At 41.7% G+C, this 115,343-nt stretch carries 108 protein-coding genes and 4 pseudogenes (1 of these 112 running past the window's edge); 57 read left to right on the plus strand and 55 right to left on the minus strand.

Translation table 11 applies throughout. The features are described 5' to 3' along the window. A pseudogene (locus tag AS888_RS26835) lies at window positions 1-148 on the minus strand (IS5/IS1182 family transposase); the annotation flags it as partial. Window positions 149-693: 545 nt separating this feature from the next. Between AS888_RS26835 and AS888_RS14195 the strand changes: the two are divergent. Continuing rightward, window positions 694-1,119 (plus strand): OsmC family protein, encoded by a 426-nt coding sequence (locus AS888_RS14195; RefSeq protein ID WP_155645501.1) that lies wholly within the window; start codon window positions 694-696, stop codon window positions 1,117-1,119. Window positions 1,120-1,270: 151 nt separating this feature from the next. Beyond that, complete coding sequence (locus tag AS888_RS14200; protein ID WP_061142999.1) at window positions 1,271-1,528, plus strand: DUF2533 family protein; 258 nt, start codon at window positions 1,271-1,273, stop codon at window positions 1,526-1,528. Window positions 1,529-1,651: 123 nt separating this feature from the next. Here AS888_RS14200 and AS888_RS14205 read toward each other — a convergent pair whose 3' ends face one another. Continuing rightward, entirely contained in the window at window positions 1,652-2,194 is a 543-nt protein-coding gene (locus AS888_RS14205) for a ribonuclease H-like YkuK family protein (protein WP_061142812.1), read from the minus strand. 245 nt (window positions 2,195-2,439) lie between these two features. Here AS888_RS14205 and AS888_RS14210 point away from each other — a divergent pair, with 245 nt between their 5' ends. The 14 genes and pseudogenes from AS888_RS14210 to AS888_RS14275 all read left to right on the plus strand — a co-directional run bounded on the left by AS888_RS14210 (window position 2,440) and on the right by AS888_RS14275 (window position 17,784). Beyond that, on the plus strand, window positions 2,440-4,053 hold the full coding sequence (locus AS888_RS14210) for a family 14 glycosylhydrolase (RefSeq protein ID WP_260320215.1): 1,614 nt from the start codon (window positions 2,440-2,442) through the stop codon (window positions 4,051-4,053). Between the two features lie 114 nt (window positions 4,054-4,167). Continuing rightward, window positions 4,168-4,488 (plus strand): hypothetical protein, encoded by a 321-nt coding sequence (locus AS888_RS14215; protein WP_061142813.1) that lies wholly within the window; start codon window positions 4,168-4,170, stop codon window positions 4,486-4,488. 227 nt (window positions 4,489-4,715) lie between these two features. Beyond that, the gene (locus tag AS888_RS14220) at window positions 4,716-4,886 is read left to right on the plus strand and encodes a hypothetical protein (RefSeq protein ID WP_221408607.1); all 171 of its coding nucleotides are present in this window, start codon (window positions 4,716-4,718) and stop codon (window positions 4,884-4,886) included. A gap of 180 nt (window positions 4,887-5,066) precedes the next feature. Further along, on the plus strand, window positions 5,067-5,528 hold the full coding sequence (locus AS888_RS14225; protein ID WP_061142815.1) for a hypothetical protein: 462 nt from the start codon (window positions 5,067-5,069) through the stop codon (window positions 5,526-5,528). A 296-nt stretch (window positions 5,529-5,824) separates the two neighbouring features. After that, entirely contained in the window at window positions 5,825-7,840 is a 2,016-nt protein-coding gene (locus tag AS888_RS14230) for a transporter substrate-binding domain-containing protein (RefSeq protein ID WP_221408608.1), read from the plus strand. After that, window positions 7,815-9,188: a sigma-54-dependent transcriptional regulator gene (locus AS888_RS14235; protein ID WP_061142817.1), complete on the plus strand. Its 1,374-nt coding sequence runs from the start codon at window positions 7,815-7,817 to the stop codon at window positions 9,186-9,188. Before AS888_RS14230 ends, AS888_RS14235 begins: the two co-directional genes overlap by 26 nt. Before the next feature lie 222 nt (window positions 9,189-9,410). Next, a complete protein-coding gene (locus AS888_RS14240; RefSeq protein ID WP_185113097.1) occupies window positions 9,411-10,349 on the plus strand; it encodes a TAXI family TRAP transporter solute-binding subunit in 939 nt (312 codons plus the stop codon). A 19-nt stretch (window positions 10,350-10,368) separates the two neighbouring features. Then, the gene (locus tag AS888_RS14245) at window positions 10,369-11,469 is read left to right on the plus strand and encodes an ABC transporter substrate-binding protein (RefSeq protein WP_061142819.1); all 1,101 of its coding nucleotides are present in this window, start codon (window positions 10,369-10,371) and stop codon (window positions 11,467-11,469) included. Between the two features lie 59 nt (window positions 11,470-11,528). Further along, a pseudogene (locus tag AS888_RS14250) lies at window positions 11,529-12,650 on the plus strand (ABC transporter ATP-binding protein). Further along, window positions 12,614-13,558, plus strand: a complete 945-nt coding sequence (locus tag AS888_RS14255) for an ABC transporter permease (protein WP_061142820.1) — start codon at window positions 12,614-12,616, stop codon at window positions 13,556-13,558. The pseudogene AS888_RS14250 and the gene AS888_RS14255 overlap by 37 nt, the downstream one beginning before the upstream one ends. Further along, window positions 13,558-14,364: an ABC transporter permease gene (locus tag AS888_RS14260; protein ID WP_061142821.1), complete on the plus strand. Its 807-nt coding sequence runs from the start codon at window positions 13,558-13,560 to the stop codon at window positions 14,362-14,364. The genes AS888_RS14255 and AS888_RS14260 overlap by 1 nt, the downstream gene beginning before the upstream one ends. A gap of 31 nt (window positions 14,365-14,395) precedes the next feature. Beyond that, window positions 14,396-15,802, plus strand: a complete 1,407-nt coding sequence (locus AS888_RS14265) for an FAD-binding oxidoreductase (RefSeq protein ID WP_061142822.1) — start codon at window positions 14,396-14,398, stop codon at window positions 15,800-15,802. Continuing rightward, complete coding sequence (locus tag AS888_RS14270; RefSeq protein ID WP_061142823.1) at window positions 15,799-17,124, plus strand: (Fe-S)-binding protein; 1,326 nt, start codon at window positions 15,799-15,801, stop codon at window positions 17,122-17,124. The genes AS888_RS14265 and AS888_RS14270 overlap by 4 nt, the downstream gene beginning before the upstream one ends. 213 nt (window positions 17,125-17,337) lie before the next feature. Continuing rightward, window positions 17,338-17,784 carry a HEAT repeat domain-containing protein gene (locus AS888_RS14275; protein ID WP_061143000.1) on the plus strand — a complete coding sequence of 149 codons (447 nt, stop codon included), beginning with the start codon at window positions 17,338-17,340 and terminating at the stop codon, window positions 17,782-17,784. 457 nt (window positions 17,785-18,241) lie between these two features. Here AS888_RS14275 and AS888_RS14280 read toward each other — a convergent pair whose 3' ends face one another. After that, window positions 18,242-19,465: an MFS transporter gene (locus AS888_RS14280; protein WP_061142824.1), complete on the minus strand. Its 1,224-nt coding sequence runs from the start codon at window positions 19,463-19,465 to the stop codon at window positions 18,242-18,244. A gap of 194 nt (window positions 19,466-19,659) precedes the next feature. Next, window positions 19,660-20,670 carry a LacI family DNA-binding transcriptional regulator gene (locus AS888_RS14285; RefSeq protein WP_061142825.1) on the minus strand — a complete coding sequence of 337 codons (1,011 nt, stop codon included), beginning with the start codon at window positions 20,668-20,670 and terminating at the stop codon, window positions 19,660-19,662. A 218-nt stretch (window positions 20,671-20,888) separates the two neighbouring features. Here AS888_RS14285 and AS888_RS14290 point away from each other — a divergent pair, with 218 nt between their 5' ends. The 25 genes and pseudogenes from AS888_RS14290 (at window position 20,889) to AS888_RS14405 (ending at window position 46,188) form a co-directional block, all read left to right on the plus strand. After that, window positions 20,889-22,412 carry a glycoside hydrolase family 32 protein gene (locus tag AS888_RS14290; RefSeq protein WP_061142826.1) on the plus strand — a complete coding sequence of 508 codons (1,524 nt, stop codon included), beginning with the start codon at window positions 20,889-20,891 and terminating at the stop codon, window positions 22,410-22,412. 123 nt (window positions 22,413-22,535) lie between these two features. Then, a complete protein-coding gene (locus tag AS888_RS14295; RefSeq protein ID WP_061142827.1) occupies window positions 22,536-24,659 on the plus strand; it encodes an amylo-alpha-1,6-glucosidase in 2,124 nt (707 codons plus the stop codon). 248 nt (window positions 24,660-24,907) lie between these two features. Next, complete coding sequence (locus AS888_RS14300) at window positions 24,908-25,615, plus strand: DNA alkylation repair protein (protein ID WP_061142828.1); 708 nt, start codon at window positions 24,908-24,910, stop codon at window positions 25,613-25,615. 529 nt (window positions 25,616-26,144) lie between these two features. Beyond that, window positions 26,145-26,792 (plus strand): GntR family transcriptional regulator, encoded by a 648-nt coding sequence (locus AS888_RS14305; protein WP_061142829.1) that lies wholly within the window; start codon window positions 26,145-26,147, stop codon window positions 26,790-26,792. A gap of 32 nt (window positions 26,793-26,824) precedes the next feature. Next, entirely contained in the window at window positions 26,825-27,757 is a 933-nt protein-coding gene (locus tag AS888_RS14310; RefSeq protein WP_061142830.1) for an ACP S-malonyltransferase, read from the plus strand. A 25-nt stretch (window positions 27,758-27,782) separates the two neighbouring features. Further along, on the plus strand, window positions 27,783-29,435 hold the full coding sequence (mdcA, locus tag AS888_RS14315; protein ID WP_061143001.1) for a malonate decarboxylase subunit alpha: 1,653 nt from the start codon (window positions 27,783-27,785) through the stop codon (window positions 29,433-29,435). Between the two features lie 15 nt (window positions 29,436-29,450). Next, window positions 29,451-30,308 (plus strand): triphosphoribosyl-dephospho-CoA synthase, encoded by an 858-nt coding sequence (locus AS888_RS14320; protein WP_081092454.1) that lies wholly within the window; start codon window positions 29,451-29,453, stop codon window positions 30,306-30,308. Window positions 30,309-30,320: 12 nt separating this feature from the next. Continuing rightward, window positions 30,321-30,629 (plus strand): malonate decarboxylase subunit delta, encoded by a 309-nt coding sequence (locus AS888_RS14325; protein ID WP_061142831.1) that lies wholly within the window; start codon window positions 30,321-30,323, stop codon window positions 30,627-30,629. Beyond that, window positions 30,610-32,298 (plus strand): biotin-independent malonate decarboxylase subunit beta, encoded by a 1,689-nt coding sequence (locus tag AS888_RS14330; RefSeq protein ID WP_061142832.1) that lies wholly within the window; start codon window positions 30,610-30,612, stop codon window positions 32,296-32,298. Before AS888_RS14325 ends, AS888_RS14330 begins: the two co-directional genes overlap by 20 nt. Then, window positions 32,289-32,903 carry a malonate decarboxylase holo-ACP synthase gene (locus AS888_RS14335; RefSeq protein ID WP_061142833.1) on the plus strand — a complete coding sequence of 205 codons (615 nt, stop codon included), beginning with the start codon at window positions 32,289-32,291 and terminating at the stop codon, window positions 32,901-32,903. Before AS888_RS14330 ends, AS888_RS14335 begins: the two co-directional genes overlap by 10 nt. Window positions 32,904-33,156: 253 nt before the next feature. Continuing rightward, window positions 33,157-33,360 (plus strand): DUF3311 domain-containing protein, encoded by a 204-nt coding sequence (locus AS888_RS14340; protein ID WP_061142834.1) that lies wholly within the window; start codon window positions 33,157-33,159, stop codon window positions 33,358-33,360. Continuing rightward, entirely contained in the window at window positions 33,357-34,835 is a 1,479-nt protein-coding gene (locus AS888_RS14345) for a sodium:solute symporter family protein (RefSeq protein ID WP_061142835.1), read from the plus strand. The genes AS888_RS14340 and AS888_RS14345 overlap by 4 nt, the downstream gene beginning before the upstream one ends. A 92-nt stretch (window positions 34,836-34,927) precedes the next feature. Further along, window positions 34,928-36,076 carry a M42 family metallopeptidase gene (locus tag AS888_RS14350; protein WP_260320216.1) on the plus strand — a complete coding sequence of 383 codons (1,149 nt, stop codon included), beginning with the start codon at window positions 34,928-34,930 and terminating at the stop codon, window positions 36,074-36,076. A 753-nt stretch (window positions 36,077-36,829) separates the two neighbouring features. Further along, window positions 36,830-37,546 (plus strand): MurR/RpiR family transcriptional regulator, encoded by a 717-nt coding sequence (locus AS888_RS14355; protein ID WP_061142836.1) that lies wholly within the window; start codon window positions 36,830-36,832, stop codon window positions 37,544-37,546. A 124-nt stretch (window positions 37,547-37,670) separates the two neighbouring features. Further along, window positions 37,671-39,140: a glycoside hydrolase family 1 protein gene (locus AS888_RS14360; protein ID WP_061142837.1), complete on the plus strand. Its 1,470-nt coding sequence runs from the start codon at window positions 37,671-37,673 to the stop codon at window positions 39,138-39,140. 3 nt (window positions 39,141-39,143) lie between these two features. After that, the gene (locus AS888_RS14365; RefSeq protein ID WP_061142838.1) at window positions 39,144-39,446 is read left to right on the plus strand and encodes a PTS sugar transporter subunit IIB; all 303 of its coding nucleotides are present in this window, start codon (window positions 39,144-39,146) and stop codon (window positions 39,444-39,446) included. A 33-nt stretch (window positions 39,447-39,479) separates the two neighbouring features. Further along, window positions 39,480-40,826, plus strand: a complete 1,347-nt coding sequence (locus tag AS888_RS14370) for a PTS sugar transporter subunit IIC (RefSeq protein ID WP_061142839.1) — start codon at window positions 39,480-39,482, stop codon at window positions 40,824-40,826. Between the two features lie 33 nt (window positions 40,827-40,859). Further along, window positions 40,860-41,072, plus strand: a complete 213-nt coding sequence (locus tag AS888_RS14375) for a hypothetical protein (RefSeq protein ID WP_221408609.1) — start codon at window positions 40,860-40,862, stop codon at window positions 41,070-41,072. A 22-nt stretch (window positions 41,073-41,094) separates the two neighbouring features. Further along, the gene (locus AS888_RS14380; protein ID WP_061142841.1) at window positions 41,095-41,997 is read left to right on the plus strand and encodes an ROK family protein; all 903 of its coding nucleotides are present in this window, start codon (window positions 41,095-41,097) and stop codon (window positions 41,995-41,997) included. A 2-nt stretch (window positions 41,998-41,999) separates the two neighbouring features. Further along, window positions 42,000-42,314, plus strand: a complete 315-nt coding sequence (locus tag AS888_RS14385) for a PTS sugar transporter subunit IIA (RefSeq protein WP_061142842.1) — start codon at window positions 42,000-42,002, stop codon at window positions 42,312-42,314. An 18-nt stretch (window positions 42,315-42,332) separates the two neighbouring features. Beyond that, window positions 42,333-43,661, plus strand: coding sequence for a 6-phospho-beta-glucosidase (locus AS888_RS14390; protein ID WP_061142843.1), 1,329 nt, complete (start codon window positions 42,333-42,335; stop codon window positions 43,659-43,661). Window positions 43,662-43,864: 203 nt separating this feature from the next. Further along, window positions 43,865-44,059, plus strand: coding sequence for a hypothetical protein (locus tag AS888_RS14395; protein ID WP_061142844.1), 195 nt, complete (start codon window positions 43,865-43,867; stop codon window positions 44,057-44,059). Between the two features lie 28 nt (window positions 44,060-44,087). Continuing rightward, window positions 44,088-44,342, plus strand: a pseudogene (locus AS888_RS26840) (catalase); the annotation flags it as partial. A gap of 283 nt (window positions 44,343-44,625) precedes the next feature. After that, window positions 44,626-45,744, plus strand: a complete 1,119-nt coding sequence (locus tag AS888_RS14400) for a Gfo/Idh/MocA family protein (protein WP_061142845.1) — start codon at window positions 44,626-44,628, stop codon at window positions 45,742-45,744. A 162-nt stretch (window positions 45,745-45,906) separates the two neighbouring features. Next, window positions 45,907-46,188, plus strand: a complete 282-nt coding sequence (locus AS888_RS14405; protein ID WP_061142846.1) for a hypothetical protein — start codon at window positions 45,907-45,909, stop codon at window positions 46,186-46,188. A 924-nt stretch (window positions 46,189-47,112) separates the two neighbouring features. Here AS888_RS14405 and AS888_RS14410 read toward each other — a convergent pair. The 10 genes from AS888_RS14410 to cdaS all read right to left on the minus strand — a co-directional run bounded on the left by AS888_RS14410 (window position 47,113) and on the right by cdaS (window position 59,330). Further along, a complete protein-coding gene (locus AS888_RS14410; protein WP_061142847.1) occupies window positions 47,113-47,460 on the minus strand; it encodes a hypothetical protein in 348 nt (115 codons plus the stop codon). A gap of 766 nt (window positions 47,461-48,226) precedes the next feature. Beyond that, the gene (locus tag AS888_RS14415; RefSeq protein ID WP_061142848.1) at window positions 48,227-48,826 is read right to left on the minus strand and encodes a hypothetical protein; all 600 of its coding nucleotides are present in this window, start codon (window positions 48,824-48,826) and stop codon (window positions 48,227-48,229) included. A gap of 187 nt (window positions 48,827-49,013) precedes the next feature. Then, entirely contained in the window at window positions 49,014-50,009 is a 996-nt protein-coding gene (locus AS888_RS14420) for an NAD(P)H-dependent flavin oxidoreductase (protein WP_260320217.1), read from the minus strand. Window positions 50,010-50,386: 377 nt separating this feature from the next. Then, window positions 50,387-52,375, minus strand: coding sequence for an acetoacetate--CoA ligase (locus tag AS888_RS14425; RefSeq protein WP_061142849.1), 1,989 nt, complete (start codon window positions 52,373-52,375; stop codon window positions 50,387-50,389). Window positions 52,376-52,483: 108 nt separating this feature from the next. Beyond that, complete coding sequence (locus tag AS888_RS14430; RefSeq protein ID WP_061142850.1) at window positions 52,484-53,752, minus strand: sensor histidine kinase; 1,269 nt, start codon at window positions 53,750-53,752, stop codon at window positions 52,484-52,486. 224 nt (window positions 53,753-53,976) lie between these two features. After that, window positions 53,977-55,119 (minus strand): acyl-CoA dehydrogenase family protein, encoded by a 1,143-nt coding sequence (locus AS888_RS14435; RefSeq protein WP_061143005.1) that lies wholly within the window; start codon window positions 55,117-55,119, stop codon window positions 53,977-53,979. A 118-nt stretch (window positions 55,120-55,237) separates the two neighbouring features. Continuing rightward, window positions 55,238-56,485 carry a GTPase gene (locus tag AS888_RS14440; protein ID WP_061142851.1) on the minus strand — a complete coding sequence of 416 codons (1,248 nt, stop codon included), beginning with the start codon at window positions 56,483-56,485 and terminating at the stop codon, window positions 55,238-55,240. 113 nt (window positions 56,486-56,598) lie between these two features. Next, window positions 56,599-57,351 carry a helix-turn-helix transcriptional regulator gene (locus tag AS888_RS14445; RefSeq protein WP_061142852.1) on the minus strand — a complete coding sequence of 251 codons (753 nt, stop codon included), beginning with the start codon at window positions 57,349-57,351 and terminating at the stop codon, window positions 56,599-56,601. A gap of 402 nt (window positions 57,352-57,753) precedes the next feature. Beyond that, window positions 57,754-58,500, minus strand: coding sequence for a type I methionyl aminopeptidase (gene map / locus AS888_RS14450; RefSeq protein WP_061142853.1), 747 nt, complete (start codon window positions 58,498-58,500; stop codon window positions 57,754-57,756). Between the two features lie 209 nt (window positions 58,501-58,709). Further along, window positions 58,710-59,330 carry a sporulation-specific diadenylate cyclase CdaS gene (cdaS, locus tag AS888_RS14455; RefSeq protein WP_081092458.1) on the minus strand — a complete coding sequence of 207 codons (621 nt, stop codon included), beginning with the start codon at window positions 59,328-59,330 and terminating at the stop codon, window positions 58,710-58,712. Window positions 59,331-59,609: 279 nt separating this feature from the next. Here cdaS and AS888_RS14460 point away from each other — a divergent pair, with 279 nt between their 5' ends. Further along, the gene (locus AS888_RS14460) at window positions 59,610-59,930 is read left to right on the plus strand and encodes a 2Fe-2S iron-sulfur cluster-binding protein (RefSeq protein ID WP_061142854.1); all 321 of its coding nucleotides are present in this window, start codon (window positions 59,610-59,612) and stop codon (window positions 59,928-59,930) included. A gap of 70 nt (window positions 59,931-60,000) precedes the next feature. Here AS888_RS14460 and AS888_RS14465 read toward each other — a convergent pair whose 3' ends face one another. Further along, on the minus strand, window positions 60,001-60,378 hold the full coding sequence (locus AS888_RS14465; RefSeq protein ID WP_061142855.1) for a VOC family protein: 378 nt from the start codon (window positions 60,376-60,378) through the stop codon (window positions 60,001-60,003). A 232-nt stretch (window positions 60,379-60,610) separates the two neighbouring features. On the opposite strand from AS888_RS14465, the gene AS888_RS14470 reads away from it, so the two are divergent. The 5 genes from AS888_RS14470 to AS888_RS14490 all read left to right on the plus strand — a co-directional run bounded on the left by AS888_RS14470 (window position 60,611) and on the right by AS888_RS14490 (window position 63,459). After that, window positions 60,611-61,078: a DinB family protein gene (locus AS888_RS14470; protein ID WP_061142856.1), complete on the plus strand. Its 468-nt coding sequence runs from the start codon at window positions 60,611-60,613 to the stop codon at window positions 61,076-61,078. Between the two features lie 77 nt (window positions 61,079-61,155). Further along, a complete protein-coding gene (locus tag AS888_RS14475; protein ID WP_061142857.1) occupies window positions 61,156-61,569 on the plus strand; it encodes a VOC family protein in 414 nt (137 codons plus the stop codon). A gap of 186 nt (window positions 61,570-61,755) precedes the next feature. Further along, window positions 61,756-62,256 (plus strand): VOC family protein, encoded by a 501-nt coding sequence (locus AS888_RS14480; RefSeq protein WP_061142858.1) that lies wholly within the window; start codon window positions 61,756-61,758, stop codon window positions 62,254-62,256. 113 nt (window positions 62,257-62,369) lie between these two features. Then, a complete protein-coding gene (locus tag AS888_RS14485) occupies window positions 62,370-62,672 on the plus strand; it encodes a monooxygenase (protein WP_061142859.1) in 303 nt (100 codons plus the stop codon). Between the two features lie 235 nt (window positions 62,673-62,907). Then, on the plus strand, window positions 62,908-63,459 hold the full coding sequence (locus AS888_RS14490) for a ribonuclease FAU-1 family protein (RefSeq protein ID WP_061142860.1): 552 nt from the start codon (window positions 62,908-62,910) through the stop codon (window positions 63,457-63,459). Window positions 63,460-63,525: 66 nt separating this feature from the next. Here the strand turns inward: AS888_RS14490 and AS888_RS14495 are convergent, their stop codons facing one another. Beyond that, entirely contained in the window at window positions 63,526-64,173 is a 648-nt protein-coding gene (locus AS888_RS14495; protein ID WP_061142861.1) for a lysozyme family protein, read from the minus strand. Between the two features lie 223 nt (window positions 64,174-64,396). On the opposite strand from AS888_RS14495, the gene AS888_RS25125 reads away from it, so the two are divergent. Beyond that, entirely contained in the window at window positions 64,397-64,552 is a 156-nt protein-coding gene (locus tag AS888_RS25125; protein WP_100530237.1) for a DUF4021 domain-containing protein, read from the plus strand. Between the two features lie 249 nt (window positions 64,553-64,801). Here the strand turns inward: AS888_RS25125 and AS888_RS14500 are convergent, their stop codons facing one another. The 5 genes from AS888_RS14500 to AS888_RS14515 all read right to left on the minus strand — a co-directional run bounded on the left by AS888_RS14500 (window position 64,802) and on the right by AS888_RS14515 (window position 68,363). Beyond that, on the minus strand, window positions 64,802-65,299 hold the full coding sequence (locus tag AS888_RS14500) for a GNAT family N-acetyltransferase (protein WP_061142862.1): 498 nt from the start codon (window positions 65,297-65,299) through the stop codon (window positions 64,802-64,804). Between the two features lie 406 nt (window positions 65,300-65,705). Beyond that, complete coding sequence (locus AS888_RS14505) at window positions 65,706-66,101, minus strand: cupin domain-containing protein (protein ID WP_061142863.1); 396 nt, start codon at window positions 66,099-66,101, stop codon at window positions 65,706-65,708. 112 nt (window positions 66,102-66,213) lie between these two features. Then, window positions 66,214-66,960 (minus strand): SDR family oxidoreductase, encoded by a 747-nt coding sequence (locus AS888_RS14510; protein WP_061142864.1) that lies wholly within the window; start codon window positions 66,958-66,960, stop codon window positions 66,214-66,216. Window positions 66,961-66,998: 38 nt separating this feature from the next. Further along, window positions 66,999-67,097: a hypothetical protein gene (locus tag AS888_RS27160; protein ID WP_397251847.1), complete on the minus strand. Its 99-nt coding sequence runs from the start codon at window positions 67,095-67,097 to the stop codon at window positions 66,999-67,001. A 672-nt stretch (window positions 67,098-67,769) separates the two neighbouring features. Further along, a complete protein-coding gene (locus AS888_RS14515) occupies window positions 67,770-68,363 on the minus strand; it encodes a hypothetical protein (RefSeq protein ID WP_061142865.1) in 594 nt (197 codons plus the stop codon). 171 nt (window positions 68,364-68,534) lie between these two features. Between AS888_RS14515 and AS888_RS14520 the strand changes: the two genes are divergently transcribed. Continuing rightward, window positions 68,535-69,653 carry an NAD(P)/FAD-dependent oxidoreductase gene (locus tag AS888_RS14520; protein WP_061142866.1) on the plus strand — a complete coding sequence of 373 codons (1,119 nt, stop codon included), beginning with the start codon at window positions 68,535-68,537 and terminating at the stop codon, window positions 69,651-69,653. Window positions 69,654-70,133: 480 nt separating this feature from the next. Here the strand turns inward: AS888_RS14520 and AS888_RS14525 are convergent, their stop codons facing one another. Beyond that, on the minus strand, window positions 70,134-71,375 hold the full coding sequence (locus tag AS888_RS14525; protein ID WP_061142867.1) for a 2,3-bisphosphoglycerate-independent phosphoglycerate mutase: 1,242 nt from the start codon (window positions 71,373-71,375) through the stop codon (window positions 70,134-70,136). An 18-nt stretch (window positions 71,376-71,393) separates the two neighbouring features. After that, the gene (locus tag AS888_RS14530; RefSeq protein ID WP_061142868.1) at window positions 71,394-72,803 is read right to left on the minus strand and encodes an SLC13 family permease; all 1,410 of its coding nucleotides are present in this window, start codon (window positions 72,801-72,803) and stop codon (window positions 71,394-71,396) included. 365 nt (window positions 72,804-73,168) lie between these two features. On the opposite strand from AS888_RS14530, the gene AS888_RS14535 reads away from it, so the two are divergent. Both AS888_RS14535 and AS888_RS14540 read left to right on the plus strand, forming a co-directional pair. Next, window positions 73,169-74,059, plus strand: a complete 891-nt coding sequence (locus AS888_RS14535) for a LysR family transcriptional regulator (protein ID WP_061142869.1) — start codon at window positions 73,169-73,171, stop codon at window positions 74,057-74,059. A 417-nt stretch (window positions 74,060-74,476) separates the two neighbouring features. Further along, window positions 74,477-74,680, plus strand: coding sequence for a hypothetical protein (locus AS888_RS14540; protein WP_185113098.1), 204 nt, complete (start codon window positions 74,477-74,479; stop codon window positions 74,678-74,680). Between the two features lie 128 nt (window positions 74,681-74,808). Here the strand turns inward: AS888_RS14540 and glaH are convergent, their stop codons facing one another. From glaH to AS888_RS14615, 15 genes and pseudogenes are all read right to left on the minus strand, one after another. Further along, entirely contained in the window at window positions 74,809-75,747 is a 939-nt protein-coding gene (gene glaH / locus AS888_RS14545) for a glutarate dioxygenase GlaH (RefSeq protein ID WP_061142870.1), read from the minus strand. 329 nt (window positions 75,748-76,076) lie between these two features. Further along, window positions 76,077-76,418 carry a DUF3870 domain-containing protein gene (locus AS888_RS14550; protein ID WP_061142871.1) on the minus strand — a complete coding sequence of 114 codons (342 nt, stop codon included), beginning with the start codon at window positions 76,416-76,418 and terminating at the stop codon, window positions 76,077-76,079. A gap of 27 nt (window positions 76,419-76,445) precedes the next feature. Next, complete coding sequence (lhgO, locus tag AS888_RS14555; RefSeq protein ID WP_061142872.1) at window positions 76,446-77,663, minus strand: L-2-hydroxyglutarate oxidase; 1,218 nt, start codon at window positions 77,661-77,663, stop codon at window positions 76,446-76,448. Between the two features lie 17 nt (window positions 77,664-77,680). Then, window positions 77,681-78,352: a GntR family transcriptional regulator gene (locus AS888_RS14560; RefSeq protein ID WP_260320218.1), complete on the minus strand. Its 672-nt coding sequence runs from the start codon at window positions 78,350-78,352 to the stop codon at window positions 77,681-77,683. 516 nt (window positions 78,353-78,868) lie between these two features. Then, on the minus strand, window positions 78,869-79,441 hold the full coding sequence (locus AS888_RS14565) for a site-specific integrase (protein WP_232732085.1): 573 nt from the start codon (window positions 79,439-79,441) through the stop codon (window positions 78,869-78,871). An 809-nt stretch (window positions 79,442-80,250) separates the two neighbouring features. Beyond that, window positions 80,251-80,703: a VOC family protein gene (locus tag AS888_RS14570; protein WP_061142873.1), complete on the minus strand. Its 453-nt coding sequence runs from the start codon at window positions 80,701-80,703 to the stop codon at window positions 80,251-80,253. 522 nt (window positions 80,704-81,225) lie between these two features. Continuing rightward, window positions 81,226-82,419, minus strand: coding sequence for a M20 metallopeptidase family protein (locus tag AS888_RS14575; protein WP_061142874.1), 1,194 nt, complete (start codon window positions 82,417-82,419; stop codon window positions 81,226-81,228). 80 nt (window positions 82,420-82,499) lie between these two features. Beyond that, complete coding sequence (locus AS888_RS14580; protein WP_061142875.1) at window positions 82,500-83,498, minus strand: asparaginase; 999 nt, start codon at window positions 83,496-83,498, stop codon at window positions 82,500-82,502. A 130-nt stretch (window positions 83,499-83,628) separates the two neighbouring features. After that, a complete protein-coding gene (locus AS888_RS14585; RefSeq protein ID WP_061142876.1) occupies window positions 83,629-85,110 on the minus strand; it encodes a sodium:solute symporter family protein in 1,482 nt (493 codons plus the stop codon). After that, window positions 85,107-85,304, minus strand: a complete 198-nt coding sequence (locus AS888_RS14590) for a DUF3311 domain-containing protein (RefSeq protein ID WP_061142877.1) — start codon at window positions 85,302-85,304, stop codon at window positions 85,107-85,109. The genes AS888_RS14585 and AS888_RS14590 overlap by 4 nt, the downstream gene beginning before the upstream one ends. A 196-nt stretch (window positions 85,305-85,500) precedes the next feature. Then, entirely contained in the window at window positions 85,501-85,848 is a 348-nt protein-coding gene (locus tag AS888_RS14595; protein WP_061142878.1) for a Na-translocating system protein MpsC family protein, read from the minus strand. 515 nt (window positions 85,849-86,363) lie between these two features. Further along, window positions 86,364-87,335, minus strand: coding sequence for a UV DNA damage repair endonuclease UvsE (uvsE, locus tag AS888_RS14600; protein ID WP_061142879.1), 972 nt, complete (start codon window positions 87,333-87,335; stop codon window positions 86,364-86,366). 158 nt (window positions 87,336-87,493) lie between these two features. Beyond that, window positions 87,494-88,000 carry a PCYCGC motif-containing (lipo)protein gene (locus tag AS888_RS14605; RefSeq protein WP_061142880.1) on the minus strand — a complete coding sequence of 169 codons (507 nt, stop codon included), beginning with the start codon at window positions 87,998-88,000 and terminating at the stop codon, window positions 87,494-87,496. Window positions 88,001-88,090: 90 nt separating this feature from the next. After that, window positions 88,091-89,971: pseudogene (pulA, locus tag AS888_RS14610) on the minus strand (type I pullulanase); the annotation flags it as partial. 370 nt (window positions 89,972-90,341) lie between these two features. Then, window positions 90,342-92,471: an ATP-dependent Clp protease ATP-binding subunit gene (locus AS888_RS14615; protein ID WP_061142882.1), complete on the minus strand. Its 2,130-nt coding sequence runs from the start codon at window positions 92,469-92,471 to the stop codon at window positions 90,342-90,344. A 466-nt stretch (window positions 92,472-92,937) separates the two neighbouring features. On the opposite strand from AS888_RS14615, the gene AS888_RS26845 reads away from it, so the two are divergent. Next, entirely contained in the window at window positions 92,938-93,282 is a 345-nt protein-coding gene (locus tag AS888_RS26845; RefSeq protein WP_260320219.1) for a GXWXG domain-containing protein, read from the plus strand. A 24-nt stretch (window positions 93,283-93,306) separates the two neighbouring features. Beyond that, window positions 93,307-93,483: a DUF4334 domain-containing protein gene (locus AS888_RS26850; RefSeq protein ID WP_260320228.1), complete on the plus strand. Its 177-nt coding sequence runs from the start codon at window positions 93,307-93,309 to the stop codon at window positions 93,481-93,483. A 278-nt stretch (window positions 93,484-93,761) separates the two neighbouring features. Here the strand turns inward: AS888_RS26850 and AS888_RS14625 are convergent, their stop codons facing one another. The 4 genes from AS888_RS14625 to AS888_RS14645 all read right to left on the minus strand — a co-directional run bounded on the left by AS888_RS14625 (window position 93,762) and on the right by AS888_RS14645 (window position 97,525). Beyond that, complete coding sequence (locus tag AS888_RS14625) at window positions 93,762-94,205, minus strand: C40 family peptidase (protein WP_260320220.1); 444 nt, start codon at window positions 94,203-94,205, stop codon at window positions 93,762-93,764. Window positions 94,206-94,422: 217 nt separating this feature from the next. Further along, on the minus strand, window positions 94,423-95,049 hold the full coding sequence (locus AS888_RS14630) for a metal-dependent hydrolase (RefSeq protein WP_061142883.1): 627 nt from the start codon (window positions 95,047-95,049) through the stop codon (window positions 94,423-94,425). 462 nt (window positions 95,050-95,511) lie between these two features. Then, window positions 95,512-96,399: a hypothetical protein gene (locus tag AS888_RS14640; RefSeq protein WP_061142885.1), complete on the minus strand. Its 888-nt coding sequence runs from the start codon at window positions 96,397-96,399 to the stop codon at window positions 95,512-95,514. Window positions 96,400-96,640: 241 nt separating this feature from the next. Further along, on the minus strand, window positions 96,641-97,525 hold the full coding sequence (locus AS888_RS14645) for a selenium metabolism-associated LysR family transcriptional regulator (protein WP_061142886.1): 885 nt from the start codon (window positions 97,523-97,525) through the stop codon (window positions 96,641-96,643). A 131-nt stretch (window positions 97,526-97,656) separates the two neighbouring features. On the opposite strand from AS888_RS14645, the gene AS888_RS14650 reads away from it, so the two are divergent. Beyond that, window positions 97,657-98,679 carry a YeiH family protein gene (locus tag AS888_RS14650; protein ID WP_061142887.1) on the plus strand — a complete coding sequence of 341 codons (1,023 nt, stop codon included), beginning with the start codon at window positions 97,657-97,659 and terminating at the stop codon, window positions 98,677-98,679. 342 nt (window positions 98,680-99,021) lie between these two features. On the opposite strand, the gene AS888_RS14655 is transcribed toward AS888_RS14650, so the two are convergent. Then, window positions 99,022-100,710 carry a CocE/NonD family hydrolase gene (locus tag AS888_RS14655; RefSeq protein ID WP_061142888.1) on the minus strand — a complete coding sequence of 563 codons (1,689 nt, stop codon included), beginning with the start codon at window positions 100,708-100,710 and terminating at the stop codon, window positions 99,022-99,024. A gap of 309 nt (window positions 100,711-101,019) precedes the next feature. Between AS888_RS14655 and AS888_RS14660 the strand changes: the two genes are divergently transcribed. Then, complete coding sequence (locus AS888_RS14660) at window positions 101,020-101,637, plus strand: TetR/AcrR family transcriptional regulator (RefSeq protein WP_061142889.1); 618 nt, start codon at window positions 101,020-101,022, stop codon at window positions 101,635-101,637. Between the two features lie 295 nt (window positions 101,638-101,932). After that, window positions 101,933-102,373, plus strand: a complete 441-nt coding sequence (locus AS888_RS14665) for a DoxX family protein (RefSeq protein WP_061142890.1) — start codon at window positions 101,933-101,935, stop codon at window positions 102,371-102,373. Between the two features lie 190 nt (window positions 102,374-102,563). Here AS888_RS14665 and speD read toward each other — a convergent pair whose 3' ends face one another. The 11 genes from speD to AS888_RS14720 all read right to left on the minus strand — a co-directional run bounded on the left by speD (window position 102,564) and on the right by AS888_RS14720 (window position 113,502). Next, window positions 102,564-103,394: an adenosylmethionine decarboxylase gene (speD, locus tag AS888_RS14670; protein ID WP_061142891.1), complete on the minus strand. Its 831-nt coding sequence runs from the start codon at window positions 103,392-103,394 to the stop codon at window positions 102,564-102,566. 186 nt (window positions 103,395-103,580) lie between these two features. Next, window positions 103,581-104,243 carry an ABC transporter permease gene (locus tag AS888_RS14675; RefSeq protein ID WP_061142892.1) on the minus strand — a complete coding sequence of 221 codons (663 nt, stop codon included), beginning with the start codon at window positions 104,241-104,243 and terminating at the stop codon, window positions 103,581-103,583. A gap of 16 nt (window positions 104,244-104,259) precedes the next feature. Next, window positions 104,260-105,177: an osmoprotectant ABC transporter substrate-binding protein gene (locus tag AS888_RS14680; protein ID WP_061142893.1), complete on the minus strand. Its 918-nt coding sequence runs from the start codon at window positions 105,175-105,177 to the stop codon at window positions 104,260-104,262. A gap of 12 nt (window positions 105,178-105,189) precedes the next feature. After that, window positions 105,190-105,843 (minus strand): ABC transporter permease, encoded by a 654-nt coding sequence (locus tag AS888_RS14685; protein WP_061142894.1) that lies wholly within the window; start codon window positions 105,841-105,843, stop codon window positions 105,190-105,192. 12 nt (window positions 105,844-105,855) lie between these two features. Further along, window positions 105,856-107,010: a betaine/proline/choline family ABC transporter ATP-binding protein gene (locus AS888_RS14690; RefSeq protein ID WP_061142895.1), complete on the minus strand. Its 1,155-nt coding sequence runs from the start codon at window positions 107,008-107,010 to the stop codon at window positions 105,856-105,858. A gap of 196 nt (window positions 107,011-107,206) precedes the next feature. Beyond that, entirely contained in the window at window positions 107,207-108,370 is a 1,164-nt protein-coding gene (locus tag AS888_RS14695) for an acyl-CoA dehydrogenase family protein (RefSeq protein ID WP_061142896.1), read from the minus strand. A 471-nt stretch (window positions 108,371-108,841) separates the two neighbouring features. Next, on the minus strand, window positions 108,842-110,113 hold the full coding sequence (locus tag AS888_RS14700) for an MFS transporter (protein ID WP_061142897.1): 1,272 nt from the start codon (window positions 110,111-110,113) through the stop codon (window positions 108,842-108,844). A 135-nt stretch (window positions 110,114-110,248) separates the two neighbouring features. Then, window positions 110,249-111,154, minus strand: a complete 906-nt coding sequence (locus tag AS888_RS14705) for a fumarylacetoacetate hydrolase family protein (RefSeq protein ID WP_061142898.1) — start codon at window positions 111,152-111,154, stop codon at window positions 110,249-110,251. 46 nt (window positions 111,155-111,200) lie between these two features. Next, window positions 111,201-111,974, minus strand: coding sequence for an SDR family NAD(P)-dependent oxidoreductase (locus tag AS888_RS14710; protein WP_061142899.1), 774 nt, complete (start codon window positions 111,972-111,974; stop codon window positions 111,201-111,203). Between the two features lie 36 nt (window positions 111,975-112,010). Then, the gene (locus AS888_RS14715; RefSeq protein WP_061142900.1) at window positions 112,011-113,171 is read right to left on the minus strand and encodes a UxaA family hydrolase; all 1,161 of its coding nucleotides are present in this window, start codon (window positions 113,169-113,171) and stop codon (window positions 112,011-112,013) included. Next, the gene (locus tag AS888_RS14720) at window positions 113,158-113,502 is read right to left on the minus strand and encodes a UxaA family hydrolase (RefSeq protein WP_061142901.1); all 345 of its coding nucleotides are present in this window, start codon (window positions 113,500-113,502) and stop codon (window positions 113,158-113,160) included. The genes AS888_RS14715 and AS888_RS14720 overlap by 14 nt, the downstream gene beginning before the upstream one ends. A 457-nt stretch (window positions 113,503-113,959) precedes the next feature. Between AS888_RS14720 and AS888_RS14725 the strand changes: the two genes are divergently transcribed. Then, window positions 113,960-114,865: an AraC family transcriptional regulator gene (locus AS888_RS14725; protein WP_061142902.1), complete on the plus strand. Its 906-nt coding sequence runs from the start codon at window positions 113,960-113,962 to the stop codon at window positions 114,863-114,865. A gap of 285 nt (window positions 114,866-115,150) precedes the next feature. Here the strand turns inward: AS888_RS14725 and AS888_RS14730 are convergent, their stop codons facing one another. Further along, window positions 115,151-115,343, minus strand: the end of a protein-coding gene (locus tag AS888_RS14730) for a hypothetical protein (RefSeq protein ID WP_155645504.1). 587 nt of this gene lie beyond the right edge of the window; the window shows 193 of its 780 coding nt (coding positions 588-780); the start codon falls outside the window, past its right edge; its stop codon occupies window positions 115,151-115,153.

A 115,343-nucleotide genomic window follows, 5' to 3' on the forward strand; every position in this document is an offset into this window, starting at 1 on the left:
CTGAGTACATATCTTTCACCAAGTCATAAATGAAAGTGAAGTCAATGGCAGCCTCCATTTTACGAACCAAATGGTTCGGTGGCACCAGTTGATCTAAAGTCATCATTTCAAGTTGATCTCGCTGAATAGAATCATGTTTAGAAAGCATCCTCATCACCTCAAGTTTTAATCCTTCAATTTTAAAACAAAAATGACTCCAGTCAAAAGTGTTCTATCTAAAAGGTAAGACCAAGTTGATTGGAGCGGGTGTTCGAGACTCCTGCGGGAAAAGCGCGTCTAGGGGAGACCCCGCAGGCAAAGCCGAGGAGGCTCCCCGACCGCCCGCGGAAAGCGAGTGCCTGGAGTGGAAATCAACGTCTAAATTGTACAGGCCATAAAAATAGACAAACTCGATTTTCATCGAGTTTGTCTACAGTCTGGCAGGGAGCACACTCCCTGTTTTTTTGTCCGTTCCAAGATCGTAAGGATCCATCCTTAATGATGAAAAGGTCCGGCACGAAAATTTTTATTAAATATTTTTGAGCTGTATTACATAAAATAAATACAAATCTTCCTATAATAGGTTCTTCACATCACTAAAAGGAAGTTTTGAATAGGTATTGATCACATTGGAGGCTGATCATCCTTTTACACGTCGAGGGAGCTCTTCCGACGTTTCAGCTAAGAATATTGAGCAGGGAAGGATTGATAGAGGTGACGACAAACATCAAATGGACAGGTGAATTGGCTTTTACCGGATTCACCCCTTCAGGACATGAAATAAAAATGGATGCTGCTGAAGATGTAGGTGGACAAAATAGCGGAGCGCGGCCAACGGAACTACTATTACAAGCCCTGGCAGGCTGTACAGGAATTGATATAGTCATGATTTTGAAAAAAATGAGATTGGAACCGCTTACTTTCCGAATGGAAATGGAAGGGACGAGGGCGGAGGAACATCCTAAACGCTTTACGCATTATCATATCCACTATTTACTGGAAGGGGAGCTTCCGGAGGATAAAGTAGTACGCGCCATCCGATTATCGAAGGATACGTACTGTTCTGTGTATCACTCCTTAAATGCAAGCATTGAAGTGAGTTATTCGATCAATGGTGTCAAAGGGCGGCAAAAAATATAGTACCTCTCCATGGCCCTTGAGTTTCCGTTTCGAGGGCTTTTTAATTGTGAGTTGGAGACATTATTGGATGCAAGTTGATAAATTCTTTCGTTTTCCCTTTGAACTTGTTAATATGGAAGTATTGATAAGTCAAATCAGAGGAGTGATGGATATGAGTGTACATAAGGACATTACGTTACATGCCCAAAAGCAAAACGAGCAATTCACTGAATTTTCGCTGTTGGACCAAAAAAGGGAAGAATATATTCAAGAAGCTGTAGAGTTATGTAAGGCCGATATGGATTTTTCAACAGATTCAATCAATCAGATCACCATGCAAATCAATGCCCTTGCAAACGAAAGATTTATACCCGCTCGTAAAATGGTTACCACGGAAATGGTCCGTACATACGTGGGGACATTAGCATAAACGACAGCCTTCAGGTGCAACATTGACTTGAAAAATGGCTGAAGACAGTACACTCATGATAAATGGGTGTTTTTTATTTCTGAACTAGTTCGATAATGGATTCAATATGGATCGCAATCATTTTTACTCTTGCTTTGTATATCGGTTGGCATAGCTTGAGGCAACGAACGCATTAGGTTTTATTTTCGGTTCCACTCCCATGGATTCCATCCTAGCGATCATTTCATTTACGAACTCACTTGTTTTGTTCCGTTTTCCAATGCCAATATCAATGTGGCCCTCCATAGTAAAGGTGGCTCCTTGATAGACGGCAGGGAGAACAATGTCGATTAACTGATTTTTTCTTTCTTCCGTAAATAGGGAAACGATTTCCTCCGTTAATGACAATTCATAGGAAATGCGTTCATGTAAATGCGTCATCCTTCGAGGAACCATCACTTTCCTGATACAACCCCAAACCCCATTCCCTACCTGCCGAATCACGATGCCGGTGATGAAAACTGTATGTTGTTTATGTACCTGGGAATCGGTGCCGACCATTAATTGATAGTTACCGGCTGGATTTACATTCATGAACTCCACAATATGGTTGAAGACGACTTCAAATGACATGTTTTTTTCCTGGATATTTTGAAACGGGATTTTATATATTGGAGATTGTCTCATAAAGCAGCACCCAACCCTTTCTCCGCCATTAATCTGGAATGTTCCATTTACCCGTGCACCCCATAACACATCATATGAATGAGGGACTTGTTTCGTGCTGGGATAATTCCCCCATAAAACGGAAAATCGATTGATATATTTTACCAGTTAAAATATACTTTTGGTACGAGATGCTCTTTGGTATGGGCCTGACCATTTCTTTATAGCTGTTGAATCCATTATAGATGAGGGAGGGATGATTTGTTTTGGAAAAATTGTCTTTAGGCGTGTTTAATTTTATGATTTACGTTCCTTTATCAAGTGATTCAGTTGGAATTGCAGAGGTAAAACCGGATTACAGGTTATATGTCATGGCTCCATTAGGTGAAATAACGGATTGGGACGCATTTAAAGCCAAGTTAATGCAGTTGAAGGAAAATGGCGTATATGCCATAACGACAGATATTTGGTGGGGATTGGTCGAGAGCAAAAAGGATAACCAGTTTGATTGGTCTTATTATAAAAGGTATGGCGCGGCAGTGGAATCCTCCGGTTTAAAATGGGTGCCCATCTTATCCACACATCAATGTGGCGGGAATGTGGGTGATGAATGCAGCTATCCCATCCCAAGCTGGCTCTGGAATAAAGACTCTGCCGAAAACATGTCATTCAAGAGCGAAAGCGGTTATTGGAATAAAGAAGTGCTAGCCCCTTGGTGGGAAGGGACCGCAACGCAATACGATGAATTGTACTGCTCCTTTGCAAAGAATTTCGCAGATAAAAAAGATTTGATTGCAAAAATATATTTAAGTGCAGGACCAGCTGGCGAACTAAGATATCCCTCCTACCAGAATGCAGATGGTTGGGACTTTTCAGAAAGAGGGAAGCTTCAAGCTTATACAGAAGGTGCGAAAAGGGATTTCAGGCTTTCGATGCAATCAAAATATATATCGATAAAAAAACTCAATGCAGCTTGGGGAAAAAGATATAAGAACTGGGATGAGATTCAGCCTCCAGGTAACGGGGATTCATTTTTCATGAAAGGCGGTGAAATCGACACCGTCTTTGGAAAAGATTTTATGCAGTGGTATCAGGGTTCTCTGGAAAAACATCTTTCAAGAATCTCGAAATTGGCCCATAAACATTTTGATGAAGTCTTCGATGTTCCCATTGGTGCTAAAATCTCAGGTGTCCATTGGAAAATGAATGATCCGATCATGCCGCATTCAGCAGAGTATAGTGCCGGGTACTATAACTATTCCCAACTTCTTGATCAATTCAAGGAATCAAAAATGGCCCTTACCTTTACATGCTTGGAGATGGGGGACACCGACGCGCAAACGGCACCATACTATAGCTCACCAAAGACGTTGGTTGCCCAAATTGCCACATTGGCCAAAGAAAAGGGTATTTCGCTAAATGGCGAAAACGCGCTGCCCATCAGCAATGAAGGCGGATTTGATAATGTAGCGGAAATGGTTTACAACTTCGGTTTTGACGGTTTCACTTTCCTGAGGATGTCCTATTTATTCGATGACACAGGACAACCAACAGCTGAGTTACCAATGCTGGCGAATAAATTGCCAAGCAAATCGATTCCGGTTACATTCACGGTTGAAAATGTCCCTGCCGCACATGGTGTATACTTAATTGGTGACCGGGGAGAAATCGGCAGGTGGAATCCAGTCGATTATGAATACAAGCTCACTCAACGTGAAAAGGGCAGCTGGAGCGGAACTTTCCGTTTAGCGGCGGATCGATATTATCAATTCAAGTTCGTCATGAAAGATGAAAATGGTAAGATTACTTGGCAACAAGGTCCGAATGAAAGTCTTACAACCCCAGCCACCGGCAAAGGAGCTTATACATTCTTCTGGTAAGTCGTATGCCTGCAGAGGGGGACGTAATCTAAATGTAATCGTTTGTCATTGGAATGCTCTTGATGTTAGGCGTTTCTCCATATACACTTTAAATACGATTGAGGAGTGGATAATTTGAAAGAAATAACGATGGATCAATTAATATTTAAAGAGCATTTATCGATGATCGAACAATTTTCATTGAAGGATTTTATGTTTAAGTGGCTCGGCAGCCCAGATGAAGGATTGGATCACTTACTGCCGCTTACGTACACATTCCAAGACTTTGCAAAAATGGAAACGACAGCGGAAACCAATCTAAACATCAACGGCGATGAAACGTTCAAATATGTCACCATTACCAAAGATAATCAAATAGTTATGGGCGGCTTATGCAGAAACCAAGAATTGACCTTTCGGATTTTGTCCCTGGATGAACGTTTAGGGAGCTGCTAAAGAGCTGTTCGTGAATAAATAATATAAGGCAATGCTTTAATTGCCTCAGACCGTAGACAAACTCGATAATGATGGAGATTGTCAACGGTCTTTTTGGTTTTTATAGGAACTGTTGGAAATTCAGCTAAAGAAGATTATGTAAAGATATTGGGGCTAATATGGTTTGCGCCTATGATACATTGGGGGAAATAGGATTAAAGGAAACGAATTACTTGGGCTGGCGTTGTATGGGACACGTGTTCATGTGGGCAATAGTAGTGGGCAAGCTGGCACGTTTAAAACAAGCGAAGGCGATACTAATTGTAGAAACATTAAAGGTTAGCTTGGGGGCGACGAGAAAACATGATCCAGAGCGATTAGCATCTGTCGCTGAAAAAATGGACACGACCTATTGCTAAGGTCTTCAATTTATGTGGTGCGGCTCTTGCTCACAAATTAGTCGTAATTAGGAAGGTAATGTGTTAATCAAAGTTTAAAAATAAAAGAATATTTACAAAATAAATCCAAATATGGAATTGCCCTAGTGTATGATAAGGGTTGAAGCAAATTAATTAAAATGCTTGAAAGGGGATAGGGAAATGGGAAGGAAGTTGGCTGAATCGCTAAAAACGCTTTTGAATGAAACGTTTGAGGGACCGGGAAACGGAGGAAGCTATTATACTGATTCAAAACCGAATACAGGCATTTTTGGCACTCTTGAAGGGCTGAACGCGGAAGATGCATCTCTTTCCATTCACGGATCGACAATAGCCGCTCACGCTGACCACACCCGTTATTACTTATGGGTGGTCCGGACGATGATCAGTGGTGTGGAATTTGAAAAGGATTGGGATGCCAGCTGGACCATTTCTCAAGTCGATGAGACAAAATGGGCCGAAATCAAGGAAGGCCTACAGTCTGAATACCACTCACTTTTAGCCAAAATCGATACAATCGATTTGGAGGAATGGCTGACGAATGTAAATGCGATCATCGCTCATTCCGCTTATCATCTTGGAGCCTTAAGACAAATGATAAAAGAACTCGAAAGTGAAAAATAAAGATTAAAAGTGAATTTAACTGAAACCCAGCAATAAATGCTGGGTTTCTATTTATTGCTTTTTCCTGAAGGGGGATTCGTAGACGGGAAAGGTAAAGCAAACGGCAGTCCATTGGCAGACGAATATGCCTTGTGAATTCTTGCTGAAATGTGTCAGGTTATCTCGGAATCTAAGACTTTATAAAAGGGTTCAAGTCGTAATTGGAGAAATAGTAAGTATCATGACGTTTTTGGGCAGAGAATGATGTCTGCATGAAGATCGAAGGAATAGGAGGGTTTTTAATTAAAAAGAAGCTTTTGGCATTTTTATGTATAGTTTGTTATGCATTCATTTGGGAAGCATCAGGGACTTACAATGTTTTTGCTGAACAAAAAACCTATATCATTGCGGTAGAGAGTGCTCTTCCCCCATTTTCATTCAAAAATGAAGCCAATGAACCAAGTGGCATCAATATTGATCTGATGGAGAAAATAGCGAAAAATAACGGCACTGTTTTCGAATATCTTCCAATGGAAATGCAAGAAGCGGAAAAACGGTTAATGAACGGTTCCGTCGATGCCATCGTCGGGAGTACCTATAGTATCGAAAAAGATAATCAGCTAGATTTCACCCAGCCTTATTTTACCATGTCCCAATCAATCATCATCCCAAGCAATAGGAAAAAGGATATCCATACGTTAACGGACTTACGCGATGCCCATGTTGTCCTTGACCCCACAACACCTGTAATCAGCACTTTTCTCAATATGAGGAATACAAACTTAACGACTGTTTCGAATCAATACTCCGGAATGTTAACGTTAATGAATGACCGAGCAGATGCTTTCATAGGCAACAAATGGACGGCGGAATATTATTTAAAAAAACTCCGCCAGGGGGAAAACTACATCATTCTTGATGAGGTCATTGAACCTGCGGATTATACGATTGCTGTTAAGCAAGGAAATCAAACGCTTCTATTCATGATGGACAATGCCCTCACTGAACTTAAAGCCAATCGTCAATTAAATGGGATCATCGATAAATGGCTCATGCCGCAATCCGATCAAAAAATCGCCAGACTGGAGCAATTCATTTTCTGGCTGACCATGATTTTAACCGCCGGAGCCATTATTCTTTTCATTATTTACATATGGAATCAAAAGCTAAAAAAATCCGTCCTTGCCCAGACTCGGACATTGCACCTATTGAATGAGGATTTAGAGAAACAACGGCAAAAACTGGACAATAGTAAAGCTTTCAAAGAACAAATCTTAAACAACATCAATACAGGCATCATCACCTTCGATCACGATTTCCTGATTACAAGCTGCAATGAAAAAGCATCAGAGATCCTGAACATTTCCAAGGAAATGATTCTGAATATTCCAAATCATACTCAGCTATTGAAGATGTTCGAAGCTACCCATCCAGAACAAAGAGAAAAAGTGGGCACAGGTTCCTTTCGGATCCGGGTTTTGCATGGACGGCATGAACAGAAGGAGATTTCCTATTCGATGCATAAGATGTACAGTACGGAAAAGATACATACCGGGTACTTACTGTCCATGAATGATGAAACGGAGAAGAAAACGTTGGAGAAAAAATTGGTCACACAGGAAAAGCTGCACGCACTTGGTCAACTGGTTGCCGGGGTTGCCCATGAAATTAGAAACCCGTTAACATCGATAAAAACATTCATTGATTTACTTCCAAGCAAATACGATAAGCCTCAATTCCGGCAAGTTCTAATGGAGCACTTGCCCACTGAAGTCAACCGTCTCAATGCAATCGTTACCGATTTAATTGAATATGCACGTCCACGACCGCCGAATATAACGAATTGCCCTGCTCATGAACTTATTTCATTACTTGCTTTCCATAAGGTGACAATGGCAAAAAAGCAAATACATTTTGAACAGGCAATAGATGAGGACCTTATCTTTTATATAGATTTACAGCAGATTCACCAAGTTATCCTTAATCTGGTATTGAATTCGATTCAGGCTGTGGAGGAAAGAGAGGTAAAAACGATTACCATTTCCATTGATAGAGAAAACGAGAAAACCGGGCGGATTACCATATCGGATTCAGGCATTGGCATCAAACAGGATGAGCAGAACCACATTTTTGAACCTTTTTACACAAATAAAGATAAGGGAGTCGGCTTGGGCCTAACGTTATCGTATAGGCTAATCAAAGAAAACAATGGAGATATCCAAGTTAAAAGCCATCCTGATTGTGGAACGACATTCATCATTTTGCTGCCTTTATATACGAATGAACTCAAGAAGGAGGAGAAATCTGATGTTACATGTATTAGTGATCGATGATGAACCCGCCATTTGCAACGCGCTTAGCTTTGCGTTGGAAGACTCCTATCAAGTCACGACAACGACAGACCCGGATGAAGGCCTTCGGAAGATTGAAAATCAAACATTTGATATCGTTTTGCTTGATTTGAGGATAGGCAATAAAAGCGGGCTTGATATCCTTCTGAAAATCAAACAACTCGCTCCTAACGTGGCAGTCATCATGATGACTGCCTATTCATCCATCGATACTTCCATCGAGGCCATAAAAAAAGGAGCCTATTATTATATTGAGAAGCCTCTAAATATAAAAGAACTTTCGATGCTTATGATGAGGGCAGCCGAATTCAATCAGATGACGAATCAATTGGAGACACTTCATGAAGAATTGGAGAAACAAAGGGGAATGGGGAATTTTCTTGGTAATAGCAGGGCGATGCAGCGCATTTTTTCCATGATCGATAGAGTGAAAGATATTGATTCCAGTGTGCTTATTACAGGTGAAAGCGGAACGGGCAAAGAGCTTGTAGCCAGGAACATCCATACGCTGGGAAGAAGGAAAAATAAGCCCATGCAGATCGTCAATTGCGCGGCTATTCCCGACATGCTGCTGGAATCTGAATTGTTCGGGTATGAAAAGGGAGCTTTTTCAGGTGCCACCCAGAGGAAGGATGGGAAGTTCGTTGCCGCTAATGGAGGCATTCTATTTCTTGATGAAATTAGTGAAATGCCCTTGCCCCTCCAAGCCAAATTATTACGGGTGCTGCAGGAACGGGAAGTGACTCCCCTCGGTTCCAATACGAAACGATCATTGGATGTCCGCATAATCAGTGCGGCCAATAAAAATCTGGAGCAAATGGTGATGGACGGGGAGTTCCGGGAGGATTTGTTTTTCAGGCTGAATGTCATTCCCATTTCCATGCCGCCGCTTCGGGAAAGAAAAGAAGATTTGCCGATCCTGATGGATTATTATATGAAAAAACACGCAAGGGACATGAACAGGGAAGAGAAGACATTTTCGGCGGCCGCACGGCAGATCCTGCTCGATTATCATTATCCCGGGAATGTCCGCGAGCTTGGGAACATGATCGAATATGCGGTAGCCCTATCAAATTCTACATGTATGGAGGATACAGACCTGCCACAATATGTTCAAGAACAAAAGTTCGTCTTTCAGCCGGATGTGTTGGAGGATGATCGAAACAGTTTTCGCGTTCCACTTGGCATGTCCATGAAAGACATAGAGGAAAAAGTCATTACGGCCACTCTGCAATATTGTAAGAACCATCGGCAAAAAACCGCGCAAGTCCTAAAAATATCGGAAAGAAGCCTGCGTGATAAAATTAAACTCATTTCCCAAAAAGAATAAACTAAAGGCTGAACCGGCAAATTTTTCTGGGGATTCGGAAAATATTGCCGGTTTCCTATAGATTTGCATCGATACATCGGCAAAATTTCCATGATGAAGCGATTACTTCACTTGGCATGTTACTTGCATCTAAATAGAGTAAGAGAGGAGATCACTATGAAAAATGGAACACTCTTTCTACCATTCATTTTGCTATTTTGTTTCATAACGGGATGTTCTTTCATGAATGAGCAGCAGGAAATCTCTCAACCTGCTTCTGCCCTGAGACAGGGACAACCAGATTCAAGCGGACAGGATTTGTCGAATCGGATGCTAATCATAGCAACCGGGGACATGTCAGGTGTTTATTTTACCGTAGGCCAGAGACTGTCTGCGTTGTACGAAAGATATAACGGAGCCGTGTCGGGGACACAGGTCACACAAGCTTCCATCGAAAATACGGAGCTAGTCAGCCAGCACAGGGCCGAAATCGGCTTTACGACAGTGGACGTACTAGAGTTGCCTTCTACGAACAAATCAAGATTACGAGCATTGACGACCCTCTATTCCAACTATGTTCAAATTGTTACCACAAAACGTCATGATATTGATTCCTTGGATGATTTAGCTGGAAAAAGGGTTAGTGTGGGTACAAGCGGCAGCGGCACTAGACTAATTGCAGAACGAATCCTTTTGGAAACGGATTTACAGCCTGAACAATTGAATTTATCTTATCTTTCTTTTACCCAAGCTGCCGAAGCGCTGCAAAATGGTTCCATTGATGCGGCTTTCTTCTCTTCAGGCATCCCGAATTATGAAATCGCTTACACATCCAAGCAAACCGAGCTCTCAATCATTCCGATACCGAAAGACATTATTGACCGTTTGCAGAAGCAATACGGAGTGTACGCTCAAAATGAAATCCCGGTTGATACATACAAGGGAATGCAGAAAGAGGTCCAAACGATTTCCATCAAAAATGTCTTGGTCACTTACGATGAAATGTCCGATCGGCATGCTTACAATCTTGTGAAAACATTATATGAGCATCTGCCGGAGCTGCAGGATACACATCCCGCCGCTTCTGACATTTCATTGAATGACGCAGCAGGGCCAGTTCCGCTCGATTTTCATTCTGGTGCCATGAAATATTTTACCGAACATGGATTGATGAAAAAATGAAAAAATGGAGGAAATGAGTATGAAGAAAATAATGAGTTTACTATCCATCATCATCTTGGTTGCGCTTGCAGGTTGCGGAAACCCGACTCCACAAAAACCGGGCGAATCCGTACAAACTAATTCAGGAGAAAAAGGAGAGAAAAAAATAACGATTGCCGGGAATGGAGGAGTCATCGAAAGTGCCATTCGTGATGTCATCGCTCCTAAGTTCAAAGAAGAAACGGGAATAACCGTCAATTATATTTCCGGCTTATCGGGAGAAATCCTATCGAAAGTGGAATTACAGAAAAACGCGCCACAAATCGATATCGCCTTTTTTGTACCAGTGGACGTAATCCGGGCAAAGGAGAAGGAGCTGATCGAACCGGTTGATGAGTCCAATGTGCCGAATATGAAATCGGTGGATCCGCGTTTCATTCCGGCGGAGAAGGCAGCTGCTCCCGTATTCGGGTTAGTCATTGCACCGGCGTATAATACGGAAACCTTCAAAAAGGAGAAGTTGAAACCGATTGAATCGTGGAATGATTTGGTCTCACCGGATTACGAGGGGAAAACGGCCTTTGCGGATATTACGAATGACTGGGGCTTCAATACCCTTAATGGTTTAGCGATTTCAAATGGAGGAAGTACGGAAAACATCGAACCAGGGCTTGAAAAGGCAAAAGACCTTGCTGGCTATTCCAATACGTTTTATAAAAATTCAACACAAATGATGCCTGCGATCCAGCAAGGGGCCGCGGATATAACGGTCATGGGCAGTTATTCAATAGGTGAACTGGCCGTATCCGGAATTCCCATCAAAATGGCTGTACCGAAAGAAGGCGTACCGCTGCAGGCTTTCAGCGCCGGGTTAGTGAAGAATACACCCAACAGTAAAGAGGCCCTAGAGTTCATTAATTATTTAGTCAGTAAAGAGGCCCAACAACTCATTTCCGAAAAAGGATTTTATCCGACGGTGGAAGGGATGAAGATACCGGAGAAATACGAAGAATCAATCGGACTCAAGGAAAGTGACAAAACATTCAAACCTGATTTCGCCAAGTTCGCTGAAATTCGTGCTGAGGTGTCGGACAGATGGGCAAAAGAGGTTACTCCTGAATTAGGAACAAAACTTAAATAAAAAGGGGTGGAGGTAACATGGAAGTAGTGAAAACAGAGGCAGGAACCAACAGGATGTCTATGAAGTCCATTCACCGTTTCGAGTCAACCAAAAATGACGTGGAGATAAAAGGGGCATTCAAGCAGTTTGGCACGAATGTTGTTCTGAATGGAATCGATCTCGAGGTGAAGCAAGGGGAGTTACTAACCCTTCTTGGCCCTTCAGGATGCGGCAAGTCCACCACCTTGAACCTCATCGCAGGATTCCTCGATGCGGATCGGGGCGAGGTCCATATCAAGGGCAATAATGTTACAAAGGTTCCCCCTTATAAAAGAGATTTAGGGATGGTTTTTCAAACGTATTCGCTTTTTCCCCATATGACAGTCTATGAAAATCTAAGTTTCGGGTTGAAACTGCGTAAAGTCGGAAAGTCCGAGCAAGAAAAGAAAATAAGCCAAGCGCTTGAATTGGTGAAAATGTCCGGGCTTGAGAATCGTTATCCGAGGGAGTTATCTGGGGGACAGCGCCAGCGTGTTGCCATTTCACGGGCACTTGTCGTGGAGCCAGAGCTGCTTCTGCTGGATGAGCCCCTTTCAAACCTTGATGCCAAATTAAGGCATGAATTGAGGGCTGAGATCAAGCGACTGCAAAAGGAGATTGGCGTGACGACCATATTTGTCACCCATGACCAAGAGGAAGCCCTTTCCATGTCGGATCGAGTAGTGGTCATGAATGCAGGGAAAATTGAACAAATCAGTACGCCGACTGACATATACAATCATCCCAAGACTGAATTCGTGTTTCAGTTCATCGGAAAATCGAATTGTTTTGAAGGGAACGTGTCAGCGGTGGATTAACGGAAAATCACAGTCAAGTTAGGTTCTGACTTCGCTCATGTAGACGCTGGTAATATCATGGGCGATGACGGTGATTTGAAACCGGGGGATGCGGTCAGGATATATATCAGGCCAGAAAAAATGGAGATCATCTCTGCGGAGGGAACATCATCTTCTCCGCCGTTGGATTTCCATCGTGCTCAAATCAGCCAAATCAATTACCTTGGTACGTCTTGGGAGGTCCATGTACTGCTACAAGGAAAGAGCATTCAAGTATTAACGGCCGCTTTCGATTCTTCATGGCAAAATGGAAGTGAGGTGTTTATCGGATGGAGCCCATCAGAAGTTATGCTAGTCAAGAAATAGAAACTAAGATGAATCCGCTTGAGCCGCAACAGGAACCTAAGTTCAAAAAAAGGAAAGTATGGGTGCCGGGTTTGCTGCTCTTAACGCCCATTCTGCTATTTATATTCGGTTTCTTCGTCATACCGATGTTATACATCTTATATTTAAGCTTCATTTCCACCGATAATCTTGGGGCGGAGGATGCGGTATATAGCTTGAAAAACTATACCCAATTATTTACCGATAGCTACTATCTATCCTCTTTATGGCTGACGGTAAAAATCAGTTTATATTCCGTATTGGTCGCTTTATTCCTAGGGTACCCTGTCGCTTTGACAATGGCAAGAAGTTCAGCGCGAATCAGGGGGTACATCACCCTCTTGATCGTCTCTCCGCTTTTGGTGAGTATCGTTGTGCGCAATTTTGGCTGGTACCTGCTGCTGCTGCCGAACGGAACGATCAATCAAACCTTGATGGCGCTCGGAATCATCAATGCGCCATTGAAACTTCTATTTTCGGAAATCGGAGTGGTGATCGGGCTCTCCAATGCCTACCTGCCGTTCATGATCCTATCGATCGTTGCCAGCCTTTATAATATCGACCCTTCCCTGGACAAGGCGGGAGCCATACTAGGTGCAAGCCCTTTCAGAAGGTTCTTTTCGATAACCTTGCCGCTAAGCATACCAGGCATCGTATCGGGCTGCATACTTGTGTTCAGCTTATCGATGAGTGCGTATGTCACACCGGCACTCATGGGCGGAGCGAATGTGCCAGTCATGCCCGTTGTCATATACGACCAGATTAATAATCTGCTTCACTGGACATTCGGATCTGCCCTTTCTTATATTCTATTGGCAACGACGGTCCTTTCAGTGACCATTTTTACGAGAGTGTTTGAAAAAGGGAAATTCAAGGAGGTATTCCGATAATGAAAACGTTTGGCGGCCTTCGGATTGCAGTAGCCGTGTTAGCAATCATCTATATCTTGATTCCGCTGATTGTCGTTATCCCGGCATCTTTTACTAGCGCGAATTATCCTAGTTTTCCAGCTGATGGTTTTTCGCTGCAATGGTATACAAAAATACTGGAGCGTCCTGAATTTCTCGAAGCATTTTTGAACAGTGCAAAGTTTGCTGCGCTTGCGGCCCTTTTCTCGGTCATATTCGGGACCTTGGCAGCTCTTGGCATCGCAAAATATGAGATTCCGGGTAAATCCTATATTACAGCCCTTTTAACTTCTCCATTGAGTGTTCCGCAATTGGTTTTGGGGATAGCCCTTTTAATGTACTTTACACCCATGATGCTGGCCGGGACGTCTACTGGTTTTTTAATTGCCCATATCGTCATTTGCATCCCCTATGTCATGCGGCTCGTGTTGACGGGTTTAAGCGGATTTGATTACAATCTTGAACGTGCTGCAGCCATACTGGGGGCCAACCCTTTGACTGTATTCCTGAAAGTGACGCTGCCGCTGATCGGATCTGCGGCCATATCGGGAGGTTTATTCGCCTTTTTGACATCGTTTGATAATGTGACGGTTTCCCTCTTTATGGTATCACCTGAAATGCGAACGCTGCCGATCGAGATTTTTTCGCAAATGCAGGATGCCTATAATCCAATCGTCGCAAGCGTATCAAGCGTAGTCATTTTCATATCTGTGCTGCTGATCATCATACTCGAAAAAATTCAAGGTGTCGGGAAGGTTTTCGGCGGTTCACATCATACAAACGGATAACCGCTATGAACCTAGAAAGGAAGTGAAGCACATGGAGCAAGACGCCCTTGCTGCTCTTAGTCAGATCATTCCTGGGGATCGGATGTTCCTTGATTTGGCGGAGCGTTATTGTTATAGCTATGATGCTTCTTTTGGGGAGTATTTACCTGAAATTGTCATACAGCCTAAAAACGCGAAAGAAATCAGTGAGTTAGTGAAAATGGCCAATCTACACAAAATCCCCGTTTACCCTAGAGGATCGGGTACCTCTCTAAGTGGCGGCCCCTTACCTGTAAAGGGCGGGATGGTTCTTGATCTTACCCTTTTGCGAGATAAATTGTTTATTGACAGGGAAAATATGCTCGCGATTGTGTCTCCAGGCGTGATTACGGCCACCATCCATCAAAAAGCCGACGAAGCGGGTTTGTTTTATCCACCTGACCCAAGCAGTTCCAATGTGGCCACAATAGGCGGGAATCTATTGGAAAATTCGAGCGGACCAAAAGGGTTGAAGTATGGGACGACTAAAGAATATGTAATCGGATTGGAAGTGGTCACGCCTACAGGGGAAATCATCCGTACCGGCGGAAAGACCGTGAAAAATGTTACCGGCTATGACTTGACCCGGTTAATTGTGGGTTCAGAGGGCACCTTGGGAATTGTGACGGAGGCGATCATCCGCTTGATTCCAAAACCGCAAAGCCAAAAAACATTCGTGGCCCATTTCAATCATTTCATTGACTCGGGCCATGCGATAACAAGCATCTTATCGTCAGGAATCCTCCCTTCGGCCTTGGAATTAATGGATAATGCATGTATCCGTGCTGTCGAGAACTATCGCCCTTCAGGCTTGCCGCTACAAGCAGAGGCCATCTTGATCATCGAAGTCGATGGTCATCCGTTGGCAATTGAAGAAGAAATAAATAAATGCGCGGATATTTGCAAAGATAACGGGGCTTCCTACGTCAAGATTGCGGAAACGGAGGAGGAACGCCAAACCATTTGGAGTGCGCGTAAATGGGTATCCCCGGCCATTACTCAAATGGGGCCGACGAAAATTTCGGAGGATGCCACGGTCCCGCGCAATCAAATTCCGGCAATGATGGAGAGATTACAGCAAATCCGCGATAAATATGAATTGAACTTGGTTGTTTTCGGTCATGCCGGTGATGGAAACTTACACCCGAACATCATTACCGATAAACGAAATAAAGCGGAAATGAAAAAAGTGGAGCTTGCCGTTAGTGAAATTTTTGAAGCAGCGATCGAACTGGGCGGAACGCTTTCCGGGGAACACGGAATCGGTACGTTGAAGTCACCCTATATGGAAATGGAATTAGGGGCAAATGGGGTAAATATGATGAAAAAAATCAAGGAAGCGTGGGATCCGAATAATATCTTGAACCCTGGTAAGATCTTTGCTGAAAAAGGTCAAACAAAGGTCGTGTTGCTCACATGAAGGCAGCTGCCACATCCAACCATGCAAATAGAGCGGTTGAACAATTGCACGCGAATGCTCATGACTGGACAAATCAATGCGTTAAATGCGGGTATTGCTTGCCAGCATGCCCCACCTACGAATCAATGGGCGTGGAATCCGCTTCACCACGGGGCCGAATCAACCTAGTCAAACTGGCTGCCGAGGGGAAAATAGATCTTCAAAAGGATTTAACGGAACCGATCGAGCTTTGTTTAGGTTGCCGCGCCTGTGAAACCGCCTGTCCTGTCGGTGTTCCTTACGGGCATATATTGGAGGCGGCAAAGGAAGCGATCGGAAATCGCCCGCCCAGCAGCGATAACATGACGAAGATGAAGAAACTGGCATTGGTTCACCTCTTTCCCTACCCTCGGCGAATGAATCTGCTCGGTAGCGGGGCCATGCTTTATCAAAAATCAGGGTTATCCAATCTTGTTCGTCAATCGAATCTGCTCTACAGGTTTTCACCGGTTCTTGCCCATTTAGAACAAGCGCTTCCAGCCATCGAATCTCCCGCGAAACGGATCAGGGCGGGTACGCTGATACCTTCCAAAGGGGCAACCCGAATGAGAGTGGCATTCTACACAGGCTGCATCATGGATTCGCTGATGTCACGAATCAACCGTCTTACCATCGAGCTGCTTACCCTTGTGGGATGTGAGGTCATACTTCCGGAAAATCAAAGCTGCTGCGGTGCCCTCCATTCCCATCAAGGCGAAGCGAAGCAAGCGAAAGCTCTGGCGAAAAGGAACATCCAGGCTTTCATGCAGATGGATGCAGAGGTAATCGTCAGTAATGCCGGGGGCTGCGGTGCATCACTTCGGGAATATGAACAGCTCTTGGCTGATGATTGCGAGTGGTCAGGGGCAGCAAAAGATTTCTCCAAGAAATCAAAAGATATCAGCCAAATTCTTCATCAGTTAGGGCCGCTCCCTTTTACTGAAGAATATCATGGCATCGTTACTTTCCAAGATTCCTGCCACTTGCGCAATGTCCAGAAGGTGCAAACGGAGCCGCGTTTATTATTGCAAGCGATACCAGGTATCACTTACGTGGAAATGGCGGGATTTGACCGTTGCTGTGCATCGGGAGGCATATACAACCTTCTCCATTTTGAGGAATCGATGAAAATCCTGGATGGAAAAATGAACGACCTTAAAGAAACAAGGGCCACTACAGTCATAACGGTTAATCCTGGCTGCCAAATGCAAATGAGCATTGGCATCCAAAGGGATGGGGCGGCTAACTCTATTAAAAGCTTGCATCTCGTTGAAATTCTTGCCAAGGCCTGTGGCTTGAATTGACAGATTAACGCCAAGGTTGTTTGAGGATGATGGCAGGCGTAGATAAAGCATGCGAATGGCAGTTTGCTACGAAATTTAACTATATTAAAATATGGAAAAGGGTATAATGAGTAAGGGAATGATGGATGTAAAGTAGAGGATTTATGTAGATTGGAATTACATGCCGTTCACTATCCAGATATTTACACAAAGACAGAAGGAGAAATGATTCACTTGACTAATAAAGAAACGAAAATGAACGAGTTACCTGAAAACTATGAGGAATTAAAAAAGTCCGCCAATCGCAAATCCAATTGGAGGGAACGTTTGGATGCGATAGAAGAGTTAGGACAAGCGAAAAACCAACAAACCATCGATATATTAACCCATATCATGAACAGTGATTCTGTCTATAAAGTTCAGGAGGCATCCTACCGGCAACTAAAAAGATTAGGAGAAGACGTTCAATTGCCATCCAGAAAAAAAGGGGAATTGGTTAAAGGGTTAACGAAAATCCTATTAAGGATAAAGAAGAGTTTGCCGGAAGACCATACGTATGAGGAATTCAAGGAAAAACTTCAAAAGATGCGGATGGATATATACGATACCTATGAGGGGGAAAAGGGCGCAGACTTCGATGAATGGCTAGAGAGCACATGGTCTTCCTTATCGAAAAGATAACCTTCCGTACAAGCGGGAATCAACAAAGGAGCAAAATTTTTGCTCCTTTTTGCTATGTGCCGAATAAAAGCCAAGGAGCTTTACATCTGGGTTTCTTTTAGATAAGGGTATTATTCTGACCAATTTTCGCAAAATATACAAAGGCCAAAAAAAACGGAAGGTGATTGACATGAAGGAAATATCCCAAAAGAGATTTTGTGAAACGTGCAAGAAGGAGACCATTCATACGGTAACGGAAGATGCATTGGAAATAGAATATTCCTGTAACGAGTGTAAGGCGCACCAAGAGATTTACAAATCTTTTTTTTAAAAATGATTGAAGAACACTTTGGTCAAAGGCAGCTACTTTAACTTACGATCTGATAAAAGGGAAGTAAGTTTATATTGTAATACCTTTTACAAAAAAGCAATCACACAATGTGTGGATTGCTTTTTTGTATCTACTTGTATTTTATCGTTATACAGCTTGTTTAGGATAATGAACTTGTTTAGGTAGAGCAGTTGGCCTCAAAGCCGCGAATAGGATAACAAAAACGAATACACTAACACCTAGAATTAAATAGGTTTTAGAAAAGCCTATCGTATCGTACCAATGACCAAGTATTGGCGAAAGAATGGCTTGACCCACTTGAGACACGAAATAATATCCTACAATATACATCGTAGCCGAGAACTTAGCATTGAAATTAGCATCGATAAATTTTAAGATAGCAATCAACATAATCGGAAGTTCGAAAGAATGTAACATTTTCATTGTAGAAATGCCAATCGGTTCCACCGCTAATCCCGATCCAGTAATACGAATTGCCATGAGTAACCCTGCCAGGACCAAACTTTTCTTGGCGCCGATTTTATTAACGATAAACGGGGCAATAAACATCATGCCTGCTTCTAAAAAGATTTGTATAGAATTTAGATAACCAAACATTTGATTTCCTTGTCCGCTGGTAGAGAATAAGGAAGCATAATAAACGGGAAATTGTTGATCATAGACAGAATAAATACAAGCCACGCCTAGAACATACACCATAAATATCCAAAAAGTTTTGTTCTTTAATAAAGCTAATGTATCTGTTAATTTAATTGAATCCGTTTTCTTTTGTTCTTCTTCTGAAATTTGAACGTTCATTAATAGAAGAAAGAGAATAAGGAAGATACTACATGCCGATGCAACCCAAAAGCTGATATGAGGATTGATGTTAAACAGTTTCCCCGAAAAGAAGGCTGCAGCTGCAGCACCTAATGATCCCCACATCCTTACTTGTCCGTACTCGAAATGATATTTTCTGCCGGTGCGTTCGGCGTATGATTCAATAGCTCCAAACGATGCTAGTAATGTGGCACTGAGATAAACACTTCCGGTAATGGCGCCTAAAATAGGATTGTAATGTAATAGAGGACTATAAATATAAATGAAAAACGGACCAATTAGCATTATCAAAAATGTTATAACCCACAACAAATGTTTCCTCAATCCAATTTTATCGGAAATGAAACCGTATAGTGGTTGGAAACAAAGGGTGGCGATAGCATTAATGGAAAAAATCGTACCTACTTGGGCGCCACTTAGCTCTAATGTTTGTCCTAACCATATAGCAAATAAAGACATGGCAGATGTAGAAGCAAAAAAATAAAAAAAAGTAAAGCCGCTTAAAGACCAATAATTTAAATTCTTTTTCATGTTCTCAATCCCTTATATGTATTTTTTTCCATGTGATTTTCAAAACTACACTTTCCCAATAACGTAATAGTTAGAAAATTACACAAGGTTGAAGCGCTTTCTTTTTTGATGAAGGAAGTATAAGGTCCATTGAAACAAAATAAAGGGCATCCGAAACGTTTCGGAAAATATATAAAACTAAAAACTATTCATTTTTAGTTTTTAGTAGTACTGTCTCTAATAATCAAATTCGTATCTACATAACGGCACAAATCCGTTGGATCCTCTTCTAGCATTTTAATGAGTAAGTCTGCAGCTTCAGAACCAATTTTGTACACTTCTTGTCCAATCGTGGTTAATGGGGGCAGACAGTAGGAAGCAAGGGTAATATTATCGTATCCAACTATGGAAATGTCATCTGGTACTGTCTTGCCTAATTTATGGCAGGCTTTTAATGCTCCAAGTGCCATGACATCACTGGCGCAAAATAAAGCATCCATGTCTTTATTTTCTTCTAAGAGCTTATAAGTAACGCTTTCCGATGTTGCTTCTTCAAAGGCACCATCTACAATCCATTCCTTGTTGACGGGAAGGTTGTACTCCGTAAGCTTCTCGATATATCCTTTCAATCGTTCTTCACTTACATAAGCCCCTTCATGTCCATTGATCATCCCTATATTTTTATGACCTAGCTGGATAAGATGCTCAATGGCTTTTTTTGCACCTAATACATTGTCCGTCGTTACATATCCAACGGAATCCGTTTGTATGGGAATATCTATCAATACACAAGGAATATCACTTTCCAAGATTTCTTTTAAATATGGATCGTCTTTTCTAATACCTTGGACAATCGCTCCATCGACACGGCGTTCACGACAAAGCTGTGTATAAGTCTTTTCACGCTGTTTCGTGGTATTCGTGTTAAATAAAATCAAATCGTAACCAAGGGCTGAAGCCGTTTCATTGATTCCACAGAGCACTTCGAACGTAAAATTATCCTTTATATTTTCCTTACTCATTCCGGACACGAGTAATCCAATGGTTTTGGACTTCTTCATAACAAGCCCGCGTGCTAACGTGTTAGGGCTGTAGTTCAGCTCTTTAGCAACAGCCAGGATTTTTTGTTTGGTCTTTTCATTTACATCAAAATAACCATTTAATGCCCGGGATACAGTAGTGACGGAAACCCCGGCAGCCTTTGCGATATCTTTAATCGTTGTCAAAAAAAAACCTCCAAAACGTTTCGGATCACTTTCACTTTATTTTAGCGCCCTTAAAATAAATATTCAATCTTTTTTTATTTAGAAAATTGATAATAAAGAAATTACTCTTGTTTTTTGTTAAACAGATAGCTTAATGTATTAGTGAAACAATGGGATGCCTAATTATGTAAAAGGTATCGAGAAAATCGATGAGATAAGAGCGAAAATGGAGGTAAATCATGGTGATTGATAGGCGACATCAGGAAGCGATTGAATTGGCAGCGCAATCCATTCGTCAAAACGTTAAGAAAGTTAGCGGGGATCATTGGAGACTCAATTATCATATAAGTACAGAGGCCTTTTGGATGAATGATCCTAATGGGTTCAGTACGTTTAAAAATGAATATCATTTATTTTATCAGCATCATCCCTATAGCGCTGAATGGGGACCTATGTTTTGGGGACATGTAAAAAGTAAGGACCTAGTTTTTTGGGAACATCTACCGATAGCGTTGGCTCCCAGTGAAGAATACGATCTGGATGGTTGCTTTTCAGGTAGTGCCATCGAAAAAGATGGTTTTCTCTATGTCTTGTATACGGGGAATGTTTGGACAGGTAATGATCAAGACACAGATTTACGGCAAACTCAGTGTCTTGCTGTAAGTGAAGATGGCATCCATTTTAATAAAATCAATCAAAATCCCGTCATGTTATCAGCGCCAAAAGGAGAGATCCACCCTCATCATTTTAGGGATCCAAAGGTGTGGAAGCATGGTGATGATTATTATTGTGTGGTCGGATCACGCACAAAGGACCATCAAGGGCAAGCGTTGTTATATCACTCAAAGGATTTAATGGATTGGGAATTTATGAACGTTATGGCAAAGAGTGATGGGAAGTTAGGTTATATGTGGGAATGCCCGGATTTTTTTCATTTAGACGGGCATGACATATTGATGATATCTCCACAAGGGATGGAGCCAGTGGATGATCTTTATCAGAACCTCCATCAAGCGGGATATATTCAAGGCAAGTTAGATTATGAAACTGGCTTGCTCCATTATCGTAACTTTCAACTATTGGATTATGGTTTTGATTTTTATGCTCCACAAACCATTCAAGACCTTAAAGGAAGGCGTATTATGATAGCTTGGTTGGCGATGTGGGAAAGTGAGATGCCTGAACAAAAAAACAATTGGGCAGGGGCTATGACCATTCCACGTGAGTTAACGGTTCAAGACAATAAAATCCTAGTAAATCCTATTTCAGAATTTGAAAAGCTTCGGGAAAATGCTGTTCAATATACCAATATCACGGTTGAGGGCGAACATACTTTCCATCAAATTTCAAGTGATAGTTATGAAATTGAGGTGATCATTGAGGCACAAGCATCTTTAACTTTTGGAATGAAGGTAAGAAGAAGCGAAGCATTAAATCAAGAGACTTTGCTTATGTACGATCGAACGGAAAGCTTGCTTGAGCTTAACAGAGACCGATCAGGAAGCGGTCCTAAAGGACGTAGGGTAGCTCCAGTTAAACTATATGATAATAAACTATGTTTACGTATTTTCATTGATAAATCTTCTATAGAGGTTTTTATCAATCATGGTGAAAAAGTAATGAGTGCCAGGATTTATCCAGACCAGGCAGCCAACGGTATAAGCTTTTTTTCTGATAAAAAGATTACGTTGATAAAATTCCAAAAATGGGATTTAAATAAATCCATATCCATTGGAAGTATTGAAGGCAACAGTAGTCGTTGAAGATGGTGATGTTCTCGTGCCTGTGAATACGGTTTGTTAAAAAAACATTGAATTATCAGAATCAAAGAGATAAAATGTAAAGCAAAGTTAATCCGAAACGTTTCGGAACGAGGGGGAGCTCAAGTGGAATATCGTGTAATCAAGGAAAATGATTTGTTTTTATTAACAGATGAAAGAGGCAATATCACAGAAAACCACCAGTATGGATTAGGACTTTATGCAAAAGATACGAGATTCTTAAATAAACTCAATATTAAAATTAATGGAGAAGATCCCATTTTATTGTCTTCAAAAGCAGATGAGAATTATATGGCGACCATCTTACTTACAAATCCTCATATGGAAAATGATGAAGAAGTAGTTTTATGGAGGGAATCGATAGAAATTCAGAGAAAGCGGTTCATTAACAATGGTGTTTTATATGAGGCAATTACGTTGAAAAATTACTCCCCGAAACGTATTACATTTTCGATCACGGTTGAAGTGGATGCTGATTTTACGGACATGTTCATTGTTCGCGGTTTCCAAACAGGAAAAGTCGGAAAACGAACTGGACAATTGGTTAAAGATAAGTCTTTGATTTTTACATATCAAGGTTCTGATAATCTTTCCCGAGAGACTTCTATCTCCTGGGACAGAGAACCTGCTAAAGTAACGGAGACAGGTGAAATTACATTCCATTTTACATTAGAGCATGCACAAGAAGAGGAGGTCGTGCTAACGATACGACCTCAAATCGCAGGAGAGGATGAAAGCGAAATACTCCCCATGACGGAGGCACTTCACGAATTAAGAACATCCTACAAACAATGGGAATGCAGTACTACAAAAGTAAAAACTGACCACGAAACGCTTCAACGGTTAATTACCAGAGGATTAAGTGATATCCGTGTTTTACTTTCCGATGTGGGATATGGTCCATTTCCTGTAGCTGGCTTACCGTGGTATGGTGTTCTGTTTGGGCGCGATAGCTTAATTACAGCCTTGCAGATGCTTCCTTTCAATCCTGAGGTAGCCAAAGGAACATTAAGGACTTTGGCTGTCCATCAAGGAAAAGAAAACAATCCATGGCGTGATGAGCAACCAGGGAAAATCATGCATGAAATTCGTTATGGGGAGTTAGCCAATACAAACCAAATTCCATTTACTCCTTATTACGGTACAGTTGATGCAACCCCGTTATTTATCATATTACTAACGGAATATGTAAAATGGACAGGTGATTTTGCGTTACTTAATGACTTACAACCTAACCTTGATGCAGCCTTTGCATGGATTAATGAATACGGTGATAGAGATGGAGATTCCTTTGTCGAATATCATCAAGAATCGAGTAAGGGAATTGCCAATCAAGGTTGGAAAGATTCCGCGGACGCTGTAGTCCATAGAAACGGGGAATTTGCAAAAAGTCCAATCGCCCTTGCAGAAGTTCAAGGTTATGTGTATCAAGCGAAAATGGGCATGGCATCATTGTATCAAGCAGTCCATAAACAAGCGGAAGCTACATTGCTAAAAGATGAAGCAGCTCTTCTGAAGGCAAAATTTAATGAACAGTTCTGGATGGAAGATAAATCTTTTTACGCCATTGCCTTGGACCAAAACAAAGAAAAGGTAGGTACCATCACAACCAACCCAGGTCATGTTCTATTATCGGAGATGCTGGATGAAGATAAAGCAGATAAGGTAGCGACCATGCTGTTATCTGATAAAATGCATTCTGGCTATGGCATACGCACCATGGGGGAAGATGAGGCTGCTTATAATCCCATTAGTTATCATGATGGAAGCATTTGGCCTCATGACAACAGTCTCATTATCCTTGGATTAAGTAAAACAGGGAAACAGGAAGAAGCAAATAAAGTCATGGAAGGATTAATGCAAGCGGCCCAACATTTTGAATATGATCGACTGCCTGAGTTATTTTGCGGATATTCATCTAAACTTGGTAAGCCTGTTAAATATCCAGTTGCCTGTTCGCCACATGCTTGGGCAGCTGCCAGACCATTAACATTCATCCAGTCGTTGCTTCAATTGTTTCCAAACAGCCCTTCTAAAGAGATACACTTAAACCCGTGCCTGCTGGATAATATGAATGAACTCAACGTGCAAGGAATTAACATTGGTACAGGAATTCTTTCTATGACTGTAAAAAGGGAAGATGGACAAATCCTTGTCTCCATCGATGAAAATACTACAGGTTACAAAGTGGTTGCTTCTTCAGAATTACAACGAATCGATCGTTCATAATAATAACAGCCTAAGACCGCATACAAACAGAGTTTCCACTGTTTGTATGCGGTTTTTGGTTACATAATTACAGAAGGATAAGAGATGTGAAGCTGCTTTGTCCAGAGGGATAGGTGTTTGTTTGTGTACGGAAGATGTAGGATGTTTCTATTAGAATAATGGTAAAATGGAGAAGTGTTGAAGACTTGATAGTGAAAAAAGTTGTTTACAATTAACCAGGAACTAATTAAGAAAGGACGTACAAAACTATGGATTTCAATATAGTTATGCAGGAGCTAGAAGCACTCAGTAAGGAACGTACGAAAAAAATGTATATATCCAATGGTGCTCACGAGCCGCTTTTTGGCGTGGCCACTGGTGCGATGAAGCCACTTGCAAAGAAAATAAAAATAAATCAACGTTTAGCTGATGAGCTTTATGCTACAGGTAACTACGATGCGATGTACTTTGCAGGCATTATTGCAGATCCAAAAGCCATGAATGAATCAGATTTTAATCGTTGGATGGATGGAGCGTATTTTTATATGCTTTCCGACAATGTGGTGGCCGTCACCTTATCGGAATCAGATCTTGCACAAGATATTGCAGACAAATGGATCTCAAGCGGCGATGAGCTGAGAATGTCAGCGGGCTGGAGTTGCTATTGCTGGCTTTTAGGCAATCGTCAAGACGATGAATTTTCCGAGATAAAGATTTCCAATATGCTTGATATCGTGAAAGATTTTATTCATGATTCGCCTGAACGAACGAAATCCGCTATGAATAATTTCCTATACAATGTGGGCATTTCCTATTTGCCCCTTCATGAAAAGGCAGTCGAAACCGCAAAGACGGTTGGGACAGTAGAAGTTAAACGAGATAAGAAGAAAAACAGTTACCTACATGCTTCTGACAGTATTGAAAAAGAAATTCAAAGAGGCAGGCTTGGTTTTAAACGCAAATATGTAAGATGTTAAAATAGCTCGGCAGCCAGGTATTGAAGCACTTTTAATCGAAGGTGTCATCAGAGGCGGCCAGGTGAAGACAGAAACACACTTCCCAAAATAAATGCCTGTCCCATTTCGTGAAAAGGGACAGGCATTTATTTTTCTGCTGTTTTTCATCCTTGATGAATTTGAAGACGGACAAAGTTCATCATTATGGATATTATCCCTTGAAAGGAGGTGGTTCCAAAAAATGATTGTTGAGGTTTATATTCGCTAAACATGGTGTCTGTCATAGCCATTGAATAAAGGAAACGAAACCGCAGGGACACCATTCTTTATCTGCGCCGTGAACCAGAACGAACAGTCATACCTTTGGGAATACTGCGCTCCAATTCCTGTCCATATCCTTCATGTATGTCTGACATTTTTCTCGGTGGATGGAATTCAACATCAAATGACAGAAATTACCTAGTTAATTAACAGAAAACATTGAATTATCAATTAATTATTTGTATAATTAAACCGACAGTCGACAGTATTTCGAAAGCGAGGGAGCAGCATGGGTTCAACTAAATTATTGAATAACGCATTATCCAAAGCCATTGCCGAACACATTTCAGAACAAATCATAACCGGCATCCTCAAACCAGGAGAAAAATTGGTTGAACTCAATTATGCCCAAGAATACGGCACGAGCAGAGCACCTGTCCGTGAGGCGATATATTTACTGACCATTGAAGGATTGGTGGAAAGAATCCCCCGTAAAGGCGCCATTGTAAAAGAATATACCGAAAATGAAATATACGATTTGCTCGAAATTCGGAACATGTTAGAGAATATGGCGATGGAACGGATCAAGAAGCATGGAACAAGTCCAGAGCTGCTAATGGAAATGAGTCAGCTTCTTACAGACATGAAGAAAACAAATGATATCCAATCGTATACGCAATTGAACCACTCCTTCCATATGTGCCTGATCAAGATGAGTAAAAGTGAAACGATCAAAGCCATGTATTCCCGACTTGGCTGGCCGCTATTAAGGATCCAAAGTCTTTCATTTGCCAATGAAGGAAACATCGAAAAATCGATTGATGAGCATGAAACCATCCTCCAATTGCTAAATGAACAAAATATGACGGACTTATCGATTTTGTTGCAAAAACATAATATAGATGTGATTTCCAGCATTCAAAAAAAGCTTCGATAATAGGCACTTGAATTTGAAAGGAGGAGGGCTTTGTGAAGGTTGCATTTTTGTTTCCTGGACAAGGTTCCCAAAAACCCGGGCTATTTCTGGAACTTCCAGGTGGCCATGCAGTCAAGGAAGTGCTCCTTGCAGCAAGTGAAGCATTGGATGAAAACGTTTTTCTTCATCACACAAAGGAGTCACTTTCCTCGACCACTTCCGTCCAGATTTCCCTATTGACAGCAAGTATTGCTGGTTTCAGGGCATTTGAAGCCGAAGGCGTTTTCCCCGATTTTGTCGCTGGCCATTCAGTCGGCGCTTTCAGTGCGGCTGTTGCAGCCGGCGCCATCGACTTCAAAGATGCCATAAACATCGTCAAGCTCCGAGGTGAACTTATGGAGCGGGCCTATCCACAAGGATATGGCATGGGCGTGGTTACCGGAATGACGGCAGGAATCCTGCAGTCACTTGTCAGCAAACACCATGATGAACAATACCCGGTATACATTTCGAACAAGAACGCTCCGGATCAAATCACGTTATCAGGTGCCATTTCCGCTATTCAAAAGATTTTAAACGAAGCGAGAGAGAAAGGTGCCTGCAGTGTATCGCTGTTGAATGTACCCGTACCCTCCCATTGTCCGCTCCTTTCAAACGTTACGGCAGAACTAGGCGAAGCCCTACATGATATCCCGTTCTATCGTCCATTAATTCCGTACGCAGGCAACCGAAGGGCCCGGCTGTTGTTCGAAGCTGAAGCCATTCGCCGGGATCTGGCTGAAGGCATCTCCTATCCTGTCCAGTGGCATGATATGTCTACCGTTTTATTCGAAAATGGAACACGATTATTCATTGAAATGCCTCCGGGCAATGTTTTGTCTCGTCTAGCCGCGAGAGCGTTACCCGATGCCAGGATCATGTCAACAACAGAAAACGGATTTGATGATTGTCTGTTCATCGTCAAGCATGAAACAGCAAAATACTAGAGAGGGGAATGAAATGATGGAATCGATGAATCAGGTAGTCAAGCAAAAACGATCATGGTCTAAAAGGCTTGAGCAAAAGAAAAAACGGATGGACAATGTGAAGGATCTCGTCAATGGGATGATGATTCCGACCGATCGGATCGTAGATGTGTTGGAAAAGCTTATCAGGCCCCATGATCGTGTAGTGCTTGAAGGGAATAATCAAAAGCAGGCCTCCTTCCTTTCCGAAGCCCTTGCCAATGTGAATGAAAAGGAATTGTTCGACCTGCACATGATTATGTCCAGCATATCCAGACCGGAGCATTTGGACCTTTTTGAACGGGGGATTGCAAAAAAAATCGATTTTTCCTTTGCCGGCCCGCAAAGTCTCCGGATTGCTCAAATGCTTGAGGATGGGAAATTGAACATTGGTGAGCTGCATACATATGTCGAACTATATGGACGGCTTTTCATTGATTTGATTCCTGCCGTTGCGCTGGTAGCTGCGGATAAAGCGGACCGACATGGGAATCTTTACACCGGCCCCAATACAGAAGAAACCCCCACCATCATTGAAGCGACCGCATTTCGGGATGGAATTGTCATCGTTCAGGTAAATGAACTCACAGATGAGTTGCCACGTGTCGATATACCTGCTTCTTGGATTGATTATATTGTAGTCGCTACTACTCCCTACCAACTTGAACCATTATTCACACGTGATCCCCGGCATATTACCGATATTCAAATTTTGCAGGCGATGATGGTCATTCGCGGCATTTATGAAAAGCATGAAGTTCAATCTTTGAATCATGGGATTGGATATAACACGGCAGCCATTGAATTGCTGCTCCCTACCTATGGGGAATCACTAGGTTTGAAGGGCAAAATATGCAAGCATTGGGCGTTGAATCCCCACCCGACACTCATTCCGGCCATTGAAAGCGGCTGGATCGACAGCATTCACTGTTTTGGGGGGGAAGTCGGTATGGAGAAATATGTGGCAGCCCGCAGAGATGTTTTTTTTACCGGCCGTGATGGCAGCCTGCGATCGAACAGGGCACTGTCGCAGATGGCAGGGCAATATGCAGTCGACTTATTCATCGGTTCGACCCTGCAAATGGACAAGGACGGTAATTCTTCCACTGTAACACGGGGACGGCTGGCCGGTTACGGAGGCGCACCGAATATGGGACATGATCCAGGAGGGCGGAGGCATTCCACTCCGGCTTGGTTAAACATGATGACTTCCGATGATCCGCTCGCCCGCGGAAAGAAATTGGTTGTACAAGTGGTCGAAACCTTCCAATCGGGGCACAAACCTATATTCGTTGAATCATTGGATGCGATAGACGTAAAAAAAGAAACCGGCCTTGCGATAGCGCCGGTGATGATTTATGGCGATGATGTCACACATGTAGTGACGGAGGAAGGCATCGCTTATTTATACAAAGCGGACAGCATGGAAAAAAGGAGAGAGGCCATTGCTGCGATTGCAGGGGTTACACCAGTCGGCATGATGCATGATCCCAAGAAAACCGAAAACTTGCGGCGTGAAGGATTGGTTGCCCTTCCAGAAGATTTGAACATACGAAGATCGGAGGCAAAACGTTCATTGCTTGCCGCAAAAAATATCGAGGAACTCGTTCAGTGGTCCGATGGGTTATATGAACCGCCGGATAAGTTTAAAATCTGGTAACCGGGAGGTGTCATAGTGAGCAAGGAAAAGGCGGCAGTGTCCAGCTGGTTAGCTGAAGCAGCGATTCTTTCTTTAATGGAAGAAGTCGAGCTGACTCCAAAACCAGGCCTCGTCGATCTGGACAATGATGGATCACACCAAGATTTGTCCATTCACCTTATGAGAAAATCGGCTTTATCACTTCAAGAAACCTTTGCACGCATCGCCTATATAAGCCATGGAAGATCCCCTTCCCTTTCATTAAGAAGAGAAATTGCTACGATCGGCCGTGAAGGCGAAACGTGCATGTTCAAAGCGACCGGGGGCGTCAATACGCATAAAGGAGCGATTTGGGCGATGGGCCTGCTCGTTTCAGCGGCCGCGATGGGAACGGGCAGCCATACCATTAAAGAAGTCCTTGCACTTGCTGGGGAAACGGCAAGATATCCAGACTGTCATTCTTCCATCACTGTCACCAATGGCATGATGGCCCAAAAAAAATACGGGGTACTTGGCGCAAGAGGGGAAGCCCAGCGAGAATTCCCTCATATCAGGAACGTATCCTTGCCCATGCTGCACCGTTCTAGAGCTAACGGGTTGCCCGAAAATGAGGCGCGGCTTCATTCACTTTTAGCGTTAATTTCCGTTTTGGATGATACTTGCATTTTGCATCGGGGAGGTCGCGGGGCGCTCCTATTTGCTAAGAAGCGGTCTGCCGAAATTTTATCGACTGGGAGACTTGAAGGGCTGGATTCCCTTAATGAAGAGTTCATGCTCCATGATATCTCTCCTGGCGGAAGCGCCGACCTGCTGGCTGCTACGCTGTTCTTAGACAAGCTCGAACCAAATAGAATCGAGGCTGAGGTGCAAAATGCATTTGGCTGCACATATTAGGAGGTGCTTCAATTGGAAAAGATCACATACACATTTCCTGCCACTAGAAAAATTGCCGCTTCAGCGCATGTTGGAGTAGTCGGATCGGGTGATTTGGAAGTGATGATGGAACCGAGCGATGTCCTGCAGGCGGAAGTGATCATAAGAACGGGAATAATGGGTTACCAAGATACATGGAAAGCTGTCATTCATCGCTTCTTCACGCAGCATGATTTCGCCGCCAAAGTGAAAATCAATGACTTTGGTGCAACGCCGGGGGTTGTCGCTATCCGCCTTGCGCAGGCACTGGAGGTGAGCTTCCATGATTCAAAAATTAACTAACAGTTTTGTGGAATGCAGTGGACGAGAGAGAGCGATGAAATTACTGGATGCTGGAACAGGTAAAGAACTTCTTGGCCCATTCGACGGAATGGAGTCACCACATCTAGAGCAACAAGGAATCGTCCCGCAAAGTGATGATGGGGTCATTGTAGTGAAAGGTACCGTTAATGGACATGAGGCACTCGTGATTTCCATTGAAGGGAAATTTCAAGGCGGGGGCATCGGCGAGGTATCTGGTGCAAAAATCGCTGGTTCGCTCGAGCTGGCATTAAATGAGTGCGAAGCTGGAACGAAGACGGTTCCAATCCTAATTTTGGATACAGGAGGAGTGAGACTGCAGGAAGCCAATTATGGTTTGCTCTCGATTGCCGAAATTGGTTCAGCCATTGTTGCCATTCGCCGCCATGTTCCTGTCATCGCCCTCATTCCCGGAGGAATTGGCGCATTCGGCGGGATGTCGATTACAGCTGGCCTTTGCAGTGCCATCATCATGACAAGAGAAGGCCGACTTGGGTTGAATGGGCCTGAGGTGATCGAGCAGGAAGCGGGTATCCGGGAATTCGATTCGAAAGACAGGCCGTTAATTTGGGGTACGATGGGCGGTGATCAGCGTAGGTCTTCAGGTTTGGCGGATTTATTGATCGATGATGATACGGAAGCAGTTAAAGATGCCGTTCTTTCCATAATGAATGGGGACATGGTTACTGATCAAAGGTCCATTCAGGTGAAGCGGCACGGTGCATTTTTAAAGACAATCAATCCAGCAAAGCGATTAACTCCTGAAGATGTACAGGAAACATGGAAACCATTCATTTCTGGTTCCCTGACTAAGCAAAAAGCTGACATACACGGAGAAAAATCCACCAGCCGCGGACAGACGTGGTTTGATCTGCTAACCGCCGATGCCCCGGAAATAGGCGATATTCCTTCCGTTAGGGTTTCCGATGCTTTCATTGGTACGAAAAAGGTTCGCTATATCACCGTAGTGCCTGATGCTAAAAACCGCTTTCCAAGAGTTAGGCATGGCGAGGTGGGCCTTCAGGAGGGGTGGGCGATTGCGAAACATGTTCGGGAAGCGATCGAAGCAGATCGAAATGGAGAAAAGCGAGCGATCGTAGCAATCGTCGATGTTCCCAGCCAGGCATACGGGCATCTCGAAGAATTGCTGGGCATCCATCAATCTTGTGCAGCTGCCGTTGATGCTTATGTCACCGCCCGTTTGGAAGGTCACCCCGTCATTTCCTTCATTCCCGGTAAAGCCATATCCGGTGCTTTTCTATCACATGGGATGCAGGCACAGCGATTAATTGCCCTTCGTGATCCAGGTGTGAATGTACATGTCATGTCAAAGCAATCTGCAGCACGCATTACGAATAGAAGCATCGACGAATTGGAGGCTGCGGCGAAAAAGGTGCCCGCAATGGCTTATGATATTGAATCATTCGAACAGCTTGGAGCCCTGCATTCATTGGTGGATGGATTGAATGCCGACGATCCTGGTGAAAATGACCGCGATGTCCTGCAAAAAGAGATCCTCATGGCAATTCAAGACATAGAGCAGGATGGATCCAGAGATTTACGTGTTCGATTAACTTCTCGATTGGCTCAATCAGGTGGACGGGCGGCATCCATTTTAGTGAGAGAAAAGCTGATGGACCAATGGAGCTAAATCCACATGACTTGTTACGGATTAAAGGAATCGGTGATGTAATCACCCATGCCCCTATGCCACATTGGGCGGAGTCATCACTTGCGATATCCCCATACGTCGTCGTGCGCCGTTCCCGTGCACCCAATGGCCAGGTGGCGGTGGGGGTGCGCGGGTTTGAAAGAAAGGAACGATTCGCTGCATTTTTCCCCATTGAATCCGTCATGAATCGAATCTCTCCCGAGCAATTGGCACAGGAAAAAGGCTGGCGGCAGCATTCGAGCAGGATTTTTCAATGTTTGGAGCCAGTCAGTGATTTAATGGAACAGTATTCGGTTTTGTGGGGACCGACTGGGAGTGTCGGTTTCGAGCTGGCAACAGGAAGAGAAACCGTCACCTCGAAAAGCGATATCGATATGGTCATTCGATTTTCCGAAGTCTTCACCCCTGGTGCCGCTAGGGAAATCGTAAATACGTTGATGAAACTTCCTGTTCGGATCGATGTTCAATTGGAAATGAAAGAAGGTGCCGTTTCATTGCTTGAATATGCCAGCTGTGAGGGAAAGGCACTCTTATTCCGTACAGTCGATGGTCCCCTTTTACGGCATGTCCATGAACAAACGTAAAAGGTAAAGCGGTGTTCAAGTTCCTTATATCCCTATCGCTACCTTGAATGAACACGATGAGAGGAGGTGAAGCCGATAGCCCAAAATGAACTGCAAAACGTCGGAAAGCAGGAGGTAGATGTGTAATCCGGGATACAAGGATCGTGGCTATCCATTATAGTCCGCCGTTCCCTTGCCGCTGCATGATGGAAATTTTCCAATTCGACTTTTTCCATACCGATTAATCGAATTTAATATGAAGGAGTGTTGCGCAATGAAGTTGGGCCATTATTTAAGTATGATTCCCTTTCTCGGAATGCTTTTTTCTCTCCCTTTTGTTAATCGTGTAGAACCGTTTGTACTTGGATTGCCGTTCATCATGTTTTGGATCGTTTTATGGGTGGTTCTAACATCCATAATCATGGCGATCGTTTTTAAACTGGACCCCGCCAATCGTGAAGGCGGTGACATGGAATGAACGCCTCGCTCTTTGTGCTGTTTGGTTTTCTCCTACTCGTTGTATACATCGGAATAAATGCAAAAAAAGGAAAGGAAATGAATCTTGAGCAATGGGCCGTTGGCGGAAGGGGATTTGGAACGATTTTGGTTTTCCTTTTGATGGCGGGAGAATCGTATACAACGTTCACATTTCTCGGGGCCAGTTCATGGGCATATGGAAAGGGTGGACCTGCCTTTTATATCATCGCCTATTTAAGCCTTATTTACTGCATTTTTTATTGGATGTATCCAAATGTCTGGAAATATGCAAAGGTTCATGGACTGGTGTCTCAATCGGATTTCTTTGCAAGTAAGTATAATAGTTCCTTTTTAGGGATCATCACTGCCCTTATTGGCGTCATATCGATGATTCCCTACATTGTCCTTCAACTGAAGGGCCTTGGCATCATTGTCTCCGAAGCATCATATGGGGCCATTTCCCCTACTGCCGCGACTTGGATCGGCGTCATTTCCGTGACAGTTTATGTGATGATTTCAGGTATTCACGGATCTGCGATGACCGCGATAATCAAAGACATATTAATATTTGGGGTGGTTCTATTTATTGGGATCTATATTCCTTTTCATTACTACGGTGGAATAGAACCGATGTTTAGAGAAATCCAGGCGACCAATCCGGATTTTCTCAAGCTGCCTGATAGCGGCCTTGGTGTGTCTTGGTTCATATCCACCGTGGTGATGACGAGCATTGGCGGGTTAATGTGGCCGCATCTTTTTGTAGCCACGTATACGGCATCCAGCCCTAAAGCGATTCGTAAAAATGCCGTTATAACCCCACTCTATACTTTGATGCTATTATTCGTCTTTTTTGTAGGATTTGCGGCGATCAAGCAAGTGCCTGGTTTGCAAGGAGCGGATACAGACCTCGCACTCCTGCGTGTATCCATCCAAACGTTCGATCCTTGGTTCGTCGGGGTGATTGGCGCCGCAGGCTTATTGACGGCTTTGGTTCCTGGCTCCATGCTTTTGATGACAGCATCCGTATCATTATCCAAGAACGTATATAAAGTGGTTTGGCCCCTAGCTACCGAAAGGCAAATTTCCACAACTTCCAAAATGCTGGTACCTGTCATTTCACTTATTTGCGTCTATTTTACATTCAATGGAGGCAACTCCATCGTAACCCTTCTCCTTATGGCCTATAGCTTTATCACTCAATTGTTCCCGGCAGTCCTCTTTAGCCTGGCGAAGAATAATATGGTCACGAAACAAGGAGCGGCTGCCGGCATGATGGCAGGAGTCATCACTGTTGCATACATGACGATTACAAATGCCACCATAGGCACTTTGCTTCCCTTATTACCACAAGTAATGAAGGATTTGAATGTCGGCATCATTGCTTTGAGCATAAATATATTTTTCATGCTGGTCGTCAGTTATTTCACTAAAAAGCTACCGGTATCTTCAGACATGAAAAGTTCTCCAACCATTTAACGGATATCACTGAACATGATGGGTATAAAGGATCCATATCCGATAAATGGAATCCAATGAAGTACCAATCGTATACAAAGGGAGGAATTTAGATGAAAAATGCCGACATGATCGAAAAAAGAATCGGACACTCACTCAAGGATGAAGCAGTGAAAGAAAGAATCAAAGAGTCATTAAGAGAGTTAACTGGATTAGTAGGCGTTTCTGGTTCTGAGCAAGAAGTCGTTAAATATATGCAGGAGAGGTTGCTGCCATTAGCGGATGAGGTAAAGGTGGATCGAAATGGGAATGTAATCGCGATAAAAAACGGCAACGGTCCAGGACCCAAAGTGATGATTTCGAGTCATTCCGATGAAGTAGGTTTTTGCGTGAAAAATATCTTACCGAATGGTTTTATCATGTTCGATAAGGTAGGAGGAGTTTCCGATCAATTATTGCTGGGAAGGAAAGTCTGGATCACGACACGGAAATTACCAGGCATAATCGGAATCAAGGCAGGTCATATGCAAACTCCCGAGGAAAGTATGCGGGTCAAAACAACACGTGAATGTTACATAGATGTCGGGGCTTCCTCTCGGGTAGAGGTGGAAGGACTTGGAATAAGAATAGGGGACCCCATCGTATTTCAAAGCGATTTTATGGAAATGGCCGATAAAGATCTTGTTTCCACTAAATCCGTCGATAATAGAATTCACTGTGCAATCTTGATCGAGCTATTTAAAGAACTGCAAGGGGTTGAATTTGCCGGTAAGCTGTTCGGGGTCGTAACGGTCCAAGAAGAAGTCGGCCTCCAGGGTGCCGTAATGGCAGGAAATGCTATCGAACCTGATTATGCCATTGTTCTAGACACGATCCCGGCCGGTGATACACCGGATATAGATACGGAAATATCCCTTCCCGTCTACCTCGGTGCGGGCCCAGCCTGCCCGATTGCTGATGGTGTAAGAGGTGGCATGGCTTTTAACTATATCCATCCCAAAGTTAGGGAAATCGTTGAAGAGCAGGCAATGAAAGCAAGTATCCCCTTGCAAACCATTACTCTAATCGGGGACGGCTATACGACTGATGCAGCAAGTTTGACATCAGCGAATAAAGGCATACCAGTGGGAGTGGTGGCAACGCCGCGAAGATACTCCCACTCTCCCGTAGAATTGGTCAATCTAAATGATGCCCTGGGTGTGTTGAAAATCGTGACAGGAATTGTCATCGAAAACGGAATGAAGGATTTGAGCTTCATCTAACGACCTATACTAGGTAAAGCGAGAAGAAACACTTGGTTGTTATTCGTGTTAAAGGAATATCATGACCTATCTAAAGGACAGCATGCTGACTCAGTGTGCTGTCCTTTTCACGTTCGCGATGCGAAAGCGGGGATTCATATTTTAGGATCTGCGTGGAACAAAAGATGGTAAGATCATTTCCGATTATCGTTAACTTGCTAATTATGATTTCATTAACAAATGGTCTGTCATCTAGTCGGTGCATTCAGCATTCACCCATTCATCTGCGAAAAAGGGTTCGCCTATATCATGGTTTGCGTTGTTTGAAAGTGTAACAGCTTGGAATTCAAGCGGAACGAACTTGTAAAAAGTGGGGAAAAACAGATGACCGATGATCATTCAGTAGCAGCCATTTGGCATCATGTTACGTTCGGTTGTGCGGAGTGGCTTGGCGCCTTGGGCAACATTACGATATGATCGATCGTAAAAAAACAGGGATGAATCACGTTCACGATTACGGATCTAATCGACATATCCTTTACAAGCTAATAATCTAGCAGGATGATATAAGGACCCTGTCGCTATGAAAAAAGCGATGGCCCACCTAGTGCATGGCTTTTTTCATTTTCAACCATTAAGGGAAGCTGTTTTCGAATAAATCATCAAATGTGAGTAATAAAAGGTTAAAATGGCATAGAAATCGAAATATACATACGAGTATGGAAATGAAATTGTGACTTTAGTCATCAACTGACACAAAAAAGGGGAAATTATATGTTTACTAGAGAAGCCATTGCATCTTTTAATGAATTGGAATGCTCTTTATACGGTTATATCACCAAAAATGCCCAGAAGGTGGCTTATATGAGAATTAGGGAGCTAGCGGATGAAACGCATGTTTCCACCTCTACCATTCTTCGTTTTTGCAGGAAGGTCGATTGCTCCGGTTATTCGGAATTTAAAGTGAAGCTTAAATTGTTCATGAACGAAAAACAGCCTATCAAGCTTAAAAGTACTCAGCATTCTTTATCGGAGTTTGTCGAAAGGACGTTAAAAGGAAGTTTCGAATCATATATCCAAGAAACCGCACAATTAATTGCCAAGGCAGAAAGTGTGATATTTTTGGGCATCGGCAGCTCTGGCATCATGGCCGAATATGGGTCACGCTACGTTTCGAGCCTGGGGAAATCGTCCATTTATATTAAGGATCCTTTTTTTCCGATCCATTCGAAGTATTCCAGTAATAGTGTGACAATTGCCTTGAGCGTGTCTGGAGAAACATCGGAAATCGTGGATCTGATCAAAGGGTTCAAAGAAGTGGGAAGCACCATTGTCAGCATAACGAATAATAAGGTCAGCACGATTGCAAGGATTTCCGATTTGAATATAGCTTATTTCGTTACTGAGGAATACAGCGGCAAATCGAATATAACGACACAAATACCTGTCGTTTACCTTTTAGAGGCAATTGCAAAAGAACTTTACAAATGATTGGAAACACCCTGTTTCTTTTTTGTGACAGATGACAACCGGCGGCACAAAAAACAGAAAGGAGTAATGGTATTTACCACGATGTTGAAAGCGGATACAATTCTTTGTAGAAAGAGGTGAAAAAATGATTCATCAAACGAAACAATCTTTCCCGGATGACTTTCTTTGGGGTTCTGCATCAGCTGCTTATCAAGTGGAAGGAGCTTGGAATGCGGATGGCAAAGGTCCTTCCGTCTGGGATGTTTACACCAAAATGGATGGAACGACTTACGAAGGTACGAACGGGGATGTGGCGGTCGACCACTATCACCGATACCGGGAAGACATTGCCTTGATGGCCGAAATGGGCTTGAAAACCTATCGCTTTTCCGTAGCCTGGAGCAGGATTTATCCAAAAGGAAAAGGGGACGTCAATGAAGCGGGGCTCAAATTTTACGATGACTTGATTGACGAATTGCTAAAATACGGCATTGAACCCATTTTGACGGTCTATCATTGGGATGTTCCTCAAGCATTAATGGAGGAATATGGTGCCTGGGAGTCAAGGGAAATCATCCATGACTTCAACGAATATTGCATTACCCTGTTCAAGCGCTTTGGGGGGCGGGTCAAGTATTGGGTCACCTTGAATGAGCAAAATGTATTCATTGGCTTAGGATACCGGACAGGGCTGCATCCGCCAGGGGTGAAGGATCCTAAAAGGATGTACGAAGCCAATCATATCGCTAACCTGGCAAATGCGAAGGCGATACAATCGTTCAGAAGGTTTGTACCCGACGGCAAGATCGGCCCAAGTTTTGCATATGGACCGACCTATCCTTATACTTGCGAGCCGGATAATATCCTTGCATTCGAAAATGCCGAGGATCTTAATAACCATTGGTGGCTGGATGTTTATTGCTGGGGGACCTATCCGAAAATTAGCATGAAATATCTTGAGAGGGAGGGTATCGCGCCGACAATTTTGGAAGGGGATATGGAACTCCTCGCCTTTGGAAGGCCTGACTTCATCGGGGTCAATTACTATCGGACGGGTACCGTTGAAATGAACCCGCTTGACGGCATCGAACTGGGAGCCATGAATACGACTGGAAAGAAAGGAACGTCAGAGGAAAGCGGGATTCCCGGTCTGTTCAAGTCGAAGCGAAATCCACACTTGGAAACGACGAATTGGGATTGGGAAATCGATCCGACCGGTCTTCGCATCGGTCTTCGCAGGCTCACCAGCAGATACAGGCTCCCCATCCTCATTACGGAAAACGGCTTGGGTGAATATGATACGCTTCTAGATGGGGACGTAGTGGATGATGATTATCGGATTCAATATTTGAAAAGCCACATACTGGCCTGTCAGGATGCCATCTGTGACGGCGCCGATTTGATCGGTTATTGCACTTGGTCATTCACGGATATTCTAAGCTGGCTGAACGGGTACAAGAAACGCTATGGTTTCGTATATGTGAACAGGGATGAACAAAGTGAAAAAGATCTGCGGCGGATAAAGAAAAAGAGTTTCGATTGGTATAAGGAATTGATCAAAACAAATGGAGTTAATTTACAGAATATTCAACCTAATTCCCTGAAGGAGGAATGAACGATGAAAAAAATACTATTGGTATGCGCCGCGGGCATGTCCACAAGCTTGCTGGTCAATAAAATGAATGATGCTGCCAAAGCGAAGGGCATCGACATTGATATTGTTGCCTTGCCCATATCGGAATGTTCAAAAGCCGCGGAGGAAGTCGACGTCGTCTTATTAGGTCCACAGGTCCGTTATCAAAAAGCCCAGGTGGATTCCATTGTAGCAGGAAGGGTGCCTGTAGAAGTCATAGAAATGAGAGCCTATGGAATGATGAACGGGGGTGCGATTCTCGATCGTGCTTTAGAGCTGATTGGATAGAACCAAAAAAAAATAGATTCTAGGGGGTATAGTATGGGATTCATGGCTGGTTTTGAACGTGTAATGGAAAAAGCCCTTGTTCCTATCGCAGCTAAATTGAATTCGCAAAGACATATTGTCGCGATTCGTGATGCTTTTATTTTAGCTTTTCCAATCACACTGGCAGGTTCATTGATTGTTCTCTTGAATTTTGCCGTGCTGGCTCCGGACGGGTTCATTGCAAAACTGCTGTTCTTGAATAAGTTATTTCCTAATTTAGCAGATTACCAGCAGGTATTTGCACCAGTATTGAATGGTTCAACCAGCATTTTATCCATTTTCATCGTTTTTCTGATCGCCAGGAATATAGCGATTGCCATGAAGGCGGATGACCTTCTTTGCGGATTGACCGCCCTTTCGACGTTTTTCATCGTCTATCCTGCTTATACCGTCGTGGACGGAGCCAGTTTTCTTTCCACCCAATGGGTTGGCGCACAGGGCCTTTTCGTAGCCATGATCATCGGTTTGCTTGTAGGTGAGATTTTCAGCCGATTGTCCAGGTCGAAGCGCCTGCAAATCACGATGCCTGCATCGGTGCCGCCTGCCATCGCAAGAACGTTCAAGGTTCTTTTTCCCATCGTCATCATTACGGTTTTATTCTCGGTCGGTAATGCAATCATATTAGCTATCTATCCAAATGGGATACATGAATTGATTTATGCAGCGATTCAGACCCCATTGAAAAACTTGGGGACGAATATTTTCTCATTGGTGCTCTTGGCCATCGTGTCGAATCTTCTCTGGGTATTCGGAATTCATGGTCCCAATACGATCGCGGCGATCAGAGAAGGAATGTTTGCTGAGGCAGGCCTCGAAAACCTTAACTATGTGGCCGCACATGGCTCGGCTTGGGGTGCGCCATACCCCGTCACGTGGGCTATCAATGATGCATTCGCCAACTACGGCGGGTCTGGCATGACCTTGGGATTGATCATAGCGATTTTCATTGCATCAAGGAGACAGGATTACCGTGATATCGGGAAGCTATCCATTGCCCCGGGTATCTTTAACATCAACGAACCGATCATTTTTGGATTGCCTGTCGTCCTTAATCCGATATTGATCTTCCCCTTCATCCTGGTACCTGCTGTAAACATCTTGATTGGTTATATCGCGATCAGCACGAAGCTGATACCGCCTATTGCCTATGCTGTGCCTTGGACGACGCCTGGTCCGCTGATTGCCTTCTTCGGTACAGGCGGGAACTGGATGGCCTTGTTTATCGGACTCATTTGCCTTGCCGTTTCAACGCTAGTCTACCTGCCGTTTGTGCTGGCCTCGAATAAGGCTGCGTCCATCCAGCAATCATCGGAATCCAGCAATAACGACTTACCGGCATAGAAAGGAGAAGGAATGAACACTTATCGAATTCAAATGAATTGCGGGCAAATAGCTTATCTTAGTGACTTCTTCTCGCAATACGAAGATGAACAGATCCAGACTGTCCTTTTATCCGCCAATCGGGTCCAAGCGGTTTTCGAAGCCAAGACCCCACTCAATATCGAGGAAGCGGTGAAGCACCTTAAACAGGTTTTTCAGTTATCGAAGTTTGGCCCTGGGCTATATTTTACCATCAAAAATATGTAGAGAGTTACGGGGGTGGCAGCTCATGTCCAACTACTTAGCCTTTGACATAGGCGGAACAGAAATAAAATACGGCTTACTGACCGAATCCGGGGACATATTGGAAAAGGGAGCATTTCCAACGGTTCGTAATAACGGGGAAGTCATCCTTCAAGCCATATTGGCTAAGGTTTCCCTTTTTCCGAGCTTACGAGGGGTCGCCCTCAGTGCCCCCGGATTTGTCAACAACGAAACGGGATTTATCGAAGTAGGAGGAGCCATCAAGGATTTTGATGGCTTCAACATAAAAAACTATATGGAAGAAATGACGAAGCTTCCAGTCACGGTCGAAAATGATGTGAATTGTGTCGCCCTTGCCGAGAAATGGAAAGGCAAAGCAAAGGAACATGAAAATTTCCTCTGCATGACAGTGGGCACTGGTGTTGGCGGGGCGGTTTTCATCAATGATCGGTTATACCGCGGCGTTTCATTTGGGGCCGGTGAATTTGGATACATGATCACCCATGGTATTGAAAGCGGGGCGGCTTTAAAAAATACATTGAGCTGGAATGGTTCGATTACAGGCTTAAGAGAGCGATATGCCGTACGGAAAGGACTTCAAGCAGCCGAATTGACAGGTTTGGATATATTTCAAGCCTATGAAGCTCAGGATCCCATCGCACTGGAAGAGGTTGAACGATTTTATGATAGTCTTGCCATCGGACTACATAATTTGTATTTCCTCTTTAATCCAAGCAAAATCTTGCTTGGAGGAGCTGTAAGCGTAAGGGAAGAACTGATTCCTGAGCTAAGAAGGCGGGTCGAATCGTTAAATGGATATATAAACGGAGATTGCATCGATGCCTGTCAATTGAACAATGATGCGGGCATGATCGGTGCCCTGTATCACCATCACCAAACATACGCGCAACAAGGAAGAAGGGAATAGCCATGGAAGAAATGGAAGCGGTAGCGTTTCAGATTATCAGTAATGTAGGAACAGCAAAAAGCTTGGTAATGGAAGCCTTATATGAAGCGCGGGATGGCCGGTATGATGCGGCCGAGGAAAAGCTGAAAGAATCTCGGACTTATATGCTAGAAGGCCACCATGCCCATGCAGCGCTTATCCAGCAGGAGGCTTCCGGACAAAAGGTGGAATTTTCATTGCTGCTAATGCATGCAGAAGATCAAATGATGAGTGCAGAGACAATTAGTGATTTAGTTGCTGAAATGATTAAAATGTATCAGGAAATGAGACAAAAATAAAAATGGTGGGGTGTCGTTATGAAAAAAGGGATAAAAATCGTGACAATAGGCGGGGGTTCAAGCTACACACCCGAATTGATCGAAGGCTTCATCAAACGCTATGACGAGCTTCCAGTTCGTGAAATCTGGCTTGTTGATATAAACAAAGGAAAGGACAAACTGAACATTGTAGGGAATCTTGCGAAAAGAATGGTGGAAAAGGCAGGTCTGCCCATTGACATACATCTTACCCTCAACCGGCGAGAGGCACTGAAGGATGCTGATTTTGTCACGACCCAATTCCGGGTCGGCCTCCTTGACGCAAGAGCTAAGGACGAGAGGATCCCTTTGAAATACGATGTGATCGGGCAGGAGACGAATGGGCCAGGAGGACTTTTCAAAGGACTTAGGACGATACCGGTGATCCTTGACATTTGCAAAGATATGGAGGAGCTATGTCCCGACGCCTGGCTTGTGAACTTTACCAATCCAGCTGGAATGGTTACCGAGGCTGTCTTAAGATATAGTCCGATCAAAAAGGTTGTGGGCTTATGCAACGTGCCGATCGGAATGAAAATGGGCATTGCCAAAGCGCTTGATGTTGATGACAGCAGGGTTCAGGTCGATTTTGCCGGGTTGAATCATATGGTATTCGGTCTTGATGTTTATCTGGACGGAAAAAGCGTGAAGGACCAGGTGATAACGGCGCTTGGAAATCCGGAAAATGAAATGACGATGAAAAATATCGCTGGCTTTGCCTGGGATCGTGATTTCATTAAAGGAATCAGCCTTATCCCATGTGGTTACCACCGTTATTATTTTAAAACAGATGAAATGCTTGCCGAGGAAAAGGAGTCTTCAGTAACAAAAGGAACGCGCGCCGAAGTGGTCCAGCAACTGGAAAAGGACTTATTCGAATTGTATAAAGATCCAGAACTGAATGTAAAACCGCCTCAATTGGAAAAGCGGGGCGGAGCGTATTACAGCGAAGCGGCGTGCAGCCTCATCAATTCGATTTATAATGATAAGCGGGACATTCAGCCTGTCAATACAAGGAATAATGGTGCCATTGCAAGCATCCCGGACGAGTCGGCGATTGAAATAAGCTGTGTGATCACGAAGGAGGGACCAAAACCGATTGCCATCGGAGACCTGCCAGTAGCGGTTCGTGGATTGGTCCAGCAAATTAAATCCTTCGAGAGAATGGCTGCAGAAGCGGCCGTCACTGGGGATTATCGAACAGCGTTAGTAGCGATGACGATCAATCCACTCGTGCCTTCGGACACCATTGCCAAGAAAATATTGGATGATATGCTCGAAGCTCATAAAGAAGACTTGCCGCAGTTTTTTAATGAAGTGAGATCGTAAACCGTGCACCACGGTATTCGCAATGACAAACAAAAACCCTTGTTCATCAGCAAGGGTTTTTGTTTGTCACCGTCTTTGCTCACTAACCTTATTGCTTGGCATTTAAACCACTCTTCGCCTCGATAGTCCTATAAAGACATAATAGCAAGATGGTTAACATACATAATGGAGAGTAATAACCTGTGGACATAGGAGGTAGGAGCATGAAAAAAAACAATGGCTGGTATCAGTTGGAGGGAAAACCTCCTTCACCCAATAACCAGCAACTAGGCAAGACGGTACTGAAAAGTTTGTTGCTTGTAGGGCGAAATGGGCAACAGCAGGTACTGATCAAGTGCAGAAATCAATCATACCTAACAAAAAAAATGGCTGCTCTTAAACCTTCATCCAAGGGATGAATGATGGACCCTCCCAAGGCTAACGTAATATGGAACTTTTGTTTATTTTGAGACGATTCATTCCATGGCCGAATATACACAACTCAGCTTTTTACAAACTCCAGGTCAGCAAGTTCCCGTCATCCCGTCATGGTGAGGGTTTCGCTTGCTGTAAGCACAAAAGGCACGCCCGATAAGTCCCGCAATGTATGGGGATTTTCCATGGAAGAGGAAATATTGATTTGGCATGCACCACATTCCCGTCTTTTCCGTGCGGGATGCCATCCGCTTTCCTGACACAGTTATGTAGTTATCTGGAATCTTCGACAGCTGTATGACTGTTGAAGAAGTTTTGTTAGAAGGTTGGGGTTAACCTCAAGAAATAAATAATACTGCCACTCAAAGTGGCACGATTGAGCAATGGGTAAATCCAAATGATAAGTATCTTTACTTCGATGAAGGAATTTTAGTAACCATACAAAACTGACACTGCGATAGGTGTTAGTTGTTCTTATTATTCCGGGGTAATGAATACCTTTTTACTAAACTTAGCCTGGGATAACTATAAAGTTTTGGAGGGATAAATTATGAGGGACAAATTGATAAATGTAGGGATTATAGGCGGGTCTTTGAATAATCAGTGGGCTAGTAAAACACATATTCCAGTACTTAAGGAAAGTCCTTTTTTTCAAATAATGGCGATTGGAACATCGAAAATGGAAACCGCGAAAAAAAGTGCTACGATGATTAATGCTCCTCTGGCTTTTACAAGTCATAAGGAATTAGCAAAATCTAAAGATGTTGATTTGGTAGTAGTTAGTATAAAAGTTCCTTTCCATTATGAAGCTTCTATCGCTGCCATAAAGGAAAATAAACATCTCTACTGTGAATGGCCTTTAGGCATAGACACCATACAAGCTAAAGATTTGGCAAATTTGGCTGATCAAGCTAATATTCACCATGCCATTGGATTGCAAGCAAGACAATCTCCAGAAGTCAATTATTTGAAACAAGCAATAAAACAAGGTGAGATTGGTAAGGTATTATCCTGCACAATGCAAGTAGCTACTCAAGGAAAAGGGAAAATAACGGACCAAAGAAGCGACTATCTATTAAAAAAAGAAAATGGCGCAAATTTACTTACTATTAATGGAGGGCACTCTCTCGATGTTCTTTGCTATATTCTGAGTGATTTTAAAGAATTATCAGCTACTATGAATGTGAATTATACAGAAGCAATCATACAAGAAACTGGTATAAAAACACCTAAAAACACAGCTGATCAAATATTAATACACGGGACTCTCATTGATGGTATTTCGGCATCTGTTCATATTCAAGGTGGGGTTTATCCAAATTTTCATTTAGAGATTAGAGGAGAAGAGGGTGTATTTCGATTAAAACAACATGATTCTTCAGGTCATGTACAATTTGGAAACCTCAAAATCGAAAAAATTACACATTCTACCTTTACCACCTTTACTGAAACTGATGATGTCTATTTGGAAGAAATAAAGCTACCCTACAAAGAAAATAGTAGTCCAGCAGGATATGTTAAACATGCCTATAATCTTTTAGCGAGAGATATATTAGAAAACAAAAGTCAAATTCCTAATTTTAATGACGCTGTTAAGTTGCATCAGTTGATAGATGCGATTCAAGATTCTGCAGAGACAGGTAAAAAAATAGTATTAATGAATGAGTAACACAGCATCACAGCAAGTATACCGCAATCGGAAAAGTACATGAAAGATATAGACATAAACCTGATTGTAGAGGCAATCGAAAACGAATTGGATGGTCAAATCGTTGATATTAAATCGGCAAACGGCGATACCGTTTCCGTATTCATTGATTAGGATTTACTTATGATGCATGTAAAGGTGAAAGTAAAGGACGTTCGGTTTTCCATCCCGGTTCCATATGTGATTTTAAACATTGGGATCTCAATTTTGACTTCAAGATTCGTTCAGCAAATGGCAAACAAATGGACAAAAGAGCCCTTCGAAAGAAAAAAACTGGACTTTACCTTTCCCCTAATAGACAAAAATATGCTAAAGCCGATCGTCGAGGAACTGAAAAATCACAAGGGACTGGTGCTGGTGGATGTCAAGGCCAAGGACGGTACAGAGGTTAAGGTTAGACTATAATTCATTAAGGAATACACCGAGTAAAATGGTAAAAGCGGAACCCGTTCTAAATATAGGACGGGGTTAAAATATAGTTGTTGGCTATCCAATAACGAAAATTGGTGAGTAAAAACTTTTTATTATCATAGACATGAGCCTGTTAGTCAGCTTTCATCGGTATGGAAGTTTTTTTCTATTGGAGTTGCATTAATAATATGGGCGCGGATTATCTCTTAACAAATCATTAATAAGTGGAGCCATAGATTGATTATGGTAAATTCCTGGATATGGTACCTGAAATGATTTAAAGTCAGACGCCACGTCATTAAGCAAAAAATGCGGACCTTTAGCGGTCTTGATCTAATGCGATGAAGTATAGCCTAAGTTTGCACAAAAAACTGTTCACAGGACGATGGGAGTCTGCTAGGAATATAACATGTATAAGTTATTTCGAATCCTAAGAGTCATTGGAAGCAGCATTGAATAGATCTTTAATCAAGATAACAGCCAGTAATAACGAAGAAAAAGGGAACGGGAGTTTTTGGTTAGTTGATGAATAATTTTATTCTAGTTTACATAATATATATTATAGGAAGTTGTATTTTAATCTTTAATAATATCTCATATCTCAAGAATACTTAACTTAGTGAGACAAAACATTGATTTTGGTTCAATTTAATCTAATTCATATTTATTCTTTACATTTATCCATTCCAATTTGCTGATCGATTTTATTTATTTTTTTGTAATTCCTTTATTTTGATATATTGCCTTGAATGTCATTTGCGCTTTATTTTGAATGACAAAATTTTAAATATGCTCCATTAGCAATTCAATGTCTTTATGTATTTAATCCTAATCATTATCAGTTAATTCCAGATAATGGTGATGGATTGAATCATGTGATCCAATCCATGACATTTCTTATATGGTTCAGGTACTTAATTATTTCACTCTTAGAATATCCAGTTTCTTGTTTGTAGAGATTACATCGATCGTATGGTCACCCTTAGTATAGAAAACGGATGCCCCTTCTCTTTCTCCTTTTTTCCACCCATTCGCTTTAATGGCCCATTCATAGCAAGATGGAATGCCGTTCTCTTCAGAAGCCCTTGACCAATCATAATTCTTACCGTACTCACTTTCCTTTGTGAGCTCAGCATTTTTAGGTACAGGGAATTCGTATAAATCTTCGTTTGTTTCGTAGAGTGATAAAGTTCCGAAATAATAAAGTACGCTACCGCCAATCAAAAGTGCAATCATGGCAAGTGTCCAACCAATCTTTTTCTTCATTTTTCGAATGCTTCCCTTCAATCTTTTATACGCTGGGACTAAAAAGAGTTTTTTGCTGCAGAAATTCTGTATTTAAGACATATTGTTATATTAAAATATAAAAATAATGCCGAAGTGAGAAAAATCACGGGTTAACACCGTGATAAAATTATACAAATATAATAAAATTGCTGAATGCTTCATTTGTTTACCACTCAAAACTACCGCTTGCCTGTTAAAAACACATCCTCTTTTGTTTACTGCAACGTATTATCTCCGCTTATAAAATGACATTCATGGCAGGCTATTCGATGAATCCGCTTACCGCTTGAAAGAATTACGATAGGATGGATTTCGTGAGCTAGGCCAATCGACGCCCAACCTAATCTATCTTTTCATTATTGAATTAACTCAAAAATCTGGATCATGATAATGTATGACATATTCAAGATGGAATCATTCCCATCTCATTTAGTTTTTTTGCAATTTTAATAAACTCGCTAAACTTATCCATTTCCCCCTCCATTTCCTTGAATTTGTCTGCCAATCATATACTTTTTCCTTATTTGCAAAAATACGGCCAAAGTCTGTTACGATAGGTTGACCATAGACTAGCCATGGATCAATCTCATGTATCGGTAGTTCCTTATTACACTTATGTTTCTTCACAGTAAGTGGATAGATCAAGTGAACAATTTATCATTACAATTACCAGACTTATGCATTATCTCAGTTCGGGGTCCATCCGAAATATTCTTCGCCATTTGTCATAAGGGAAACCCTTCATTTAATCATCCTGAGTCATTGAATCCCTATAATGTACGGCAGAAAGTAATTTTAACCCTCTTAAGTGTTTGATCTGTTTATCCACTATTTCTATTGCCTCATTTGTGTTTCCTTCAAGAATGTATTCCTCTGCCTTAAGCCAGGAGAGGTATACGTTATCCTTGATTTGCTCTTTATAAGAGTTGTAGGCGTGTTGGTTACCCTCGTGAAGGGAAATGACCGCACCATAATAGAACTTGACTTTGTTATCCTTCATTTTTGATAAGAGTTCTTTTGCCTCTTTGTACTTTTCTTGCTTAGTAAGGAGCATGACATTTGCCTGATTTTTGGCTGTTTTCTGTTTGATGCGATTCAATGTTTTTTCCGCTTCTGCTTCATTACCGTATAGGAGCTGGTAAATGAATCGATAATGCGGTATTTTTGATTTGCTTACGTAATGCTTGATTTTTTCTGCATTTTTTCCAAAAAGAACGTGATAATAGTAAAACCTGAAAAGGTAAGCCAAAAAAAGGAACATCAAGATAAAAAGTCCCCATGATGGTGCCCCGATGAGACCCATTGTAAATGCAGCTAAAAATAAAATGATGAATGCCCAAATCATGTGATTCGCCCCCCTTGGCACTACAATACTGAATCCCGAATGGATGGATCCAACCAACATTCTTAAGACCATGGCAAAAGGTATGCAACCAGTCAATATTAATATCAAACATCTTGGTGAAAAGCTTGAAGCTATGATTGTCATCGACTCCCGACGGTATAATCCCCTGAAACCCTTGCGTCAAGATTCATGTACGGATCGATTCAAGCCGGGTTTGGACGGATTCGAGCGAGTTATGTGCCTCATGGACGATTTGCTTGATCAGTTCATCGACAGTCAATATTTCCTTAATCAGTCCGACGGATTGTCCGCACGACCAGATACCTCCATCCAAATCTCCCTCAAAGTATACTTTTTTGCTTCTTTGACCTGTAATGAGCGGAATTAAGGCTTCTATCGTGGCTCCTTCATTTTCGAGTCGGTCCACTTCTTTACTGACAGCATTCAACGCTACCCGCGATGGGCTTCCTATATTTCTTTGAATGACGACCGTATCCATTTCATTTGCCGATACCATCCAGTCTTTAACATGATCATGAATGGGAGCTTCTTTTGTGGCCATGAAGCGGGTTCCCATAACGATACCCTCAGCCCCCAGTGACAAGGCACTAACAAGGCCTCTGCCATCTGAAAAGCCCCCTCCCGCAATAACGGGTATGGAAACGGAATCGACGACCCTAGGCAGCATGACAAGCGTTCCTACATCCCCCATGCCGGGGTGCCCGCCTGTTTCATTTCCAACGATAATTACGGCATCGACCCCTAATTTCTCTGCAGAAATCGCATTTTTGACACTTGCTACCTTATGGATCACGGTAAAGCCGTGCTCTTTAAGCTTTGGCATCAATCCCTCTGGACTTCTTCCGCTCGTTTCGACGATTTTCACGTCTTCGTCCACTAAAATATCAATGAAGTCAGCATTTGGCGTGGCCGTTTGACTTGGAAATAAATTGAGGTTCACGGCGAAGGGCTTTTTTGTCAAAGATTTCACTTTACGTATTTCATCACGCAGACGTTCGGGTGTCGCCTGTGTTTTCGAAGTAATGATGCCAAGTCCGCCTGCTTCGGATACGGCAGCTGCGAGCGGCGCCCGCCCAACTTGAAACATCCCCCCGCAGATTATCGGATATTCGATTTTCAACATTTCAGTGATTCGTGTTTTCAATTGGCATTCCCCTTTCAATGTTTGGTTTGTTCGGCATTGCTCAGGTATACCTCATCATTTTTTAGTTGCATGTAAAGGAGTTTCTAATGGCAAGGCAAGTATCAACCTTCAAGGATTTATAAGTGACTTGTTACATAATTGCCCGTAGGCCATTCCAAGTTGGTAAAAAGCAAATCCTGCGTTTATCCCTTCATGATGGATGAATGAAAATATGCACGGTTAAACGTGAGAAAAGATGTGGTGAAGTAATTTAATAGGATGGTATTCGAAGTTACCTTAAGTATAGTGGAATCTGTATCCGCTTACAACGGGTTGGTGGGAGTTACAAAACATGATATTTTCAAACTCGCATGGCAAGATGGAAAAAAGACGGAGCCTATGCCCCGCCTTGACTTTCAGAATATTTTCTTCTCGTTTAATTCCTTGGCTAAATCCTTGAAATAGTGAAGTGATTCAGGGTTGCCCATGGAGTCTGCATTCACCACTTTATCAAACTCGAAACCTAACAATCCTTTTCGGATCGGGACTTCCATTTTCTTTCCGTTCAGTGTTTTAGGTATTTGTTCGACAGCATAAATGTGATCAGGGACGAAGCGCGGCGACAATTGTCCTCTGATTTGTTCGTTGATTGCTGCTGTTAACGTTGCATCCAGGTAGCTATCAGGCTTAAGGACGACGAACAGCAGCAATGAAGAGCCACGGCCAAGCACCTCCCTATCGATGACAAGGCTCTCCATCACTTCGTCAATCGCTTCCACGACGCGGTAAATATCGCTAGTGCCCATCCGGACTCCGGAACGGTTGATGGTCGAGTCCGATCGCCCATAAATGATGCAGCTTCCCTTTTCGTCAATTTTTATCCAATCACCATGTTTCCAAATGCCGGGATATGCATCGAAATAACTCTCGTGATATCTTGTACCCTTTGGATCATTCCAAAAATATAACGGCATCGATGGCATCGGTTTGGTAATCACCAATTCACCGACCTCATTAATCAATGACTGCCCCCTTTCATCAAACGCTTCGACGTGAACACCGAGCGCCCTGCCCTGTATTTCTCCGATTCTTACCGGTAATGTCGGAACCCCGCCAACAAATCCGGCACAAACATCGGTTCCGCCACTGGATGAACTGAGCCAGATATCCTTCTTGACATTCTGATAAACCCATTTGTATCCGTCACCCGTCAAAGGGGCTCCAGTGGAAAAAAGGGCCTTCAATTTTGATAAATCATATTTCCCCATCGGTTTGATGCCTAATTTCATGGAATTGGTAAGGAAAGGGGCGCTCGTTCCGAAGAAGGTCATGCCGGAATCTTCAGCCAGCTCCCAAAGCACCTCTGGATTCGGAAAGGAAGGACTGCCGTCATAAAGGACGATCGTCGCTTCATTAAGCAAGCCGCCCATCAGGAGATTCCACATCATCCAGCCTGTCGTCGTGAACCAAAATGCTGTATCCTCTGTGGACATGCCTTGATGCAGTTTAGTCGATTTGAAGTGCTCCAATATTATCCCGCCATGCCCTTGTACAATCGGTTTGGGCATTCCCGTCGTACCTGATGAATAGAGAATCCAAAGCGGGTGATCGAATGGAACACTTTCAAATGACAATTCCGCCGGTTCCAGTAAGAGGTCAGCCCACGGAATGGTATCTGCTGGATTTTCTTGTATATTCTTTTTTTCTATGTAAGGAACCAGTACAGTATGCTTGACAGTGACCAACTCTTTCTTTAGCTGGGAAACGACCGTTGTTTTATCATATACTTTTCCATTGTACCGGTATCCATCAACCGCCAGTAACACAACCGGCTCAATCTGTTTGAAACGATCTATAACACTTCTTGCCCCGAAGTCAGGTGAACAGCTCGACCAGATCGCACCGATGCTTGCTACAGCCAGGAACGCGATGACCGTCTCAGGTATATTCGGCATATAGGCCACTACCCGATCACCGGATTTCACCCCAAGTTTCCTTAGTGAATGGGCGACGGAAGCTACTTGATCTTTCAGTTCTTTCCAGCTGATCTCTTTCCGTTTGATGTGCTCGGAACGAAAAAAAATGGCCGTTTTCTCATCCTGATCATTCATTAATGCATTTTCCGCATAATTTAGCCTGGAACCCTCGAACCACTTCGCACCAGGCATGGACTGCCCTGATAAAATCGCATCATATGTCCGATTCGCTTTTACCTTGCAATAATCCCAAATCGTTGCCCAAAACGCTTCCAATTCATCAACAGACCATTTCCATAATTCATGATAAGCTTGAAATGATAAACCTTCCTTTTCCTTTAACCATTTCATATAGTGAGTCAATACCGTTTGCTCGATTTGTTCGTTAGTCGGTTCCCAAATGATTTGTCCATCCGTAAGCGATTTCATTCGATCATCTCCCTTAGGCATCAAATGCTTGATTGAATCATTTCACAAAAATTGGTAGTTTGATTAAATTGTAATGTATCCCCGTTGAACCGTCAATTAACAAGGATATTACATAGATTCATGGGCATGAATCGGAAGGTTAAGAGAGAAACAGGTCCCTTCCCCCTGTACGCTTGAAACATATATCGTACCTTCCATGCTTTTGATTACGCTGTAAGAAACCATCATCCCTAATCCCGTTCCTGCATTTTCTGTCGTGAAATAAGGTTCGCCTAAACGATTTATTTGCTCTTGGGACATTCCTCTTCCTTGATCTTGAATCTTAATTTGGATGGTAGCGGCAGCATGGAGGAGATGGATGGATAGTTCTCCTTCAGACATTGATTCAATCCCGTTCTTGATGATATTGAACAGGCACTGCTGGAATTTTTTTCTTTCTCCCACAACATAGTAAGCCTCATCGTCAAAAACGGATATTTTCAAGTCAATCCCATTCTTGCTTGCCAATGGCTTGATGCTGTTCACGACATGATTGATTTCAGCGGATGTGCGCAACCGCTCCATTTTTTCGGGACATATGGAAGCAAACGTCAAATAATCATTGATGACGTCCGTAGCCCGATCTAATTCCTGCAGGGCAATATTCGCATACTTCACCTTGGTTTGAGGCGAAACGTCTTCCCTTAGCATTTGGAGATATCCCCGGGTCACGGTAAGCGGGTTACGGACTTCATGTGAAATGCTTGCTGCCAGGTGGCCGACGATTTGCAGCTTTTCCGCCTTCACTAGTTTTTCAAGCACCTGGAAATTGGCCATGATCACCTCCCATAGGATGATGACGATGACGATGCCTATCACTTGGATGATGAAATACTGTTTCCATAGGCTTATCCCTATGACGAGGTCAAAGATTTGGGTCGAAACGTAGTCTGTAAGAATATGGACAAGAAAGATTAATGCTACACCGATGACGATTTTTTTACCGACTGATATTTTTTGATAGTATTTCGATATGAAAAATAGGGAAACGCCGATGAACGGGAAAGTGATGCATGCTACATAAAACCCGCTTTCCCCACCGGTTACATAACGGATGAGGAGGGTGATCACTATTAATATCATGCCTAACCTGTAGCCGCCATATAGACCGCCTAAAATAAAAGGAATCCATCGCAGATCCCAAACGAAATGCTCTTCCGTGACTACGGGGAATAACATACAGAGGATGAGTGAAAGAATCGGAAAAATGGCCAAGAACCATCCCCTTATCGCTTTCAAACGGTACACATATTTCACTAGATAGATTACATGGGCCAAAAAGATCGGAAAAAGAATAATTAAAAAGTTAATCAGCAAATCCTTTGTCATGAGATTCATTTTTACACCGGACTTTCGATATTTTTCGAAGATTTAGAAAGGTACATAAATCATAACAAGATAGAGTGTGATAAGCTAGTAAAACTATCAGAATGAGAAGGGAACTAGGATGGGATAAAATGAAAAAGCGACGCTCGTCCCCTGATGATCCGAAATGTGGGAATGAACAGCAAAAAGCACTGAAACGACCTAGTCATTCCAGTGCAACGAAGCTTTCCATTTCCTTAATAAAGAGCAGATTTTGCGAGCATCGTAATGGTCGCATCATCCATTGGTGGATTATGAAGCCCTGCACGAACATCCCGATAGTAGCGTTGCAAGGGATTTTGCCGTTGCAAGCTTTTGGCACCAACTACCCTCATCGCCTTATCGACGATGGAGAGCGCTTTGTTTGTGACCGATAATTTAACGGCACCCAACTGGGTCGCTAATGCTTCACGATCCTCAGGATTCCGCTCCCACTTTTCTGCGACAGAGTATAGAAAATGATGCGCCTCACTTAACTCCAGTTCCATTTCCCCGATTGTCCTTTGAACGTTGGGAAGGTCCCTTATGGGTCCTGGCAAGCTATTGGGAGAATATGTTTTGGCGAATTCCACTGCATGATTTCTCGCAGCTACTGCAATTCCTAAATAACAGGCTGGTATATGTAATAGCCACGCTTCCGGTTTCCGTTTTTCCAAAGGGTTGCTTTTTTGCACATAATACTTTTCAGGCAAGCTCACGTCGTTTAACACCAAGTCATGACTTCCTGTTCCCTGCATGGAAATCATATCCCAAGTTTCTTCTATTACGACACCAGCTTCGTCGCGATGAACGAAAAATGTACCTAGCCGCTCATCCTCGGGTACCCATGCTGTCACAAGAAAAATGTCCAGGACGGGGGAAAGAGTGGTAAAAGTCTTTCTGCCATTCAAAATCCATCGTTCCCCTTTTTTAGTGGCGGTCGTTTCAGGCCGGCCTCCTCGCGTCGGGCTTCCCGTCCCGGCCTCTGATGCCGCCGTATTGACGAGGGCGCCCGCTGACACTTCGTGAAACAATTGATCCATGACCCCTTTTTCCCAGGGCTTCCTCTCCATTAAGGACAGCACCGTCCCGACGTGCCAGCCTATCCCTAAGGCGGTGGGGCCGCAATACTGCGCTATTTTTTCTTGGCAAAGGAGGAAATCATATAATGTCCCGCCATGGCCCCCAAACTCTTTTGCCAGCGTTAGCTTTGGATAGCCAAAATCCTTTAATTCTTTAATGTTTTCAAAAGGGAACCCATTTGTCGTATCGAGTGCTTCTGCTCGATCAGCAAAGGGCTGTATCCCTTCCTCTAACCTTTGTATATATTCTTGTTGCTTCCGTGATTGAAAAAAAAGCATGGAGAACACCCCTTCTATGATAAGCAATATGCTAAACCATCCAGCAGCAACACCCTTCACCACTAGAACTCCCTTTTATACTATCACTTTAGTGGAGATTCTGATTTGAATCTGCTTATTAGGATTCAATGTCCTCATTTTTAAAATTTTTGTTGGCGTTTTTATAAGCGTTTTTTGCCTGGTCGATGTCCTTGTTTTCAATGAAGTAGGCAATCGCAGCTTGACCGATGCCATAGGTGACTCCGCCGGCGACCGCACCGGAAACGGCTAGACCGGCTACCGGAACGAAGCGGACCGCTGCCCTGACACCTTCCCTGACAAGGAGGCCGATGCCTACATTGATTCCTAATGCTGCAATGAATTCACTCGCCGATTTCGTATTGATGTCTTTATCGGCGATGAAACCAATGACCACGATCATCAAGCCTTGAATTCCCGTCAAAATCGGAAAATCGGCAAAAGGAATCGGTTCTGCTCCAATAATACCGGCAATGGCCGTAAAGGTCCCCACGATCGTTCGCGCAAATTTTCTCTTGACGAATTGACTCTGGATCGCTTTGGCTGTCTTCAGTTTCGCTTCACTGGGTAAGGCCTCGATTAAATAATCCGAAAGTAAATCGATGTTCCAACGCATATCATATTCGATATTCCCGCTTTCATCAAAATCAATATAGGAACAAATGGGAATGATGTTCAAGAGCGGAATGTCACTTTCATCAAATCGCTTCGACATCAACATCATGGCCTCTTCCATATTCTGTTTTTTCTTGGGATTGGCATCAAAAGGTGCTTGTTTATAATGCGGAGGATCCAATTCATCCACTTGGGTGACTACACAGATGACTGGGACATCGTAATGGTGCTTCTCCTTGACGAGCATACGCAGCTTATTCAGCTCTTGTAAATCCTCTTCGATCCGCGCGTCCGCTTCCTTTGCTTTTATCAAGAAAAGAAACACATCGGGCTGTTCTTCCGTGACCGCCTTCATCAATTCTTGCAATGGGCTTTCTTCTTCGAATTCCTCTGTCGGTGCTTCACTTTCGCCTAATCCCCGGGAGTCCAACAGACGAATTTTAGGGTTGGCATCACTCGGATACCAGAGCCATTTCCCTTTACCCGTTCCTGATTTAACAGAACTGACATATTGCCGTTCCTGACCAAACATCGCATTGATCAATGAGGATTTTCCCGACCCGCGCCTGCCGACAAGGGCAATCCGCGGCTCCCTTGCATCGACCGTCATCGTTTTAAGCTTTAAAAGCTGATCCAGCATTTTGTTCTTTTTGGAATTGGAAATGGGCAGTTTGTCGACCTGGCCTTTTATGAAACTGAATATGCTGCCCATTTCATCGTGTTTTTCTACCATTATGCATTCCCCCATGATATGAAGTGTTTTTAATGACTTTTACCCTTTAAAGATTCATGATAAGCATGTAATTTGAAACTTCCTTACAATCTTATGGGCACGCTTTCACTTCTTCATGCACTTTCTTTTAAGAACATCACGACACTCGCCATGTATTTTTGGATTTCCTGCACTTGGAAAGCAGCCGAATCCGCAATTTGTTTATAATGGTGCTGTCCTTCGTCCGTAATTCTCAAATAACGTTTCGTTCGTTTTTCGCTTTCCCATCTTCCGACAAGAAGACCGTTCTCTTCCATTTCGTGAGATAAATCGTATAAATATCCGTTAGAAGCAATCCACCCGAACTGATTTTTAAGCAATTCGCCAATTTCCCCCATATAAATAGGTTTCTTTGTAAAAGCGGCTTTTAATGTAATGTACCGAACAAGATCCTTCACTGATATTATTTTCGAGAAATAAGACCGATATTCTTCAGGAAGTTCGTTTTGAACTGGGGGATTTTCACCTGATCCCCGCAAATCGAACATGAACCGGTCAATGACCTTTTTCACTTCGGAAAACCGCTCGAGGAAATTCTTTTGATACCATATATGAAGCTCTTTTCCTTTTTCGGTAATTTGATAATAATTTCTGCCCTTATTCGTGTAAAGGGATAAATGATCGGACTCTACAAGCATATTGGATATTTTGCACAAATAGTCGTAGCTATGCACTTTCCCAGTAAACGTATTCTTCAGGTCCTGATGAATCGCCCGTGGATAATTCGCCTTTAATTTCAAGGAATGGAGTAAAAAAATCGTTAAAAATTCCCGCTGGCTTAACCCGACCGATTCTACCGTTGCTGACGGCTTTACCCCTTTTTTCACTGCCAAAACCTCCTTCGTATCTCTAATGACCATGCAAATAAATATTTCATCCTTCTCCCTTATTATCCTGTGCTGCCACATAATAGTAAAGTTTTTAATGCTTAACTGCCTTGTACTATTATTCATGCTTCATTACATGGTGGGAGATGGGATATTTGATCTATTCTGACGAGGTTTTTAGTGGAATAATATGTAAAAAAGAAGAAGGGAGCAAAAATGCTTTGGGCATCGAGATTTCTTAATGCCCGTTTTCATAAGATCAAAATCCATCCATACCTTCTGGGATAAACCGGATGGAAGGTCATTACCGTTAAGCTCTTCAAGGATGGTTTGTGCCGCCTTCTCGAGAAATTCCACGCAAAAGAAAAACGGACCCGTAAGTTGGGTCCGTTTTTTATTAATTTACTGTTCAGTCAAGATGATCGGTTCATCTTTTGTGATGACGAGTGTATGTTCATATTGGGCGGATAGCTTTCCATCCGCGGTTCTCGCCGTCCAGCCGTCCTGGTCCATTTTCATATGCCAAGTTCCAGCATTCAGCATAGGCTCGATCGTGATGACCATGCCTTCTTTTAGTCGCGCCCCTTTACCAGGTTTACCATAGTGCAGGACGGTTGGGTCTTCGTGCATCGTTTTACCGATTCCATGCCCTGTGAAATCGCGGACAACGGAAAACTTTTCACCCTCGGCATATGATTGGATTGCATGCCCGATATCTCCCAGGCGATTTCCTGCCCGTGCAACTTCCATGCCTCTATATAAAGCGTTCTTGGTTACATCCATCAAGCGCTGTGCTTCTTCTGATACCTCGCCGACAGCATATGTCCAAGCGGAATCCGCCAAACCTCCGTTCAGGTTCACAACCATATCAATCGTTACGATGTCACCCTCTTTCAGCGCTTTTTTTTGCGGGAAACCGTGGCATATTACATCATTCACCGATGCGCATGTTGCGTATTTATATCCGTTATAGCCCTTTTGCTCCGGCGTTGCCCCATGTTCTGCAAGGTACTTGTCAACAAATTCCTCGATTTCCCAAGTTGTGATGCCTGGTTTGATCATTTTAGCAATTTCTCTATGCGTCGCAGCAAGAAGTTTGCCAGCTTCATGCATTAATTGTATTTCTCGATCACTTTTAATAGTTATCATCTCAAAATCCTCTTTCGTTTTGTATCTTATCTGATTGAATCTCCTTATTTATCATATGCCTTTTTTTATATAAAAAGCAACCAAAAACCCGGTGAAATTGACCGGGTTAACAATTTCATTTCATATCTCCCACATAAGAGCGGCAATCGAAAATCGGAACGCAAGTATCTTTGAACTTCCATTAATGTGTGATACGGGCAGGGGATTTTCTAATGTAGCCCATGATTATTTATGGGATACATATATCCATTTAACGCAAAGGATACTCGGCCTGTTTCCTCCGATACAACCAACACAAGGGCGTCGCTTCGTTCAGTCAATCCTAGGGCAGCCCTGTGGCGTGTTCCTAGTTTTTTGCCTTCTGTTGATCTGGCTGAAAGCGGAAGAACATTTGCAGCGGAAGCGATTTGGTTATGACTGACCAGCACCGCACCATCATGAAGCGGATTTCCAGGGAAAAAAATGGACTCCAATAAAGAGTGTGTTAATTCCGCTCCAATCGAAATACCCGGTTGAATGTATGTTTCCAGTGCATCCTGCCGCTCAATCACAATCAACCCACCATGTCTGCGATTGGATAGATTTTGGACGCAAAGTGTTAATTCAGGATATTTGTCCGTGAAAGGAGATAAATAGCAATTTAAATAAAAAGTGGCAGCTTTCATATCAATGGAGACAAATTTTTCTTTGATTTTTTCAAAGCTCCCGAGCAAACATTCGTTTTCATTCCCCATGGCCTCCAGGTTATTCTCTAATGCCGCTATCACTTGGCGGATATCCTCTTTCAATATTTGTTTCATGGGTGAAAAATCGCAATTTCCATCCTTCACAGCTAGACCCCTCCCTACTAGTATGCCTCTCTTCGCAACTGGTTTATATCCTGATCAGTTAATGTGTAATCGATAGGTAGTATGTAGTTAATGTTTGTCTTCGAGCTGCCGATTTATTCATCCAATGATAGGCTGCCAGTCACAAGCATCTTCCCCCTGCCTTCGTTTTACCGCCATTCGGAATGGACTCCACATTTTTTTTTTGGCATTTGGGAAAGGTAAGATAATAAATATGGAAGAGACCATGGGTGAAATCTTAAAAGAATGGGTGGGATTGAAATGCCTTATGTAACGGTTTATGACCGAGGAACGTTTGAAGTTGAAATGGGTAAGAAGTTAGTTTTGGCATTGGAAGATAACGGGGTTAATATTCTCCATCGATGTGGCGGAAAGGCCAAATGCACGACATGCAGAGTGGAGATATTGGCAGGTGATTTTGCTGAAGTGACAAATGAAGAAAAAAAATCCTTTGAGGAAAAAGGAATCGAGGATCAGCTTCGGCTATCCTGTCAAATTTACGTGAATGGAGACATCGCCATCCGTCCGATCATGACGGTTGAAAACTCGGGACTTGCCGCGGGGCCAAGGCCTGCAGAGTGAGAACGATAATTTTGTAAATCAAAACGACTAAAAATGGAATTTCTAGTCGTTTTGAAGATTCATCTTAGAATCACTTTTTTTCCATGATTGCAAAGTAATTATCTTCATTATCGGCAAAATTGAATACTTTACCTGTAGGCATCGTAACCATGTCTCCGACTTTGATATTCTTATCTAAAAATTCTTTATATAAGGCATCAAGATTTTCCGCGAAAAACATCAACGAAGGAGTATGAAGGTTCAATTCAGGCTGCATTTTAGCGATCAATTCCTTATTGTGCAGGATAATGCTCGTTTGCGCTTCTGTTGTAGGTGCCATTTCAATCCATCTCAAAGTTCCGTTATCCTCGTCTGAAATTACCTTAAAACCCATTTTTTCCGTCCAAAACTTCATGCATTCATCCTGGTTATTAACATATAGCATAATTTGGCCTACTTTATTGATCATATGCTTCACTCCATTTCCTGCGTTTTTATGGCTTGCAGCGTCTTTTAGAGTTTGAATGATCTAACTCCTTTTTGATTATACCAAATATTAGATCAATTATCTGCAAGTTTCTACTTTCCCAACTAAACTTTAAGAAATCTTCAGAAACTATTTTTTATCGGTAGAATTTGCAGGATTTTTCAATTATGCACAGAACATCTATACAGACTAATTTGCTAGGGAGTGTGAATGGATGGTACTTTCGAAAGACGGTTTATTTGAGATATTGGAAGGTAACAGAAGATTGACGATGCGGGTGGTGGAAGCTTTTCCTAAAGAGGAGCTATTCCACTATACACCTGCTGATAAGCTTCGTCCCTTCGCAGAGATGATTAAAGAAATCATGAACATCGAGAGTGCCTATATTCGGGGAATTGCTCTTCATGAATGGGAATTTCAAGATTCGTTTGCAGCCATTTCAACAAAAGAGGCCCTGATATCCGCCTGCGAAGCCGTAAGGGAGAATACACGGAGACTTTGGCAGGAAGTGACCGATGAAACACTTGAGGTAGTGGAAAAGGATCCATTCTTTGGCCCCGCTCAAAGCCATTTTGCGAGAATCCAATATGGGTTGGAGAATGAAATCCATCATAGAGGACAAGGGTTTATTTATCTTAGGATACTAGGGATGGAACCGCCTGAATTTTTCGTCAGGGATTAAGACGAATGTAAAACCATTTGAGAACAAACTGCCTGATTACGCTATCCATAAGTAGGAAAAATAAAGGAGTGGGACAAATGTCAGTTGATGCATACCTTAATTTTAATGGAAATTGTCGTGAAGCGGTAAAGTTTTATGCCGAGGTCTTTGGAACGGAAGCAACGAACTTCATGACCTTTGGGGAAACCCCGCCGAACCCTGAATTTAAACTTCCAGAGGAAGCGAAAAATTTAGTCATGCATGCAAGAATGAATATTGGCGGCAGCAATATCATGTTTTCCGATGTTTTCCCTGGTATGCCTTTTATTGAAGGAAACAACATCAGCCTCGCATTCGTTACGGATAATCTGGATGAAATCGAATCAATCTTCCATAACTTAAAAGAAGGCGGCACGGTCCGTATGGAGCTTCAAGAAACCTTTTGGAGTAAGTTATACGGTCAAGTAACGGACAAGTTCGGAATCAACTGGCAAGTCAACGTCGGCAGCTGATAACGGCATTACGTTAATGGCATTTCCCTGCGGATATGGGGGCTATTCCTTTCGTGGAAAGCATCTCCATATCCTCTTTGTGCTTTCAACTTCTGTACGGACGATGCCAGGTTCGATCGCCGAAGTCCCTTGATGATAAAATACAGCAAAGGTCCATGTAAACATGAAGACGAAAGGGTGAAAATGATGAAAAACAAACTTCAAAAAATCACAACAAATCTATGGTTCGATACACAGGCAGAGGAGGCCGCGAGATTTTATACGTCCATCTTTGAAAATTCGAAGATTGGCAGGATCACACACTATGGCAATGTAGGTCGGGAAATCCATGGAATGTCAGAGGGAAAAGTGATGACGGTCGAATTTGAATTGGAAGGACAGGCATTCATCGCATTGAATGGCGGGCCGCATTTCAAATTCACAGAGGCGATATCCTTCATCATTCATTGCGAATCTCAAAAAGATGTCGATTATTATTGGGAAAATCTTTCACAAGGCGGAGATGAAAAAGCGCAAGCTTGCGGCTGGCTGAAAGATCAATTCGGAGTATCTTGGCAGATAATTCCTGAAAATATTACGGATATGATTAACAACACGGATCCTGAAAGATCGGCAAGAGTCATGACAGCACTGTATCAAATGAAGAAAATTGATATAAATGCATTAAAGCGGGCCTATAACGGATAAGATTTATTTAGATAAGTTCATAAGTGAGTTTATTGAAAAAGAGCTTTCACTTGACCATAATCAAATAGCGGAATCCTATTTAACAACCATAAAATAAACAAAGGAGTATGACCATGGCATACGTATTACAAGTCGATTTTAAAATGAATGGACCATTCGGAAATGAAATGGCTGAGGCGTTTTCTGATATAGCGAGAAGCATCAATGAAGAAGAGGGCTTCATATGGAAAATCTGGACAGAAAGTCCCGAAACAAATGAAGCAGGCGGAATCTACACTTTTGAAACGAAAGAAACGGCTGAAACATATCTGCTCATGCACACTAATAGATTAGCTGGCATTGGAATTACAAACGTCAACGCAAAAATCTTTGCCATTAATTCAAAGCTTACTGAGCTCAATAAAGGTTCCGTATAATCATTGATTTTAAAAAACAGAATGAATCATGAACTAAGCCCCCTTACATGCCCTTATAAAGGAGATCTAACAATTTACGTACTGTCTCCTTTTTTTCTTTTAGTAACGACGATACTCTACCCCATTAGGATAGCCTCCTTCCTTTACCTGAATACCCTCCAAATAGAAACGAAACATGTTCAGGGCTACACTGAAATACATAATCAAAATCGCATGATAAGGAGAAAGATGAAAAATGGTCCATATAAGTGCATTTGCGATTCAACGTCGTGACGAAATGATAGAAAGAAAAATCCGCTACGACTCTTTAATCGTGGATCATCCTTGCATCTGTTTAGCGGCAGATGAAGATGAAGTTGTGCTTTTTCACGAAGTCAACGATTCTTTCACGATGAACACCCCGGAAACCGAATTAACGATCTCGAAAGGAAGCTATACGATTGCTTATTATTGGCGGCATCGCCCCTATAATTTGTACATTTGGAGAAACAAGCAAGGACAATATGTCGGTTCATATTTCAATATGGTGAAAAACACTTCCATTCTGGACAAGTTGGTAACTTTTGAAGACCTGATCATTGATATATTGGTCCTTCCGGATGGCGATCACTTTATCTTGGATGAAGACGAGCTCCCCGTCCCATTGGATGTGTTCGAAAATGGGTCAGTCCAACAAGCTTTGACCGATTTATTGGATTCAATGGATGATCTGCTTGCTCAAACCGTGTTACAATCAGGGCATTTCTATAAACATGAAGACCTCCTTTCCTTATTACGTCAGAGATAAAAAAACCTGCCAGAAATTTGGCAGGCAAGTCAATTGTAAACAGGTGAATCTATTGCAAGGATATCCTTACTCACTGTCCGCTTGAGCTGAAATACTGTCTGCCAGCTCTTCAATGTTCTTGGTCACTTTTTCGCTGTACGTATAATCACCGTAGCAATACGGATAGCGGAAATTGTCCTTGTCCCCGCCGCAATCATAGAGCGCAGGGTCCTTTTCCACTTGAATCATGGAGAATTGCTTGGCTAGCTCTTCCGTATGCTTCCCCCCTTTTTTTGCTATGTAATCAATATAACCAATTCCCATGTTATAGGCTTGAATGATCGTGGCAAAATCAACGTTCTTTTCATTGCCATATTCATTGATCCTTCTGAAATGCTTCACGCCATACTTTATGCTTTCGTTTGGGTCTGTAATGGTATTGGGGTCCAGTCCGGCAGATTCAGATGACTGCATGGGATCACCGCCGCGCCCACGGCTTTCTTGCTGCATCAAGGCAATCAATGTTGAAGTATGTTCTTCAAGCCCGTATTTTTTCAACTCATCTTGGATAATGGGACTATATTTCTTTACATTCGCAAAAGAATCCAGAGGGGGTATCGATGTGGATACATTTCCGTTAAATGGGTTTTGCATGACCTGCTTCATGACCAAAAAGGCCAAAACCAAGCTCAGTATAACTAACAACTTCTTTGATTTCTTACGTTTTTTCTTCACATGCTCTCTCCGTAATCTCTAGGTTATATATTTATAGTTTAACAAAAAGTTAAAGTAATAACTATTTAGAATAGCATTTTAATTGCTCAAACTAAAAATGCCGGCTATTTGGATGAATCGCCAACTAATGAAAACTTTGCCCATCTAACCGGGAACTCGCTTTTTGCCATGAAGGTATATTTATATTGACATGGAGAAACACTAGTGATTGGAGGTGATATGTTTGGGTAAGAATAATGATCAACAAGAAAAGAATGATGATAAAAAGAAAAAAATCACGAACGACTTTGGGGCCGACCCAGATGAACAGGAAATGAATGGTCTGTATGGGATGCTGGAAACCGAATATGAAGATCGTCTTCACGACAAAGAAAAGTAACCTTTCCATGCTAATTTATCGAGCGCCTGCTATTGCGTTTTTAGGAATTCACCTGAATTGAACTTCATGATTTCGCTTCATTAGGTCCGTATGCAGGTAACCTATTTCGGGACATGGAAGCGAAAAGGTTTATATGAAAAGCCCTCCTGAAATGAAAAAGATTCAGGAGGGTTTCGTATTACTCGATTGAGTGATTGGATCAGTATCTACCTATCCTCTTTTGCATCCGTTGGTTTGCTAACAATGGTTTTAAAGAAACAAAACCATATGATCTTCATCAAAATATGCCTGATCTAATTTCAATGCTCTCTTTTCTCTACCAAACAGCTCAAAACCAAAATAAGAATACAGTTTTTTGGCTGATTCATTAGTTGTTACCACAGTTAAATAAACCTGCTCAATTCCTTCCAAATCGTTTGCCTTCTTAATTGCTTCTACCATCAAGCTCTTTCCAATTCCCCTACCACGGTTTTCAGGTGAAACGTACATGGCAAAGATATGGGCTTTATGTTTTAGTTTACGTTTATTTTCTCTGACCAAAGTAACAGCACCGACAAGTTTTCCCTGTTCAAATGCACCAAAGGTAAAAGATACATCCGATTGCAAGCGACTCTTATATGTTTCTATTGAATTCTCTTTTTCCTCCTCATAGCTTGAACCGAATGATTCAGCATTCTTTCGTAAACCTTCCAATCTTACATTTCGATAATTTTCAGCATCTAATGGTTTCAAAAGTCTTATATCCATTGTTTCCTCCTAATGAAACGAAAAGTAATCCCCTTTATTTTACAACAAAATCAAGAATGTTTTTTTTAACTATTGACGTTAAACATGAAAAAGACAGGAATATTATTAAATAAGTGCCTGTACATACAGTTATGACAACATGCAAAAGAACATCCCATTTTCGGAGGATGATGCTAGAAGAGCTTCGTTTGACTTCATTCAGCACTTCTCCCTCCGATTGTTGAAAAGAATTACTGTAATATGCCTAGAGGAAATCCTTAGTACTCCTCCCACCTTCTGAATTTTTCGCTAAACGATGAAAGTTCCACCGCATGGAAAAGGTAAAAAAGCCACCCAAAGGATGGCATCACACAGCAACCATAATAAAAGAATAACGCATCGAATTTAGTCATTCGATGCGTTAGTTTTATAAATTGTGATACGTTTCATCATCAACGGCTTCTAACCAGACCGTTTCACCAGGGGTCATGGCTAAGTGGACGAACCAACTGTCTTTTGTCGCACCATGCCAATGTTTGACATTCGGAGGGATATTCACCACATCACCGGTTTTAAGGAATTGGGCCGGCTTCCCTTCTTCTTGATACCAACCCTCTCCGCTGGTAATCAGCAATACTTGTCCAACATTGTGGGAGTGCCAGTTATTGCGTGCTCCAGGTGAAAAGGTTACATTACCGATAGAAGTATGGAGTGGCTTCGGATCGGTAAACACCATATGTAAGTAGGCATCACCGATAAAGTTTTTTTCAACTTTTTGTCCCAATGGAAAAATTGCGCTATTGTTTAGTTGTTCATTTTTCATTAAATGTTTCCTCCTTTTTTGTTGAAAGACGACATATGGCAAACCATATATGGACGGCGCTTACTGCCCATGTTAAAAACCTCCAAAACAGGATCCGAACAATTATATATGATTAGCCCATTTGTACAGTTGGCCGGATTATCATTTCATTTATGGCTACATCAGAAGGCTGCTCAATGGCAAAGGCAATGGTGCGGGCGATGCTTTCCGCATCAATTGCCGTTTTGTAAAATTCATCCAACCCCGCTTTCATCTCCGGATCTGTAGTAGTCGTTAGCAATTCGCTGCTAACAGCCCCTGGAGATACATTTGTAACACGGATATTCGTACCGCTCATTGCCTCTTCTTGTCGTAAGCCTTCAGAAATGGCTCTTACTGCATGTTTGGTGCCGCAATATACCGTTCCCCCTGGGTAGACGTTGTGTCCCGCTACCGAAGAAAGATTAATGATATGCCCTGATTTACGTTCCCTCATGGATGGGAGTACGGCAGCAATGGCATACAAAACCCCTTTAATATTGACGTCAATCATTTTATCCCATTCATCAACTTTTTTATTGAAAAGAAATGCTTGTGGCATGACGCCTGCATTATTGACTAAAACATCGATTTTACCATACTCTTTTAGCGCATACTCAGCCAGCTCTTCCATTTGTTCATGGGATGTAACATCCGTCACCTTATAAATGGCTTGTCCGCCACTCTTCAGTATCTCTTCATGTAATGCCTTAAGCCGGTCTTCACGACGTGCAGCAAGTACCAGCTTGGCACCCTTGGATGTTAGGTCCTTTGCAGTAGCTTCGCCAATTCCACTAGAAGCACCCGTAATGATTACAACTTTATCTTGAATAGTAGACATGTTAAAATGACATCCTTTCTTAATGAACCTATATTTTCTTATTTCTCTTTTGAAAACGATTCTTTTGCAACCGTAATCGCTGACATCGCTTTTGGCCAACCAGCATAGAAAGCAAGGTGGGTCATGACTTCTACCATTTCTTCTTCTGCAAGGCCATTTTCTTTTGCCTTGTTTAAATGAAATCCGTATTTCCACCAACTATTAATGAAGATACGGTAATGAAACTGCGATCACGTGGAGAAAGCTCCTTACGCTCCCATACTTCTCCAAATAACACTTCATCGTTTAATTGCACAAGTTTTGGGGCGAATCCCCGCTCATTTTTTGTGCAGGAGTGATTTGTTTTGAAGTTGACATTTCATATCCCTTCTTTCACTGTTTACTTTTCTATTATGCCGAAGCTAATTGATTTGGTGTTGGGTTTAAAAGCACATAAATGCGATATGGCGCATTTGTGTATAATATAATAGATAAAATGGATGTCTGCAATAATCAAAAACATGAGTTTCATGCAATTTGGCACATGTTCATTAAAGTTGTGCCATACCTTTAAAAAAAGTTAATGAATTTTCCAGTCCCAGCAAGCTGAATGCCACTGAAAGACCAAGGAAGTTTTGCGAATATATCATTGGGGAATTTTTATGGCAGAGCAGATATACAAAAGGGGGAAAATCATAGTGGAAATGTTTTTATGAGAAATGTACCAGGAACATGAATATTTTATTCCCGTCTATTGGTTGTTTTCCAATTCCTTATTACTGTCTCGAAAAATTAAAATAACGCCATCCAAAGGATAGCGTTACTTGCACTTATATTTCTTCTTCGACTGTTTGAACAAGGATAAAAAGAAAATGATAAATTAAATGAAAAGCATCTTCTAATGATAGGTCTTCTCGAAACCCTTTGACGTTATTCAAGGCAAAGTTGACATCCCAAAGGCCGTCACCCGGGTTAAACATTAAACTGAATGAACCAATGTCTTCTTGAAGCTCCTTTTTTAAATACGTTTTTAAGACATCACCCATTTTTTTCTGAAGTTTCAACCCGAACATCGCATTATAGGTACCGAATACATCATCTACCTCGATAGAAAGGGCCTCAACTCCGATAAGTTCGAACCATTCCGATTCAAAATAAAGGAATTCATCTTTATTTTTTTTAAAGTAGTCAATCGGCTGGGCCAAGAATGAAGCATTCTCGATGGCAATCAATTCTTCACTCTCTTTATTACTGCGTTCGATATAAGCATCGACAAAACGTGATGTATTTTCCTTTACCACTATAGTGCTATCTTCCGTAATTAATTTATGCTTTTCCGAATACTCCTTTTCTTCATTAAATAGCTCCACCTTGTTATTGGTGATGGATTTTGATATGTATGCTTCCATTCGTTTTCTTAACATATGATGTCCTCCTCGTATCTTTTCAAGCTTATGCAATTTCCATCATAGCATATCCACAGCTTAGAAAATAACTTTGTGAAACAAATTACAATACTAATGTGGAAATCGTACCAAGGCTTCGTTATAGTAATGGTACAGCAGGTATACAAATAGAGAAATGAGATGTTGAACATGCAAAAAATCATTGTCGTAGGAGCAGGGATCCTCGGAGCCTCCACTGCCTATCAGCTTGCTAAAGCGGGGGCTGAAGTGATCATCATTGATCGTCAGGATGATGGACAGGCAACCTCCGCCGCTGCAGGAATCGTATGTCCTTGGATATCGCAAAGACGTAACAAGGCTTGGTACCACCTTGCTAAAAATGGAGCGGCTTTTTATCCTGGACTGATTGATGAACTGAAACGGGATGGGGAAACCGAGACTGGTTATGCCCAAGTCGGAGCCGTCAGTTTACATACGGAAGAAGGAAAACTGATGGCGATGAAGGAGAGAGCCGAAAAACGGAAAGAAGACGCTCCGGAGATGGGCACGATCACCCTACTATCCCCTTTGGAAACAAAGGAGTTATTCCCACCTCTTTCCAGTGAATATGCTGCTGTTCATGTAAGTGGGGCCGCTCGGGTGGATGGTAGGGCACTTCGCGATTCTTTACTGCGTTCATCGCAAAAAAACGGCGCTAAGTTAATGTATGGTGAGGCCATTCTTTCATATGAAGATTCACAGGTCAATGGTGTAACCTTCGAAGGCAAATTCATATCTGCTGATCAAGTGATCGTTTGTGCGGGGGCATGGGCATCGGGCTTGCTTAAGCCTCTTGGTGTGAACTTTAAAGTCAGCTTTCAGAAGGCCCAAATCATCCATCTTGATTCGCCGATTGAGGGAACCGATAACTGGCCGGTTGTCATGCCTCCTAGTGATCAATATCTCCTCGCATTCGATCATAATAAAATCGTTGCCGGCGCTACCCATGAAAATACGGAAGTGTTCGACAACCGAGTGACCGCCGGAGGTTTGCAGGAGGTTTTCAATAAAGCAATGAATACCGCTCCTGGTTTGGCAGATAGTTCGTTCGTCGAAGCAAGGGTCGGCTTTCGTCCTTTCACGCCAGGGTTCCTGCCAGTTATCGGCCCGCTGCCTGATTGGCAAGGGATAATCATAGCGAATGGCCTGGGAGCTTCCGGTTTAACGATGGGTCCTTATATTGGCTCACAACTTGCAAACCTTGCACTTGATAGGGATTTGGATATCGATCTGGATATGTATGATGTAAGAGGTGCTTTGGAAAAATAGGTTCACCTTTGTTTGATAGGCGTCAAAAAAAAGATCAATGCTGCTCTACCCTTTAGGGCATCAGCATTGATCTTTATCCAATTGGGGATGGAAAAATCTATGGGAGTGCAAAATGAAACTATTGGTTGAATCTTATTAATAGATTTTCATTTTGTCCTGAGATGTCAATATCCCAGGTTCCATGAACAGAATCATATTTCAATAAATGAGCGACGGTTCTGCCGGATAAATGGAATTGATTGCTATTAAATTAAAGGTATTATTTGGATCAGACAAAATTTATCTAACCAATATACGTCCTATTCTTTGTATCACTAATACCTAATTTTCTTTCCATCGTGCCCCCTCCTTTTCTTTTTTGATCTCTTTTTCTATCCAGAAAATAAATTATTGATCTACCCCTAATCTAAAAGCCTTTTTATAAACCATTTCCAGTAAATCATTAGTAATTCTCTGCATTTCAAAAACCTCTTTTATATCCTAATTACCTTGTTTTTTTACAACTCCTATTAATCCATGCAGTGTTCTTATAAATTCATTCCCGGTTAAATGCCCTAATCCCCCATGGGCGCAATCCAGTTCACTATATTGCATGATACGATCTCTCCGAATTCCAGGGCCATGAATGAGGATCGGAACGGGTTCACCTGTATGCTCTCCGACTTCACAAGGCGTAGAATGGTCAGCAGCCAAAGCCAAATAGACATTTTCAGGTAAATCCTGGACAATAAGCCCGACCATCTGATCGAAAAGTTCAATTGCTTTTGCTTTTTCAAATGGTTCATTATCATGGCCTTTAACATCAGGCGCCTTAATATGGACGTAGACCATATCTTGTTTTGCAATCTCTTCAAGAGCTAGTCGCGCTTTTAATTCTACATTTGTGTCTATATTTCCTGTCATACTGCTATCGGTAATCGGCTTAAAGCCGGCTAGTTGGGCAACACCTAATACCGTACTTTCTCCTGCAATACAGCTTCCTTTAACTTTTAGTTGTTGAACAATTGGTTCCAGCTTCACCATTTTTCCAGCTCCCCTTGTCAAAATAAAGTTAGCGGGTAACTTCCCCTCAGCATTGCGCTTCATATTAATTGGGTGGGATGATAATATGGCATGGGACTTCTTAAGAAGCATATTTAAAATAGTTGCTGTTCTTGCAGCTTCCTTCGATGCGTCCATAGGTTCTACCTGATGATAAGGTTTACCGTCGTGCGGGGCTTTAGGATCGGAGTCACTAATTTTATCGCTTAATCCATTTCCACGCAGGATTAACACAGCTCGATGTTCCGTAGCTGGTTTAAAAAAGACTTCTATCCCATCTTCAATCTCTATTCCATTAATAGCTTCAGCAATTTCGTCGGTTTTCTCGCGAATTCTCCCTGCACGTCGATCGACAACAATTCCGTTCTCATCGACCGTGGCAAAATTACACCGAAATACAATATCTCCAGGCTCGACTTGCATACCGATGCCTATAGCCTCAATAGGTCCTCGTCCAGGATAATGATGAGGCTGATAACCGAATAAAATTAAATGTCCCATATCCGTTCCTACGGGAATGCCGGAACTAATTGGATTCATCATACCCGTTATCCCTTCAGAAGCTAGGCGATCTAGATTCGGTGTTTGAGCGTATTCCAATGGAGTTTTATATTCTAATAAAGGATGGGGGCGATCCCCTAATCCATCAGCAATTGCCATGATAACTTTTCTTTTCAACATAATGCTTTCCTCCTAATGTTATAACCCCAGCACGTTAAACCAAGTAAAATATAATAGACTGATAACGGAAGCGCCAATAAAGCAAGTAACAACCGCATACTTCATTTGATCCAAGACAGAAAAGTATCCTGTTGAAAAATAAATCGTATTAACTTTCGAATGTGGCGGAAGCGTGATTGTATAGGTCATAGTCATGGCAGCAGCTAGTGCAAGAGGTACAGGATCCATACCCAATGTTTTAGCCAAAGCGATGAAGGCTGGGATCAAAATCGTAACTCTCACAGTTTTACTCGTAAAGATGAGATGGCTGTACATACTTAGGAAAATGACAACTACAGCTACCATCGTATGACTCATTTGGTCTATCCCTAAACCATCAACTAACTTACTGATTAGCCATACTGCTCCTCCAGAATCGTCCAATGCATTTCCTGCAGCATAGGCACCTGCAGCGAAAATCATGAGTTCCCATTTGATGTTCGCATCTTTCCATTCAAGCATTCCGACTTTTGGAAGCAAGCAAAGGAGTGCTGCAATAACCGCAGTCTGTGCGGTGCTGATTTCAAAACCGAACCAACCTTCTTGATAGTCTCCCGTAGCCCACAAGAATACAGTAAGGAGGAATATGATCGTTGCTTTCTTCTCAGCTAAGGAGAAAGAACCTAAATTCTTCAGTTCATCCTGGAGCGTACCCATTACATTTTCAAAGTTACCTTCTTCTTTTATTGAGAATAATTTTAACCCTATCGCAAAGGTGATTGCCATCGTGATGATAGAGGCAGGCATAGAGGCAAAAAGCCAATCCATATAACCGATGTCACCGCCGGCTTGCTCGTTAATGAAACCGACTGCAATGATGTTACCAGCAGTAGCCGTCATGACGCCCGAAGTAGCAAGAGCATCCGCTTGGAGACCTTGAAGCATCATAACTTTCCCAAGTGGACTTTTCCCTGGGATTGCTCGATAAACTTCCAGCAAAATCAAGCAAATCGGCATCATAAGTGTAGCTCGTGCTGTCGTGGACGGAACGAAAAACGCCAACACAAAATTGATAACGACTAAAACAATCAAAGTTCTTTTCGGTGTTTTACCAAATTTCGTGACCATCCATAATGAGAATCTTCTTCCTAAATTTGACTTCATCATTGCAGAAGTGAGGACAAACGCGGAAACCATTAACCAAATAACGTCAAACCCTAATGTTCCAAAAGCCACTTTTTGATCTTCAACGGCTCCGATTAATGGAAGCATCAGGATTGCAATGAGCGATGTTAGGTATATCGGAATTGGAGTAGTTACCCAAAGGACCAAAGCAGCAACGAATACGGCTATTGATTTTTGTGCTGCAGGTTCCATTCCTTCTGGCGTAGGCATGAATATCAATAATAAAAAAGCTACAATAGCGATGGGAATTCCCCATTTTTTCATTCCTCAATCCCGCCTTTCTTCATAAATGGTGAGTAAGTGACATCCCTTTCATCTTTTTTTTAATCATCTTGGATTCTCCTTGTATTAGTGATGTATTCGCTTTCATTATATTGAATCTAAAACTATGAAACAATTTGATTTTTTTTTAATAATCATAAAGAAATGTTATAGTTAACCGTAATCTTAAAATACTTCCTTCCTTGTAAGTGGTGTAATTGAGTATTAATTAACACCCCTGTACATAAAAAAACTCATCTTTTTTTATTTTCTCCGTTCATTTATTTTCACGTAAAACGATTAAACAATTTGATATAATTTTATAAATAATAAGAAAACGCCATAGTTGAGGGGAAGGATCATGAAATATGAACTTAACGAAGCTGCAAACCTTTATCACACTATCTGATTGTTTAAACTTTACCCTGGCGGCGGAGCAACTTTATTGTTCACAACCGGCTGTAAGTATGCAAATTCAAAGTCTTGAGAGGGATTTAGGGTTTCCCCTTTTTGACCGTATCGGAAAAAAGCTATTCTTAACTAAACAAGGTGAGCATTTCAAACCATATGCGGAACAAATGATTAATCTATTTCATTCATCCAAAGAGCATATTAAGCAACTAGACAACTTAGCTTCTGGAACATTATCCTTTGGAGCAAGCAATTTTGTTGGAGTGTACCTTCTTCCCGCTATCCTCAGTGACTTCAACAAAAAATTCCCTGGCATCAAGATTAACATGAATATTACATCCTCAAGTCACTTGATTCATATGCTGGAGTCCAAAAAAGTAGAGGTTTTGGTTCTCTCTGATCGAATACCAATCGATGAAAACCGTTTTCAATTCAAAAATTTTCATCAAGATGAGCTTGTTTTAATCGTCAATAACCAACATCGGCTTGCTCAAAAAGATATGTGTACTTTAAAGGATTTGATCGATGAAACATTGGTTTTGAAACCTAATAAATCTGCTACCCGAAATTTTTTGGATGGGGAATTTAAAGAATATGGATTCCGTTTTCCAAAGTATATGGAGATAAGTAACCTGGAAGCAATCAAACAAAGCGTAATTCACGGTCTTGGCGTATCGATCGTCTCTAATTTTTCCATTAAACAGGAAATTAAAAGCGGATTATTAGTTGAGGTTCCCATAGAGGGAGTAAAATTTCTAAGGGGAATTAGGTACATTTATCATCGAGGCTCACATCTTTCACCGGCTACAAAGCAATTTCTCTCTCTGCTGGATCAAAAGTCCGTTTAAATCATCTGTTGATGTTCAATCACCATGACGTCATTTAGGGTGTGAATACAGAATGTGGGATATTATCCGCACACAATGTTAGTCTTGTGTTTTTACTAGATTTAAATGTTCAAAAACTAGTCGTTTATGGTGATTTATCCATAACTAAAGAATTATATGTTTTTTTAATTATTGTTCAACAATAAAGCCATTTTCTTGAATAGTAGCATTAACTGGGTTTGGATATATAAGTTAAAATCCAGGGGGAATTGTGAAGAATTGCACTAAATGTTACCTAGTCTTATTGGAAGAAGAAAAAGAAAAAGCACGACCAAATGTAAACATATTTTTACATTTGGTCGTGATCTTTTATAATCGATGTAAGGATATCTTTACTTTCCAATTGGAGAGTTATTAATAAAAAGAAGTTTAATACTTATGCAACGTTATTTGATGATTGTGCTTTATGTTGTACTTCTTGGCAATGGAGCTGCTTTACTAATTTTATATGCAATGGGTGTTCGTTTTATTGAAATTGGTATGTTGATTGTATGTATGATGGAATCATATAGGTTAATTGGATTCGGAGCTCTTGTAACCAAGCGATTAATAGAAAGATATTCATCTATGTTATTAAACTAAAGGCCGCTTTAATAACGTAACTAAAGCTTAATTTCTCGGTGTTAAATGCGAGAAATTAAGCTTTTCTTACCGTTGTAAAGATGTTACTCTCTTAGCGAGGGAAAAATCTATGGGAGTGCAAAATGAAACTATTGGTTGAATCTGCCGCGCTGGCGCAATAATTCACGATTCAAGTTCGGATCCTTTTCGAAAGCGGCACGGCCGTGAAGCCAAAAAATATTATTGACGACAACTAAATCTCCAACAGGAAGCCCCAATTCCATTACGCTTTCATCGCTTTCCAAGGAATGAGATAAATCCCGTAAGTATTTGGCCTGTTCGATTGATTCAGGATAAACGAATTGATCGATAAAGCAAACGCCTGGTTGGTTATTGTGATTAAAGAAAGTCAATCTTTCAATTTCCTGTTCAATGTTTTTACTCTTTGGAGCTTTGTACGTAAATTTATGACTCGAAATGGGATGATTGACGTAATGATCAAGTTCTTTCCAATCATCCAGATGCAATAGGCGTGATTCTCCACCGCGGGCATTCTCTTCGACCATCTTCATCATCAATAGCCAGTCCGTCGGCTCATCCACAAACGTTCCGTCCGTATGAAGCGTGAATAAACGATAGGCTTGGCGCAGGTATGAATCACTGCTATCCGTATCTTGAACACTAAATCGCGCATAATACTTACCTGACATGGCATCATGGTTTGGTGTTCCAAGCAAGTAAGAAATGGCTGTGGCAAACAATACATATTCATCGGTATTTTCAGTGACCCCATTTAGGCCGAGGGTGAACCCTCCAGAATCCCGATCATGAACGATACTGCGAAGAACTTCTCCAAATTCCGATCCCACTTGATCCAATAAATACGATGCAACGATGAGGCGAGCGTATGGCGTATATTCCAAATGTTGAACAGTCTGATTATCCTTCAATACGGCTTCGAGAAAACCGGCAATGGATTCTTTGGAGATTTCGATGTGATACAAACGATTGGTTTGCGGGTGAACCTTCACCTCATAGTTTTCTGTTTTCATTTCAAACTTAGCCCGTTTTTTTTCTGCAATGTTCATGAATAATTCCTCCTGTTATTAAGATAGGTAACAAAGTCAACGGGAAATATAAAAAGCCAGCCGCACATTATTACCCCCAGTAAATAGGAAGTACATGTACAACTGGCTTATATTCACTTCACTGCTCTATGGGAATAGAGTCACAGCGAATATGCAGTTTATGTAAGATTTATTTTTCCTGTTTCCAATGATTAAGAACTTTACACGATTCTGAAATGGTGTGTTTCAAAAGGTGTGAATGTCAAAATATTGGCTTAACTCCATTAAAGCTTTTTTGCTAACCTTTGTCAACGGTTTTTGCAAATTATTCTGAAAAATAAGAACGATTACTAGCTTGATAGTTTCGTATGATCGTCCGCTTTAATTTGTTGAAAATGGTTATCCAAGTCCTTTAATGCAGCCACCAAAGCATTCGCTGCTTTGCCCCGGTAATAGGTTTGAATTGAATCTATCGCCTCATCGACACCATCCTTTAAACTGGTCCCCTTTAATAATTCCCCGATAAACGCCCGTCCATGCTCAGTTGCCAATGTACACGATGCTTCGAGGACAACCCCATATTTAACATCGACTTCTGCCGTGATGGTCAACGTTTCAAAAACACTTTTTGCTGCCATCCCTTGAGGTAAACGTGCATGACCTGCAATGAATATTGTTTTGCCATTAAACATGAGGCATCTTCCTCTCCATAAAGGTTTTTATTTTGTGAATATCGCTTCCATTAAATGCGATTGTTCCGGAATACGGTTAACAACCTCTTTTCCAATTTCAATCGAGGCCGTGGCGGCTGGTGAAGGGGCATTGCACACATGAACGGTACGTTTTCCCATGATGATGTGAAAGTCATCGACCATATTACCGTCATCCTGTAACGCTTGAGCCCTAACTCCAGCGGGCGCCGGGATTAAATCGTCCTCTTGAATTTCGGGTATCAATTCCTGCAGGCTTTTCGTGAACTGCTTTTTACTGAAAGAACGGATATATTCATCCATCCCTTCCTTCATGAATTTACTGGCCAATTTCCAAAACCCTTTATAACGTAAAACTTCACTTAAATCTTTTGCATTGAAGTCGGTTTTTTTGTATCCTTCCCGTTTAAAACTTAGCACGGCATTAGGCCCTGCATCCACTTCCCCGCTGATCATCCGCGTAAAATGCACGCCTAAAAAAGGGAATTTAGGATTAGGAACAGGATAAATCAAGTGCTTGACGAGATAGCGTTTTTCGGGTTTCAGTTTAAAATATTCGCCGCGGAAGGGAACGATTTTCATATCGGTTTTATACCCCGCTGCTGCAGCTATTCGATCACTGTGCAAGCCTGCGCAATTTATGACCATCCTTGCCTTAATCGTTTTATTGCTCGTTTCGATGATGACCTCATCAATTTTCTCGGCAATCTTCTCCACCTTTGTATTCAGCATGATCTCACCCCCATTATCCCGGATGATATCCGCCATTTTTTCACTGACTTGACGATAATTGACGATGCCTGCCTGAGGCACACGAATCGCACCAAGCCCATGAACATGCGGTTCGATTTCCTTTAACTCACCAACATCGATTTTTTGTATCGCCAGGTCATTTTGCAAACCGCGGGTGTATAAATCATCTAGGAGCGGCATTTCTTCTTGCTTCGTTGCAACAATCACCTTACCGCAAATATCATGTTCAATGCCGTACTTTTTACAGAATTCCGTCATGGAGCGGCTTCCTTGGCGGGCAAACCGTGCCTTGAAACTGCCAGGTTTATAATAAATCCCAGAATGGATGACACCGCTATTATGTCCTGTTTGATGGTCAGCAACAACTGCCTCTTTTTCAATGACCACCACTTTGGCATGTGGAAACCGCTGATACAGGGCCATACCTGTTGATAGACCTACAATCCCTCCGCCAACAATTGCAAAATCATACACATTGAACACTCCTTTTATCATTGATTTTTAGTATTCAGCAGCTCCATATAAGTGATAAGATTATTCTTTGTCCGCAAAATGTGATATTCCACCGCTGCCCGCAGCTCTGCAGGATCGCCCCTTCGTGCCGCTTCATAGATCATCCTGTGCTCCCGTTGCGTTTGCGGATAATAATCAATCAGCAAATTAGGGGCAATCGGTGATATTCCTAACGTTTCGACCATCTTTTGAACCCTTGGCCAAGGGCAGCCTTTTCGGAGCGTTTCATGAAACGCCGCATTCAGATGAATGTAATGCTCATTGGTTACATCCGATAATTGCAGTCCTTCCATTTCAATCAGTATCCCTTTTACTTTCTCCATATCCTCCTCAGTTAAAAAGGGCAGCGATTTCTCGACGGCCAGACCTTCAAGCAGTGACCGGGTATGGTAGATTTCTTCAATATCTTCCCGGGTTATGGGTGTGACGATAGCACCTTTATGCGGAACCATCTCGACCAACCCTTCCATTTGCAGCTGTGTCAAGGCTTCACGGATGGGCATTCGGCTTACTTCCAAACGATCAGCCCATTCCTCTTGGATAAGGCGATCGCCCTTTTTCAACGTGCCATTCAAAATCGCCTTCCTAAGGCTGTTCGTTACATGTTTAACGATCGTTAATTTATCTTTATTGGAATGGATCTTATCCAATTCAGCTTCCACCTTTCAGGTATTGGATACAATTTTAACTATATCAACTAAATAAAGCGATTACAATACTAAATATTAAAAATATTGTATCCAACCTTTAAGTATATTGGATACAATTAGTTTCCCTCTTAATCAATCAAAAGGGATATGGGAATGTAAGCTGAAAAAGGATCATACCTGGCTATAGGAATGATCCTTTTCGGTAATTTCTATTGTTCAAGCCATCAATCTAAGGGATTTAAATTACCATAATAACATTATGTAAACAAAAAATCGACCAACTAGCCATTTCGAATATAAAATGACTAATTTTAGAAAACAAGATTCGAAGGTATAGGCTGTCACTTTTCTGCCTTTGCCCAAATCGATAGTGTCCCTATATGGAAGTAAGAACTTCCCACTCTGGCTGTTCAAGCACTAAGAAGTGCTTCTTCTATTAACACATCACATTTTTTCTCCTACAATCAAAGCGGCACCAGCGTAAGAAAAAGATTTGCGCAAACACGCAAACCTTCCTTAGAAATAAAAATCCATCAACGTTTCGTCCATTAAATCTTGGGTGAGTCCTATGTATATCATCGTATCCTTTGGATTGGAGTGATTAAGGATTTGCTGCAGTAATGCGATATCCTTGAATTTCTGATAATGCAAATAGCCGAAGGTCTTTCGAAGTGTATGTGTGCCTACATCCGGAATATCGGCCATTTCGGCAGCTTTGTTCAAGACTCGGTAGGCTTGGACCCTGGTGATTGGACCATTCCCTTTTCGACTTGGAAACAAATACTGTTCATTTTTTAGGTTCATCTTGCGGACATACTTCCTGACTTCCTTTCGAAGCTGAGGATTGACAAGGAACCGTTTAATTTTATCCGTCTTTTGCTCGACGATGACGATATGCGTACCTTCGAGAATATCCTTCACTCGCAACTTTAAAAGATCGCCTATACGTAAGCCGATGTTAATACCAATTGAAAACATCATATAGTCTCTATAGCTACAATATTTTAATAGAGACTTTTTCATCTTTTCTATATGATCCAGACGGCGAATCGGCTGGACATTCTTGATTCTTTGAGAGGCTGCTTGCATAAGTTTTCTTTCCCCTTTCCCCTTCTTTCATTGTACGTGAAGAACGGAAAAAAAGGCAAGTTTTTTTAAATTCTGATACCCTTAAGAACACTGATTTAAAGGGATTTCGAATGTATCAATAGAGGTCCTTTGTTACATTCGGAATATTCTGGCAAAGATGACCGTAAATGACGTCGAAATTAAGCATCCTACCAAACGCCCCTTAAAGCCTCATTATGCGACTTTAAACTATTTTGGACCAATGACTCTAGCTGTTTTAAACAACAGCTTCAAACGTTGAATATGGAGCTCGTTTTTTTGCCTTTTCTACTTTTTTCTCATGAAAATCCCTTAATTCAGCATTCTCCTCATTTGAATAGTTGTCATTTAAATTCGGAAAATCGAAATCCATTTCAGGGCATCATCCGCTTTGTCCATTAACCCCCTCGAAACGGCTTATCATGAAAAATCCCCCTGAGATGTAAAAGGTTCAGGAGGAATTTCGTAGTAGTTGATTAAAAGATAGAGCTACTATTTTAAAAATTTTGTTCATCGATTTTTTTCACAATCGGACGTTCATATTGAATAAGAGTTTTATTAATCGAGATGGATTGGCTTATAACGTTGTTTTTACATGCACGAACCCAGCTAGCCTTAGAACGAAGTGCTTAGGCGTAGGGTTGCTTGGGACCGAGGGACACCGAGCGTCCGCAGCGTGAATGCTGTGATATATGAGACGCACCCGACTTCTTCGAATGACTTACACACTGCTTTTCTGTTTCAATTTTAATGTATCTTTCAGGAAAGGCTTTTTATAAAACATCACTTACTTATTTGTTATCGAGTTGTTCCGCCAACCCGATTAGAAGTCCTTCGGTTCCACGAATATAGCAGAGCCGATACGAATTCTCGTACTGAACCACTTCGCCAACGAGCTGAGCACCATACTTAATGAGTCTGGATACCATTTCGTCAATGTCTTCAACGGTGAACATCACGCGCAGATAACCGAGGGCATTTACAGGAGCTGTCCGGTGATCTGATATAGTAGGTGGATTTATAAATCGCGAAAGTTCAATTCGGCTGTGGCCATCCGGGGTAACCATCATAGCGATCTCTACGCACTGAGAGCCCAAACCGGTTACGCGGCCAGCCCATTCTCCTTCGACAGTGGCTCGCCCTTCGAGGTTCAAGCCAATCTCCTCGAAGAAAGAGATTGCGTCATCAAGGGATTCTACAACGATGCCGACATTATCCATTCTTAGTAATTTGTTTTTTGCCATAGTATTATCTCCTTATGTGTAAAAATTTTTCATTTGATTCTCTTCCTAATTATACTATTAACAAGTTACAAATTCCTTCCAAATATCAAACACCTTGTAAACCCTGTACTATTGGAGTATTCGCGAACCATATTTCGTGAATGTCATCTTGTTCAAAACGTTACAAACATTCATAGCGCAGTTGCTGTTCAATAAAACAACTTCGACTTCCCGACAAAATAGTCCTGCCCTTTAATGGAATAATGCTATTATTACTTACCAATTCCTAATCAAATCCATCATTCCCCTTTGCTCAGCTAAAAAATAGATAGAGTATCAGTGAGTGGTGAAATAAACGTCATTGAAGAGATAACGCAGACAATTTCCGATGCTCCTATCTGGTTAAAATGGTCATGGGGAAAGATACACATTAGTTGAATGCTCACTCGATTTCTCTTTATTACCGAACCCTAATTTTGGTCTTCCACCAACCTGCGTAATTCCTTATTTACTTGTACTAGTAAATTTGATTATCATGGTGGGTCAGCTTGCTTCCTCGTTTAAAAAAGTCAAAATAAGTTGAGTTGTAAGGGAGACACCATATTTCAAAGAAGTTAAATTTACATGGAACTTCGGATGATGCCATGGAAAGCACTCTTTATCCTTAGTTCCTGTTCCCCAATAGATAAAGACAGAAGGAACGGATTGGGACAAGTAGACAAAATCGTCGCCGCTCATATAAGGATTTTCCAATGTAACGATGCTGTTTTTGCCAATGGTGGTTAATGCAGTCTCTATCGCCAGCTGAGTCATGCGTTTGTCATTCCAAGTGGCAGGATAGCCTCTTTCGTATGCGTATGTGTACGTTCCGCCCCAAAAATTCGTTATTGAATGTAATAGTGCTTCAATTTTTGCTTCAATGGCCTTTCGTGTTTCTTCATTGATCGTTCGTACCGTGCCCGCCAAATCTACCCGATCGGCAATCGCATTGGATGTATAGCCGCCCCTTATTTCCCCAATCGTTACGACCGCTTTATCAACGGGAGATACCTGCCTTGCAACAATGTTTTGAATGCTTGAGATGAATTGACCTGCCATCGCTATGGCATCAACACTTTGATGCGGAGCTGCCGCATGACCGCCCTTTCCAATCAAGGAAATATATATTCGGTCACTGCTTGCGAGCATACAGCCCTCCTTCACTTGGAATTGACCTGGTAGTAAATAGGGGTTAGTATGAATGCCAACCGCCGCATCTACTTTTGGATTTTCCAGAATTCCTTCTTCGATCATACGGACAGCCCCACCTGGATGAACTTCCTCTGATGGCTGAAACATGATTTTGACCGTTCCTTTTAATTTGGCTTTCCGTTCTTGCAGCAAAGCTCCGACACCTAAGCCAACCGTTATATGTGCATCATGCCCGCAAGCATGCATGGCGCCCTTATTTTTGGAGGCATATTCCAGGTCTGTCTGTTCGGTTATTGGTAAAGCATCAATGTCCGAACGCAATAGGATGGTTTTCCCCGGTTGTTCGCCATGAATTTCAGCACAGATCCCTGTATTCGCCATCTTCCTGTATGGAATGTGGAGCTTCTGCAGTTCGTTTTCAATGAATTTCTGCGTTTCATATTCCTCTGTACTTAATTCGGGATATTGATGAAGATGTTTATAAACACGTTGAAGGTACGGCTCATGTTTCTCTTCTATATAATTCAGACTCATTCCATTTCCCATAAAATCACCACTTTCTGTTTTTTGAGGCTGACAAAATTAATCTATGTCCTGCCACTTTTATTTACCGCCGTATTCTTTTACTAATAAATTTCAAACATTCGTTGAATCTCTGTTGATCGATGTGTTTTGGTTAGTCCAAGTTGCAGTAAAATCCTGGACTTTTGTGGAGTCAAATTACCTGATGCGATAAAATCGCTTTCCAAATCAACCGGTTTTGTCGTTACTAAACCATTACCAATCCGAGAAGTGCTGACCACCATCACTCCCTGTTCGTTGGCATCTTGTAATCCTTGACGAGTTAGCGGGAAAATGCCTCCATTACCTGTTCCAGCGTGCACAATTCCCTCTGCTCCTGCAGCAACAGCAGCATCAACCAGATCTCGTGTGTCCTGACTATGCCCAAACAAAATATCAACACGAGGCAATTGAGGTAGATCAAACAAGACGAACTCGGACTCTGCTGTATGCTTTCGCAAACTTTTATAATAAAAATGCGGTCTGCCATCTACCATGTACCCCAATAACCCAGCTTCAGGTGAACCAAATGCGTCAATCGCAGTGGTATGAAGCTTACTCGTTTCTCGTGCAGAACCAATCCTGCCGTTTAATGAGATTAAAACACCATGACCTCGTGCCACATCACTTGCAGCCAGTGCTACACCATTGTATAAATTAAGCGGTCCATCTGCACTAAGTGCTGTTGCTGGCCTCATCGCACCCACCATTACGACCGGCTTATGACTTTTTACGGTCAAGTGAAGAAAGTATGCCGTCTCCTCCAATGTGTCCGTCCCATGTGTAATCACCACACCATCGCAATGCGATTGCGATAACAACTCATTTACCTTCATGGCCAACTTAAGCCATAGCTGATCTGTAGTGGCATAACTAGCTATGTTGGCAATTTGATAACCGCTTACCTCTGCTAAATCACTAACCTGTGGAACTGCTTTTATTAACGCTTCTATTGTAAGAACACCCGCCTGATATTGCGTGATTTGCGTACTATCTGCTCCTTTTCCGGCAATCGTCCCCCCGACAGCAAGGATTGTAATTCGAGGTAATTTTTCTTTGCTCATGCCTGTAGGTCCCCTTTCACTCTCTGTTTCCCTTCTCCATCATGCTTGGAGCAGTCGATTTTCTGATTTTCCCTTCATCTTTGAAATCAGATGGCCCATCTCATTCAATGCCTTTCTATCTTGTTAACTTCTAATCTTTATAACTAGTCACTCGTTGTACTTGAATTTCCGCTTCTCTGCGTGTAATCACACTAACCAAAACTAGAACGAATGCATTCAATAACATGGCGATGAATCCAATGTTGATGTCTGTGATGAGCGAGGGCCAATCTGGGAAAAGAATCACTAGCTTAGTCTTGGTGATGGTAAAATAAGCTAGGAATGTAGCACCGGCGATAATACCGGCGAATGCCCCCTGCTTTGTTACAAATGGTTTTTTCATTAAGCTAAAAATGAATGCAGGGAACAACTGGGTCAAAATAGAGGAAGCGAAAATACTTAGCTCGACGATAAAATTACCGCCTTGGAAGACGAAGTAAAGGGACAGCAGGGCAAAGACAGGAACCAAGCTTTTGGCGACGGTTGTCACATGTTTCTCGGTGGCTTTTGGAGAAACGACTTGATATACATTTTTAGCTACTAACGTAGAGGCGTTCAGCAAGATCATGGAACCGGGTACTAAAGCTGTCAGTAAGCCAGTACCACCGACGATTCCAACAAACCAAGGGTTGAACGTTTCTTTCACGACACGAAGCAAAGCAAGATCGGCATCTGTTCCTTCCAAGTCAGGAACTTGCAGGATTGCCGCAAAACCAACAAAGAAGATTAATACAATCAAAATTTGATACACCGGCATGATAATCGCATTTTTACGCAATGATTTCGCACTCTTTGCAGAATACGTTGCTTGGAAAGAGTGAGGATACATCCAATAACCAAGACCTACCACCAAGATCGTAGACAAATACCAGGAAATACTTTGTTCTTTTGCAGGGAGAGTTAGAAATCCTGGCTTTGCTGCATCAATCGCCTGGAACATGGATTCAAAACCTCCGTAAAAGTGGATTGGCAGATAGATCCCTAAAAAGAGGGCTATCCCTAAAATAATTACGTCTTTTATCGCGGCAATACTGGCAGAACCGTGAATGCCGGAAATGCTTACATATACAATCATGGCAAGGACACCAATCCACATAGCCATGTTAGGTGAAATCAAGCCATAGGAAGTTTCAGAAACGATGATCCCCAATCCTTTTAATTGAATCATCAATAAAGAGTTCAAGCCCAAGACAGCAACGAAGGAAACTACAATACCCAGGGCAGGACTGTTGTACTTGCTTGCAAAGAAATCGGAAAAGGAAAGCAGCTCGTGCTTTTTGGCGTACTTCCAAACGGCCGGTAACATCCAGTAAGACATAATGAATGCGAGACAGCCGTACCCTAAAATATAAAAGGCAGGTGCTCCCTTGCCATAGGTATAACCACTAGCTCCCAAAAAAGTGAAGGTGGTGTAGTTTTCCCCAGCCATTAATAAAAAAACGAAAAGGGTACCAAAGCCACGTCCGCCAACTGTCCATTGCTCTAAACTCATTTTTTTCCCTTTTTTCGCACGTATCGCAACTAAAAGAGCAAGCAGCAAGAAGAGGGTAATAATCAACAGTGCACTATTCATTCATTTTCCTCCTTGTTGATAGGATCTAATTTGTAGATAATCAGTATGATTGTTGATGAGATAATTAGCCAAAGCGTATGCCAAAACAGTAAGAATGGCATTCCTAATACGATCACATTCACTTTACTCGCAAAGACGCTACCTACAAGTATTCCGATAAATGGAATAAACCCAAGAAGATAAACTGGTTTCAAAAAAACTCCTCCTTTTTTTGAAATTTCTTAATAAAACAGTGGAATATAAAAAAAGTAAGGAGCACTTGTATAGAAAGTCAAACCTTTCTAACAAGCGCTCCTTACTTCGTAAACAAAGTAAATGGCTACTCATCTTTACTGTATGCGTCTCATCTCTTAAGAATCGATCAAAAGAGTAGTGACAAATTATGTAAAGTCATTCATTCTCTGCTAGAATGACCTCTGTAATGGACCATTGGGTAACATAATCGTAATCGCGCAGTATTACTTCAACCTCTAGATCAAATTCCTGCTCCAAATATTCCTTGATTCGTTTCTTGAATATCTGTGACATCTGAACGTCTACTTCTCGTTTCAGTGCTGGAACCTCACATTCTAAAGCAAGTGATTGTGGTGTCCGTCTATGTTTTGTACGGAATGTAATGAATTGATCATCAATCTCTATTTTTAACAAAGTTGTACCTGCCCCAAACAGACCTTTACACACCTCGTTGTATATAATGGTCAGCTTCTTCTTGATTTCATTAGAATCAGTAAGATACATACGATCACCCGAAAGAGTATTTTTTGAAAGCGCTTCCTAGAGGTAATTATACCTATAACATACGATATAATCAACCACTTTTATGCCATTTTAGCCTCCTTCATTCTGAACAGACTTCAGCGAGAACCGTAATTCCCTCCCATTTTAGCCTTGAAGGCGCAAAAAATATCACTTATATAACAGAAAGAGGGTAAATAGGTGTACATTCTACGGTTGTTATTATGTGGATAAAAATCCCGGAAAATTTTCATTACGATTGTTGTAGCAACGATACCATTGAAGGGAAAAAGGAATTAGATAGTGAATATATCCTTGCCCCTCCTAATTTCTAATTAATGGAACATTCCTTCGTATAGGAAATAGCGTTCCTTGGTTTAAATCTCCTGTTATCCTGCGTTTTGTTGTTTTAGTAATCGTTTACTAATTTACAATAATAACGTTATGTAAACTAAATGCATTGATGATAAAGAGATTTACTCGCTCCCCTCTTTATCAACTATTTATTTTTCGGCAAATTAATGGATATAAAAGCTGGCTTCGTCAATGAATTCGATATCTTTGTATCCTTTCATCTGTTCCATCAATTGAAAAAGTGCTTCATCCTTTTGCTTGGCTTCGATCATGCAATCAAGCTGTGGAACCGTTCCTTTTATCCTTCGCAAAAATTCCATGAACTGTGCCGGATCCACATATTCAGCGTGTGCCCTAAATTCCTTATCCGATCTTGGACTTGAAATATGCATCTTGGGAGGCAGTTTTGAATTTCGCCAGCTATTAATGATTCGGTCCCAATGTTCGGTCCAGTTTTCACCAGGTAAGTGATGAGCAAGATAATGGTGATAATCGAAAACCATGGGAATCCCCAGTTTTTCACATAAGTAAAGGGTTTCCGACAATGTATAAGTGGTATCATCATTTTCCAGGATGACCATTCTTTGAATGGATTCAGGAATCAAGCCCCAATTATGGATGAATTGTTCTAAAGCCTGTTCGTGTTCCCCGTAACCGCCGCCCACATGCAAGACACAGCGATGCTCGGGATCGATCCCCATATGGCTCAACAAAGTATGATGTATTTTTAAGGTTTTTAATGATGTCTTAAGAATATCAATATTGGAACTATTCAAAATCACAAAATGATCTGGATGAAAATCTATCCTCATCTTTGGATGCTTGGATAAGAAGGTTCTTATTTTAGTAAGCTCGTCAGTGATGGGTTCGATGTAATCCCATTCTGGGATTTCTGGATGATTAGCCAAAGGAATCAATTTAGATGAAAGTCTAAAAAACTGAATCCGGTTCGCTTCGTTATGAATCAGTAACCGCCAACAATTATGAAGATTGGAATTGGAAATACGTTCGAGCTTCCTTATGGCAGCATCTCGATCCTTAATTTTTGAAAACTGAGCAAAAGTCATCGTCTGGGATGGTGAACAGTTTGGGACATGATTACTCATCGCTACATAACCAAGGCGTATTAATGTCAAATGAATATCTCCCTTACATTTTTTTATATTGGAAGTATTCCCCTATCACGCTCAGGTTATATTGCCTGAGTCCAAGAAACCATTCTTCAACAGAAATAAATAATGGTCTTTTTCCGAATGTAACCGGAAAAAGACCATTGCTCAGGCTTGAGACTCCATTACACTTGTGGGGTCGGAGTCGGTTTTGCATATCCACTTTTGTATTTTTCGTCCACTTTATTCCTGATTTTTTTAATGTTCATGCCGTCATTCCAGTCCAAAATTGATTGTGCTGCTATTTCCAAGCAAACGCCGCACTTCGTCCCATGGTCGTCCCAAACCACTTCCCCATTTTGTTTATTCTCATGGATAAAGCAATCATAGTTATTTTTATGGTTCGCTGATTCCCCGCAACCGCAGTAGCATGGGATTTTTTCTAGTAAATCTTTATTTTGGGCAACCGCTAAATAGATGGTTTTCATGTCTTCCGGTTTTCCTGATAAGAAATTTGGTGCGATTTCCTTACTTGCGGTTTCTTCTTGGACATCGGCTGATGCTTCATGATCAGAATGTCCTTCATGGCTGGTTTCTTTTTTTTCGACAACGCTTTTTTCTTCACTCGCACAAGCTGAAAGCAATAATGTAGAACAAACTCCAAAGGTCATGGTCATCATTTTAACATTCATTTTGACACTCCTTGTTCCAGATTGATATTCCCATTTTATTACACTTGGTGTATTTCTACAAATTTATTGAAAGGGTCCATCCTGCTAGTTTCATGATAATTTTTTTAATACATATGAAGATAAGGGGGGAACGGTTATTTGATTCCCTTTAATTCTTTCTATTTCTTCCAGGCCAGCAAGCTGTCCATTCGCTAAAACGGACCAATCCCCTTGCTGCGGAAGTGCAAGGTTTATCGATTGCCAATTGGCGTTGTGGATGACAGCCAATCTTGAATCTTCCGTTACTAATGTGAATGCAACCACATTCGGCGGAGCGTCGATGAACTGTAAACACTGCTCGATTTCTTCGGGTGTGCTCAATCTGAAGGCACTGTGATTTTTCCTGATCGAAATCAAGCCCTTCATATATTCGACTTCGGTGTTAAAATCCGCCCTTCTTTTCCAATCCAAGCGGTTTATCCAGTCAGAGGATTGATAGCTATTTTCATCGCCCTCCTTCGAGCGCATGAATTCCTGGCCAGCATGTATCATCGGTATTCCCTGGGACAGCAGGACGATGGCGGAAGCCAATTTATGCATCTGTTTACGTTCCGTTTCGGAAGCCTCTGGGTTAGTGATGGCAAGCTTATCCCATAGGGTGAAGTTATCATGTGCTTCCACATAATTGATGACTTGGTCTGGTGTTTGATAGGTTGCAATTTGGTCATCGTAGTGCAAACCGGCAGCTATGCTTTTTCTTATGATATCTTCCATTCCTGGTTTCCCATTGATGAATCCCTTATCATGCTTATCCATTACAAAACCTTTTAATCCGTCCCTGATTGCATCATTAAAATGAGCGATTCCAGGCATTTTATAAGCATTTTTTTGATTCGCCTTCTGCTCTTGGGGCAATGGAGTATTCATATCCCAGCCTTCGCCCAGCACAATGATCGTCGGATCGATCTCTGCAAGCGTTTTTTTCACTTCATTCATCGTTGCCACATCATGAATCCCCATTAAATCAAAACGGAAGCCATCAAGGTTATATTCCTTTGCCCAATAGGCGACGGATTCAACGATGAATTTACGCATCATTTTCCGTTCGGATGCGGTATCATTCCCTACCCCAGTGCCATTCGATAAAGTACCGTCGTCGTTATAGCGGAAAAAATAGGTGGGTACCAGCTTATTGAAGTTCGAATCGGCCACTGTATAAACGTGATTATAGACGACATCCATGATGACACGCAAACCATGGTCATGAAGGGCCTGGATCATTTCCTTCAACTCCCTGATCCTCACTTTTGATTGGTAAGGGTCAGTCGAATACGATCCTTCTGGTGCGTTATAATTTTTCGGATCATAGCCCCAATTGTATTGCGGTTCCTTTAATTTCGTTTCGTTGACGGTGGCAAAATCGAATATCGGGATAAATTGTACATGGGTCACCCCTAGGTCCTTTATATGGTCCAGCCCTGTTTTCACTCCCTTAGGACCTTTCGTCCCTTCTTCAATCACCCCCAGGAATTTACCCTTCTGTGTAATTCCGCTCTCCGGATGGATCGATAAATCCCTTATATGTAATTCATAGATGATGATGTCCTCCGGTTCATCAAGCGGAGGTTTGTCATGTGTCCATTTTTTTGGATTCGTGTCAGCCAAGTCCACCACGACCCCTTTATCACCATTGACCGTGACTGCGCGTACATAAGGATCGACGGCTTCATCCCATACCTCTCCAATCTTTACTTTATATGTATAAATCAAGCCATCGTGATCGCCGCATAATTCTGCAAACCATGTCCCCTTTTCAGAACGAGCCATCTCGATTTCAAGTCCCGCTGAATCATCCCATTGTTCATACGTGACCAGTTTTGCTTCAGATGCTGCAGGTGCCCATAATCTGAAACACGTTTTATCTTTATGGTAGGTATTCCCCAGGTCTTTGCCATCAAAGAAATAGAGGCGGTCCACTTCTTCTGGATTCAGTGGATGAATATTCGCAACAGGAAGTGAAATTGATGGATTTTCTGTATCTGCATCCGTCTCTTTTCGATTATCGATATTTTCTTCTTCAAAATAAAGTGAATCTTTAATAAGTCATTCCCCCATTGAAATTCCCTTTTTAGAACAGGAATCCATTTAATGTCTATACTTATACTTATGGCCCAAAGTTTGATAACTTGCTTTACACTTTGGGTTCTCCTGACTTGATACTTTATACTCGCGATGATAGAGAACATTCTGAATTCAGATTTGTAACTTTATCATATCAATGTTTTCTTTCCAATCATAAAATAATGCTAAAAAAAATGCCTCCATAACAGTATTACGGTCTAGGAGGCATTTCTAGTACTCTTTATCGTGTTTTAATTATGTTCACACGGTCGTTTTCTACGATTGCCGTGAACTTCTTAACATCAGGCTGCTCGTATATGAAATCAGTGATTCCGTCTTCAAGCTCTTCCTGTAGGACCCTGCGAAGCGGTCTAGCACCGAATGTCGGATGATATCCCAATTCAATCAGTTTTTGTTTGGCTTCATCCGTTACGGTTAAGGATATTTCTTGTGCAGCTAATGTCTCGCCAAGTTCTTTCAGCATGATATCGACGATTTGGAGAAGGTCTTCCTTCTTCAATGCGGAAAATTCGATGATGCTATCGAACCTATTCAAGAATTCCGGCTTGAAGAAATTGCCCAATGACTGGAGGATGGAAGCCTCCTCCACTGCAGTACTTGTACCGAACCCCATGACTTTTTGTTTTTCGCCTACACCGGCGTTGCTTGTCATGATGATGACCGTGTCTTTGAAAGTAACAGTACGGCCTTGGCTGTCCGTTAACCGGCCGTCTTCCAAAATTTGCAGGAACATGTGCATAACATCTGGATGCGCCTTTTCAATCTCATCCAATAAGATGATGCTGTATGGTTTACGGCGAACCTTTTCAGTTAATTGTCCCGCTTCTTCATGACCAACATATCCAGGAGGTGAGCCAATTAACTTGGAAATACTATGTTTTTCCATGAACTCACTCATATCAAGGCGAATCATCGCTTCCTTGTCTCCAAACAATTCGTCAGCAAGGGTTTTTGCCAATTCCGTTTTACCGACTCCCGTTGGTCCAACGAAAAGGAATGAACCTGTAGGACGATTTTTCGATTTCAGCCCCGCGCGGCTTCTGCGGACGGCTTTTGCAACCTTCCTGACTGCTTCTTCCTGTCCGATGACTTTATTCATGAGTTGAGCTTGAAGGTGCACCATTTTCTCTTGCTCGTCTTCCTGTAACTTGCCTACCGGTATACCGGTTTTTTGTTCGATGATGCTCTGGATGTTTTCAATGGTAACGATTGGTTTTACAGAGTTGCTTCCTGACTGCAATAACGTTTCAAGCTTTTCTTCTTCATCTCGCAGTGTTGCCGCTTTTTCATACGCTTCTTCTTTTAGGGCCCGTTCTTTTTCTTTATAGATTTGGGCAAGACGCTCTTTCAAATCCTCTTCCTGTCCATCTTCAATCGTCAGGTTCAACTTGGAGCCGGCTTCATCCATCAAGTCAATTGCCTTATCTGGCAGAAAACGATCTTGAATGTAACGATTCGACAGCTCCACTGCCGCTTTGAGTGATTCTTCACTATAGGTAACCCCATGATATGCTTCATAGCTTTCTTTTAATCCTTTTAAAATCACTAGCGCTTCATCCGTTGTCGGCTCATCAACCTGAACCGGTTGAAAACGTCGTTCAAGTGCACCGTCTTTTTCGATTTTTCGATATTCAGACAAAGTAGTCGCGCCGACAAGTTGAAGTTCACCCCTGGCGAGTGCAGGTTTTAGAATATTCCCGGCATCCATTGATCCTTCAGCCGAACCGGCCCCGACAATTTGGTGAATCTCATCAATGAATAAAATGATGTTTTTTCTTGTCTGTAATTCACTTATCAGCTGCTTCATCCGTTCTTCGAATTGGCCCCGGATTCCGGTATTGCTGACAAGGGAAGCGACATCAAGCATATAGACCAGCTTATTTCGCAATTTAACAGGTACAGAGCCTTCGGCAATGGCAAGGGCCAGACCCTCCGCGATGGCTGTTTTACCTACCCCCGGTTCACCTATTAGAACTGGATTATTTTTATTTCGCCTATTCAGAACTTCTATCACTCGTTTTATTTCTTCATTCCTGCCGATTACCGGATCAATCAGCCCTGCTTTTGCGGCATCGGTCAAGTTGCTTCCATATTCCTCAAGCAACCTTCCTCCTTCACTTTGGTTAACAGGCTCTGGTTGAGGTGCTTCGTTATGATTAAATGGATTGAATGGGTGATGGAATCCATTGAACTGGGCTTTACCAGTATCGATTCCCCCCATTGCTGCTCCCAGCTTATTTCGTTCTTCTTTATAACAAGTGGAGCACAGTTTCACATCATGCTCCTGACCATTCATATTTAGATGGACTTGAATATTAGCTTGGTTTACATGGCATTTTTCACAAAACATGTAGTACTCCTCCTTAAAATATCGTGATTAGGAAACTTTGACCTTCTTTGACCTTATGAGTTTATTATACATTGACCTTCTTTGACTTTCAATCATTTTGTCTTCGAATATGTATCACCATTACAGGAATTATCCTCATTCCATAAAGGAGATAATGTTGGAGATCCCGAAATGTTTTGCTTAGCATATTAAATGATCGATCGAGAGTCAAATGATTCGGCCTCTTTTCGTAGGAGTATCGAAGCCATTTTTATTTATTACCCAGTCCAGTGCGACTTATAACCCACAGGCGAAAGCTAACTGTACCGAGTGAAGCAGTTCCTTAATTGGAGAAGCAGTCAGTTTGAGGTTCTAATTAGTCAAGTTTAGGTGAAAGCTATCCATTACTGAAAATGCTGCGGCAATGAGCATCAGAACAGGAAGTCACACTTCTTTGAAAAGCGAAGATAATCAGGAGGGAAAGATATTGCATGATAAGGACATTCTAAACGAGCAACTGCGAAGGGGAAGTTCACAAACTGAAGCTTTTGAATTCTTTGACCGGCTCGGGACGGTCGGCTTCGAAGAGATGAGAGGACTATGGAAAGGAGAAGAACTTAGAACTGGGCATCCAATGGATGGCTTGTTACCTGCATCGAATTGGTACGACAAGAGATTCATTAATGAAGAGCATGTCCAGCCACTTGTATTCCAAAAGGGAAATGGGGAATTGTTCGCTGGAAATCCTGGTCTCATACCGATAAGCATAAGCTATGGAAAATTTCCTGACACATTCATCACGCTTGCCATGAAAATTTTTCTCCCCCTGTAAAAAACAAAAAAAAGCTGGGCAAGGCTGAGACAGATCCAATATAGGGGAAAAGTAAGCGCAGGGATGGTTTATGATCAAAAAAGCATCATAGATCTGTTTCGGAAAGTTGACGAAGATACATTGCTTGGTGTCATGGACATCAAGGATTTTTTTCCTGACAAGTCATACTTCTTTGTGTTAAGAAGAATAAATGAACCATGAAGAATCTACGCTTTAAGATCGGTCCTATCTTTGTAATGGTACAAAACGTTTGAAGGACATCGTCAACAAATGAAGGGAATGGAAAAACCAGCTTTTACTTAAGCCTACTCATTCCGTACGCGATTAGGTTTCGATCGGTGCCAGCATCGTCGGAATTTTTGTACGAGCATTATCTAGTGGGGCATATTTCAAGGGGATAAACCAACAGATTTGAGAATGTGAACAAAAAAAAGAGACTTCATCAAGTCTCATGCTTTTCGTATTTGCTTCCATTTATATTATAAGCGTTTTGCACCGATGTATTTCGGCTTCCAATATGGATTATTGGTTTTGGCATATGACACTCCCTTAGAGGATGCGGAGTGTATGAATTGATTGTCACCTGTGTATATAGCCACGTGTGTAGGCTTTTTCGCTTTATTTGGTGCGAAGAACATTAAGTCCCCTTTTTGCAGCGTTTTAACTGACTTGCCTTTTTTATATATGTCAGCAGCCGTCCTCGGTAGATTCTTGCCAGCCTTTTGGTACGAATATTTCACTAGTCCGGAACAATCAAAACCTGATGATGAAATGCCGCCCATTTTATATTTTGTGCCCAATTCACTTTTGGCCACTTTAATCGCTTTTGTATGATATGAAGCAGCCTCGGCTTGGCTCCCTGTAAAGGTTGCTGACCCAAGCATGATAGCTAATGACAATCCGACGACAATTTTCTTGAACAATTTAATTTACCCCCTGATGTGATTTGCTAAACCTAATATACTAGAAAATGCATATCATTCGCATCACAGGATCTTTACAATTATGTTACATTTAGTAGAAATAGGTAGAATGACCAAAAATAAGCGATAAAAAAGTCGAACTTTACCTACGTTCATACTGATTCCCTTCTTCCATTAAGCCATTGAAGCAAAAAAACAGTGGTTGATTCAACCACTGTCAAAACTCCTTAGAGTAGAATGGCAAAAATAACTTTACGCCCCGTTTATTGAAAGGAAGGAATTTCATATCGGCAATTAAATGACTGATATATCCGAATAAACATGTAGTGAAAATCCCGTCAACCCCAATCGCTGCCTCGAACTGATAGGCAATGATACCAAAGAAAACAATGCCGGCAATCGAATGGGTATAACTTCTATGAGGCGTAAAGGATGCTAGAATCATATAGAGACCCAGCAGCCATAACCAATTTTCCTGTAAAGACATCCCAATGCCCAAAACCCCTAATCCGCTCAGGGTGAGCATATGCCTTTGTGTTATGAATGAGGAAATAATGATTATTCCGATCCCTGCCCCAGCACCGATCCATTTTTCCGTCTCAAAGCCTTCCAATACGCTATAAATGATCATTAAAATTCCAATGGTTTGAGCCAGGGTCCTAATGAACTTGTGTGAAAACGTAATCCTATTGCTTAACTTCCCATCAATATCCATGTCGGGCATGAGGCCGGAAACGCCCCCGATTCCTACCAAAAATAACGTGGTGGTCGGATCCGTTTGTAGTGAATGGGCCGTTAAGTATCCAACTGTTGCCCCAAGTGCCATGTGTGCTGTACCGTTCAATGTCTCTCTCCTGTTCCACTAAGAAGTTGTGTTGCCTCCAAGAAACGAATGTTTGTTCGAAGCTTAATTAATACTATACAATATTTTGAATGAAATTTCTTTATTTCTAAGAAAAAAAGCAGGAATTATCATAATTTGAAAAAAAGTGAATGTAAAGTCCCCCTATCTTCAATCCCCTTTATTTTTTTCTATAAAATTCGCCTGTTTTATGAAATTTTATCCATAATATGAATATACTAATCTATAAGGGGAGTGATTCAGATAGCTTTTTTAAATGCCTTCAATAACTTTAAAAAGGGGAAAAAGTCCAAGAAAATAAAGAACATGGATTTTCGCGAACAGCATGTCAGGAGATCGTCTGAGCTCATCGGAAACAATGTGATTGTCCAGAATATTATAAATAATCACCTTGCCAAAAAAAATAACCACTTGTAAGGTGGTTTTTTTATTTAGAGGGGCCGCTCACTTTCGATCATTTACATCATAAATGTAATGATACTGCAAGTAATAATCGTAGATGACGTTTTGCAGGACTTTAATCAGGGATTTATCGAAGGTATCGAATTCGGTTTGATAACTGTTTAAGACAGTGACGAATTGACCATCCATGTTTTCAAAATAATGCAGGAGAAAGTTTTTGTAATATTCGCTATCACTGTTGCTTTTATTCGTTATGCAAGGATCACCAGTTTCGATCGACATATCGAGCATCGCTTTGATCGACTTGGGCAGTTTTGCTTTCTTGAACTGGTTCAGCGTATAGATATCATAGGTAAAGGAAAGTCCTAATTGATTGGAATAAAAGTCTGCCGCACTGTCTAATGTGTACTTCAATGGAGTCATGAATGCCTTGCTGTTGGCAATTTCCTCCGATATCTCCAATTGATATTCCTCTGATGTCAAATGTGCGGCAAATTTCATTTTCGAGCTGCTTACGCTAAATACCTCATAAACGGCTGCATCTTGTTTTTCAATTTCAATTTCTATATTAAAAAACTTAAAGTGCTTCAATCGATAAAAAGCGATCGGTGCCAATAGAAAAAGCAAAATCCAGACAAGATACAGAAATAATGTGTTAAAAATGATTTGGTAAAATTCAGACGTGACGATCGGTTCAATGATTAACGTTATCAATGTATGTTCAAATCCTGCAGAAGCGGGAGGGATTTGGGGATGAACCGGAATGGCCGCTTCCTCTGGCTTCTTCCACGATTGGAGTGCTAAATGGCCCATCGCTACAAGTGTATAAACAAAAATTAGGATGGTGCCAATCACATATAACTTTGGCATGAAACCTATGATCCTGTCGAAAACAGAAATCCGTTTACCTTCCTGCTCCTCTATAGCCACTGTAATTGCTCCTTTTAAGAAAATTAAAATAAAGAAAAGCCAGATAGCGTCTGGGCAGTTGAGGGGAACTGCTTATTTAATTTATATGTTTGTCATTGTGTGAAAATACGTAAATATTGTTCTTTCAAGCGGCATATTCCAAAATACTTTCGACGTTTTCATTGGAATCGGAAAAAATTCGCCACAAAAAAATGCCCTTCCCCTTCATTCACAAAAAGGAGCGGACATGAATTATTTTTAGTTAACCGTTTAACGAAAATTTTTCCACCTTCTTTAAAAACATTTCCAATGCTTTTGAAGCTTCAAAGTCCAGTTTTTTAACAATGGAAAACGGTCTGATGATGGGTTCGTTTTTCAAATGAAAGGTTTTCAATTCATTGGATTTCAATTCCTTCTGGACAGTCAAGCGGGATAATAAGGCAATCCCCAGCCCTGCCATGACCGCTTCTTTCACCCCTTGGATACTGGTGAAAATAAAGCTTCGTGTCACGTTTAGCTCCAGGCTGCCGAGAAGTTTGTCTGAATATGTGCGGGTGCCCGATCCTTGCTCCCTGAGCACCCAAGTTTGATCCTGCAGCATGGAACCTTCAATGATATCCATTTGTGAAAGTGCATGCACCGGAGGAACGACGATGATCATCTCATCTTTCATGAATGGGCTGACTTCTATATCTTTATGCTCCGTCTCCCCTTCAATCAAACCTATATCGAGCTGATTTGATCGAATACCTTGAATGACTTCATTTGAATTGGAGATGATGACCTGTAAATCCACCAGCGGAAATTGGGCAGCATATTCCGCCAAGACCTTTGGAAGATAATATTCCCCGATCGTAAAACTAGCACCGATTTTCAGCGTTCCGCTAACCACGTTATTGAAATCATTAATTTCCCTTACGGCCGTCTCATAATGATTGAGCATTTGCTTCGCATGACGATATAAAATTTTACCGGGTTCCGTTATTTGGACTTGTTTCGGAGATCGATATATCAATTTCGCTCCTAACTCATTTTCCAAATTCCTGATATGAAGACTGACACCCGGCTGGGACAGGTTCAGGATTTCCCCTGCCCTGGAAAAGTTTTTTTGCTCGATTACGGTTACAAATACTCTTAAAGGATCCATGATTACCCCCTTATTCACTTATGATTTATTTTATCATAAGTAAAGCTGATTATTGAAATAGCAAAAATATATTTCACTTATCGTTAATTTCACCTTAAAGTGGAGACATCAACATAGATGGAGTGATCACCTTGGAACAAACAAAGGTAAGAACAAAAAAACGTGGATTTTCATTAGGAATCGGCTTGACCTTGTTAATTGCTATAGCAGCAAAATACTTAGCAGAGCTTCCGTTCCTTCATATAATGGGTCAGCTAGTCATTGCGATACTCATAGGAGTAACATGGAAATCCATTATGGGCGTTCCAGCATATGCAGTTGCCGGGACAAATTATTCAAGTAAAGTCCTATTGCGGTTGGGCATTATCTTGTTGGGGATGCGCTTGAACCTTAAGGATATTGTCATTGCCGGGCCGCGTACGTTTGCGGTCGGCGCCATTAGCCTGGTATTTGCTATATTAATCGTATATGGCTTGACCCGGCTTTTTAAAGTCGATAAAAAGCTCGGCCTTTTGACAGCGTGCGGAACCGGGATTTGTGGCGCTGCTGCCATTTTAGCCATTTCCACGCAGATTAAAGCAAAAGAAAAGGATACAGCCGTCGCTGTTGCGACAGTCGCGGTTTTAGGCACGACCTTCACCTTTGGGTACACGATCCTTTATCCGTTACTCGGATTATCCGATCCCGGATACGGTATATTTGCTGGAGCTACGCTTCATGAAATTGCTCACGTCATCGCTGCTGCAGCACCAGGAGGCAATGAGGCAGTGGACTTAGCGGTCATGGTCAAATTAACGAGAGTGGCCCTGCTCATCCCTGTTGCACTTTTGATTGGCTTCTTGATGAATTGGAAAGAGCGATCAACGTGTGAAAGCAAGTCTTCCTTTAAATCGATTCAGATACCGTGGTTCATAATTGGATTTTTATTAATGAGCGCCCTCAATACCTCAGGATTCGTTCCTGCTTCTGTAGCGGCAATGCTTGTAACGCTTTCTTATATCCTCATGGCCATGTCAATGGCTGGGTTAGGCTTGAACATCGACCTTCTGACTTTTAAAAAATATGGCGGAAAACCATTCGCGGCCGGTCTGATAGGCTCCATTTTATTATCGGTCCTCGGATTCGCATTGGTTCACGTTTTTCATTTGACTTGACAGGAACTAAATGGAGCAGCGTCAAGATATTGCGCGTTTACGCATTAAACAAATATCAGCTTTAAAAAGTGGATACCTTTATTGAACAGGACCTCAATTGTTAGACACAGCTGACAATAGAGGTCCTGTTTTCCGCTGAATCTATTAGTGATTGGTGCTCATCTGAGTCTACTCTATCAGTCGAATTTTAGGCGGTGCTGCTATGAAAAACCCTATACATTCCAGGAAACAGCGACGTTTTTTTATTCCAATTGTTCACATACCTTTAATGAAACAAGCCGTCTCCCCATATGGGAACGGCTTGTACAGTGATACTCTCCAATTTTGAGTTTTCGACTTTCACTATTGCTTAGGAATCACTGGTACCAAAAGGAATGAATCATACTTTCCACCGGCGTAAACCGTATGAGTCCCTTTGTTCACTGTATCGGTGTGCCCATACCCCCTTGAGCCTGTAGGGTTGTCATCGATAATTATATCGCTGCCTTTTATGACCAGCACCAGACTTTCCCCACTCTTGAGGAATATGCTTGAAGGCAATATTTCAATTTCTACCGGCACAATCTCGCCTTTATTAAGCTTCAATAATCGCTTGTGCCTAAGTACAGGCTGATAAGGAGTGGATTTCACAGGGTCCAGCTCTCTATGGGAAACCCTCAGCCATCCGCTAGCCACATGGCCGTCTTCAAGATGGTTAAAGTCGGGCAGGAACACTTCATTACCGTGTTTGTCGAACTTCTTAATGCCGACAAAAAGATCCATATCATCCGTGTCATCGGCGGAGACCCAGAGCTTAAGCTTCATATTTCCGGTGAGCTCCATGTCCTCGTCAGCAGTAAATTTAAATCTTATATCACTATTTTCTGTCTGACCAGGTTCGGCATTATAGGTAAGTCTGGTTTCGTTCTGAATGGGTGCCTGCTGCAGGGACATTTCTTCGCCATTCAGATAATGCTCAAAATATTTGGTTTGGGCTATCGGCCACTCATTCGCGGTGCGAATGTGTCCCTTATAGAATTTCTCTCTGACCTCGTAGCGTACCCGAGGCGTATCCATCCAATCATTCTCAATTCCTTTCAGGAAATAATCGAAGAACTCCTTCTGCTGTTCAAGCGATTCACGCAAATAGTAGGTTTCCCATTCCTTGCGGCCATGAACCAGCAGCCACTTGTTTTTGGATGAAGCCTGTTTAAAGCCCTCAAAGGTACCGCGGTTATGCAAGCCTTGGGTGGACCAGCTGGCACAAACAAACATGGGTACCTTGATATCGGACAATGTAACCTGTCTTTCCTCCCAGTGTTTATCGAGTAATGGATGTTCTTTTTGCGCCGCTACCATTTCTTCTATGTTGTTATTTGGCCACCTGGTATGTTGCAACTTCTCGAAATCAGCTGAGAAAACCGTTTCCGGTATTCCGCCGTGAAAGTACCATTCCCGGTACAGATCAGAAGTCCCTTCCCACGGGATGATCGCCTTCAGGTGAGACGGATTCATAGCGGCCACCCGCCACTGGGTCATGGCCAAATATGACACACCGTTTAGTCCCACATTGCCATCGCTCCACTCCTGAACGCCTGCCCATTCGATGACTTCATAATAATCTTGAGTTTCCGTTTTCGTCCAAGGATAGAGGTCACCTTCCGATTTTGAACTGCCTCGCGTTGCGATTTTAATCAATATATAATCGTTTGGCACCCAAAAACCGGGATCAGGTGACTCAAATGGGGCAAAAAGAGATGTAACGATAGTGCCTACCGATGGCCAGACTTGACGAAAAGTATCATAGGGGGGTAAGCCATCTTTATTATATGGATCCATGCTCATTACTACCGGAAACTTTCCAGGCTTATTTGGACGGAAAACATTGACGTATATGGTGACCCCATCCCGCATTTTGATAGGAACATCCTTTTCCATTATCATCTCTTGATTTCCATAATGCGCAGTAGTTATGACTATCTTGTTCAAACCTGATTTAGTGTCATTGGGATGTGTCGGTTTCAGATCAGGGCGTCCCATGAATTTATTCATTTAACATTACTTCCTCTCATTTAGACATTGTTTGCAGGAATACATAAGTTCACTTAGCCTAAAAATAGTATTTCTAACTTTGAATGAACTCTATACTTAGCTGATGCCGAATTTTGCTTAGCGAATATTTCATTAAAGGTTGGTTGTACCCCTCCTTAAGATCAAGTTATAATAACGAACAACCTGTTGTGTATTACATCTCAAATTATAAAATTTGATTAAGTTCTGTACAATCATTAAAAATCGAAATTGTGTTGGTTACGGAACACCTTTAATCATTGTGTTGGATAAAATGAAGGAGGAATTTGCTTGCGTAATAGTAATCCTGATTTACGTGTCATTCGGACGAAAGAATCAATTCGCCACGCGTTGGTAGAATTGATAAATGAAAAAGGCTTTGAAGCAATTAAGGTTAAAGACATAACCACGAGGGCGAAAATTAATAGGGGCACATTTTATGCACACTATCAAGATAAATTTGATTTAATGAATAAATGTGAAGAAGAAATTATGCTTGATATGTCCGACATAACAAAAAAGAACTTCCCAAGTGTCATTGCTGCACTTGAGACTGATTCCCAGACTTTAACGCCATTTTCCTTAACCGTTGCATTATTTGAGTATTTACATATGAATAGTGACTTTATGAAAGCAGTGTTAGGACCAAAAGGAGATTTATCCTTTCAAACAAGACTGAAAGAATTTATGTGGGAAACACTTTATGGAAATAATCCAAGTGCATTCATAAAGGAGGAAAATTTTCTCGTTCCAGGACAATATTTAGCTTCTTATATGGGAACTGCAATAATAGGGGTCATTCAACAATGGTTGGAAAGTGGCGGAAAAGAAACTCCACAAGAAATGGCTCGTATCCTAACGACCCTTACGGTAAATGGTCCTTACTATGCAGCTGGATTAAAAAAATGATTCCCAAATAAAAAGGAAATACAATTGATTAAAAAAGTTATAAAATCGGGAAAATCAAATAAATTACCATTAGTGAAGTTTTTTCACTAATAAAATGGGAGGATGAACCGTGCTAATTACTGTCTTGCAATGATTTCGAGATGCCATACATCTTGCGAATGGGAAATATAGCTGTATCATCATCATTACGACCGGCCTTGAAGTTAAAAAGCCGTAAAGTTGAGAAATCTCATTACAATCGGCTTACTTAATTGAAGATTTTCCTTGAATTTATGAAAAGCAGAGGAGAAATACTATGAAGATCCCCATTTCTAAAAGTCGTCTTTGGGTTGCGCGAGTCATGAGTGGTCTTGTTATACTATTTATGTTGTTCGATGGGATTACGAAAATACTTAAATTAAAAGTAATGGTAGATGGTACTTTGGAAATGGGATTTGCGGAACATCATGTTACAATCATTGGTTTCCTTGCCATTCTTTCAGCGGTCCTGTACACATTGCCTCCAACATCCATACTTGGTGCCATTGTATTAACCGGTTTTTTTGGTGGGGTCATTGCTTCTCATATTCGTTTAGATAACCCCTTATTTTCCCATACCTTATTCCCTGTTTATCTTGCAATATTAACTTGGGGAGGGATTTACCTTCGAGACGAGAGGTTGCAGACTATCTTTCCTATAAAGCGAAGACAATCAATTAGTGATAAAAATGACTTTAACTCTACAAAGATGGGTTGAACTTGCAATTTATTGTATCGTGAACTAACGGGGCAATAATTAGTTGGAAGTTAAAGTTTGCTCTACCCGTAGCGATTTATGAAGATCTCATTACTTCGAGCAAATGAAAAGAACATTCTAATTTTAAAACGTAAAAAACGGTAGACCAAACTCAAGCATTAGCGAGTTTGTCTACCTGCTGAAGCAATCTTTAGACGCGATTTTTCTCTTTTGGATGGGGAACATTGGCGCCATAAAAAATTTCGTCCATTTCGGTTTGGAGCCTTTCTATTATTTCCTGCCGTTCCTCCGCATTTAGCTTTTCCTCCGTATACCCGAATAAATAATTATTGATATCGAACCTTTTCAGCTTACATTTTGTATGGAAGATATTTTCCTGGTATACATTCACATCAATCATGTCATATAGTCCCTTCACTTCTTCAGGAATATAGTTTTGAATCGAATTGATATCATGATCAATGAACAATTTCTGGCCGTCCTTATCGCGCGTGAACCCTCTTACACGATAATCGATTGTGATGATGTCGGTATCGAAGGAATGGATCAGGTAGTTAAGTGCTTTAAGAGGAGATATCTCCCCACAGGTGGAAACATCGATATCAGCCCTGAAGGTGCTAATGCCTTCATTGGGGTGAAACTCAGGGTATGTATGAACGGTAATATGGCTTTTGTCCAGCTGCATGACCACATTATCCGGTAATGGACCTGGTGATTCCTCGTAAGTACCAGTCGGCACCTCGACGACAGGACCCTCTGAAACAAGGATCGTTACACTTGCGCCTTGGGGAACATAATCCTGCTTCGCCGTATTCAATACATGTGCCCCAATTAAATCCGCCACGTTATGCAATATTTTTGAAAGCCTCTCTGCATTGTACTGCTCGTCGATATAGTCCAGGTAAGCCTCTCTCTCTTCCCGGGTTTTTGTATAGCAGATGTCATACATATTAAAGCTTAACGACTTCGTCAGATTATTAAAGCCATGTAGTTCGATTCGTTGTTCTGGTGTCAGTTTCATGATCGATTCCCCTTATATATTTTTTCACTCCCCTTATAGTTACCCTTTTTCGCAAATAAAAAACTAATTATGCCTCGCTTGAAATCCATTTCCGAATTGTTGACATTGATGCCACCTTTGCATGCCAACTGAAAGGGACCGATGCATGAGCTGCATCGATCCCTTTCAGTGCTTTGTTGTTATACATCAAGCTGTATGCGTTTTTCTCTTTTTAATGGGGGAAAGTGCTCGCTCGATCCACCCAAGCAATAAATCTGAAAGGATGGCCATCAATGCCGTCGGAATCGCACCTGCCAGTATGATTGCCGTCCCATTGGAAGCGTTCGTTCCCCTGACGATGATATCGCCTAGGCCGCCTGCGCCAACGAATGTACCGACCGCAGTGACTCCAATTGCCACGACAAGTGCTGTACGTAGACCGGCCATTATGACTGATAGGGATAATGGCAGTTCAACCATTCGAAGAAGCTGGAATTTAGTCATGCCCATTGCCTTGCCGGAATCTAAATAAGCTTGTTCTATGCTTGTAATTCCAACATAAGTATTCCTCAGGATCGGCAATAGGGAATATAAAAACAATGACAAAATTACGGTATTCGTCCCTAACCCCATCACTAGCATGAGGAGAGCAAGCATTGCCAGTGCTGGTGTAGTTTGTATCACATTCGTTATCGAAAATACCCATGTACTCAATTTCTTATGCTTGGCGATGAAAATGCCTGCCGGGATGGCTATGATGGCTGCAAATAATACACCGTAAGCGGACATTAAAAAATGACGATAAAACTCAGTAAGCACATACATCCAGTTTTGGGAATAATACGTTCCCAGCTGTTGTAAGGTTTCCATTCATTAGCACCTCCCGTTATTCAAAATAGTGATGAGCTTTAAGGAATTCCGTTGCCACGACGGATGGTTCTTTTAAGTTTCCATCCACTTCATAGTTCAGCTCCTGCATCGTTTCGGTATTAATTTCACCTATTAACTTATTAAGCTCGTCTTCGATCTGCGGGTAACGCTTCAATAATTCTCCCGTGACCACAGGTGAACAGTCATAAGGGGGGAAATAGTGTTTGTCATCTTCTAAAAGCTTCAAATCATTGACCTTGATACGGCCATCCGAAGAGTATGCAAGGACTATATCCATCTGTCCACTTTTGACGGCATCGTATACCAAACCAATCTGCATCGGGTATGTTTCGCCAAATTCCAAGCCATATGTATCGACGAATCCTTTATATCCGTCCCCTTTTCTTTTCAGCCAAGCACTATCGACACCCAATCTAAGCTCACCAGCATCGTTCATTAAATCAGATATTTTCTCATAGCCTTTTTTCTCGGCAAGGTCATTTGAAATTGTAAAGGCATAGGTGTTATCGAATCCATAAGAATCGAAAAATTTAAATCCATATTGTTTCTTGAATTCCCTTTGAACGATTTTCATTGCTTTTTCTGGATCTTTTTCAATTTCCTGTCCCAGAACACTTGTTAAATCCGTACCTGTATAACGAGTTGCGGCAATGTCGATATCTCCTGTTTCCATCGCTTTTTGCTGAACAAAGTTAGAACCTAAATTTTTGATGATTTTCGTATCGAGGTCCGTATTTCGTTCAAGGAGTTGAGCGATCATGTTTGCCAGGATTTCGGATTCCGTCATACTTTGAGCACCGATCTTCACCGTAGTTTCTGAAGAAGAACCCAATCCAGGCAAAGAACAGCCACTGATGACCAAAGTACAAGCCAACAGGGCGATTATCATTGAAGTTTTTATTTTGTTATGCATTGGTATTCCTCCTCAAGCAGCTTCCTTCATTCCCTTTAATCCTTTAGGAACGACTTTTCGTTCTATGATCGAGAATACATAATCGACCACGATGGCCATGATAATGACTGGCACTGCACCAGCGATGATATATTCTGTTTGGTATAAATTCAAACCGATGAAAATGTAATCCCCGAGTCCTCCGCCTCCGATGAAGGAAGCCAAGGTGGCCCAACCTATTAAATAGACGGAAGCGGTGCGAATCCCTGCCATGATGACGGATAAGGCAAGCGGAAATTCAACAAGGCGGATCCGCTCCCAGCTGGTCATCCCGATGCCCCGCCCGGATTCCAGCAAATTTTCATTTACTCCTTTGATGCCTGTATATGTATTCCTGAGTATGGGTAAAACAGAATAGAAAAATAAGGCAATAATTGCGGGTGTCTTCCCTACCCCGAGGAAAGGAATGAAAAAGGCAAGTACTGCAAGACTCGGCAGCGTCTGCATAATATTAGCAATCCCGATTATAAAGGAAGCGCTCCTTTTCATGCGAGTCAGCAGAATGCCAAGGGGGACGGCAATAATTATTCCAAGAAACACGGCGATCAAAGATATGTATAAATGTTCCCATGCCTTAAAAATCAATTCTTGCCAGTTCGTTTGTAAAAAATCAAGCAAAGTTTCCATCTTATACACCTCCTAGAACATTTCAACCATTTCAGCTATTTGACTTTCTTCCTCTCCCCAGATGCTGTCATATACAATATCGACTAGTGTTGCCCTGGTGACAATTCCGACCAGGCGTTTATTGTGATCAACTACCGGCACATATTTGAATCCCCGTTTCAGGATCTTTTGAACCGAATCACGGATTAAAGAATCTTGTTTCACTGAATATACTTCTGTATTAATCACTTCACTTATGAATGTAGCTTTTTTACGGTATTCACTGATCGTTTCTACATCCACGTAGCCCTTCAACATATTTTGCTCATCGACCACAAGTAAGGAATCCACCCTTTTCTCGCGCATGATCTTGATGGCATCGGTAAGAGACTTTTCCTCTGTAATGGATATCGGATTACGACTCATGATTTGTTCCACCAACTCAACATAAGGTCTTGTTTGAAGCAATCGATCTTTTCCTATGAACTCTTCGACGAATTCATTCACTGGGTTTCTGAGTATTTCATCCGGTGTCCCCACTTGAACGATTTCCCCACCCTTCAAAATGACAATCCGGTCGGCTAGCTTAATTGCTTCATCCATGTCGTGAGTCACGAAAACGATGGTTTTGTTCAGTGTACGCTGGAGATTTTTAAATTCTTCCTGTAGGGCATCGCGGGTTATCGGATCGAGTGCACCGAATGGTTCATCCATTAAAATAAGAGGTGGATTGGAAGCAAGTGCTCTCAGCACGCCAATTCTTTGCTGCTGCCCGCCGCTCAGTTCGTGTGGATACCTTTCTAAATATTCAGGGCCCATATCGACAAGCTGAAGCAATTCAAGTGCACGTTCTTTTTTTCGCTGTTCCTCCCATTTAAGAAGTTTTGGAACGAGCGTGATATTTTCCAGAATCGTCATATGTGGGAAAAGTCCGATTTGCTGAATGACGTACCCAATTTCCCTTCTTAATTGAACCGGGTCTTTATCCATTATATTTTCACCATTTATCAGGATCTGACCTTCTGACGGTTCAATTAGACGGTTAATCATTTTCATGGTTGTCGTTTTACCACAGCCACTTGGACCAATGAAGCAAATGAACTCTCCTTTTTTTATGTCCAGTGATATATTCTTTACAGCCTTCTTGCCTCCCTTATAGATTTTTGATACATTCTCGATTTTTAACATAACAAGCACCTCCATCATTCGTAAACAATTACAAATTTTACAAAAATATTACCTTTTATATGCACAGTCTGTTATACCCAGACAGTAAATCTCTTAAACATTTAAAGTGTAAATTTCTAGTTCTTTGTATTTATATGAAAAAATGGAATAAAAAAACTGCCCTTTTAAAAAGGCAGTTAGTAGATTCTAATTAAGATCATGCATCCAACTCGTTTGGATTGGCAAAGAGGTTTTTTATGATGTCAGTTGGCCCTTTACGGGTTGAAAACACGGAAATGTCCCGATGACGCCTGATAATCTTATCGTCACTCCTATGTCCGTACCCATCATGTACCTGCATGCACCTGTCAGATATTCGTTTGGACATTTTTGTGATCCAATATTCAGCCATCGAGACCTGAGTGATGATATTCTCCCCATCCATATGTTTACATATCAAATCATCGACTAACGTACTGCCCACTTGAATATCTGTCGCTATTTCAGCAAACGTAGACCTCGTTTTTGGACATTGGCTAATGTTCTTATTAAAGGTTTTGCCTTCTTTTACATATCCTTTCGTCAAATGGTACATTTCTTTTGCTGCCATTAACGATTTAAGCGCACACATAAGGCTTTCCTGCTGTGAATTTTGATTGATATAGGATAGCCCTTTCCCTTCCTCCCCAAGGATGCTTTCGAGTGGTACTGCAGCGTCATCAAAAAAAAGGTCGGCTGTTTCCAGACCATTCCTGCCATCCTTAACAAGCTTCCTGCCCATTGTCAATCCCGGAGTATCTTTGTCCACCAGCAGCAAACTGATACCGTCAAGACCGACTCCAAAATCGTTTTTACAGGCTACTATCATTAAGTCGGCCCTATAACCGTTCGTAATGAAGGTTTTTGCTCCCGTGATTCGATAATACCCATCTTTTTTGACGGCAGTGGTTTGCTCAGGACACGCATCCTGCTCTGAAAGAGCATAAGCAGATAACAGTTCACCTGACCTGAGTCCAGGTAAAAACCTATGTTTTTGATCAATTGTTCCGAATGAAGCAATATAGCGGGCCACAACATCTGAATCAATGAATATTCCTGCCAAGCCAGATCTGATTCTTTCCAATTCCTCTGCCACTACAACTGAATAGGCAAAGTCTGCTCCGGATCCACCGAATTCCACATCAAGCCATGGACTTAAAAATCCATTATCCCCCATTTTCTTTCGAAATGAGCGTGGTATTTCCCCCTCTTTTTCCCATTGATGATAATGGGGAACAGCCTCATTATCAAGAAATTCACGAAATGACCGTCGAAATAATAAGTGTTCTTTCGTGAAGAAGGAACGTGATTCATCCTTATTGACCGCCATCGTGTTAACCATAAGTTAACCTCCATTCACAAATGATTTGGTTTGGCATGCATGCAAAATAATATGATAGTACACAGGCCTGCTCAAAGACAAAGATGATCAATGCATGTAAGCGGTTACGAAAAAAATCAAATCTTCAAACTGCAAAAACGGCCCACACTATTCAAGTTCAACAAAAGTATAAAATTCCCTTTTATAAAACGATTATTTACCATTTGAAAATCATTTGTGTATCGGATAATTCCTAGGAAGGTACTTGAGTCTTACTTACTTGTTTTTAGATTGGTTTTATTCGTATATTCTAACGAGGTTATTTTTAAAATATTTATAAAGGTAAATAAACCTTGCCTCTTCGGTAAATTACCTGCCTGATGCCCTAAACGGTTAATATATCTCCCTTTTTTTACAGCTTTAATTTATTGCCGCAATAACTCACCTACTATTAAACCTTTTATTTGTCTAATACCCTGGAGTTCATTCACTTTATCTTAAATCCAATTGGTTGTTAATGTTTAACACTTCCAAATTAATCGGTTTTACATACCGTATTACCGCCAATGATGCGAAAATTGCTAAACTACCCGCTAATAGAAATGCTGCTGTATAGGTTCCAGATACTTGAACAAGGTATCCTGTTACCGTTGGACCAAGTATTCCAGCCGTATTGGCTAAGAAGTGCATGAAACCTCCGACCGAACCAACATTTTGTGGATCTACAACGTCCTGAACGATCGCCCAGTAAATGGATCCGGTTAAATACAAGAACAAAACTGATGAAGCCACTAAACTTACAGCTCCTATAGTTGTGGTCACAATTCCTGCAAGTCCAATACACAAAGCAGAAATAAACAAACATGTGACTAATACAACCTTACGAGAAAATAATATTCCTTTTCCAGAGAACTTCTTGTATACAAAATCCGATAAATATCCGCCTGAAGCTAATCCAATAAAACCCAATATCCATGGGATGACTGTAACGATGCTCATTTCCTTGACATTTAATCCATGAGTATCTATTAAATAGCTAGGAAACCAAGTTAAAAAGAAAAAGAGAATATATGAATAAGCAAAATAAGCAAAGGATGTAAATAAAACTGTTTTTTGTTTTAAATAATAACTTAATTGAATTTTTTTATTTGAGGAGACTTTATTAACATATTGTTGATTACTTGGAGTAGTAACATTATCTGCAGGTCCTTCTTTACTGAATAACCACCAAGCTATCGCCCAGGCAAAGCCGAGCAGCATGATTATGATGAAAGATATTCTCCAACCAAAACTGAGTGCTATTATACCGACAATGGGTCCTGCAATCGCTCCCCCTAATGGAGTACCGCTATTGGCTAAGCCAATAGCACCTGCCCGTTTGTCAGCTGGAAACCAATTATTAATCATCTTGTTTATTGTGGCAGATAATGGTCCTTCCCCCATTCCAAAAAACACACGAATAATAATTAAACTAGCTAGTCCAAATGCTAAAGCGATTGCACCGCTAAATATGGACCAAACAATCATGGCGACAAATAGCGTCAGTTTAGCGCCATAACGATCCGAAGCCATTCCTCCAAGAAAGTTGAACACCGCATAACCAACAGAAAAACTGCTAAAGACTATACCCATTTGCGTAGGTGTTAAATTTAACTCAGCTTGTATAAAAGGCGCAGCAATCGAGAGTGCGGATCTGTCCAAATAATTAATAACACCTGCTAAGAAAAGCAAAATCATAATAGAAGTCCTACCCTTTGATAACATATTCTCCCCCCTTAAAGTAAGCCATGGATATACTGACAAAGAGCAGGTTCACCGAAGAATGAAGCCTGCCCGAAATCATTAGTAGGCGATTTGATGTTGCATCAAAATCATCACGCTGGCAGGAAATTCATGTTTTTATTGCAGATTCTTTTCTTCAATAAATGTATTTGTTAATACTCCCAGCTTTTCAATTTCAACGGAAACGACATCGCCAGGCTTTATATAAGTTTGTTTTTCTTCGGGATAGCCCAAGATTACCCCCTCCGGTGTTCCTGTCAGAATGATATCTCCTGGAATTAAGGTCATATGATTGGAAATATAACTTACCATTTGGGCAACAGTAAAAATCATGTCCGACGTATTAGAATTCTGACGCACTTCTCCGTTTACCAATGTTTTTATACTCAAATTCTGTGGATCTCCCACTTCTTCAGCCGTTACTAAATAGGGACCCATTGGGCTGAAATCATCACATGTTTTTCCAAGCAGCCATTGCGGTGTCTTAAACTGTAAATCCCTTGCGGACAAATCATTCACCGGACAATACCCAAACACATGCTCGAGGGCATTCTCTTGTGAAACGAATTTTGCTTTCTTTCCAACGACAACACCCAGTTCCACCTCATAGTCTAACTTTTCTGTTACTGCGGGTACGGCAATCTCACATAGATGGCCTGTTAGTGTATTGTTAAACTTGTTAAATAGAATCGGAACTTCCGGATAAGCTGCATTGGTTTCATCTGCATGTTTACGGTAATTAAGCCCCACACAAATGATTTTATTAGGCTGGGTCACACAAGGCTCCCACTCTATATCCTTTTCATTCAAAACATAGGTTTCAGCGTTATATACATCAGGGTTGGTTACTAATCTTCCTAATGCAGCCAGTGCTGTTTGTCCGCCTTCGATGACTTCCATGATATTCGTCGGTACGCTTTCCCCTCCAATAACGGATAATGCAGATACTACATCAACAATACCATTATCCACTTTCACCCCAAGAGATTGTTTGCCATTTTTCTTGAAAGTTAATAACTTCAAAATGATCCTCCTCATATCCTTTTAAATTTTTTGTATCTCTTTGCTCTCATGCATTTTTTCCGAAGACGACACCACCGTCCATATAAAGCGGGGAGCCCATCATAAACTTAGATTCATCGGATGCTAAAAATAAAGCCGCTTTTGCAACATCTTCCGGTTTTCCGAGATCACCGCTTAATTGGCGAGTTTTTATATGTTCCACCGCTTCTTCCGGATTATCGTAAGAGGTTTGCAAATACTTTTCCACAAATGGCGTGAAAATCGTTCCCGGCAACAACGCATTTACACGAATTTTATAAGGTGCGTAATCGACCTGCATGGATTTTGTAAGTGCCAAAACCGCTCCTTTTGTAGCAGCATAAGAGGCTCTGCGCGCTAAGCCAATTTCAGCGATACATGATGACATATTGATGATGGAGCCATTTTTTCTCTCCATCATGTGCGGCAAGACATATTTACTTGGCAGGTAAACTCCTTTAATATTTACACTGATTACCCTATCCCAGTCGTCGGGTTCGATTTCATGCAGTTCGCCTATACCGCTAATGCCGGCATTATTGAAAAGAACATCAATCCTGGAATATTTTCCAACTACCTGTTGAACCATTTCTTTAACAGAATCGGCATCCGTGACGTCAGCATGAATAAAGGTCGCTTCCCCGCCTGATGAAGTGATTTCTCCTACTGCTTGGTTCCCATTTTTTTCATCAAGGTCATTCACGATGATAGTGGCCCCTTCTTTTGCAAAAAGTAACGCCGTACTTTTTCCGATGCCAGAGCCCGAACCAGTGATCAATACAATTTTCCCTTGCAATCTCATCACACTCACACCTTTCGTATCACTAAATTTTGCTTCTTATAGGCTAATGCCGATTCGATTGATACTAAACTCCTGATGACCGAGAATTTCTGCTTTTGTTAAACTACCCGATGATATGTCCACAATCTCATCAAAAATCCGCTTTCCAGCCTGGTCTAACGTTTCTTTTCCTTGCAGCACACTGCTTATATCCATGTCAATATTATCGTTCATCCGTTTTCCGGTTAGCTCATTTCCAGTAATTTTAATGACTGGAAGAATCGGGTTTCCTGTAGGAGTCCCACGGCCGGTTGTAAAGCAAACAACTTGTACCCCGGCAGCTGCCATGCCAGAAACACACTCGATATCATTTCCTGGTGAATCCATAAAGTAATAACCTTTTCCAGGGATGGATTGCGCGTACTCCACTACCCCTTGTAAAGGTGATGTTCCTGCTTTACTAATACACCCTAGCGATTTCTCTTCAATGCTTGAAAGTCCACCTTCAATATTTCCCGGGCTTGGATTGCCACCGCGCATATCGACACCCATGCGCTCGATTTCTTTTTCAAACCTCTCAACATACGAATATAGTTTGTGACGAATGTCATCGGAAACGGCTTTTTCAGCTACAATATGCTCTGCGCCAATAATTTCCGTTGTTTCCCCCATGACAATGCATCCTCCTTCGCTGATGATCAAGTCTGAGGCCTTACCTAAAGCAGGATTACTGCATAATCCAGAAGTTGAGTCAGATCCTCCGCATTTCACCCCGACAATGATCTCAGACAAAGAAATGTCTTCCTTAGGGATTTGTTGAATATCCATGACAAGTTTACGAGCTGAATCTATTCCTTTTTGAATTGTTTTAACTGAGCCTCCTTCATATTGTATATCCAACCAGATGACGGGCTTGCCAGTCTCTCTTATTTCATCGCGAATTTGGTCTGCTTTCATCACTTCGCAGCCAAGGCTTACGATCAATACCGCTCCGACGTTGGGGTTTTTCCCCATTCCCACGAGTACTTGATGTGTTCTTTCTTTATCATCCCCTACTTGGCTGCAGCCATGTTGATGAGGAATCGCAACTGTTCCCGGCACTTGCTGCTGAATTCTGTTTACCACCTGATTTGCACAAACAACAGTAGGCAATAATAAAACATGATTTCGTATACCTACCTTTCCGTCTGTTCTGCGATAACCTTTAAATAATGTCATTAGAATCCCTCCTACTCCCTGCTTTTTGATCCCCGCGTCCTCGAATGCCTTCAATATTATGAACATGTACATGTTCTCCTTCATCAATACCTTCGGTTGCGGCTCCGATTGATTCGCCATACTTAATAATTCGCTCTCCTTTTTTAACCGGACGAATCGCAACTTTGTGACAGAATTTCACATCTTGCTGAACGATTATGTTATGACTAATTCCGTTAAGGTTAAAAGAAAGGTTTTCCCCCGCTTTGACATCACAAAGTAAGGTCGCCACATTGTCCTTGGAATCCATGACAATACAAGAAACACCCGTTTTAAAAGAATTTTCACTCATCTATTCACACCTCACAATCATTCATTTTTTAATAAGAAACGAACCGTACTCATCCAATATTTTACATAAAACAGAGTACTTGCAAAGAAAAATGGTAGAATCCCGACGAAATTTCGTCCATAATAGCTTCACAGCTGTAGGGTCATAGGGATAAAATAATATTGAATTAAATTTTTTATAATTCTAAATTTTCAGACTCAATTCCCCATAGGAACTGCCAGTAATTCTATCTCCTCCTTTATATTAGTTCGTACTTTTTGATAGCGTTCTCTTTTTTATGCAATGAATTGTGTCGCTAAGAAATTTCAACAACATGATGTTTTTTATCTCTTAAAAATATTGTATCATCGAATTTCAAAACATAAATTCCGTAATTCATCATATTTATACGGTTTTTTGATATATCGGTGTTATTTACTAAATTACAGGAAATGGTGATGATTTTTAATTGAAACCCATGCAAAAACAATTTGATAATAATACACTTTTTCCACTTCAACTAGTCTATCAAGACAAAAAAAACACGGAGAGTGAACTGCCCGACCATTTTCATGACTGGTACGAAATCATATATGTGTATGACGGGAAGGGTACCTTTTTCTTTGACAATGGATATCATTATATCCAAAAAGGAGACCTATTCATCATCCCCGGAAATACAATTCATCACACCATTCACGATAAGGAAGACCCTATAACATGTACAGTCATTTTCTTTAATCCCTTACTTATTCATAACAACTCTCTTGGAGAATCCTTCTCTTATCACCAACTATTCGAAAAAAGCCGAAAAGCAAAGGACTATAAATATTCCATGCAATGCACTCAACAAAAGGTGTTGGAAACCCATTTTGAAGAGATGAACAGAGAATGGAATCAAGAAGCATTCGGATTTAAACATGCGATTCTATTACAACTTCATATGGTGTTGCACTACCTAAACCGAATGATTGTTCAATCCAAGCACGAGCTCTCTACGCCTATTAATTGGGGGCCTTTATGGATGCCTTTATGGATGAGAGAGATATTAGTTTATATTGAGAGTAGCTTTACCACTGGATTGAGTCTGGTTGAACTTGCTGATGTGGCAAACGTTAGTACTGCACATTTCAGTAGAGTATTCAAGCAAGTGATAGGATTAAATGTCTCCGAATATATCACCCAAAAAAGGATTCTCATGGCGAAAGAACTCCTATTACATACCGATGAAAACATCTCGGTTATTGCTGAAAGATGCGGATTTCAAAGTATGCCTCATTTTCATCTCACATTTAAAAAACACCTCGGCTCAACACCTGGAAGTTATAGAAAAAACAGAATACTGACTACTGATTACCTGCCGCCACACACAGAAAATGAGTAGGCAAAAGTCTTGAAAACTCTTTGAATGAGAAGCGGTTTCATGAATGAAGAAATGTATTCTTATAGTTTGGATGGGATTTAAACAAGTCTTAACGATTACAAGCCGTAGTGTATATTATTTTCTGAATATTAAGTTTATTTAAAAATTTGGATTACGTAATATATAAGGAGTTCTATAAAATAAATTGTCAGCGTAACTACTAGATCAGCTATATTGATACAATAAGATTCCCTATAGATGGCAAAACAAAAAGGCCGCTTCAACGACCTCACTTTTTCAGCAACATCATATCCCGTTGTTGCCTTTTCTAAAGTTATCATAATCTGTCTTAATGTAATGGAATACCTTAGCATTGCCGTTCTGATCAGGATGCGTTATTTTTAATAAACCTTTATATCCTGCCAATACTTCTTTAACGGTTGCTTTTTTTGAAAGCCCTAATTTTTTGCTATAATCATCTGATCGGGCAATGGGGGCG

It is taken from the genome of Peribacillus simplex (genome assembly GCF_001542915.1).
Classification (GTDB): Bacteria; Bacillota; Bacilli; order Bacillales; family DSM-1321; genus Peribacillus; species Peribacillus simplex_B.

Coding starts and splice junctions, on each gene's coding strand:
- AS888_RS14520 (WP_061142866.1), top strand. CDS start 68,535: ATGCAAAAAATCATTGTCGTAGGAGCAGGGATCCTCGGAGCCTCCACT.
- AS888_RS14305 (WP_061142829.1), top strand. CDS start 26,145: ATGGGTTCAACTAAATTATTGAATAACGCATTATCCAAAGCCATTGCC.
- AS888_RS14525 (WP_061142867.1), bottom strand. CDS start 71,375: ATGTTGAAAAGAAAAGTTATCATGGCAATTGCTGATGGATTAGGGGAT.
- AS888_RS14350 (WP_260320216.1), top strand. CDS start 34,928: ATGAAAAATGCCGACATGATCGAAAAAAGAATCGGACACTCACTCAAG.
- AS888_RS14225 (WP_061142815.1), top strand. CDS start 5,067: ATGGGAAGGAAGTTGGCTGAATCGCTAAAAACGCTTTTGAATGAAACG.
- AS888_RS14395 (WP_061142844.1), top strand. CDS start 43,865: ATGAAAAAAAACAATGGCTGGTATCAGTTGGAGGGAAAACCTCCTTCA.
- AS888_RS14720 (WP_061142901.1), bottom strand. CDS start 113,502: ATGAGTGAAAATTCTTTTAAAACGGGTGTTTCTTGTATTGTCATGGAT.
- AS888_RS14435 (WP_061143005.1), bottom strand. CDS start 55,119: ATGCTTTTTTTTCAATCACGGAAGCAACAAGAATATATACAAAGGTTA.
- AS888_RS14575 (WP_061142874.1), bottom strand. CDS start 82,419: ATGGGAAATGGAATGAGTCTGAATTATATAGAAGAGAAACATGAGCCG.
- AS888_RS14355 (WP_061142836.1), top strand. CDS start 36,830: ATGTTTACTAGAGAAGCCATTGCATCTTTTAATGAATTGGAATGCTCT.
- AS888_RS14645 (WP_061142886.1), bottom strand. CDS start 97,525: ATGGATCCTTTAAGAGTATTTGTAACCGTAATCGAGCAAAAAAACTTT.
- AS888_RS14595 (WP_061142878.1), bottom strand. CDS start 85,848: ATGTATCTTACTGATTCTAATGAAATCAAGAAGAAGCTGACCATTATA.
- AS888_RS14470 (WP_061142856.1), top strand. CDS start 60,611: ATGGTACTTTCGAAAGACGGTTTATTTGAGATATTGGAAGGTAACAGA.
- AS888_RS14515 (WP_061142865.1), bottom strand. CDS start 68,363: ATGTTAAGAAAACGAATGGAAGCATACATATCAAAATCCATCACCAAT.
- AS888_RS14615 (WP_061142882.1), bottom strand. CDS start 92,471: ATGTTTTGTGAAAAATGCCATGTAAACCAAGCTAATATTCAAGTCCAT.
- AS888_RS14655 (WP_061142888.1), bottom strand. CDS start 100,710: ATGAATAAATTCATGGGACGCCCTGATCTGAAACCGACACATCCCAAT.
- AS888_RS14675 (WP_061142892.1), bottom strand. CDS start 104,243: ATGGAAACCTTACAACAGCTGGGAACGTATTATTCCCAAAACTGGATG.
- AS888_RS14375 (WP_221408609.1), top strand. CDS start 40,860: ATGAATTGCGGGCAAATAGCTTATCTTAGTGACTTCTTCTCGCAATAC.
- AS888_RS14200 (WP_061142999.1), top strand. CDS start 1,271: ATGAGTGTACATAAGGACATTACGTTACATGCCCAAAAGCAAAACGAG.
- AS888_RS14330 (WP_061142832.1), top strand. CDS start 30,610: ATGATTCAAAAATTAACTAACAGTTTTGTGGAATGCAGTGGACGAGAG.
- AS888_RS14550 (WP_061142871.1), bottom strand. CDS start 76,418: ATGTTTAATGGCAAAACAATATTCATTGCAGGTCATGCACGTTTACCT.
- AS888_RS14390 (WP_061142843.1), top strand. CDS start 42,333: ATGAAAAAAGGGATAAAAATCGTGACAATAGGCGGGGGTTCAAGCTAC.
- AS888_RS14690 (WP_061142895.1), bottom strand. CDS start 107,010: ATGTTAAAAATCGAGAATGTATCAAAAATCTATAAGGGAGGCAAGAAG.
- AS888_RS14530 (WP_061142868.1), bottom strand. CDS start 72,803: ATGAAAAAATGGGGAATTCCCATCGCTATTGTAGCTTTTTTATTATTG.
- AS888_RS14500 (WP_061142862.1), bottom strand. CDS start 65,299: ATGGATATAAGACTTTTGAAACCATTAGATGCTGAAAATTATCGAAAT.
- AS888_RS14410 (WP_061142847.1), bottom strand. CDS start 47,460: ATGAAGAAAAAGATTGGTTGGACACTTGCCATGATTGCACTTTTGATT.
- AS888_RS14245 (WP_061142819.1), top strand. CDS start 10,369: ATGAAGAAAATAATGAGTTTACTATCCATCATCATCTTGGTTGCGCTT.
- AS888_RS14710 (WP_061142899.1), bottom strand. CDS start 111,974: ATGAGATTGCAAGGGAAAATTGTATTGATCACTGGTTCGGGCTCTGGC.
- AS888_RS14510 (WP_061142864.1), bottom strand. CDS start 66,960: ATGTCTACTATTCAAGATAAAGTTGTAATCATTACGGGTGCTTCTAGT.
- AS888_RS14370 (WP_061142839.1), top strand. CDS start 39,480: ATGGGATTCATGGCTGGTTTTGAACGTGTAATGGAAAAAGCCCTTGTT.
- AS888_RS14700 (WP_061142897.1), bottom strand. CDS start 110,113: ATGTTATCAAAGGGTAGGACTTCTATTATGATTTTGCTTTTCTTAGCA.
- AS888_RS14695 (WP_061142896.1), bottom strand. CDS start 108,370: ATGGTTAACACGATGGCGGTCAATAAGGATGAATCACGTTCCTTCTTC.
- AS888_RS14440 (WP_061142851.1), bottom strand. CDS start 56,485: ATGGTAGAAAAACACGATGAAATGGGCAGCATATTCAGTTTCATAAAA.
- AS888_RS14360 (WP_061142837.1), top strand. CDS start 37,671: ATGATTCATCAAACGAAACAATCTTTCCCGGATGACTTTCTTTGGGGT.
- AS888_RS14680 (WP_061142893.1), bottom strand. CDS start 105,177: ATGCATAACAAAATAAAAACTTCAATGATAATCGCCCTGTTGGCTTGT.
- AS888_RS14535 (WP_061142869.1), top strand. CDS start 73,169: ATGAACTTAACGAAGCTGCAAACCTTTATCACACTATCTGATTGTTTA.
- AS888_RS14485 (WP_061142859.1), top strand. CDS start 62,370: ATGGCATACGTATTACAAGTCGATTTTAAAATGAATGGACCATTCGGA.
- AS888_RS14505 (WP_061142863.1), bottom strand. CDS start 66,101: ATGAAAAATGAACAACTAAACAATAGCGCAATTTTTCCATTGGGACAA.
- AS888_RS14430 (WP_061142850.1), bottom strand. CDS start 53,752: ATGAATCTCATGACAAAGGATTTGCTGATTAACTTTTTAATTATTCTT.
- AS888_RS14415 (WP_061142848.1), bottom strand. CDS start 48,826: ATGATTTGGGCATTCATCATTTTATTTTTAGCTGCATTTACAATGGGT.
- AS888_RS27160 (WP_397251847.1), bottom strand. CDS start 67,097: ATGGTAGAAGTCATGACCCACCTTGCTTTCTATGCTGGTTGGCCAAAA.
- AS888_RS14580 (WP_061142875.1), bottom strand. CDS start 83,498: ATGAGCAAAGAAAAATTACCTCGAATTACAATCCTTGCTGTCGGGGGG.
- AS888_RS14570 (WP_061142873.1), bottom strand. CDS start 80,703: ATGGCAAAAAACAAATTACTAAGAATGGATAATGTCGGCATCGTTGTA.
- AS888_RS14685 (WP_061142894.1), bottom strand. CDS start 105,843: ATGGAAACTTTGCTTGATTTTTTACAAACGAACTGGCAAGAATTGATT.
- AS888_RS14460 (WP_061142854.1), top strand. CDS start 59,610: ATGCCTTATGTAACGGTTTATGACCGAGGAACGTTTGAAGTTGAAATG.
- AS888_RS14235 (WP_061142817.1), top strand. CDS start 7,815: ATGTTACATGTATTAGTGATCGATGATGAACCCGCCATTTGCAACGCG.
- map (WP_061142853.1), bottom strand. CDS start 58,500: ATGATAACTATTAAAAGTGATCGAGAAATACAATTAATGCATGAAGCT.
- speD (WP_061142891.1), bottom strand. CDS start 103,394: ATGAAACTGACACCAGAACAACGAATCGAACTACATGGCTTTAATAAT.
- AS888_RS14335 (WP_061142833.1), top strand. CDS start 32,289: ATGGAGCTAAATCCACATGACTTGTTACGGATTAAAGGAATCGGTGAT.
- AS888_RS14715 (WP_061142900.1), bottom strand. CDS start 113,171: ATGACATTATTTAAAGGTTATCGCAGAACAGACGGAAAGGTAGGTATA.
- AS888_RS14540 (WP_185113098.1), top strand. CDS start 74,477: ATGCAACGTTATTTGATGATTGTGCTTTATGTTGTACTTCTTGGCAAT.
- AS888_RS14270 (WP_061142823.1), top strand. CDS start 15,799: ATGAAGGCAGCTGCCACATCCAACCATGCAAATAGAGCGGTTGAACAA.
- AS888_RS14725 (WP_061142902.1), top strand. CDS start 113,960: ATGCAAAAACAATTTGATAATAATACACTTTTTCCACTTCAACTAGTC.
- AS888_RS14300 (WP_061142828.1), top strand. CDS start 24,908: ATGGATTTCAATATAGTTATGCAGGAGCTAGAAGCACTCAGTAAGGAA.
- AS888_RS14240 (WP_185113097.1), top strand. CDS start 9,411: ATGAATGAGCAGCAGGAAATCTCTCAACCTGCTTCTGCCCTGAGACAG.
- AS888_RS14605 (WP_061142880.1), bottom strand. CDS start 88,000: ATGAATGTTAAAATGATGACCATGACCTTTGGAGTTTGTTCTACATTA.
- AS888_RS14220 (WP_221408607.1), top strand. CDS start 4,716: ATGGGACACGTGTTCATGTGGGCAATAGTAGTGGGCAAGCTGGCACGT.
- AS888_RS14490 (WP_061142860.1), top strand. CDS start 62,908: ATGGTCCATATAAGTGCATTTGCGATTCAACGTCGTGACGAAATGATA.
- AS888_RS14480 (WP_061142858.1), top strand. CDS start 61,756: ATGAAAAACAAACTTCAAAAAATCACAACAAATCTATGGTTCGATACA.
- AS888_RS14665 (WP_061142890.1), top strand. CDS start 101,933: ATGAAGATCCCCATTTCTAAAAGTCGTCTTTGGGTTGCGCGAGTCATG.
- AS888_RS14345 (WP_061142835.1), top strand. CDS start 33,357: ATGAACGCCTCGCTCTTTGTGCTGTTTGGTTTTCTCCTACTCGTTGTA.
- AS888_RS14290 (WP_061142826.1), top strand. CDS start 20,889: ATGGTGATTGATAGGCGACATCAGGAAGCGATTGAATTGGCAGCGCAA.
- AS888_RS14280 (WP_061142824.1), bottom strand. CDS start 19,465: ATGAAAAAGAATTTAAATTATTGGTCTTTAAGCGGCTTTACTTTTTTT.
- AS888_RS14260 (WP_061142821.1), top strand. CDS start 13,558: ATGAAAACGTTTGGCGGCCTTCGGATTGCAGTAGCCGTGTTAGCAATC.
- AS888_RS14475 (WP_061142857.1), top strand. CDS start 61,156: ATGTCAGTTGATGCATACCTTAATTTTAATGGAAATTGTCGTGAAGCG.
- AS888_RS14265 (WP_061142822.1), top strand. CDS start 14,396: ATGGAGCAAGACGCCCTTGCTGCTCTTAGTCAGATCATTCCTGGGGAT.
- AS888_RS14385 (WP_061142842.1), top strand. CDS start 42,000: ATGGAAGAAATGGAAGCGGTAGCGTTTCAGATTATCAGTAATGTAGGA.
- AS888_RS14405 (WP_061142846.1), top strand. CDS start 45,907: ATGATGCATGTAAAGGTGAAAGTAAAGGACGTTCGGTTTTCCATCCCG.
- AS888_RS14465 (WP_061142855.1), bottom strand. CDS start 60,378: ATGATCAATAAAGTAGGCCAAATTATGCTATATGTTAATAACCAGGAT.
- AS888_RS14365 (WP_061142838.1), top strand. CDS start 39,144: ATGAAAAAAATACTATTGGTATGCGCCGCGGGCATGTCCACAAGCTTG.
- AS888_RS14425 (WP_061142849.1), bottom strand. CDS start 52,375: ATGAAATCGCTTACGGATGGACAAATCATTTGGGAACCGACTAACGAA.
- AS888_RS14565 (WP_232732085.1), bottom strand. CDS start 79,441: ATGCAAGCAGCCTCTCAAAGAATCAAGAATGTCCAGCCGATTCGCCGT.
- glaH (WP_061142870.1), bottom strand. CDS start 75,747: ATGAACATTGCAGAAAAAAAACGGGCTAAGTTTGAAATGAAAACAGAA.
- AS888_RS14340 (WP_061142834.1), top strand. CDS start 33,157: ATGAAGTTGGGCCATTATTTAAGTATGATTCCCTTTCTCGGAATGCTT.
- AS888_RS14585 (WP_061142876.1), bottom strand. CDS start 85,110: ATGAATAGTGCACTGTTGATTATTACCCTCTTCTTGCTGCTTGCTCTT.
- AS888_RS14255 (WP_061142820.1), top strand. CDS start 12,614: ATGGAGCCCATCAGAAGTTATGCTAGTCAAGAAATAGAAACTAAGATG.
- AS888_RS14380 (WP_061142841.1), top strand. CDS start 41,095: ATGTCCAACTACTTAGCCTTTGACATAGGCGGAACAGAAATAAAATAC.
- AS888_RS14205 (WP_061142812.1), bottom strand. CDS start 2,194: ATGAGACAATCTCCAATATATAAAATCCCGTTTCAAAATATCCAGGAA.
- AS888_RS14400 (WP_061142845.1), top strand. CDS start 44,626: ATGAGGGACAAATTGATAAATGTAGGGATTATAGGCGGGTCTTTGAAT.
- mdcA (WP_061143001.1), top strand. CDS start 27,783: ATGAATCAGGTAGTCAAGCAAAAACGATCATGGTCTAAAAGGCTTGAG.